Below are 89,207 nucleotides of genomic sequence, written 5' to 3' on the forward strand. Positions count from 1 at the left end.
GCTGCTGTGCCAGCGCCTGACGCAGCGCATCGCCATCCACCGGCTGAGGCGCCACCACGTAGCCCACCAGCTGACGCGCATCGCCCTGTGCCGCCGCACTGCCCAGCACCACCGCATGCGTCACCGCCTGCTCAATGCCGGGCTGGGCGCACAGCGCATGATCGATCTCGTTCAGCTCAATGCGCTGACCGCGGATCTTCAGCTGGTCATCGCTGCGTCCGAGATACTCCACCGCACCGTTGTCCAGCCAGCGCGCTACGTCGCCGGTCAGGTACATGCGCTCGCCAGCGGCGTACGGGTCGGCGATAAAGCGGCTGGCGGTCAGCTCCGGCCGGTTGAGATAGCCGTGCGCCAGCTGAATGCCGGTAAGATAGAGATCGCCGGCCACGCCCGGCGGCACCGGCTGCATTTGCGCATCAAGAATGCGCAGGCCGGTGTTCCACACCGGGAAGCCGATCGGTACGCTCGGGCCATCGACGGCTGCCAGCGCCGCGCCATACGCCGGATACCAGCTGACATCAACGGCCGCTTCGGTCGGCCCATACAGATTGTGCAGCGGCACGCGGGTCAATGTTTCCCAGCTGCGCGACAGATCGGTGGGCAATGCTTCACCGCTGCAGAACACGTTGCGCAGGCTGGCGCAGCACGCTATCGCGGCCGGGTGGTCGAGCGCCGCGACAAAGGCCGCCAGCATCGAGGGTACGAAATGCGTGGTGGTGACTTTGTAGCGGGCAAACAGTTGCTGTAAGGCTTCCGGATCGCGGTGTGCATCCGGCGGCGCCATCACCAGCTGCGCGCCGACCAGCAGCGGCCAGAAGAACTCCCACACCGAGACATCAAAGCTGCTCGGTGTTTTCTGCAGCACCACGTCATCCGCCTGCAGCGGATAACGATCCTGCATCCACAGCAGGCGATTAACGATCGCCTGATGGCCGACCAGCACGCCTTTCGGCCGGCCGGTAGAGCCGGAGGTATAGATGATGTACGCGCCATCCTGCGGCGTCGGCGCGCTGGCCGGTGCCGGTGCATGTTCGGCATTGTACAGGGTGTCAAAGTGCAGCTGACTGACCGGCGCGATGGCGCGGAAGCGGGCACTGAGCGCGGCAGCGGTAATCAGCGTTTTGGGCGCGGCGTCTTCCAGCATCAGCTGTAGCCGCTCGTCCGGATAGCCGGTATCCAGCGGCAGATAAGCGGCCCCGAGCGTCACAATCGCCTGCAGCGCCAGCGACAGCTGCACTGAACGCGGCAGCGCCACGGCGACGATATCACCCCGCTGCACGCCAGCCGCACTGAGATCGGCCGCCAGCGCGAATACCTGCTGCTGCATCTGGCGATAGTTCAGCTGGTGCTGCGCATCGGCCAGCGCCGGTGCGTCCGGCGTGCGCTGCGCCTGCTGCGCCAGCAGCGACGCCAGGGTTTCCGCCGGCAGCGGATGGGCGGTCTGATTGATGGCCGCAATCTGCTGCTGCTCCGCTGGCGTCAGCAAATCGAGCTCGCCCAGCGCGCGCTGCGGCTGCTCGGCCAGCTGGCTGAGCAGCAGGGCAAAGCGGCTGGCATGGCGCTGCAGCGTCTCGGCAGCATAGCGCTGCGCGTTCGCCAGCAGCTCCAGCGTCAGATCGCCGTGCTCGCTGAGGTAAATCGCGATTTCCAGGTCGCGCACCGGGCCGGAGGCCAGCTGATGCGTGATGCCTTCAATGCCAGCGAAATCGAGCTGGTAGTCAAACATCTTCAGGTTGATCACCGGGCCATACAGCGGATCGCTATCGCCGGGGCGGCCGAGATCGCGCTGCACCTGTTCAGCATCGTAGCGCTGATGACGGCGAATTTTTTTCACTTCCGCGGCCAGCTGAGCGGCGAGATCGCCGAGCGTTTGTCCCGGCTGGTAATGCACCGCCATCGGCAGCACGTTAATCACCGGACCGGTGGCGCACAGCGCGGCAGAGCCGATGCGGCGCATGAAGATGAAGCCGGCAGCAAAATCATTTTGCCCGCTGAGGCGAGCCAGCCACAGCGCTACCAGCGCAAAGGCCAGATCGGCGGCGCTGTGCTGTGGATGCTGGCTGGTCAGCGTCTGGAAGCGGTGACGATCCAGCGTAACGCTGTGGCGCAGCAGATCGGTGCTGGCGCTCTGACCGGCCAGCGGCAGTGGCGACAGCGAGGCGGGCGCGGGCAGGGCGCGGCCTTTTTCGCGCCAGAATTCGCCGTCACGGGTGTAAGACGCCGATTGCTGATAGCGCTGATACTCGTCAACCACGGCGCTGAACGGAATAAACGGTGTCGGCTCAGGCGGCTGCTGCTGTACGGCGGCGCTGTACAGGTTGGCGATGCGGCGCGTCAGCGCGGTAAAGCTGAAGCCATCCACCACCAGATGGTGATAGCGCTGATACCAGAACCAGTGCTGCTCGCCGATGCGGAACAGACGATGGTGCCACAGCGGTGCGCCGCTCAGCACGCGCAGGTCACCCTGCATATCGGCACGCATCAGGGCGCGCGCGGCGGCAGCGGCATCCGCTTCGCCGCGCAGATCAACGATGTCTGGCAGGCTGAAGGTCTGCGGCTGCGGCCACTGTAGCGGCTCGCCGTCGATTTCGCCGAACGCCATATTCAGGGTATCGGCTTCCTGCATGCCGTCGACGATGGCCTGCGCCAGCAGCGCACTGTTGATGTCGCCGCGCAGTTCGACAAAGTGCGCGACCGCGAAGGCGTTGTGATGGCGGCTGAGCTGGTCGGCGATCCAGATGCCTGGCTGCGCCGCCACCAGCGGCAGAGTTTGTTGGTCAATCATAGTGTCGTTCATCAGAGAATTTACTGTCGCTCCGGTTCACGTCTGGCGTGATGAATGAATTTGGATTGCGCCACAAAGCTTGCAGACCGTCGAGCAGGCCACCGCGCCAGCACAGCGCGTCATGGCCGCCCTCTACCGGCTGGTAATGCACCTGATAGCCGGCAGCGGTAAGTTGTTGTTGTAATTGTTGATTGGCTTGCAGAATCAGGCCTTCACGCTGGCCTGCTTCCAGCCAGAAACGCAGCGGCTGGCGAGGTGCCAGGCCATGGTCCAGCGCCTGCAGCAGCCAGCCATGCGGGTTACCACGCTCCGGCCACCAGAAGGAGCCGGACAGGCTGAGCGCATTACCAAAGGTGTGGGGAAAGTGCAGTGCGGCAAACACCGCGGCCAGACCGCCGAAGCTTTGCCCGGCAACCAGCGTGCGCGCCGGCTGCGCATCGTACGGCATCCAGCGTGCCACCTGCGGCAACAGCTCCTGCTGCACTGCCTGCCAGAATTGCGGATTACATGGCAGCTCGCGGCTGCGGTGTTCGCGATCGATGATGTCGATAAACAGGTAGACCGCCGGCGGCAGCTTGCCCGCGGCGGTCAGCTGCTGCAGCGGGCCGGCGATCGGCATCTGCTGCGCCCAGAACTGACCATCGAGCAGTATCGCCAGCGGACGCGGGCCGTGCTGCGCCTCGCCTGTGGCGTACAGCCACACCCGGCGACGATTGCCGAGCAGCGCGCTGTCCCACTGCTGCTCCTGCAGCGTCAGCGCCGGGGCGCGGCCCTCATCCACCGCACGCCACACCTGCTGTTCGGGCGCGTCAGGCAGGTGCAGCGGTGACACGCCCATGCCGCGTCCGCCGGACCAGCTGCGCAGCGGATTGAGCGCATCGGCCTGCGCGGCAGGGAATTTTTCGCGCCACCAGTGGCGCAGCGCATGCATGTCAGGCTCGCCGCTGAAATCGCTGGCCTGCCGATCCGGCATCAGGCAGTAGCTGCCGCGCCAGTGTGACGGCAGCACAGTTTGCCAGTACCAGATATCGCTACTGGCGACGCGCATCAGCGATTGCGGCGGGCGCCGCTGGTGGTGATCGGTCACGCCGGTGATGTTGATCCACACGCGCTGGGTGTGGGAGGTGGTTTCACTGCCTTGCGGATCGCGCCAGAAGAAGGTCACCAGACAGGTGCCATCCTGCTGCGGCTCAATGCGCGGAATGCCCTGAGTCTGTTGCTCCTGCCACCAGGCTTCGCTACCAATTCCATCATTTCGCCAGGTCATAGGGGCTGCCAGTCGCCGTCTGTACGGGGAGGTTTACATAGGATTGATAAATAATACTATTGATAATTATTTGCATTTGCAATAGGGTGGCTGCGCTCAAAATGAGCACGCACGTTCCGTCTGGCACCCGGTAAGTCATGGGATTCAGCAAAGGATGGCCCTGCCAGGTGTGAACGGCTGCGCGATAAAGACAGGGATCTTCTCACCGGCTCGCCAGTCACTCCGCTGTGGCGCAGAACTGGCCTTCCAGGAATGAAAAAAAATGAAGCATTACTCGCGGTTAACCTTCGCTATTTTGATTGAACTGGGGCTCAGCGCCTCACTGCTTTCCGGCAGCGCCTGGGCAGCAGAGACTTCCAGCAAGACGACTTCCAGCAACGCCTCTTCTCCCGACGCCAGCGCAATGGACGGTGGCACCTTAATGGTGACGGCCCAGCAGCAGACGCTGCAGGCACCGGGGGTTTCCACCATCACCGCCGATGAGATCAAAAAGCATCCACCGGCGCGCGATGTCTCAGAAATTATCCGTACCATGCCGGGGGTTAACCTGACCGGTAACTCGACCAGCGGCCAGCGCGGCAACAACCGTCAGATCGATATTCGCGGCATGGGGCCGGAAAATACCCTGATCATGGTGGACGGCATGCCGATCACCAGCCGTAACTCGGTGCGTCTCGGCTGGCGCGGTGAGCGTGATACGCGCGGCGATACTAACTGGGTGCCGCCGGAGATGATTGATCACATCGACGTGATTCGCGGGCCGGCCGCGGTGCGCTACGGTAACGGCGCGGCGGGCGGTGTGGTGAACATCATCACCAAAAAGTACAGCGATCAGCAGTGGCACGGTTCGTGGAATACCTACTTCAACGCGCCGGAACACAAATCGGAAGGGGCGACCAAACGCACCAACTTCAGCCTTGAAGGGCCGCTGGGCGACGACTTCAACTTCCGGCTGTATGGCGGCTTAGCCAAAACCCAGGCCGACGCGTACGACATCAATGAAGGGCACGCGGCAGCGCGCACCGGCAGCTATGCCGGCAGTTACCCGGCAGGCCGCGAAGGCTCGGTAAACAAAGACATCAATGCGTTGCTAAGCTGGGCGTTTGCCCCCATGCAGACGCTGGAGCTGCAGGCCGGTTACAGTCGTCAGGGCAACCTGTACGCGGGCGATACGCAGAACACCAACACTAACGCGCTGGTGAAGAGCCTGTACGGCGACGAAACCAACCGTCTGTATCGCCAGAATATTTCACTGAAATGGACCGGCGCGTGGGACAACGGCATCAGCACCAGCAGCTGGGCGCGCTACGAGAAAACCCGCAATACGCGCATTAATGAAGGTCTGGCGGGTGGCACGGAAGGGATCTTCTCCAACAGCGGGTTCAATACCATCCAGCTGGACGATGTGCTGCTGCACAGTGAAATCAGCCTGCCGTTTGAGCTGGGCGTCAATCAGACCGCGACGCTGGGCACCGAGTGGAACCAGCAGCGCATGAAAGATCCTTCGTCGACCACCCAGGCCGCCAGCAACGGTGCCGTGCCAGGCATCGCCAGCACCGGCCGCAGTCCTTATGCCCAGGCGGAGATTTTCTCCCTGTTTGCCGAAGACAACATGGAGCTGACCGACAGCACCATGCTGACGCCGGCGCTGCGCTTCGATCATCACTCCATCGTTGGCAACAACTGGAGCCCATCGCTTAACCTGTCACAGGGGCTGGGCGATGACTTCACGCTGAAGATGGGGATTGGCCGGGCCTACAAAGCGCCGAGTCTGTACCAGACGAACCCGAACTACCTGCTGTACAGCAACGGCCAGGGCTGCGCCGCCAGCACCGGCGCCTGCTATTTGCAGGGTAATCCGAATCTGAAAGCGGAAAACAGCATCAATAAAGAAGTTGGGCTGGAGTGGAAGCATGAAGGTTATCAGGCCGGTCTGACCTGGTTCCGTAACGACTACCGCAACAAGATTGAAGCCGGCTATGCGCCTTCAGGTAAAGCCTCTAACGGCACCACGGATATCTATCGCTGGGAGAACGTGCCGAAAGCAGTGGTGGAAGGGCTGGAAGGTACGGTCAATGTTCCTTTCTCTGACAGCGTGATGTGGAATAACAACTTTACCTACATGCTGCAGAGCAAGAACAAGGAGACCGGCGATCGTCTGTCGATCATTCCGGAGTATACGCTGAACTCGACGCTGAGCTGGCAGGCAACGCAGGATCTGTCGCTGCAAACCACCCTGACGTGGTACGGCACCCAGACGCCGAAGAAGTACGACTACAAAGGACAGCCGGTCACCGGCAGCGCCACCGACAAAGTGAGCCCGTACTCGATTGTCGGCCTGAGCGGTACTTACGATATCAATAAGTACGCCAGCGTGACGCTGGGCATCGATAACCTGTTCGATAAGCGCCACTTCCGTGAGGGCAATGCGCAAACCACCGGTAACGCCACCACCGGCGCTTATCTCTACGGTGCCGGTGCCAATACCTATAACGAATCAGGCCGTACTTACTATATGAGCCTCAACACCCACTTCTGATGGCGCTCAGCCAATCAGTTGCGTTGGCAAACAGCAGCGGGCGACCAGTCCGCTGCTGTCTTCGCGGTTCACCAGTTCCAGCCTGCCGCGATGCATCTGCACAATTCGCAGCACAATGTTCAGGCCCAGGCCGCTGCCGCCATAGCGTTGATCGCGCCGCCGGAACGCCTGCGTCAGCTCTTCTGCCGCATCGGCATCAATACCCGGCCCCTGATCCCACACTTCAACCCAGACCTGCTGTTGTACCTGACGCAGCTTCACCTGCACGCTGCTGCCTTCCGGACTGTAGCGCGACGCGTTCTCCAGCAAATTGCGCAGCATCAGGCGCAGCAGCACCGCTTCACCCTGCTGCGGCACCTCGTCGCCGTCGGGCCAGTGCAGCGTCTGCTGACGCTGGGCGTACAGTTCCGCCATTTCCGGCATAAGCGGCTGCATGATGTCGCGCTGCCACTGCAGCTGCTGATAGTGGCCGCCCGCCAGCGCCTGACCGGCGCGCGACAGCATCAGCAACTGTTCGACGGTGTGCATCAGCTGGTCGATGCGCTCAATCAGCATGGCGCTTTGCGGCACCTGCTGCTGATGCAGAAGCTCGAGATGCAGGCGCAGCCCGGCCAGCGGCGTACGCAGCTCGTGCGCGGCATCGGCGGTGAATAATCGCTCCTGCTGCAGCGTGTGATCGAGACGGGAAAACAGTTGATTGATGGAGGAGGTGACCGCAACGATTTCATCCATCTCGGAGTAAATCGGCAGCGGCGTCAGGTTGTCGGCAGAGCGGTGGGCAAGGCTGTCCTGTAGCGATTTGAGCGGACGGATAATCCAGTTGATGGCCCAGAACGACAGCAGCAGCGTCAGGCTTACCATCACCAGCGAAGGCAGCAACAGCGAAGCGATGGCCTCACGGATCTCATTCTCCACACGATCGTTACGCGCCTGGGCCGACAGGGTTTCATTGACGAGGAAACTGATCTGTTCGCGGCTTTCGTGCCACAGCCAGATGGCGCTCATCACCTGGCAGGTGAGGAGAATCAGCGCCAGCATGATCAGTAACCGCTGACGCATGCTGTTCATTCGCGCAGTTCCAGCCGGTAGCCAACGCCGCGCACGGTTTTGATGCGATCTTTCCCCAGCTTACGGCGCAGATTATGAATGTGGACTTCTAAAGTGTTGGAGCCGGGATCGTCGTTCCAGCTGTAGAGATCCTGCTGCAGCGTTTCGCGATGCACATTCTGCCCCACGCGCATCAGCAGGCGGGTGAGCAGGGCGAACTCTTTGGGGGTGATCTCCAGCGGCAGATTTTCCAGCAGCACCTGCTGCGAGCTGAGATTGAGCGTCAGATCGCCCTGCTGCAGCAGGTTGTCGCTGTGCCCCTGATAGCGGCGGATCAGCGCGCGCACCCGCGCCAGCAATTCTGCCAGCGCAAACGGCTTGACCAGGTAATCATCGGCACCGGCGTCCAGCCCGTCGACGCGATCCTCCAGCGCATCGCGCGCGGTCAGGATCAGCACCGGCACCGCGATGCCGTCGCGTCGCCACTGGCGCAGCAGCGTGGCGCCATCGCGATCCGGCAGACCGAGATCCAGCACGATCAGGCTGTACTGGCTGATGCGCAGCAGGGCGTTGCTTTCCGCCGCGCTGCCAGCGCAATCCACGGCGTAGCCCTCGCTGCTCAGCGCCTGCGCCAGCCCCGATTGTAATAACGCATCATCTTCAACGATCAACAGTTTCATTAGTTGTTCTTGTTAATGTCGGTATAGAGCCGGCTCTCAAAGCGCACCAGCGGAATCCGCCGCGTTTTCTGGTCTTCCGGCGGTACCGCATAGCCAGAGAGGAACTGGACAAAGGCCACGCGCGCACCGCTCGACGTGGTGATGAACCCAGCCAGATTATAGACGCCCTGCAGCGAACCGGTTTTTGCCGACACTTTGCCATCCAGCCCCGCTTCGTGCAGACCGCCGCGATACTGCAGCGTGCCGTCATAACCCGCCAGCGGCAGCATCGAAATATAATTCAGCGTGGCGTCATTTTTGGCGATGAACTGCAGCACCTGCATCATGGTATCCGGCGCGATCAGGTCATGACGCGACAGGCCGGAACCATCCACCTGAATACTGTTGCCGAGGTCGACGCCGGCTTTTTCGCGCAGCACACGCCTGACCGCATCCGAACCGGCGCGGAAGGTGCCCGGCACGTTAAAGTAGTGATGGCCGATGGTGCGGAACACGGTATCAGCGATCATGTTGTCTGACTTCTTCAGCATGGTGTGCAGCAGGTTGTGCAGCGGTGCGGACTGCGTCGAGGCCAGCACCGTGCCCGGTGACGTCACCTGCGTCTGGCGCACTAAATGGCCGCTGTAATCAATATCGGCGTCGCGCAGCTGCGCTTTAAGGATCTCGCCGGCCCACGCGGCGCCATCCTGCACGGCAAATGCCAGGGGCAGCGGTTCCGCACGCTGGCGCATACAGCCGGTCAGCGTGTAGCGATTGAGCTCGCCGGGCACCACATCGAGTTCGCAATACTGCCCGTCACCGCTGTTGCGTCCGATCGTGCGCACCTGACTGAACATGTGCGCCGGATAGTAAGAGGCGATGCGCACAAAGGCGTTTTCGCCGGGCGTATTGGCACTGTAGAGCGAAACCGAGAAGCAGTTTTTATCAACAATCGCCGCACCTGGCGGGGCGCTGAAACACTGTGTCAGATCGTTCCACGGCCAGCCTGGCGCCATATCGTGACTGGCGAACACCGAGGTGTCGATCACCAGATTGCCTTTGATATGGTTGATGCCCTGCTTTTTCAGCGCCGCCACCATATTGCGCAGATCCTGGCGGCTGAGCGTCGGATCGCCGGCAAAGCGCGCCACCAGGTCGCCATTTAAGGTGCCATCGCTGACCGCGCCTTTGGTCTCCAGCGTGGTCTGAAAACGGAAGTCCGGGCCAAGCTCCAGCAGTGCCGCCAGCGCGGTGATCACTTTCATGGTGCTGGCCGGCAACGCCATCTGTTTGCCGTGATAGTCGATTATCGGGGTGGATGCGCCCACTTTTTGTACCATCAGCGCCAGGTTTGCGCCGTCTGGCAAATACTGCATGTATTCTTCAACGGGTGCTGCTTGTGCCTGCAGCATAAACGCACAGGTTAATCCGGTAACAAGTCGTGAAAATCGCATAATCTCGCGGTAACTGACGGGTGAAGGCGTCAATACTATGTCCCCGGACGGTGCAAAGTAAACAATGACCCACAGGGAACTCTGGGGTAAAATACGTATCAAAATGCAAAACCGATACCTGACCCGGAAAGCTTTCCGGGTCAGGATTCTTTTGCTTGTGAAAAGAGGTTACGCGCCGCAGAAGCCGATCTTCTGCTGTCACCGGTCAGGATGACGCCGTTAACCAGGATAGATGACGAGGAGCCAAAATGAATCAGATTCCGATGACGTTGAAAGGCGCTGAGAAGCTGCGTGAAGAGCTGAACGAACTGAAAACCGTTAAGCGTCCGCGCATCATCGCCTCTATCGCCGAAGCCCGTGAGCACGGCGATCTGAAAGAGAATGCCGAATACCACGCCGCGCGCGAAGAACAGGGGTTCTGCGAAGGGCGTATTCAGGAGATTGAAGCCAAGCTCTCCAATGCACAGGTGATTGACGTGACCGCCATGCCGAAAACCGGCCGCGTGATTTTTGGTGCCACCGTCACCGTGCTGAATGTCGATACCGATGAAGAGTTTACTTACCGGATTGTCGGTGACGACGAAGCGGACTTTAAACAGAACCTGATTTCCGTGAATTCGCCGATGGCGCGCGGTCTGGTGGGCAAAGAGGCCGATGACGTGGCTATTGTCAAAACCCCAGGCGGCGATGTGGAATATGAAGTGCTGAAAGTGGAATACATCTAAGATATTGCTACGCTTTGAAATGCGCAGCTGCATATTGTAAAGAAAGGAAAAAGGCCGCGCTGCGGCCTTTTATCCCATGCAGGAGCATGGCACTTTCTCTGCCCGTCGGACGAGCCGTAACGGTACGCTTAACGTGGCAGAGTAATTTTGCGCTCTTTGGCAGGGCGATACAGCACCAGCACGTTGCCGATGACCTGAACGTTGTTTGCCTTAGTTTCACGCACGATAGCGTCCACGATCAGCTGCTTGGTTTCACGATCTTCCGAGGCAATTTTTACCTTGATCAATTCGTGATGTTCGAGCGCCTGTTCGATCTCGGCGAGCACGCCTTCAGTCAGGCCATTGCCGCCCAGCATGACCACTGGCTTCAGTGGATGGGCAAGGCCTTTCAGGTGCTGTTTTTGTTTGGTACTCAGATTCATCGTATTTTTTGCTTACTCAGGGATTGAAAACGGTTCATTCTACCGCCATCTCGGGTATATCGCCAAATCAACGCGACCCATTGCGTGCTGATTTATCGCTACGATGACGATTTAACTGGAAATATTATGACGGGTAAAAAGCGTTCGGCCAGTTCCAGTCGCTGGCTTCAGGAACACTTTAGCGATAAATATGTGCAACAGGCACAGAAAAAAGGGTTGCGCTCGCGCGCCTGGTTTAAACTGGATGAAATTCAGCAGGGTGACAAGCTGTTCAAACCCGGTATGACCGTGGTTGACCTGGGCGCTGCGCCCGGCGGCTGGTCGCAATATGTGGTACAACAGATTGGTTCGGGTGGCCGTATTATTGCCTGCGATCTGCTGCCGATGGATCCCATCGTTGGCGTTGACTTCCTGCAGGGCGATTTTCGCGACGAAGCGGTGTTGAAAGCGTTACTGGAGCGCGTGGGCGACCAGAAAGTGCAGGTGGTGATGTCGGACATGGCGCCGAACATGAGCGGTACGCCTGCAGTCGATATCCCGCGTTCCATGTATTTAGTTGAACTGGCGTTAGAAATGTGTCGGGATGTACTGGCACCTGGCGGCAGTTTTGTAGTGAAAGTGTTTCAGGGAGATGGCTTCGATGAATACCTGCGGGAAATTCGCTCCCTGTTTACGAAAGTGAAAATTCGTAAGCCGGACGCTTCGCGATCACGTTCGCGCGAAGTGTACATTGTGGCGACAGGGCGCAAACTGTAGCCCTCCATACCGGAATCAAAGCAAGGCGAAACGGCGTTTATTCTGATGCGTAATTCTGAGTTTCAGGCTAAACAGGCAAAATCATCAGCGCCGCGATTCCAGGTCTGAAGGATATATAGTACCCTACGCTGTCTGTTAACACCGTTGTAATATGAGGTTAATCCCTTGAGTGACATGGCGAAAAACCTGATTCTCTGGTTAGTCATCGCGGTCGTGCTGATGTCAGTATTCCAGAGCTTTGGGCCCAGCGAGTCGAATGGCCGTAGGGTTGATTATTCAACCTTCCTGTCGGAAGTGAACCAGGATCAGGTCCGCGAGGCACGTATTAACGGGCGTGAGATCAACGTAACCAAAAAAGACAGTAATAAATACACGACCTACATTCCTGTCAACGATCCCAAGTTACTCGATAACCTGTTGACCAAAAACGTCAAAGTTGTGGGTGAACCACCGGAAGAGCCGAGCCTGCTGGCTTCCATCTTCATTTCCTGGTTCCCGATGCTGTTACTGATTGGCGTGTGGATCTTCTTTATGCGGCAGATGCAGGGCGGCGGCGGCAAGGGCGCGATGTCCTTCGGCAAGAGCAAAGCCCGTATGCTGACCGAAGACCAGATCAAAACCACCTTTGCTGACGTTGCGGGTTGCGACGAAGCAAAAGAAGAGGTGGGTGAGCTGGTGGAATACCTGCGTGAGCCGAGCCGCTTCCAGAAGCTGGGCGGTAAAATCCCGAAAGGCGTGCTGATGGTGGGCCCTCCGGGTACCGGTAAAACGCTGCTGGCGAAAGCGATCGCCGGCGAAGCGAAAGTACCGTTCTTCACGATTTCCGGTTCTGACTTCGTAGAAATGTTCGTCGGTGTCGGTGCATCTCGTGTGCGCGACATGTTCGAGCAGGCGAAGAAAGCGGCACCGTGCATCATCTTTATCGATGAGATCGATGCGGTGGGTCGTCAGCGTGGCGCCGGTTTAGGCGGTGGTCACGACGAACGTGAGCAGACGCTGAACCAGATGCTGGTTGAGATGGATGGCTTCGAAGGCAATGAAGGCATCATCGTCATCGCCGCGACTAACCGTCCGGACGTACTGGACCCGGCACTGCTGCGTCCAGGCCGTTTTGACCGCCAGGTGGTGGTAGGTCTGCCAGACGTGCGCGGCCGTGAACAGATTCTGAAAGTGCATATGCGTCGCGTGCCGCTGGCAACCGACATTGATGCCGCGATTATCGCACGTGGTACGCCGGGCTTCTCCGGTGCGGACCTGGCGAACCTGGTCAACGAAGCGGCGCTGTTCGCTGCGCGTGGCAACAAGCGCGTGGTGTCGATGGTCGAGTTCGAGAAAGCGAAAGACAAAATCATGATGGGTGCGGAACGTCGCTCCATGGTGATGACGGAAGCGCAGAAAGAATCCACCGCGTATCACGAAGCGGGCCATGCGATTATTGGTCGCCTGGTGCCGGAACACGATCCGGTGCATAAAGTGACGATTATCCCGCGCGGCCGTGCGCTGGGTGTGACCTTCTTCCTGCCTGAAGGCGACGCGATCAGCGCCAGCCGTCAGAAGCTGGAGAGCCAGATTTCAACGCTGTACGGCGGTCGTCTGGCAGAAGAGATCATCTACGGGGCGGAACACGTTTCTACCGGTGCTTCAAACGACATCAAAGTGGCGACCAACCTGGCGCGCAACATGGTGACGCAGTGGGGCTTCTCGGAAAAACTCGGTCCGCTGCTGTATGCGGAAGAGGACGGTGAAGTGTTCCTCGGCCGTTCAGTGGCGAAAGCCAAACACATGTCGGACGAAACGGCACGCATCATCGACCAGGAAGTTAAGCACCTGATTGACAGCAACTACCAGCGTGCACGCCGTATTCTGGGTGAGAACATGGACATCCTTCACGCGATGAAAGACGCGCTGATGAAGTATGAAACCATCGACGCACCGCAGATCGACGACCTGATGGCGCGCCGCGAAGTGCGTCCGCCAGCAGGCTGGGAAGATCCAGGCAGCAACAACTCTGACAGCAACGGTACGCCAAAGGCGCCACGTCCGGTTGATGAACCGCGTACGCCAAACCCAGGCAACACCATGTCAGAACAGTTCGACAAGTAACAGGCCTGTTCCTAAGCAAAAACCCCGGCTGGTCCGGGGTTTTTTACATTCCACAATCCAGTGATTCCTCAGGGAGATTTTCGCCATGAAGTTGTACGCCCGTGATACCCATCTCGATCTGTCGTTTCCCCATGTGATGGGAATTTTAAATGTCACGCCGGACTCCTTTTCTGATGGCGGAACGCACAACACGCTGGTCGACGCGCTCACGCACACCAACGAGATGGTGAATGCCGGTGCCACGATTATCGATGTGGGCGGCGAATCAACCCGTCCCGGTGCCGATGAAGTCTCAGTGGAAGAGGAACTGGCGCGGGTGATCCCGGTGGTGGAAGCCATTGCGCAGCGCTTTGAAGTGTGGATTTCGGTGGATACGTCAAAAGCAGAAGTGATCCGTGAAGCCGCGCGAGTGGGCGCTCACATCATTAACGATATCCGCTCGCTGTCCGAGCCCGGTGCGTTACAGGCCGCCGCAGATACTGGTCTGCCAGTATGCCTGATGCACATGCAGGGCGAACCGCGCACCATGCAGCAGGCACCGGAATATCAGCACATCGTAAGCGAAGTGGACGCTTACTTCGCCGCGCAGATTGCCCGCTGTGAAGCGGCCGGCATCAAAAAAGAGCGTCTGCTGCTCGACCCGGGCTTCGGTTTCGGTAAGAATCTCAGCCACAATTATGAGCTGCTGGCGCATCTCAGTGATTTTCACCATCACGGTCTGCCGCTGCTGGTGGGCATGTCGCGTAAGTCGATGATTGGCCAGCTGTTAAACGTCGGTCCGGCACAGCGTCTGACCGGCAGCCTGAGCTGCGCGGTGATCGCCGCCATGCAGGGCGCGCAGATTATTCGCGTGCATGACGTTAAAGAAACTGTCGAAGCGATGCGCATCGTCGAGGCGACACGGAGAGCAAAAGGATAAAGGCATGAGCGATCGTAAATATTTCGGTACGGATGGGATTCGCGGCAAAGTGGGTGAAGCGCCCATTACCCCGGACTTTGTGTTGAAGCTGGGTTTTGCTGCCGGCAAAGTGCTGGCCCGTTCCGGCTCGCGCAAAGTATTGATTGGTAAAGATACACGGATTTCCGGCTACATGCTGGAATCGGCGCTGGAAGCCGGTCTGGCAGCTGCCGGGCTGTCTGCCGCGTTCACCGGCCCGATGCCCACGCCGGCCATTGCCTACCTGACGCGCACCTTCCGCGCCGAGGCGGGCATCGTGATCTCCGCGTCGCACAACCCGTTTGACGACAACGGCATCAAATTCTTCTCTGCCGAAGGCACCAAACTGCCGGACGACGTTGAAGCCGCCATTGAGCTGGAGCTGGAGAAGCCGCTGACCTGCGTCGAATCCGCTGAGCTGGGCCGTGCCAGCCGCATCGTCGATGCCGCCGGGCGCTACATCGAGTTCTGCAAAGGCACTTTTCCCAGCGAGTTGAGCCTGAACGGGCTGAAGATCGTGGTGGACTGTGCCAACGGCGCGACCTATCACATCGCGCCGAATGTGCTGCGTGAACTGGGTGCGAAGGTGATTGCGATTGGCGTGCAGCCGGACGGCATGAACATCAACAAAGAGTGCGGCGCTACCGATTTGCGTCAGCTGCAGCAGCGCGTGCTGGATGAAAAAGCCGATCTCGGCCTGGCCTATGACGGCGACGGCGACCGCATCATGATGGTGGATCACCTTGGACAGAAGGTGGATGGCGACCAGATTCTTTACATCATCGCGCGTGAAGCGCTGCGTCAGGGCCAGCTGCGTGGCGGCGTGGTCGGCACGCTGATGAGCAACATGGGGCTGGAGCTGGCGCTGAAACAGCTGGGGATTCCGTTTACCCGCGCCAAAGTGGGCGACCGCTATGTGCTGGAAAAAATGCAGGAGAAGGGCTGGCGCATGGGCGCAGAGAACTCCGGCCACGTGATCCTGCTGGATAAAATCAGCACCGGTGACGGCATCGTAGCAAGTTTGCAAGTACTTACTGCGATTGTGCGCAACCACATGAGTCTGCACGATCTGTGCAGCGGCATGAAGATGCTGCCACAGGTGCTGGTGAATGTGCGTTTCAGCGGCAGCCACGATCCGCTGGAGAGCGACAGCGTCAAAGCGGCTGCCGCAGAGGTGGAAAAAACGCTGGCCGGGCGCGGGCGCGTGCTGTTGCGTAAATCCGGCACCGAGCCGCTGATTCGCGTGATGGTGGAAGGCGAGGATGAGGCGCAGGTGACCGAACTGGCGCACAAAATTGCCGATGCGGTAAAAGCGGTTTAACCGCGTTACGGGCGGTCAGTTTGCTGCTTTCCGCCTGTAAAATCACCGGGATGGCGCTTTTTTCCGCAATCGCAAAACTTCGTGTAAATTGCGCTTGCAGAGGTATGCGCCTTTGGTTAGTATTCACACCCGCTTCTGATGGGTGATGACGAGACTCCCCGTCAATATTGGTTGAAGCTTTAACTGTGCGGATAACGCGCAAGGAAACAGGTTGATTATGTACGAAGCTCTGTTGGTTGTTTTCCTTATTGTAGCGATTGGCCTCGTTGGTCTGATCATGCTGCAGCAAGGCAAAGGCGCTGATATGGGAGCCTCATTCGGTGCAGGCGCTTCTGGTACGCTGTTCGGTTCAACCGGGTCTGGTAACTTCATGACTCGCATGACCGCGGTACTGGCTACGCTGTTCTTCATTATCAGTCTGATTCTGGGCAACCTGAACAGTAACAAGACCTCCAAAGGAAGCGAGTGGGAAAACCTCAGCGCGCCGGCTCAGTCTCAACAGCAGACTCAGCCAGCTAAACCGGCCACGCCGGGCAATGATATCCCGCAGTAAGATCGTCAGCGCTAAAGCGACATCGTATCGTCGCAGTCAGTGAAGTGCCGAGGTGGTGGAATTGGTAGACACGCTACCTTGAGGTGGTAGTGCCCGATTGGGCTTACGGGTTCAAGTCCCGTCCTCGGTACCAAATCTCAGTATAACTTGCATTTTTCGCAAGATCGGCGTAATATTCGCCACGTTTTCGGACGCGGGGTGGAGCAGCCTGGTAGCTCGTCGGGCTCATAACCCGAAGGTCGTCGGTTCAAATCCGGCCCCCGCAACCACTTTCCCTTAGAGTTCTTTTTCAAATATACTGTATGCATCGACGGACGCATCCGCAGTCAGTTTTGAAAAAAATTCTGCTGGATGGTGTGCCGAAGCCGCATCGCGGCATACAGGGTCCAGTCACAAAAAGCCCCGAATTTTCGGGGTTTTTTGTTATCAGGAAATCGTAACACTGGGCTTTAGGCCCTTTTTTTATGTCTTGGGGGTGGGCTTGTCCACATTAGAGCAAAAGTTGACAGAGTTGATCTCTGCTCCGGTAGAAGCGCTTGGCTACGAATTGGTCGGTATCGAGTTCATTCGTGGTCGCACATCAACCTTGCGCATCTATATTGATAGTGAAGAGGGTATCAATGTTGATGATTGCGCCGATGTTAGCCACCAGGTCAGCGCTGTAATGGATGTGGAAGATCCTATTACGGTGGCTTACAACCTTGAAGTTTCCTCACCGGGTCTCGATCGCCCTCTGTTCACCGCGGAGCACTATGCGCGTTTCGCTGGCGAAGAGGTGAGCCTGGTACTGCGTATGGCCGTGCAGAACCGCCGTAAATGGCAGGGCATCATCAAGTCTGTCGAAGGCGAGATGATCACGGTAACCGTTGAGGGTAACGATGAAGTGTTCGCGCTGAGCAACATTCAGAAAGCGAACCTGGTCCCCCACTTTTAAAAGTCCGGATTGAGGCTAACCAGGATGAACAAAGAGATCTTAGCTGTAGTAGAAGCCGTTTCTAACGAAAAAGCCCTGCCGCGTGAGAAAATCTTCGAAGCGCTGGAGAGCGCTTTGGCCACTGCGACCAAGAAGAAGTATGAGCAGGAAATCGACGTGCGCGTCAGCATTGACCGTCGCAGCGGCGATTTCGACACCTTCCGTCGCTGGGTGGTTGTAGAAGAAGTCACGCAGCCAACGCGCGAGATCACGCTGGAAGCAGCACGCTTTGAAGATGAAGCCTTCAATCTGGGCGATTATGTTGAAGATCAGATCGAATCTGTCACCTTCGACCGTATCACCACGCAGACCGCGAAACAGGTTATCGTCCAGAAAGTGCGTGAAGCCGAGCGCGCGATGGTGGTCGATCAGTTCCGCGAGCAGGAAGGCGAAATCATCACCGGCGTGGTGAAGAAAGTGAATCGCGACAACATTTCACTGGATCTCGGCAACAACGCCGAAGCGGTGATTGTACGTGAAGACATGCTGCCGCGTGAAAACTTCCGCCCGGGTGACCGTATTCGCGGCGTGCTGTATGCCGTGCGTCCGGAAGCGCGTGGTGCGCAACTGTTCGTTACCCGCTCCAAACCGGAGATGCTGATCGAACTGTTCCGCATCGAAGTGCCGGAGATTGGCGAAGAAGTTATCGAGATCAAAGCGGCAGCGCGCGATCCGGGTTCACGCGCCAAAATTGCGGTAAAAACTAACGACAAACGTATCGATCCGGTCGGTGCCTGCGTCGGTATGCGCGGTGCGCGCGTGCAGGCGGTGTCCAGCGAGCTGGGCGGCGAGCGTATTGATATCGTGCTGTGGGACGACAACCCGGCACAGTTCGTGATTAACGCCATGGCACCTGCCGATGTGGCGTCAATTGTGGTGGATGAAGACAATCACACCATGGATATCGCTGTTGAAGCCGGCAATCTGGCTCAGGCGATTGGCCGTAATGGCCAAAACGTGCGTCTGGCATCCCAGCTGAGCGGCTGGGAGCTGAACGTGATGACCGTCGATGATCTGCAGGCGAAGCATCAGGCCGAAGCCCATGCAGCGATCGATATGTTCACTAAACATCTCGACATCGACGAAGAGTTCGCCACCGTTCTGGTGGAAGAGGGCTTCTCTTCGCTGGAAGAATTGGCTTACGTGCCAATCAACGAGCTGCTGGAAATCGACGGCCTCGACGAAGAGACCATTGAAGCCCTGCGTGAACGAGCAAAAAATGCGTTAACCACCCTGGCATTAGCGAAAGAAGAGAGCCTTGGTAATCAGGAACCTGCTGAGGACCTGCTGAATCTTGAAGGCCTGGATCGTGCGCTGGCGTATCGCCTGGCGTCAAAAGGCGTTTGCACGCTGGAAGATCTCGCTGAGCAAGGTGTTGACGATCTGACAGATATTGAAGGGCTGGATGATGAGAAAGCCGGTGCGCTGATTATGGCTGCACGTAATATCTGCTGGTTCGGCGATGACGCGTAATAACAGGAAGGAACAGCATGACAGATGTAACCGTAAAATCGCTGGCCGCCGAAATTCAGACTCCGGTCGATCGCCTGGTACAGCAATTTGCTGATGCAGGGATCCGTAAGTCTGAAAACGACGCCGTATCCCAGCAAGAGAAAGAGACCTTACTGTCCCACCTGAATCGTGAGCACGGTCAGACCGGTTCAGGCAAACTGACGTTGCAGCGCAAAACGCGCAGCACCTTGAATATTCCAGGCACCGGGGGTAAAAGTAAGTCGGTGCAAATCGAAGTCCGCAAAAAGCGCACATACGTGAAAGGTGATGCCGACGCTGAGCAAGCTCAGGCGGAAGCAGAAGCCGAGGCGCAGCGTGAAGCGGAAGAGCAGGCGCGTCGCGAGGCTGAAGAACAAACCCGTCGCGAAGCTGAACAAAAAGCGCAACGTGAAGCCGAAGAGAAAGCCAAGCGCGAAGCCGCTGACAAGGCTAAGCGTGAAGCAGCGGAAAATGAGAAAGTGACTAATCAACCTACCGACGAAATGACCAAGGCTGCGCAATCTGACAAAGCCCGTCGTGAAGCTGAAGCCGCCGAACTGAAGCGTAAAGCGGAAGAAGAAGCGCGCCGTAAGCTGGAAGAGAATGCGCGCCGCGCGGCGGAAGAAGCCCGTCGTCTGGCCGAAGAGAAAGCCGCTGAATGGGAAAAACCAGAGGAAGAAGATAAGGGCGACTATCACGTCACCACTTCAACTCATGCCCGTCAGGCAGAAGACGAAAACGATCGCGAAGTCGAAGGCGGTCGTGGTCGCACCCGCACCACCAAGGCAGCGCGTCCGGCCAAAAAAGGCAACAAGCACTCTGAAGCCAAAACTGACCGTGAAGAAGCGCGTGCTCAGGTACGCGGCGGTAAAGGTGGCAAACATCGTAAACCAAGCACGCTGCAGCAGGGCTTCAACAAACCTGCTCAGGCGGTGAACCGTGACGTCATCATTGGCGAAACCATCACCGTTGCCGAACTGGCCAACAAAATGGCGGTGAAAGGCTCGCTGGTTATTAAAGCGATGATGAAGATGGGTGCCATGGCGACCATCAACCAGGTTATCGACCAGGAAACCGCCCAGCTTGTGGCCGAAGAGATGGGTCACAAAGTGATCCTGCGCCGCGAGAACGAGCTGGAAGAAGCGGTAATGGACGATCGTGATACCGATGCTGCGCAGGAAAGCCGTGCGCCGGTCGTGACCATCATGGGTCACGTTGACCACGGTAAAACCTCGCTGCTGGACTACATCCGCTCCACCAAAGTCGCCTCCGGCGAAGCGGGCGGGATTACCCAGCATATCGGTGCGTATCACGTTGAAACCGATAACGGCATGATCACCTTCCTCGACACCCCGGGCCACGCCGCGTTTACCGCAATGCGTGCACGTGGTGCGCAGGCCACGGATATCGTTATCCTGGTGGTGGCGGCTGACGATGGCGTGATGCCACAAACCGTCGAAGCTATCCAGCACGCGAAAGCGGCCGGTGTGCCGGTGGTCGTGGCCGTGAACAAGATCGACAAGCCAGAAGCCGATCCGGATCGCGTGAAGAACGAGCTGACCCAGTACGGTATCATTCCGGAAGAGTGGGGCGGCGAGAACATGTTCGTTAACGTCTCGGCGAAAGCCGGTACCGGCATCGACGACCTGCTGAACGCGATTCTGCTGCAGGCGGAAGTACTGGAGCTGACTGCAATTCGTCAGGGTATGGCGAGCGGCGTGGTGATCGAATCGTTCCTCGACAAAGGTCGTGGTCCGGTAGCAACCGTGCTGGTGCGTGAAGGTACGCTGAACAAGGGCGATATCGTACTGTGCGGCTTCGAATACGGCCGTGTGCGTGCGATGCGTGACGAACTGGGTCGCGAAGTGCTGGAAGCGGGTCCATCGATTCCGGTGGAAATCCTCGGTCTGTCCGGTGTGCCGGCAGCGGGTGACGAAGCGACCGTGGTGCGTGACGAGAAGAAAGCGCGTGAAGTGGCGCTGTATCGTCAGGGCAAATTCCGCGAAGTCAAACTGGCGCGTCAGCAGAAGTCCAAGCTGGAAAACATGTTTGCCAACATGACCGAAGGCGAAGTGTCCGAGCTGAACATCGTCCTGAAGTCCGACGTACAGGGTTCTGTGGAAGCGATCTCCGACTCGCTGCTGAAACTCTCCACCGATGAAGTGAAGGTGAAGATTATCGGTTCTGGCGTGGGCGGTATCACCGAAACCGACGCCACCCTGGCCGCTGCGTCCAACGCAATCATCCTCGGCTTCAACGTGCGTGCTGATGCCTCTGCGCGTCGCGTGATTGACGCTGAAAACGTTGACCTGCGCTACTACTCCGTCATCTATAACCTGATTGACGAAGTGAAAGCAGCCATGAGCGGCATGCTGGCACCGGAGTTCAAACAGCAGATTATCGGTCTGGCCGAAGTCCGTGACGTGTTCAAGTCACCGAAATTTGGCGCGATTGCCGGCTGTATGGTCACCGAAGGCAACATCAAACGTCACAACCCGATCCGCGTACTGCGCGACAACGTGGTTATCTATGAAGGCGAGCTGGAATCTCTGCGTCGCTTCAAAGATGACGTCAACGAAGTGCGTAACGGCATGGAGTGTGGTATCGGCGTGAAGAACTACAACGACGTTCGCGTTGGCGACATGATCGAAGTGTTCGAAGTGATTGAAGTTAAACGCACCATCGAGTAATTGCTGGTCGATGTGATGCAATTTGGGAGGCCTCTGGCCTCCCGAATTATTTGGGAGAAATAGTATGGCGAAAGAGTTTGGTCGCCCACAGCGCGTGGCGCAGGAGTTGCAGAAAGAGATTGCGATCATCCTGCAGCGCGAAATCAAAGACCCACGTCTGGGTATGATGGTCACCGTGTCTGGCGTTGAGGTGTCACGCGATCTGGCGTATGCCAAAGTGTTCGTGACCTTTCTGAACGACCAGGATGAAGAAGCGGTGAAAAACGGCCTCAAAGCGCTGAAAGAAGCGTCTGGCTACATCCGTATTCTGCTCGGTAAAGCGATGCGTCTGCGCATCGTGCCGGAGCTGACCTTCTTCTACGATAACTCGCTGATTGAAGGGATGCGCATGTCGAATCTGGTGTCTAACGTGATCAGAAACGATGCTGAGCGACGGGGTGAAAGCCCGGCGGAAGACGACAAGGAGGACTGATGAGTCGTCCTCGTCGCCGTGGTCGTGATGTCCACGGTGTTTTCCTGCTGGATAAACACCAGGGCGCATCCTCCAACGATGTGCTGCAAAAAGTAAAACGCCTGTTTAATGCTAACAAGGCGGGCCATACCGGCGCGCTCGATCCGCTGGCCACCGGTATGCTGCCGATTTGTCTCGGCGAAGCCACCAAGTTTTCCCGCTATCTGCTGGATTCGGACAAGCGTTACCGCGTGATTGCCCGTCTGGGGCAGCGCACCGATACCTCCGATGCGGACGGCAATATTGTTGAAACGCGGCCGGTGACCTTCAGCCAGGCTGAGCTGGATGCCGCGCTGGAGAGCTTTCGCGGCGAGACGCTGCAGGTGCCCACCATGTTCTCGGCGCTCAAGTATCAGGGCCGCAAGCTGTACGAATATGCGCGCGAAGGCATCACCGTGCCGCGTGAAGCGCGACCGATTACCGTGTTTGAACTGCAGTTTATTCGCTGGCAGGGCGACGAGCTGGAGCTGGAAATCCATGTTTCCAAAGGCACCTACATTCGCACCATCATTGACGATTTAGGTGAGAAGCTCGGCTGCGGTGCACATGTGATCATGCTGCGCCGTCTGCAGGTGGCGCGTTACCCGATTGCGCGCATGATGACGCTGGAACAGCTGCAGGCGCTGGCGGCGCAGGTTAATGCGGCGGAAACGCCGGATTACGCACCGCTGGACGCGTTGCTGTTGCCGATGGACAGCCCGGCGGAAGATTTTCCAGCGGTCAATCTGCCCACGCCGGTCGCGGCCTGGTTCAAACAGGGCATGCCGGTCCAGGCGGAAAACGCGCCGGCCAGCGGGCTGGTGCGGGTGACCGAAGGTGAGCAGCAGAAATTTATCGGTATGGCGGAAATCGCTGACGATGGTCGCGTGGCACCGCGTCGTCTGGTAGTAGAGTTTGCCGACTGACCGCGTATTACCGCTGGGCGTTACAGCGCATTTGCGTTGCTACCGGGCGAAGAGTAGAATAGCGCGGCTTTAAAAGCGGGCTGCTGAATTAGAGATCGGCACCCATACATTCATTTTTTACTGGAGTTTATTATGTCTCTAAGCGTAGAAGCTAAAGCAGAGATCGTTGCTAAATACGGTCGTGGCGCTAACGACAGCGGTTCAACTGAAGTTCAGGTTGCTCTGCTGACTGCTCAGATTAACCACCTGCAGGGTCACTTCTCTGAGCACAAGAAAGACCACCACAGCCGTCGCGGTCTGCTGCGCATGGTATCCCAGCGTCGTAAGCTGCTGGACTACCTGAAGCGTAAAGACGTTGCACGTTACACCAGCCTGATCGAAAGCCTGGGTCTGCGTCGCTAAGTCTGAAGAATCTGATCAACGATGTAGCGCATGCAGTATGCAAAAAACCGCATCTGGCGATCAGATTTGTGCGAGTTTCGCGAAAAGGGGGCCTTTATGGCCCCTTTTTTCGAGCAATCCGCAGCAATCCGGACCAAACTCATGTATTGTTGCTGAGAGTGATCTTTGCTTGCAGAGGTTCGCGCGGCTAATGAGAGGCTTTACCGCAGGGGCGGTTAAGGGTTGTCATTAGTCGCGAGGATGCAACTAAAGATCGGTAATCCCCGGCGGGCCGAGCAGGCTTTGCCACGAATTTAAGGACTTAAATTTTGCTGAACCCGATCGTACGCAAATTCCAATATGGTCAGCATACCGTCACGCTGGAAACCGGCATGATGGCGCGCCAGGCCACCGCAGCAGTAATGGTAAGCATGGACGACACCGCGGTATTCGTTACCGTCGTGGGCCAGAAAAAAGCCAAAGCCGGTCAGGACTTCTTCCCTCTCACGGTGAACTACCAGGAGCGTACTTACGCCGCTGGCCGTATTCCGGGCAGCTTCTTCCGTCGTGAAGGCCGTCCAAGCGAAGGCGAAACCCTGATTGCGCGTCTGATTGACCGCCCGGTGCGTCCGCTGTTCCCGGAAGGTTTTGTTAACGAAGTACAGGTTATCGCGACTGTGGTATCTGTGAACCCGCAGGTTAACCCGGACATCGTTGCAATGATCGGTGCTTCTGCTGCGCTGTCGCTGTCTGGCATTCCGTTCAACGGCCCAATCGGTGCGGCACGCGTTGGTTACATCAACGATCAGTACGTGCTGAACCCAACCGCGGATGAGATCAAACAGTCTCGTCTGGACCTGGTGGTTGCCGGTACGCAGAATGCAGTGCTGATGGTGGAATCTGAAGCGGACATCCTGACCGAAGACCAGATGCTGGGTGCTGTGGTGTTCGGTCACGACCAGCAGCAGGTTGTGATTGAAAACATCAATGCGCTGGTGGCCGAAGCAGGCAAACCACGCTGGGACTGGCAGCCAGAGCCGGCGAACGATGCGCTGATCGCACGCGTTGCCGCCCTGGCCGAAGCGCGCATCAGCGATGCGTACCGCATCACTGACAAGCAGGAGCGCTATGCGCAGGTTGGCGTCATCAAAGACGAAACCATCGCCGCACTGCTGGCTGAAGACGAAACGCTGGATGATGCCGAAATCGGTGACATCGTACACAGCCTGGAAAAGAACGTGGTGCGTACCCGTATCCTGAACGGCGAACCGCGTATCGATGGCCGTGAAAAAGATATGATCCGTGGTCTGGACGTGCGCACTGGCGTACTGCCGCGTACCCACGGTTCTGCGCTGTTTACCCGTGGTGAAACGCAGGCGCTGGTCGCTGCCACCCTCGGTACCGCGCGTGATGCACAGAATCTCGATGAGCTGATGGGCGAGCGTACTGACAGCTTCCTGTTCCACTACAACTTCCCTCCGTACTCCGTGGGCGAAACCGGTATGGTTGGCTCACCGAAGCGTCGTGAAATTGGTCACGGCCGTCTGGCGAAGCGTGGCGTGCTGGCAGTGATGCCTAAACAGGATGCGTTCCCGTACACCGTGCGCGTCGTGTCTGAAATCACCGAATCGAACGGTTCTTCTTCTATGGCTTCCGTGTGCGGTGCATCGCTGGCACTGATGGACGCTGGCGTACCGATCAAAGCGGCCGTTGCCGGTATCGCGATGGGTCTGGTGAAAGAAGACGAGAAGTTCGTGGTGCTGTCTGACATCCTCGGCGACGAAGATCACCTCGGCGATATGGACTTCAAAGTAGCCGGTAGCCGTGAAGGTATCACCGCGCTGCAGATGGACATCAAAATTGAAGGTATCACCCGCGAAATCATGCAGGTGGCACTGAACCAGGCTAAGGGTGCGCGTCTGCACATCCTGAGCGTGATGGAACAGGCGATCAGCACGCCGCGTCAGGAGATCTCCGAGTTCGCGCCGCGCATCTACACCATCAAGATCAACTCAGACAAGATCAAAGACGTCATCGGTAAAGGCGGTTCGGTTATCCGTGCGCTGACCGAAGAGACCGGCACCACCATCGAAATCGAAGATGATGGCACCGTGAAGATCGCAGCGACCGACGGCCTGAAAGCCAAAGAAGCGATTCGTCGCATCGAAGAGATCACCGCTGAGATCGAAGTGGGCCGTATCTACGCCGGTAAAGTGACCCGTATCGTTGATTTCGGTGCCTTCGTGGCAATCGGCGGCGGTAAAGAAGGTCTGGTACACATTTCTCAGATCGCCGACAAGCGTGTAGAGAAAGTGACCGATTACCTGCAGATGGGTCAGGAAGTGCCAGTTAAAGTGATGGAAGTGGATCGTCAGGGCCGCGTTCGTCTCAGCATCAAAGAAGCGACAGAGCAGAAGCCAGCAGAAGAAACCGCTGCGGTGACGACGCCTGACGCCGAGTAAGCGTTTTTCCTGATCAGCCGCTCCCTGCCTGCTGGCGGGGAGCGGTGTTTGTATACCCGGAATGCGTCGCGCGCTGGTCAGCGTGTCAGTGCAGCTGAAGCAGGACGGGTATCATCGCGAGGGCGGGAACCCTTGTGCATAGCAGGCGGATGACAGGATGGTTATCCCAATGTTTGTATTCGGGAGTGGGAAATGAAGCCTTTTTTGCGCTGGTGTTTTGTTGCGACAGCTATCACGCTGGCAGGATGCAGCAACTCCAATTGGCGTAAGAACGAAGTTCTGGCAGTACCTTTGCAGCCCACACTGCAGCAAGAGGTTATTCTGGCGCGAATGGAACAAATTCTTGCCAGTCGGGCCCTGACCGATGATGAACGCGCACAGCTGTTATATGAGCGCGGAGTGTTGTATGATAGTTTGGGTCTGAGGGCACTAGCGCGGAACGATTTCTCGCAAGCGCTGTCTATCAGACCGGATATGCCGGAAGTGTTTAACTATCTCGGCATTTACTTAACGCAGGCAGGCAATTTTGATGCTGCCTATGAAGCGTTTGATTCTGTACTTGAGCTTGATCCAACTTACAACTATGCGCATTTAAACCGTGGTATCGCCCTCTATTACGGCGGTCGATACAAGTTAGCGCAAGATGATCTGCTGGCGTTTTATCAAGACGATCCTAACGATCCGTTCCGCAGCCTGTGGCTCTACCTCGTTGAACGCGAGATGGATGCCGACAAGGCAAAAGTGACGCTCCAACAGCGTTACGACAAGGCGGCTAAGGACCAATGGGGATGGAATATTGTCGAGTTCTACCTGGGCGACATCAGTGAAAAAACATTGATGGAACGTCTCAAGGCGGACGCAACGGATAACACCTCGCTCGCTGAACATCTCAGTGAAACCAACTTCTATTTAGGTAAGTACTACCTAAGTCTGGGGGAGAAGGACGACGCGAAAGCGTTGTTCAAACTGGCGGTGGCCAACAACGTCAATAACTTTGTTGAACACCGATACGCATTGTTGGAACTGGCGCAACTCGGCCAGACACAAGACGATTTATCAGAATCTGACCAGCAATAGCTGACGAACTTTTATTGCCTGATTTACCCGTAAAGTCATCGCCTGAACAGGTGAGGGCTTTTCTGTTCGTCAAAACTTCTAATTTGAGCCGGTTCACACTTTTTGATGAAAATGACTGAAAGTTTTCACGACGAGTTATGTAGACTGGCCGCCGCAATCTAAGAGGCACGTGTACTACATGACTGATATTCAAACCACTTTTGCTGATCTGGGCCTGAACGCCGACATCCTCGAATCACTGAACGGTATGGGCTACGTTAAGCCATCGCCAATCCAGGCTGAGTGTATTCCTCACCTGCTGGCGGGCCGTGATGTGCTGGGTATGGCGCAGACCGGTAGTGGTAAAACAGCAGCGTTCTCGCTGCCGCTGCTGAACAACGTTGATCCTTCTGTCCGCGCACCGCAAATCCTGGTGCTGGCGCCGACCCGCGAACTGGCGGTTCAGGTGGCTGAAGCGATGACAGAATTCTCTAAACACATGCGCGGTATTAACGTCGTGGCCCTGTACGGTGGCCAGCGTTATGACGTGCAGCTGCGCGCACTGCGCCAGGGTCCACAGATCGTGGTTGGTACCCCGGGCCGTCTGCTGGATCACCTGAAACGCGGTACCCTGGACCTGTCCAGCCTGCGTGGTCTGGTACTGGACGAAGCCGACGAAATGCTGCGTATGGGCTTTATCGAAGACGTTGAAACCATCATGGCGCAGATCCCGGAAGGTCATCAGACCGCACTGTTCTCTGCAACCATGCCGGAAGCGATTCGCCGTATCACTAAGCGTTTCATGAAGGATCCGCAGGAAGTGCGCATCCAGTCCAGCATCACTACACGCCCGGACATTTCTCAGTCTTACTGGACCGCTTACGGCCGTAAGTCTGACGCGCTGGTGCGCTTCCTCGAAGCGGAAGACTTCGATGCTGCCATCATCTTCGTGCGCACCAAAAATGCCACGCTGGAAGTCGCAGAAACGCTGGAGCGTAACGGCTACAACAGCGCCGCGCTGAACGGTGACATGAACCAGGCGCTGCGTGAGCAGACGCTGGAGCGCCTGAAAGACGGTCGTCTGGATATCCTGATCGCGACTGACGTTGCGGCCCGTGGTCTGGACGTTGAGCGTATTAGCCTGGTGGTTAACTACGACATCCCGATGGATGCCGAATCGTATGTGCACCGTATCGGCCGTACCGGTCGTGCGGGTCGTGCTGGCCGTGCGCTGCTGTTCGTTGAGAACCGCGAGCGTCGTCTGCTGCGCAACATCGAACGCACCATGAAGCTGACTATTCCGGAAGTTGAGCTGCCTAACGCCGAGCTGCTGAGTCAGCGTCGTCTGGCGCAGTTCGCTGCCAAAGTTCAGCAGCAGCTGGAAAGCAGCGATCTGGATCAGTACCGTGCGCTGCTGGCTAAAATGCAGCCAGAAGAAGAGCTGGATATGGAAACGCTGGCCGCTGCACTGCTGAAAATGGCGCAGGGCGAACGTCCACTGATTCTGCCACCGGATGCACCACGTCCACAGCGTCGTGAATTCCGCGATCGCGATGAGCGTGGCGGCGACCGTCCACGTCGTGACAGCCGTGACAGCCGCGAAGGTGGCGATCGTCCACGTCGCGAACGTCGTGACGTTGGCGAAATGCAGCTGTACCGCATTGAAGTGGGCCGTGATGACGGTGTTGAAGTGCGTCATATCGTGGGCGCGATTGCTAACGAAGGCGACATCAGCAGCCGTTACATCGGTAACATCAAGCTGTTTGGTACTCACTCCACTATCGAGCTGCCAAAAGGCATGCCGGGTGAAGTCCTGCAGCACTTCACGCGTACGCGTATTCTCAACAAGCCGATGAATATGCAGCTGCTGGGCGATGCACAGCCACACGAGCGCACCGAGCGTCGTAGCGGCGGTCGTGACTTCGGTGGTGAGCGTCGTGGTAACCGCGAGGGTGGCAACCGTGAAGGTGGCGCACCGCGTCGTTTCTCTGAGCGTCGCGAAGGCGGTCGTGAAGGCGGACGTTTCAGCCGTGAAGGTGGCCGTGGCCCACGTCGCGACGAAGGCGCAGCTGCACCACGTCGCCGTGATGCATAAGCGTTAATCGCTTAAAAATAAAAAGGACGCGCAAGCGTCCTTTTTTTATGTCTGTAACGCGGGCTTTACACGCCGCCGGCAATCAGCACCCGCTCACCGGTAACATAAGCCGACTCTTCCGACGCCAGAAATAGCGCCACCTGCGCCACATCCTCCGGCAGGCCAAAGCGTCCCAGCGGCGTGGCCGCGATCAGCTGCGCTTTAAATTCCGCATTCATTTTTTTCGCTGCCAGCAGCCCTTCGGTCAGAATGATCCCCGGCGCCAGCGCGTTGACGCGAATATTACGCGGACCCAGCTCACGTGCCAGCCCCTGCGTTAAGGTATCGATTGCGCCTTTGGTCGCTGACCACAGTACCGAGCCGGGCAGGCTGCGCTGGCTGTTTAGCGCGCTGAGGTTGATGATACAGCCGCCGCGCGCCGGGAAATGCTGCGCCGCCTGCTGGCACACCAGCAGCGTACCGAGCAGATTGACGTTGAGCTGCTGCTGCATGTCGCTGACGCTGAGGCTGGCGAAGTCGCCATGGTGAAACATGCCGGCGTTGTTGACCACGATGTCTGGCGCGCCAAACTGCGCAATACTGCTGGCGAACAGGCGCTGCACGTCAGCTTCACGGGATATATCGGCCTGTACGGCGATGGCGTCGCTTCCCAGCGCGCAGATATCGGTCACCACATCCGCCGCGCCCGCTTCATCCTGACGATAATTCACCACCACCCGGGCGCCGGCCGCGGCGAAAGTCATGGCGATGGCGGCGCCAATGCCTTTCGACGCGCCCGTCACCAGCGCAATTTTGCCTTCAAGTGCTTGCATTGTGTCTCTCCACCTGAGATTTCGGGTGAGTAAAGCATGCGCTGTTGCCGCTTTGTGCGGTAGCGCAATCCTGCAAGCTTTTTGCACGATCCTGCAAATCTGTGGCGCAGGGACTAGGCGCAACCGCATCGGCAGGTAAGAATGGGGATTCAGTGATTTTTCATCGCGGAGTGCATAACGCATGATTCATCAGGAACAGTGGCAGCAGCTGGTGGCGATGATTGCCCGTCACGCGCAGCAGGATGGGCGTACCGCCAGCGCGATTGACTTTCTCTCTTTTGGCCGCAGCTCGCACCCCTCCAGCCTGGCGCATATTGCCAGCTGGGCGGGGTTTGCGCTGATGGCCCAGGGCCAGAAAGCACTGCGCATGGGCGATGATGTGATGCATTACGGGCCGGGCGATCTGCTGCTGGTCACCATGGACATGCCGGTGCAGTCCTGCGTGGTGCTGGCGACACCAGAGAAACCCTGTCTTGGCGTCGGCATCACCATCAACGAAGCGCGCCTGCTGCGCTATCTGGAGCATTTCCCGCCGCAGCAGATTGGCAGCGCCGCCCCAGAACGCAGCATTACCGTCCATAAAGTCGCGCCGCCGCTGGTGGATGCGGTGATGCGGCTGGTGGCGCTGCTGGATCAGCCGCAGGATATCGCCGCGCTGGCACCGCTGATTGAGCAGGAGATTTTCTATCGCCTGCTGACCGGGCCGGAAGGGCCGCGCATTCTGAACATGGCGCTGACCGAGCGCCCGGGCAACAAAGTGGCGCGCGCGGCGCGCTGGCTGCGCGAAAACTTTCATCAACCGCTGAAGGTGGATCAGCTGGCCAGCAGCGTTGGCATGAGCATTTCATCGCTGCACCATCACTTTAAAGCGGTTACGGCGATGACGCCGATGCAGTATCAGAAGCAGCTGCGGCTCAACGAAGCGCGCCGGCTGATGATGATTGAGAAGCTGGATGCCGGGACGGCGGGCTATCGGGTGGGCTATCAGAGTGCGTCGCAGTTCAGCCGGGAGTACAGCCGTTTTTACGGGCAGTCTCCGGCGCGCGATGTGCGCAAGATGGCGGTGGGGCCGGAAGGACTCTCCCCACCGCAGTAAGGCTTACAGCGTGCGTGCGGCTTCCATCGCCAGCGCGAATGAACGCAGGCGCGCCTGCGGATCGTAAATCTGGCCGTTGACCATGATCTCATCCGCCTGGGTTTCGCGCAGCAGCGCGGCAAGGCCGTGGCGCACTTTATCTTTATCGCCCACCACCGACATGCTCAGCGCCTGCTGCACGCCATACTGTTCGGACGGCGACCACAGGTTATCCATGTTCTCCACCGGCGCCGGCAGCGGGCCGGGCTTGCCGCGACGCAGATTAATGAACTGCTGCTGCATCGAGGTGAACAGGAAGCGCGCATCACGATCGCTGTCTGCCGCTACCACGTTGACACACACCATAGCGTAAGGTTTCGCCAGACGCGCAGAGGGCTGGAATTTTTCGCGATACAGGTGCAGCGCCTGCAACAGCAGGTCTGGCGCGAAGTGCGAAGCAAAGGCAAACGGCAGACCAAGCTGCGCCGCCAGTTGCGCGCTATACAGGCTGGAACCCAGCAGCCATACCGGAATTTTCAGCCCGAGGCCGGGCACCGGCTGCACCGGCGGATGCTCGCCCTCTTCGGCATCGAACCAGCGGATCAGATCGGCCACATCTTCCGGGAAGCTGTCGGCCTGGGCGCTCGAAAGATGACGGCGCAGCGCCAGCATGGTGCGCTGATCGGAGCCGGGCGCGCGGCCCAGTCCGAGATCGATACGGCTAGGGTAGAGGGATTCCAGGGTGCCAAACTGTTCGGCAATCACCAGCGGTGCGTGGTTGGGCAGCATGATCCCGCCGGAGCCGAGGCGCAGCGTTTCGGTGTTAGCGGCGAGATAGCCAATCAGCACCGACGTTGCGGCGCTGGCGATGCCGGTCATGTTGTGGTGTTCGGCCAGCCAGTAGCGATGAAAGCCAAGGGCTTCAGCCTGACGCGCCAGCGCCAGCGAATTATGGAAGGCATCGCGCGCAGACGAGCCTTGCGGAATGGGGGCCAGATCCAGTACGGACAGGCGAACAGTTTTCTTCTCAGACATGGGTACTCCAGCAAAGGATGGCGCAGGTGATAAGTAAACCTGCACCAGTCAGTATTACGCATCATTACCCATATTAAAACTGCTAATAACGGCAGGAATATAGCCGGAATGTGCCTTTAACCGCCGCTATCCAGCGCCATTCCGGCCAGGCGGCGCCAGTAACCGTTGCTGTCGCTGCCGCGCGCCATCATCAGCGGCGCTTCACCCGCTTCGTTAGCGCGGAAGCGATCAACCTGTGCTAGGGTGCTCTCATCCTGCGGCGACAGGCGCACAATATCGATCCAGCCATGCATACCGGCGAGATCGTTGCCAAGGTTGTAACAGTAGCCGCTCATGGTCTGAATGCCGTTCAGGACAAATACCTGCTGGCCCTCCTGCGACAGCACGCGGCGCCCGGTGGGATAATCAATACAGCAGGTCTGGCAATCATCTTTGGCACGGTTTTCGGAACGCGCGGTAAAGCAGCGCGCCGACAGTGCCAGCGGCAGATGGCCGTAGCCGAGCACTTCAACCTCAAACCGGTCGCGCAGGCCAGCGTCATGGCACTGCTGCAACAGCTGAATCAGCCAGTCGCGTGACATCTCCACCGGCATGCACCAGCGCGTCATGCCCTCCTGCAGCAGCAGCTGGAGCGTCTGCGCGTTATACACATTCAGGGTGGGACCGGCGACAAACGGCAGTTTGCGCTCTGCCGCCATGTTCACGGTGCCGATATCGTTGGCTTCCAGTAAGAACTCACCGTTTTCAACATAGCGGCGCAGCTCTTTGACTTCCGAAGGGGACTGCAGCAGCGCCAGCGTGCTCAGCACCACCTGTTTGCCGCTGGCCGCCAGCGTGCGGCCCATCTCCATCCACTGACTGAACGCAGTGGCGCGGCGTTTGCTGCACACCGCTTCGCCGAGGTAGACAATCTCTGCGCTGCTTTCTGCGGCGCGCTGGTAAAACTGCTCCAGCGTGGCGGTTGGCCAGTACCACAGCACCGGGCCGATGGCGTATTTCATACGGTCTCCTTATTGCCAGTCGCGGTGATAGGCGCCGAGCGTGGTCTGGCTGCCTTCAGAAAGTTCACCGAGCGCGCGCATCCACGGCGCCTGCACCGTGAACTGTTGCGGATCGGCCATGCAGCGATCGATCGCCTGACGCCACACTTTAGCCACCTGCGCCACATAGGCCGGGCTGCGCTGGCGTCCCTCAATTTTCACCGACGCGATATTGGCGCGCAGCAGTTCTGGCAGCAGCGCCAGGGTATTGAGGCTGGTGGGCTCTTCCAGCACGTGATAGCGCTGGTTATCCACCTCGTAGCGTCCTTTACACAGCGTTGGATAGCCCGCGCTCTCATCGGCGGCGTAACGGTCAATCAGCACTTCGTTCAGGCGCGACTCCATGCCCTGTGCCGTCTGCTGCCAGCGCACAAATTTGGCCGGTGAACAGGCACCCGCGCTGTTCGGCGACTCGCCGGTCAGCCACGACGAGAGATAGCAGCGGCCTTCGGCCATGATGCACAGGCTGCCAAAGGCGAACACCTCGAGCGGCACCGGCGTTTCGCGCGCCAGCTGCTTCACCTGGTGCATCGACAGCACGCGCGGCAGCACCACGCGGCTCAGCGCAAAGTGGCGGTGATAAAACTGAATGGCCTGCAGATTGGTAGCGGACGCCTGCACTGAAAGGTGACGTTCAACCTGCGGATAGCGGCTGGCGGCGTACTCCAGCGTGGCGATATCGGCCAGAATCAGCGCATCGGCACCGTTCTGTGCGGCGACGTCAATGGCGCTTTGCCAGCGGTTAAGGCCGTCAGGATGGGCGAAGGTGTTGATCGCCACGTGCAGTTTACGCCGGTGCTGATGCAGGAAGCGCGCGGCTTCTGCCAGTTTCTTATCGGTAAAATTGAGGCCAGCAAAGTGGCGGGCGTTGGTGTCATCTTTCAGGCCGACGTACACCGCGTCAGCGCCGTGCTCCACCGCCGATTTCAGCGCAGGTAAATTCCCCGCCGGACACAGCAGTTCCATACAATTTCCTCCCCCGGATTCTGAACGCCGTTGAGTGTAAGGAAGCGCAGGTGCTGCAATGTTGATTTAAGGCAGTGAAAGCGGGATTGCCAGGGCGGAATGGAGAATTTTCGCACAGACGCGGGGCGATTTCCTTGATCCCGGTTGAGGCGAAAGCCGACGGATGTGGCAATATAGATAAAATTTTCTCAAGGGAGTGCAGCGCATGTTCGCACGCTTACGCGGCCTGTTAATTGAAAAAGGGCCGGAATTCCTCGCTTTACCGGTGTCGCTAACACCATTCGCCGTGAAAAAAACGGTTTTGCAACAACTCCTAAACTGGCAATTTCGTCATGCTTTGGCTGAAGGTGAGTTAGACTTTCTGCAAGGGCGCTATCTCGGCATTGAGATCGCGGACGTCAATCTGCGCTGGATCACCACGCTGCAGGACGGGCGCCTGACCGTTTCGCGCGATGCCGAAGCAGATGTCTGGTTTCGTGGCGAAGCCAACGATCTGCTGCTGGTAGCAGCACGCAAAGCCGACCCCGATATGTTGTTCTTTCAGCGCCGTCTGGTGATTGAGGGCGACACGGAGCTGGGACTGGAGGTGAAGAATCTGATGGATGCCATAGAACTGGACGCCATGCCCACGCCATTGCGCACGGGGTTGCTGCAGCTGGCTGCTTTTGTTGAGGCAGGAATGACACAGGACGCGAAGGCCGCTGAGGCGCGCGCGGGGATCTCATGTTGATTCGTACTGAAATTGGTGTGGACGCGGCAGGCATCGACAGCCTGTTAAAGCGCAGTTTTGCCACCGCAGCCGAAGCGGAACTGGTACAGCAGCTGCGTGAAGACGGCTTACTCACGCTGGGCGTGGTGGCCACCGATGACGAAGGCCAGGTGCTGGGTTATGCCGCCTTCAGTCCGGTGACGTTGCAGGGCGAGGATCGTAACTGGGTGGCGCTGGCGCCGCTGGCGGTTGATGCCTCGGTGCGCAGTCAGGGCATTGCTAAACAGCTGGTGTATGAAGGGCTCGATTCGCTCAATGAGTTCAGCTACAGCGCCGTGGTGGTGCTGGGCGATCCGCAGTTCTACAATCCGCTCGGCTTTGAACCGGCGGCGCGCCACGGCCTGCACTGCCGCTGGCCCGGCAGCGAAGCGGCGTTTCAGGTGTATAAACTGGCGGACGACGCGTTCGATGGGGCAGAAGGGCTGATCGCCTTCTCGGCACCTTTCAATCGTATCGACTAAACCACGCCGTTAAGCAGGCCGGCTGCTGGGCAACCAGCAGCAGTTTCTGCGACCGGCTCAGCTGTTTTACCTGATACTCCAGCCGGGAAGCCGCCGCGCGATCGCCAGCCGCGCAGTGAAACACCAGCGTCAGTGGACCTTTGCCGCGCAGCGCACGGGCACCGCGCCCCTGCTGGTGCTGCTGCAGGCGACGGTTGACGTCAGTGGTGATGCCGGTATAAAGCATCCCGGCGGCGGTTTGCAGAATATACAGCTGCCAGCCCTGTTCCATTTACAAACCTCGTTCATGTGCTGGCGGGCAGTGTAACGCGCCTGCGGCCGCATCGCTATCAACGCACGGAGTTGCTCTTGTCTGACCATTCTCATCTGATTCGCTATCTGAAAAAGCAGCACGTGCTGTCGCTGTGTGCCAGTGACGGCGATGCGCTATGGTGCGCCAACTGTTTCTACGTGTTCGATGAAGCGCGCATGGCGTTCTGGCTGATGACCGAAGCCGATACGCGTCACGGCGCGCTGATGGCGCGTCATCCACGCGTCGCCGGCACGGTGAACGGCCAGCCGAAAACGGTGCTGCTGATTAAAGGTGTGCAGTATCGCGGGCGTATTCAGCTGACCGATGAGGCGCAGGCGCTGAAGGCCTATCAGGCGCGCTTTCCGGTGGCAAAAAAAGTCACCGCGCCGCTGTGGGAAATTACGCTGGATGAGCTGAAAATGACCGATAACGCGCTGGGGTTTGGCAAAAAGATTGTCTGGCAGCGTTAGCCCGGCACGCGCAGAGGCGCACCGGGCGACCGCCTTACGCTGCGTTCAGAATGCGCAGGGATTCGCGGTTAAACGCGGGCAGGTCTTCAGGCGTGCGGCTGGTAACCAGCTTGTCATCATCAACCACCACCTCTTTATCGTAAAAGTCCGCGCCGGCATTACGCAGATCGATGGCGATAGCTTTCACGCAGGTCATTTTGCGACCGCGCACGCCGTTCGCGCTGATCAGCAGCTGCGGACCATGACAGATGGCGAAAATTGGTTTGCCGCTGGCGACAAACTCTTTGGTAAAGGTGACAAAGCGATCGTCACCGCGCAGCGCGTCAGGCGAATGACCACCGGGCAGCAGCAGCGCGTCGAACTCGGCCGGGCTGACATGGTCAATATCCTTGTCGATTTTGACTTCGGCTTTGCCCTGTTTTCCCTTCACGGTTTTGCCCGCCTGCATCTCAATGGTGACCACTTCATGGCCCGCTTTGGTGAAGGCCTCGGCCGGTGAGGTAAACTCTGAGTCTTCAAATTCATCGGTAATCAGAACCGCTATTTTCTTGCTCATCTTTCTCCTCCTTGCTGGTCACGCACCTGCTGTGCGTGACACGTTTCAACAGACAAGTCTGGACCCTGAGCGCGGAAACGCAAGCCAGCCGGCACAGGCGGGATTGGTTAAATTCCGGAGACAGATCAAGTTTAAGCGTGACGACGCTGGCACACGGGCATAACCTGAATAACACTGTGGGATCTGCGTCGCGCCCTCCGCGCGGCATATGTTATTCAGTTGAATACGGAACCGGTCATGACCCAATTCGCCTCACCTGCACCAGCGGCCCGCTTCGCCTGGTGGAAACCGCTGCTGTTCCTCGCTGTGGTGCTTATCGGCCTGTGGTACGTTAAATGGCAGCCTTACTATGGCAAAGCCTTCACGGCCGCAGAAACCCATTCCATCGGCCGCTCTATTCTTGCCAATGCCGCAGATTCGCCGTGGCGCGCCGCGCTGGATTACGCCATGGTCTATTTTCTCGCGGTGTGGAAAGCCGCGGTGCTCGGCGTGGTGCTGGGCTCGCTGGTGCAGGTGCTGATTCCGCGCCGCTGGCTGCTGCGCCTGATGGGCAGCAACCGGCTGGGGGCCACGCTGGTCGGCACCGGTTTTGGCCTCCCGGGCATGATGTGCAGCTGCTGTGCCGCGCCGGTGACCGTCGGCCTGCGCCAGGCGCAGGTTTCAAGCGGCGCGGCGATGGCGTTCTGGCTGGTGAATCCGCTGCTCAATCCGGCAACGCTGGTGTTTATGGGCTTTGTGCTCGGCTGGCAGTTTGCCGCCATTCGGCTGGTGGCGGGTGGGGTGATGGTGCTGGGCATTGCCATGCTGGTGCAGCGCAGCGTGCCGGAAACCGCCGTTGCCGCGCCGCTGTTGCCGCACGAAAGCCATGAACGGTTTGTGACGCGCTGGCTGCGCGTGATGTGGCGGCTGTTCTGTAACACCATTCCGCTCTACATCGTGGCGGTACTGCTGCTCGGCGCCGCGCGCGTCTGGCTGTTTCCGCACGCGGACGGCGCGGTAGGGAATACGCTGTTCTGGGTGATGCTGATGGCCATCGCCGGCTGCCTGTTTGTGATCCCTACCGCCGCCGAAATCCCCATCGTGCAAACCATGATGCTGGCGGGCATGGGCGTCGCACCGGCGCTGGCGCTGCTGGTGACGCTGCCCGCGGTCAGCGTGCCGTCGCTACTGATGCTGCATCGCGCGTTCCCACCGCGCGCGCTGTGGATCGCCTTCTGCGGCGTGGCCGTCAGCGGTATGCTGCTCGGCATCCTCGCGCTGTGGCTGGCGTAGATACCAGATAGTCTGATTGCGGCTGCCGCGCCACAGCAGCCGCGCATCTTTTTCCGCTTCGATGAAACGTCCATCAATCAGCACATCGATTTCCGCAATCACTTCACGCTGCGCCGCTGTCAGCTCCGCCAGGGTGTAGCCGGTCCACAGCCAGATATCTTTATCCGGACAGTCGCGCCGCACGCGCTTCACCAGCCGGCGAATATGCGGCACATTGTACGGATGCAGCGGATCGCCGCCGCTCAGCGACAGCCCCTGACGCGGAATGCGTTGATCCTGCAGATCGGCGATCAGCTGCTCCTCCATGGCCAGCGTAAACGGCACGCCGGAGTCAGGCCGCCAGGTGCTCTGGTTGTAGCAACCGCGACACTGATGTTCACAGCCCGCGACAAACAGCGTGCAGCGCGTGCCGGGACCATTCACGATATCCACATCGTAGTAGCGATGAATGTGCATCATCCCAGCTGTCCGGTATCAAGGTGTTTAACACGGCGCTGCACCTCTTCCTGCTTGCCGGCGTTGAACGGCCGCGCATCCGGACTGCCAAGATAGCCGCAGACGCGGCGCGTGACCGAAACGCGCGCCGGATCGTGATTGCCGCAGCACGGACAGGTAAAGCCTTTGCTGGTACAGCTGAACTCGCCGCTGAAGCCGCACTCGTAGCACTCATCGATCGGCGTGTTGGTGCCGTAATAGGGCACGCGGTCATAGCTGTAATCCCACACATCCTCCAGCGCCCGCAGGTTGTGCTGAATGTTGGGGTATTCGCCGTAACAGATGAAGCCGCCGTTAGCGATGGCCGGGTATGGCGCTTCAAAGTCGATTTTGTCGTACGGATTGACCTTTTTCTCTACGTCGAGATGGAAGCTGTTGGTGTAATAGCCCTTGTCGGTCACGCCCGGCACTACGCCGAATTCGGCGGCATCAAGGCGACAGAAGCGATCGCACAGGTTTTCACTGGGCGTACTGTACAGGCTAAAGCCGTAGCCGGTTTCCGCTTTCCACGCATCCACCGCCTGGCGCAGATGCGTCACGATCGCCACGCCGGTTGCGCGCAGGTGCGCGGCATCATACGGATGCACGGCGTTGCCGCTTAGCGCGTTAAGCGTTTCATGCAGGCCGATATAGCCCAGCGAGATCGAGGCGCGGCCGTTGCGAAAGATCTTGCCTACCTCGTCGTCCGCGTTGAGCCGTACGCCGCAGGCGCCTTCCATGTAAAGAATCGGCGCGACGCGCGCTTTGGTTTTTTCCAGCCGGGCAATGCGGGTCATCAACGCCCGCTTCGCCAGCGCCAGGCGTGCATCCAGCAACGTCCAGAAGCGGGCTTCGTCTCCCTGAGCTTCTAACGCAATGCGCGGCAGGTTGAGGCTGATCACGCCGATGTTGTTACGGCCCTCATGAATCTGCTCGCCGTTTTCCTCGTAAACGCCGAGGAAGCTGCGGCAGCCCATCGGCGTTTTAAACGAGCCGGTGACTTCCACCACTTTGTCGTAGTTGAGGATATCCGGATACATGCGCTTGCTGGCACACTCCAGCGCCAGCTGTTTGATGTCGTAATTGATGTCGCCGGCGCGGCGGTTGACGCCTTCGCGAATGGCGAACACCAGCTTAGGAAACACCGCGGTTTTATGGTTTTTGCCCAGCCCGGCAATGCGGTTGCGCAAAATCGATTGCTGAATCAGGCGCGCCGCCCAGTCGGTACCGAGGCCAAAGCCAAAAGTGACGAACGGCGTCTGGCCGTTGGCGGTGTGCAGCGTATTGACTTCGTACTCCAGCGACTGAAACGCGTCGTAGCACTCTTTTTCCGTGCGCGCGCGCGCGTAAGCTTCCACGTCAGCGATCTGCCATTCGCGGGCAATCTGGCGATGCTTGTCGAGACTGAGGGTGACAAACGGCGCCAGCACTTCGTCAATGCGGTTAATGGTAGTGCCGCCGTAAATATGGCTGGCGACCTGCGCGATGATCTGCGCCGTCACCGCGGTGGCGGTGGCGATGGATTTTGGCGGTTCAATCTCGGCGTTACCCATTTTGAAGCCGTGCGTCAGCATGCCGTGCAGATCGATCAGCATGCAGTTAAACATCGGGAAGAAGGGAGAGTAGTCGAGGTCGTGATAGTGGATTTCCCCACGCTCGTGCGCCAGCACCACATCGCGCGGCAGCAACTGCTGCTGGGCATAATGTTTGGCCACGATGCCGGCCAGCAGGTCGCGCTGCGTCGGGATCACTTTGCTGTCTTTGTTGGCGTTTTCGTTGAGCAGCGCCGCGTTGGTCTGTTCCACCAGGCCGCGAATGGCATGATGCAGCTTGCCGCGCTGCTCGCGCGCCAGATCGCGGTCGTGACGGTATTCAATATAGGCGCGCGCCAGCTGCGGCCAGCGTCCGCTCATCAGCGCTTCTTCCACGGCACACTGGATGTCGCGAATATCGACTTCAGCCTGGGTTGCCAGCTGCGCGCTGACCTGCTGAGCGACCGTCGTGCACCAGGCCAGGTCGTCAACCTGGGCGGCCTGCGCGGCGGCCCGCACTGCAGCTTCAATGCGCCGGGCATCAAACGGCACCCTGCAGCCGTCACGCTTAATCACTACCGTTGCCATCTTCCCTTTCTCCGCTGGAAACTACATGTAGATAATTTTAAGGAGTGTAATCGCAACATGTGGTGTTTCAGAGGGAATTAATCGCACTGTTTTTGACCTGTCGCAAAGAAGCGCGGCCAGCGCCTGAAAGCCGTGCAGTGGTCAACAGCCGCTACACTGAAAAGTTTTAAGCCGGGCAAACTTCAGCCGGTTGCAACTTGCTTTGCGTTGCGAAACAGGTTTAATGAGCGTTTTGCGCCATTTCCGGCCCACCGTTTTGCCTTACAAGGATGCCCACCATGCTTCTGCCCCGTACGCTGCTGGCCGTTTTGTGTTCCCTGACGTTTTCCACGCAGGCCGCACCGGCAGGCGATCTGCCGCTGATGCCATGGCCACAGCAGGTGACGCAGCCCGCTGGCGGTGGCGCGTTTACCCTGACGCCGCAATTTTCGCTGCACATCACCGGCGATCACCTGGAAGGGGCCGAAGCGCGCTGGCGCGCCCGCATTGCGCGGCAAACCGGCTGGGCGCTGCTGCCCGCCAGCCCGGCCAGCGATCGTCCCGCCATTCAGGTCCGTATTGCCGACGCGGTCGATCCGCTACCGCAACCGGACAGCGACGAAAGCTACCGTCTGGAGGTCAGCAGCAGTGGCGTACTGCTGCAGGCACCTACCCGTTTTGGCGCGATGCGCGGCATGGAAACCCTGCTGCAGCTGATCGCCAACACCGCCAGCGGCACGCAAATTCCCTTTGTCACCATTGACGATCGGCCGCGCTTCCCGTGGCGCGGCGTGCTGATCGATCCGGTGCGCCATTTCCTGCCGCTGGAAACCCTCAAGCGGCAGATTGATGGTATCGCCGCGGCGCGCATGAATGTGTTTCACTGGCACCTGACCGACGATCAGGGCTGGCGCTTTGCTTCCAGTCACTATCCGCAGCTGCAGCAGCAGGCCAGTGATGGCCTGTTCTACAGCCAGCAGCAAATGCGCGAGCTGGTGCACTATGCCACCCAGCGCGGCGTGCGCGTGGTGCCGGAAATCGATCTGCCCGGCCATGCTTCCGCCCTGGCCGTAGCGATGCCGGAGCTGATGAGCGCGCCGGGGCCATATGCCATGGAGCGCGGCTGGGGGGTATTTAAACCCTTGCTCGATCCCAGCAATGAAGCGGTGTTTCGCTTTATCGATACGCTGATTGGCGAAGTCGCGGCGATCTTTCCCGATCCCTACATTCACATCGGCGGGGATGAAGTCGATCCCAGTCAGTGGAACGCCTCACCGAAGATTCAGCAGTTTATGCGTGACCACGGCCTGCAGGACGCCCATGCGCTGCAGGCGTGGTTCAACCAGCGGGTTGAGAAGATTCTCGCCGCGCATCAGCGGCGCATGCTTGGCTGGGATGAGGTGTACCATCCCGACCTGCCGAAAAGTATTGTGATTCAGTCGTGGCAGGGGCAGGACGCGCTGAGCGAAGTGGTAAAGCAGGGGTATCGCGGCATTCTTTCCACCGGTTTTTATCTCGACCAGCCGCAGAGCGCCGCGTATCACTATCGCAATGATCCCTGGCCGCAGGGGCTGAACGGCGTCGATCAACTGCGCGCCGACGATCAGGCGCAAAGCTGGCAGTTCACTATGCCGCGTCTGAAAGGCAGCGCGGTGCAGGGCAGTTTCACCCTGATTGAGAGCAAAAACGGCTGGCGCGGTTTTATCGATTTCAGCGGCAAGGCGCGACGCCAGGTCAGCGACATTCGCTGGCTATCACCGACGCAGCTGACCTTCAGCGTCGACAGCTGGATGGGGCCGTTTCAGCCGGTGGTGACGCTGACGCGTGACAGCCTGACCGGCTACGTGCTGGTGGGCAACGTGCGCTATCCGACCACAGGCAGCAGGCTGGCGCAGATACCGGCCGGTATTGCTCCGGTACTGCCCACGCCCGCTCAGCTGCAGCATGATTTGCTGGGCGGTGAAGCGGCGCTGTGGGCGGAGAACGTGAATAGCCGGGTGATTGATACGCGGCTGTGGCCGCGCGCCTTTGTGGTGGCGGAGCGGCTGTGGTCGGCGCAGGATGTGACCGACAGCGAGAATATGTACCAGCGGCTCAGCGCGATTGATCGCTGGGGGACGGTGTCGGTCGGCCTGCAGCAGCATCAGCAGGCCGAGGTGCAGATGATGCGGCTGGCCAACAGCAGCGATATCACTCCGCTGCGCGTGCTGGCGGAAGTGCTGGAACCGGCGCAGTATTACACCCGCCAGCACCTGAAGTTTCAGGCCGGGCATTATGACTCTTTTGAGCCGCTGAACCGGCTGGCGGACGTACTGCCAGCCGAGAGCGAGCCGGTGCGGCTGCTGGATAAGCAGGTGGATGCGCTGATTGCCAATCGCGGCGATCATGCTGCCGCCAGCGCCCTGCGCCATCAGCTGCAGCGCTGGCAGCGCAACAGCGATGCAGTGATGCCGCTGGTGCTGGGCAACTATCAGCTGAAAGCGCTGCAGCCGCAGGTGCGCCAGGTCGCTGAGCTGAGCCGGATGGGGCTGGATCTGGTGAATGCGCTGGAGCGCAATCAGGCCTATGGCGCAGGCGAGGTGGCGCAGATGCACGCCCAGCTGGATGCGGCGGCGCAGGTGCAGGATGAAACGGTGCTGGCGCTGGTGCGACCGCTGGAGAAACTGCTGCGATCGTCGAGATAGGGAAGTTCGGAAGTCACGAACTATGCAGGGTCGTCATTGATGACGACCTGGCGATCTCGCCAGGTGCGCACGGATACGCCCCCTGCATGCTGTGTGATTGATGACAGCTAAATCAGCGACGTACCGCGATGGCTTCGATCTCAATCTTCACGTCTTTCGGCAGACGCGCCACTTCCACGCAGGAGCGCGCCGGGAAGCTGGCCTGATGCTCGGTGAAAAACGCTTCATAGGTGGCGTTGACCGTGGCGAAATCGTTCAGGTCTTTGACGAACACGGTGGTCTTCACAATGTCGCCCACCTGCAGGCCAGCGGCCAGCACAATCGCCTTCACATTCTCCAGCGACTGACGCGCCTGCGCGGCGATATCGTCCGGAACCGCACCGGTGGCCGGATCGACCGGGATCTGGCCGGAGGTGATGATCATGCTGCCGAGATCCACGCCCTGGACGTACGGGCCAATCGCTGCCGGGGCTTTTTCAGTACTGATTTCGCGAGACATTGTTTCTCCTTAGGCATGCGCGGCGAACCCTTGCCCGCCGCGAAAATGTTCGCCCCATTATAGGGAGGAAACGGGCGATTACCAGTGACCGAGCACCACGTGGCGCGCGAACTCTTTCTCGCAGTATTTACACTTCAGGTGCACATCGTCGTCGCGCTGTTTCACCGCAAAGCTGGAGAACACCGGCTCGCTGCGGCTGATGCAGTTGCCGTTGGGGCAGGTCAGCACGCGCTCGATGCGTTCCGGCAGCGTCGGTGCGATCTTCGCCACCACTTCATACTCATCAATGCGATTCACCGTGGCGTGCGGCGCGTACACCGCCAGCTGATTGATCTGATCATCGGTCAGAAAAGTATTTTCGATTTTGATCAGGTCCTTACGCCCCATCTCGCCCGACGGCAGATTAAGGCCGATGGTGATGCGCTGATCGGTTTCGGTGAGGCGGAACAGTGACAGTAGCTTAAAGCCGACCTGCGCCGGAATATGGTCGATCACCGTGCCGCGTTTGATGGCTTCAACCTGCAGTTTGTTATCGTGGGTCATCGTTCTGCTCCTTACAGTGCCAGTTCGCTATTCAGTACCAGCGCCAGCAGGGCCTGGCGGGCATAGATGCCGTTGCCGGCCTGCTGGAAATACCAGGCGTGCGGCGTGCTGTCGACATCGGTGGTGATCTCATCAATGCGCGGCAGCGGATGCAGCACCTTCATGTTATCGCGCGCACCGGCCAGGTCGGCCGCCCGCAGGATGAACTGCGCTTTCACGTTGGCATACTCTGAGGGATCGAGACGCTCTTTCTGTACGCGCGTCATGTAGAGAATATCCAGCTCCGGCATCACTTCTTCGATGCTGTCGTGGCGCGACCAGGCAATGTTCTGTTCATCCAGCATATCGGTGATGTAGGACGGCATCGCCAGCGCATCCGGTGCGATGAAGTAGAAGCGGTTGCCGCTGAACTTCGCCAGCGCCTGGGTCAGCGAATGCACGGTGCGGCCATATTTCAGGTCGCCAACCATTGCCACGTTGAGGTTATCGAGGCGGCTCTGGGTTTCCCGGATGGTGAACAGATCGAGTAGCGTCTGCGTCGGGTGCTGGTTGGCGCCGTCACCGGCGTTAAGGATCGGCACGCCGCCCGAAAACTCCGTGGCCAGCCGCGCCGCCCCTTCCTGCGGATGGCGCATCACGATGGCATCCACATAGGTGCCAATCACCGAGATGGTATCGGCGAGGGTTTCCCCTTTCTTGCCCAGCGAGGTGTTGCTGCCGTCGGCAAACCCCACCACCGACGCGCCCAGCCGGTGCATCGCGGTTTCAAACGACAGGCGGGTGCGCGTTGAAGCCTCAAAGAAGCAGCTGGCGATAACGTTGTGTTTCAGCAGCTCCGGCTGCGGATGGGCTTTCAGCTGGGCGGCGGTATGCAGCACCAGCTCCAGCTCATCGCGGTTGAGGTCGTTGATGGAAATAATGTGCTTGCGATATAGCGGGTTGGCCATAGCTCTCTCCTCTGCGCTGCCGGATTGCGGACAAAAAAAAGCCCCTTTACAGGGGCTTTCTGGCGATCGATGAATGACGGAAAGAAACAGGTGCGCCGCCTGCATTCAGGCGTACGGGAGCGGCAAATTGTGCGCTGCGCTGTTGCATGTTTCCTCCGGCAAATTGTGGCGCATTATACGCAATCACTGAGCCGCATCAAGCAGAAATCACGCGCGAGGTAAACGTTTGCGCCGCGCAGGCTTAGCGCTGACTCAGCGTCGCCACCATCACCGCTTTAATGGTATGCATGCGGTTTTCCGCCTGGTCAAACACCACGCTATGGTCGGATTCAAACACCTCGTTGCTGACTTCCATGCCGTCGTGCAGACCATACTGTTCGGCCATCTGCCGTCCGAGCGTGGTTTGGTCATCATGAAACGCGGGCAGGCAGTGCAGGAATTTCACTTGCGGATTGCCGGTCAGCGCCAGCATCGCGCTGTTCACCTGATAGGGACGCAGCAGGGCGATGCGCTCTTCCCACACTGATTTCGCTTCGCCCATTGATACCCAGACGTCGGTATAGATGAAATCAGCACCCTGCACGCCTTCGGCAATCTCTTCTGTCAGGGTGATTTTGCCGCCGGTGTGCTGTGCAGCCGCGCGGCACTGCGCTACCAGCTCCTCTTCTGGCCAGCAGCCTTTCGGCGCCACCAGCCGCAGGTCCAGCCCCACCAGCGCCGCCGCTTCCAGCATGCTGTTGCCCATGTTGTTGCGCGCATCGCCGACGTACACCAGCGTCATCTGGTTCAGTGCTTTGCCCGGCAGATGCTCCTGCATGGTCAGCAGGTCAGCCAGCAGCTGCGTCGGATGGAACTCGGTGGTCAGGCCGTTCCACACCGGCACGCCGGCATATTCGGCCAGCGTCTCTACCAGCGCCTGACCGTAGCCGCGATACTGAATGCCGTCATACATGCGTCCCAGTACGCGCGCGGTGTCTTTCATCGACTCTTTATGGCCGATCTGGCTGCCACTCGGACCGAGATAGGTGACGTTAGCGCCCTGATCGTAGGCGGCAACTTCGAAAGAGCATCGGGTACGGGTCGAGTCTTTTTCGAAGATGAGCGCGATGTTTTTGCCTTTCAGGTACTGGGTTTCGCTGGCGTTTTTCTTTGCCTGTTTTAATTCACTGGCGAGTGATAACAAACCGGTGATTTCGGCTGGGGTGAAATCCAGCAATCTCAGGAAATGTCTCGAATACAGCTGACTCATACTGCGCTCCGCATTACATCAATAATGAATTAAAATTCAATCTAACCGTATGAATATGCATTTTCAACCCCAGCGATAAGAAACTTTCTGTTTTGTGTAGTGGCGCGCGAGGCAGTGTGGGAAAATAATTGCATTCACTGCCACCATTTTGAGGACACGCCCATGGCATACGAAGCATTGCTGGAAGAACAGCGCGAAGAGACGCGCCTGATCATTGAAGAGTTGCTGGAAGACGGCAGCGATCCGGATGCGCTTTACACCATCGAGCATCATCTCTCCTGCAACAACTTCGACTCGCTGGAGAAAGCCGCGGTTGACGCTTTCAAGCTGGGCTATGAAGTCACCGAGCCGGAAGAGCTGGAGCTGGAAGACGGCAGCACCGTGATGTGCGTCGACATCCTGAGCGAATCGGCGCTGAAGCCGGAACTGATTGACGCGCAGGTCGAGCAGCTGGTGAATCTGGTCGGGAAATACAACGTCGATTACGACGGCTGGGGCACCTACTTTGAAGATCCGGATGCCGAAGATGAAGACGACGGCGAAGAGATCGACGACGAAGACGATGACGGTGTGCGTCACTAAGCCCTGACGGGCGGCACGTGCCGCCCGGTAATTTTCCTGCCAGCAAAGAACCTCCGATGAATTACGCTTCGCTATTAGACCCCATTCACCAGTTTTTACAGTGCCGCACGCCGCAGGCGTGGATTGATGAAGCGCGCAAGCCGGAAAATCTCACGCTGCTGCTTACCGATCACATGGTATGCGAGTTGAAAGCGGCGCAGACCGCGGTGTGGCTGATTCGCAAATACGTCGCGGATAAACCCAGTGGCGACGCGATTCTGGCGTGGCTGCAGCCGTACGAAGATTTTATTTTCGGCGAGAATCACGACAGCGATTTTATCAATGCCCACAAGAATCTCAGCAAAAGCATCATTGTGCGCAATGAACTGCCGTGGGCTGATGAGATGGTGGAAAAGATGGTGCTGCTGATCAAAGAGGAGCTGCACCACTTTTATCAGGTGTGGGAAATCATGCAGGCGCGCGGTTTGCCCTATCGTAAGATCACCGCCAGCCGCTACGCCAAAGGGCTGCTGCGTGAAGTGACCACCCATGAACCGGATACGCTGGTGGATAAACTGATTTGCGGGGCGTATATCGAAGCGCGTTCCTGCGAGCGCTTCGCCAGCCTGGCGCCGTATCTGGATGCGCAGCTGGAGAAGTTTTACATCTCGCTGCTGCGTTCCGAAGCGCGCCACTATCAGGATTACCTGACGCTGGCGGCACAGATTTCACCGAAGGATATCGCGCCGCGCGTGCGGGCGATCGGGGCAGCGGAAGCGCGCTTGATCAGCGAGCCGGACGCTGAGCTGCGCTTTCACAGCGGCGTGCCGGCGTTTTGATTTGGTGCGCGCGGCGAAACTTCCTGACCCAGCCTTGAGGCGTTGTCTTACTACCCTCTTTAGCTTCGCATACCTTCTGTGTAAAGACGCTGGGGGTAGTAATTAAGCAGTGAGTCATTAAGGGCTTATAAATACCATGGAAGCAGGAATGAATTTGCCCGATCAGATCTTCGCGGCGCGCTGATGGCCCCAGGTCAGGTAGTAGACATCATAAAAATCCACTTCTCCTTTCTGCTGCATCAGGCGATCGATGCCGCTGCGCACGCGCTCGGGCGTGCCTGGATTCTCAAGGATCTTGTCCAGCGCCTGCTGTGAGACCGGCTGCACGTAATACCACTCGCCGTTGTAGCACACGCGCAGATCCAGCGTATCGATGTCCTCGAAGCGGTATTTCGGGTTGATGTCCAGCAACATCAGAAAACTCATCACCAGCACGAACACCGTGGCGAACCAGAAGGCCGGCCAGCCGAGCATCTCAGTCGAGAAAATCAGCGCCACGCACAGGCCGTAGCACAGGTACATCACGCCCCACAGCCCCGGATGGGTTTTCAGGAAGTTAAAGCTAAAACGCGGCAGATTATCGCGCCGCTCTTCGCGGTTGAGCGTGTCGATTTCATCGATCAGAATTTGTTTAATCGCGTCCATTATTCACCTCTGAATATCACTGCCTGCCAGTAAACCACATAACAGTGAAGGGCGGCAGAGACAGATCAGCGGTGTTTTTTTATAACAGTTTTCCGCAACGCATCAGCTCACCTGCCCGACAATCTGCAGATTGGCATCGTCCGGTACCTCGTTATACGACAGCACATTCAGCCCGCTGGCGAACAGCCGGGCGTAGCGCGCAATCAGCGGCCGCAGCTGCGGCGTCACCAGCAGCACCTGCGTCAGGTTCTGCGCTTTCAGCTGCTCCATCATCACCGGCAGCGTGCTCTGCAGCTGGGTGAGAATGTTAGGGTCGACCGGGAAACTGTCCAGCGCCACTTTGCCGCCCTGCTGCGCCTGATTGAGCGCTGCCAGCAGCAGGTTTTCCAGGCTGTTATCCAGCGTATAGGCCGACAGCGGTTTGTTGTCCGGCGCAATCGCCGCCACCATGGCGCGGCGCAGCGCATAACGCACGTCGGAGGTCAGCAGGATCGGATCTTTGGTGATCGCCACGCTCTCCAGCAGCGTGGTGGCGATGGTCGTGATGTCCTTGAGCGATACCTGATCGTTGAGCAGCAGACGATACACCTTGAGCTGCAGACTGTAGTTCACTGCCGCGTTGAGATCCTCCGACAGCTTCGGTGCCACGCTCGCCAGCCGCTGATGCAGCTGAGTAATATCATCGTAGTTGAACAGCTCCGGCAGGTTTTCGCGCACCACTTTGTTGACGTGCGTGGCCACCACGCTGGCGCAGTCGACTACCTGATAACCCAGATTCAGCGCTTTGGCTTTCTGCTCCGGCAGGATCCAGGTCACCGCCATACCGTACGCGGGATCGGTATCCAGCAGGCCGTCGATCTCACCGTACTGATCCGGCGTCGGCAGCGCCATCAGGCGGTCGGCGTGCACTTCACCCACCGCGGTGCGAACGCCGTTGATCTTGATGGCGTACTGCGACGGCTTTAAGTGGAAATCTTCACGCAGGGCGATCTCCGGCAGCAGCACGCCGCTGGTTTCCGACACCACCTGGCGCACGCCGCGCATACGCTGGGTCAGCGGCGCGCCTTTGCCTTTGTCCACCAGCGTGACCAGCTTGTAGCCCAGGTTAAGGCCGATGGGCTCGACCAGCGGAATATTGTCCCAGCTGATGGTCGGCTGTTCGTCCGGCTGCGCCAGCGCCTGATTGATCGCTTCCATGTCGACATGGCTTTGCGTCGGCTTCTGCACCACGCGGCTCTGGCGCCACGCGGCGAACAGCAGCAGGGCGGTGAAGACGAGGAACACCATGTGCGGCATGCCCGGCACAATCGCCAGCACAAACATCACGCCTGCGGCGGTATACAGCGTGGCCGGTTTCGCCAGCAGCTGCGACTTCACTTCCTCGCCCATGTCAGCGCCGTCGCTGATGCGCGTCACGATGATCGCCGCCGCCGTCGACAGCAACAGCGACGGGATCTGCGCCACCAGACCGTCACCGATGGTCAGCAGCACATACTGTTCGAACGCCTGGCCGGCCGGTAAACCGTGTTTGAAAACGCCGATCAGGATGCCGCCCAGCACGTTGATCAGCAGGATCATGATGCCGGCGACGGCGTCACCGCGCACAAACTTGGAGGCACCGTCCATCGCGCCGTAGAAGTCCGCCTCGTTGGCCACATCCTGACGCCGCACGCGCGCCTGTTCCTGATTGATCAGCCCGGCGTTGAGATCGGCGTCGATCGCCATCTGTTTGCCCGGCAGCGCGTCGAGGGTAAAGCGCGCCGACACTTCAGAAATACGCTCGGCCCCTTTGGTCACCACCACAAAGTTGATCATGGGCGCCGTCACCGAAGACGAGCGTAAGGAGATTGTCGCGCAGCTTAACGGCACCTCGGTGTTTAACGGTTCCGGCTTTAATCCGTTCGATGTCGAAACCGGACGCGGCTCCGCCATCATTGGTGAAACGCTGGCGATTGCGCCGCCGACCGAGGGCGCCACCGTCAGTGACACCAGCGCGGAAAACAGCGACAGCAACAGTAACGCCAGCCAGCCGCAGGAAGATCTGGATAGCGTGCTGTCGCGCTCTGACGCCGAGCTGGCGCAGCTGCGTCAGCAGATCCAGAGCATCATCAACAGCTATCACGCCCAGAACCTGCTGACGCTGGAAACCCTGCCGCAGGGGCTGCGTATCCTGATTCAGGATGACCAGGATCGCATGATGTTCCCGCGCGGCAGCGCGGTGCTGACACCGTTTTACCAGCGCCTGCTGACTGAACTCGGTCCGGTGTTTAACCGCATCGACAACAAAATCATGATCAGCGGCCACACCGACGCCGCGCAGTACAGCGGCAACGCGGCGTACAACAACTGGAATCTCTCCGGTGACCGTGCGCTGGCGGCGCGGCGCGCGCTGGAGCGCGGCGGGCTGGAAAGCACGCGCGTGCTGCAGGTGAATGCCATGTCATCCCGTATGCCGCTGGACAAAGCCGATCCGCTCAGCGCACGTAACCGCCGCATTGAAATCATGGTGCTCACCGAGGCGGCAGCCGAGACGCTGTTTCAGTTTTATGGTCGCGAAGGGGAGAACGTGGTGAAACCCATCGCTGACCGCCTGCGATAACCTGTCAGTGCCTTTGAATCAACTGTTGATTCTACCGGTGGCGAAATCCACCGGTTTTTTTTGCCTGTTTTTTGCTGCGGCAGACGCCGGGTAAACGAGGCGCGTCAGGGCATGCCACGAAATGTTAAATATGTTAATAAGTAATTTGGCTTTAGTAAGCTAAATCATTCTTTTATGTGAATTTTGCCGGTGTGCGCACATTGCAATGCCCGGTGGCTTTGCCACAATTAGGCAACGTGGCTATCCGGAGAAAGAGTATGTCTGCCCAATCTTCCAGTCTGCTGTTACTGATGTCTTTCGCCGCCGGTACCTTTTCCGCGGGATCGTCAGGTAACCCGCAGCATTTAATGTTATCGCTGCCGTCCGGCGGTGTACCCAATAATCCGCTGCCGCTGATCATCTGGCCGTGCATGGTGCCGGAAGAGGAGGAGGACAGTGCGGCCTGGTTTGAAAAAACCTTTAGCGCCAGCGGCTGGCCTGCGGCGTGGCGCGCGCCGATTTTTCCTTACACCCACTATCATCCCAATACCCATGAGGTACTGGGCGTCGGCGCGGGCTGGGCGGAAGTGCTGTTTGGCGGCGACAGCGGCCGCATGGTGACGCTGCGTGAAGGGGATGCGGTGCTGATCCCGGCCGGCGTGGGCCATAAACAGGTGTTTGCCTCCGACGACTTTTTCACCGTTGGCGCCTATCCTGAAGGGATGTCACCGGAAACCGTGCGCGACGAACCCTCCCGGCTGCGCGCGTCGAAAGAGCAGATCCAGCGCGTGCCGCTGCCGGATCGCGACCCGTTTACCGGCGGCGAAGGAGCAATGACCGAAATCTGGCTGCCAGTGGCGCAGCAGCTGATGCACCAGTAAGGTGCAAGGCAACGATTATCCGGCGCGGCTCCGCTTTTGGGGCGCGCGTGCCGTTGCGGCGGCGGGCCTCTGGCACACTTTGTGCAGGAGAGAAGTCAGGTCCTCTGACAAGCGCCGGGTAAATCATGAAAGCACGCGACCAGATAGCATCAACCTTCTACGATGAGATGTTGCAGAGCGACGGTCAGCACCGCGCTCACTATCAGCATTACTGGGAATGGTTACAACAGGCGGACAAAGAGGCGGTGGCGCGTAAACGTGAAGAGGCAGAACTGCTGTTTCATCGCGTTGGCATCACCTTCAACGTCTACGGTGACGACGGCGGTGCCGAGCGGCTGATTCCGTTCGACAGCGTGCCGCGCATCATTCCTGCCAGCGAGTGGGCGATGCTGGAACGCGGCATTCGCCAGCGCGTTCAGGCGCTCAACGCCTTCCTGCACGATATCTACCATCAGCAATATATTCTCAAAGCCGGCATCGTGCCGGCCGAGCAGGTGCTGGTTAACGATCAGTATCAGCCCTGTATGCAGGATGTCGATCTGCATCGCCAGATCTACGCGCACATTACCGGTGTCGATATGGTACGCAACAGCGACGGCGACTATTACGTGCTGGAGGATAATCTGCGCACGCCGTCCGGCGTCTCCTACATGCTGGAAAACCGCAAAATGATGATGCGCCTCTATCCGGAGCTGTTTGCCGCGCAGCATATCGCGCCGGTGGAGCGTTATCCGTCGCACCTGTTGCAGACGCTGCGCGAAAGCTCGCCGGTTAACGATCCGGTGGTGGTGGTGCTGACGCCGGGACGTTTCAACAGCGCCTACTTCGAACACAGTTTTCTCGCCCAGCAGATGGGCGTGGAGCTGGTGGAGAGCGCCGATCTGTTTGTCAAAGACGGCGCGGTGCTGATGCGTACCACCGCCGGGCCGTGCAAAGTGGATGTGATCTATCGCCGCGTGGATGACGCCTTCCTCGATCCGCTCGCCTTCCGGCCGGATTCGATGCTCGGCGTGCCGGGATTACTGTCGGTATACCGATCCGGCAATGTGGTGCTGGCCAATGCGATCGGCACCGGCGTCGCCGATGACAAGTCGATCTACCCGTACGTGCCGGAAATGATCCGCTACTACCTTGATGAAGATCCGATCCTCAACAATGTGCCCACCTGGCAGTGCCGCAAGCCGCAGGATCTGAGCTACGTGCTGGCCAATCTGGCGCAGATGGTGGTGAAAGAGGTGCACGGTGCCGGCGGTTACGGCATGTTGATTGGCCCGGTCGCCAGCCAGCAGCAGCTGAGCGAGTTCCGCGAGCGGCTGCTGGCGCGGCCGGACAATTACATCGCGCAGGATACGCTGTCGCTCTCCACCTGCCCGACCTTTATCGACAACGGTCTGGCGCCGCGCCATATCGATCTGCGGCCTTTTGCGCTGTACGGCGCGGATATCCGGCTGGTGCCGGGCGGCCTGACGCGCGTGGCGCTGACCGAAGGCTCGCTGGTGGTGAACTCGTCGCAGGGCGGCGGCACCAAGGACACGTGGGTGCTGGAGGATGACACATCATGCTAAGCCGGACGGCCAGTGGCCTTTACTGGATGGCGCGCTATCTGGAGCGCGCAGAACAACTTGCCCGGGTATTGGATGTGACCCATCGCCTGTCGCTGATGCCGGTGCGCAATCGCCAGAGCGACGAACTGCTGTTGCCGCTCAACCTGACCGGCACGCGTCAGCTGTTTGAAACCCTCAACGGGCGCTGCACCATGCCGCAGCTTTTCAACTTCTTCGCGCTGGATGAACGTAACCCGAGCAGTATTTTCAGCTGCTGGCAGGCGGCGTGGAACAACGCGCACGCGGTGCGCGGCTGCCTGTCATCCGAAGTGTGGGAAAGCATTAACTCGACGTGGATTGAGATGCGCAACACGCGCCGCCGCGGCATCTCGCCGGCCAGTGCCGACAGCTTCTTTGACTGGGTGAAAGAGCGTTCGCATCTGTTTCGCGGCGCGATGTCCGGCACGCTGCTGCGCGGCGATGCGCTGCGTTTTATCCGGCTTGGCACGCTGATGGAGCGCAGCGACGGCACCGCGCGGCTGCTGAGCGTTAACCAGCAGCTGCTGGAGCAACATCCCGACACGGTGCGGGAATATTACTGCCTCGACAGCCTGCTGCGCGCGGTGTCGGCGCGCGAGGCCTACAACGCCATCTTTAAGCAGCAGCTGATGCCGCCGCTGGTCAACGAAATGCTGATCCTGCGCAGCGAAAGTCCGCGCTCGCTGCACTCCTGCATTGAAGAGATCGCCAGCCAGCTGGAGCAGATTGGCAGCAGCGGCGAGGATCGCCCGCGCTATCTCAGTGCGGTCCTGCTGGCGGAGATGCGCTTCAGCACCTGGGAGAGCCTGACGCGCGACGGCCTGCAGCCGTGGCTGGACTATTTTCTCAGCCGCATCAACGCGCTGGCGGAGAGCATCAATCACACCTATCTGGAGGCGAAATGAGACTGAACATTGAGCATAAAACCTGGTACGCCTATGAGCAGCAGGTAAAACTCAGCACCCAGTATCTGCGCCTGACGCCGCAGAATTCGGTGCACCAACAGGTGCTGTCGTGGCAGCTGGATCTGCCGTGTGAGGCGACGCGCACGCTGGATGCTTATGGCAACGTGCTGCACGTGCTGACGCTGGACAGGCCGCATCAGCTGCTGGAGATAGCCGCGCGCGGCGTGGTCGAGATTCTGGATGCCAGCGAGCTGGCGCCGGATCCGCAATCGACGCTGTCGCCGCTGGTGTTTCTGCGCGCCACGCCGCTGACCCAGCCGGACGGGGCAATCCGCGACTTCGCCCGGCGCTACTGGCAGGCGGAGAAACCGCTCGCCAGCCTGGAAAAACTGATGGACGAGCTGCTGCTGAAAATGCCGTACCAGCCCGGCAGCACGCAGGTGAGCGACAGCGCGGCGAAAGTGTTTGCTGCCGGCAGCGGCGTTTGCCAGGATCACAGCCACGTGTTTCTCGCCTGCTGTCGCAGCCTGGGGATCCCGGCGCGCTACGTCAGTGGCTATCTGTATACTGACAACGTTGAACACGTTGCTACCCACGCCTGGGTTGAAGCCTGGCTGGATGGCAGTTGGCACAGCTTTGATATCACCAATAACACGCGCAGTACGCGGCAGCATTTGCGGCTGGCGGTGGGCGTCGACTATCTCGATGCCTGTCCGGTGCGCGGCATTCGTCTGGGCGGCGGCGGTGAAGATATGCTGGCGGTGGCTGCGGTGCAACAGGTGCACGGGCAGCAGTAATCGGAACAGGCGTAACTATGACTTATTGTGTGGCAATGCGTTTATCGGCCGGGATGATTTTTGTCTCGGATTCACGCACCAATGCGGGCGTGGATCATATCTCCTCGTTTCGCAAACTGCATGTGTTTCAGGTGGATGATGAGCGCACGCTGGTGCTGCAAAGCGCCGGCAATCTGGCGACGACGCAGAGCGTGATGAGCCTGCTGCGGCGCAACTGCAACGACAGCGAACAACCCAATCTGCTCAACGGGCGTTCACTGTACGACATTGCGCTGCTGGTAGGCGCCACGCTGCGTGAAGTGATTGCGCGCGACGGCGAGGAGTTTGGCGGCACGCTGCTGCTGGGCGGGCAGATTCGCGGCGAAGAGCCGCGGCTGTTCCAGATCTATCCGCAGGGCAACTTTATTGAAGCCAGCGTCGACACGCCGTACTTCCAGATTGGTGAGAGCAAATACGGTAAGCCGATAATTGATCGCGTGCTGCGCTATGAGACCTCGCTCAGCCAGGCGATGCAGTGTGCGCTGATCTCCATGGATTCGACGCTGGCGAGTAACATCTCCGTCGGCCTGCCGCTCGACGCGATGGTTTACCACAGCGACAGCTTTAGCGACAGCGAGCAGTACCACATCACCGAACAGCATCCCTACTTTTCCCAGATCCGCCAATTGTGGAGTAAAGGGTTGCTGAGCGTGTTCTCTCAGCTGCCGCCGCTCAAGCTCTGACCTGCTGTCCGGTCGTCACGCTGGCGGACCGGGCCGGGTTTGACTCACACCAGATCATTGGCGCGCGCCGCCGTATTAATTCCGCTAATCCCTTTCAGGCCGAGCTTGCGCAGAATTTTAATTTTATAAGTGCTAATGGTTTTACTGCTCAGCTGTAATTGTGAGGCGATCTCTTTATTACTCATCCCGGAGGCCAGTTTCACCAGCACAATCAATTCGCGGCGCGTTAAACTCATCAATTTCTCGCTTTCAATCAGCTCGGCGGCATCCGCCGCACTGTGCGTGACCGGATAAAAACGTTTTCCGCGCTCGACTTCTTTTATTGCTGTCAATAAAGTTTCCAAATCGCCGCGTTTACACACATAGCCTTCTACCCCTAACTGCAGGCAACAGCGTTGATAAAACAGGCTTTCTGAGGCGGTAAAAACAATGATTTTTTGCTGCGGCAAAATACGTTTAATGTCGGCAATCAGCGGAATGCCCGCGCGGCCGGGCATGGTCAGGTCCAGCAGCACCACGTCTGGCTGCGCATGATGTAATTCGCTAATCAATAAATCGCCTTTGTTGGCAATGCCCGCAACCGAATAGTCATAAGCGTGCAGCAGTGCCTGAATACCCGCACAGATTAATGGGTGGTCATCAACTATAAATACCGAATGAATCATATGTGTAGTCCAAAAATAAACAAAAAAAGAACGCAAGGAATAAACACCGATGAAAATTCATTAGCAGAGGTGTGACCAGATTAATTCATGGGTCTTAAGAATAAGATTTAAGTCCTGTCTGGAAAATTCTCATTTAAGGTAAATTTGACTTTTTTATGCGCCAGCACAAAGCGCGTCGATACTTTTTCCTGTCCGCATCTGCCGTGGTCATAAATCTGAAAACAAGCCGTTTTAACGTCAGGGGAATAAACCGCTGCGTATAAAAAGGTGCACCATGTTTTCCGTTGACCAGCTTCTCAATACTTACTGGCCAGGCCAGCAGCCAGCGCACTGGCAGAAAAGCCTGCTGAAGTGGGCGGTGCGTGAACAGGAGTTTCAGGACTTTGCCCAGCGCTATCCGCATCTGAAAGGGGTGGATATGGTGGAGCAGGTGCTGGAACACCTGGATGTGCGCTGTGAGCTCAGCGAACGCGACCTTGAACAGATCCCGACGCACGGGCCGGTAGTGATCGTCGCCAACCATCCGCTTGGCGCGCTGGACGGCCTGGCGCTGCTGGCGGCGGTATCGCAGGTGCGGCGCGACGTGAAAATCGTTGCCAACCGCATGCTGATGATGCTGGAACCCATCAACAACCTGATGCTGCCGGTGGATAACATGGGCAACCGCACCAGCCGCGAGCAGCTGACGCGCATGCAGCAGCATCTCGACAACCAGGGCGCGCTGATTATCTTCCCGGCCGGTGAAGTCTCGCGCCTGTCGAGCCGCGGCGTGCGCGATCGCCACTGGCACCACAGTTTTCTGCGCCTGGCTGCCCGCGCCCGCGCGCCGCTGGTACCGGTGCACGTGGTAGGACGTAACAGCCTGGCGTTTTACGCCGCGGCGAAGGTGGCGGCACCGTTGGCGCTGCTGATGCTGGTGCGCGAAATGTTCCGCCAGCGCGGCACGCGCATCAAACTGCATATCGGCGAGCAGATTCCCTTCGCCAACTGGCACGATGGCCATACGCCGGGCAAAGAGCTGGCGAAGCGGCTGCGCAAGCATTTGTACCGCATCGGTCAGGGACGGCGCGGTCTGTTTCTTACCGAAGCCGCCATCGCCCGCCCGGAAGATCGCGCTGAGCTGAAAAAAGCGTTGCTGGAGAGTGAACGGCTCGGGACGCTGCCGGACGGCAAACAGATTTACCTGTGGCGGCGCAACGGGGCCAGCTGGGTGCCGCTGCTGCGTGAACTGGGCCGGCTGCGCGAAATCGCCTTCCGTGCGGTGGGCGAGGGCAGCGGCAGGCGGCGCGATCTCGACAAGTATGACGATGATTACTATCACCTGATTTTATGGGATGACGAGGCGCTGGAGATTGTCGGGGCCTACCGTTTTATTCCCGGCGCCGAGCAGCTGGCACGGCGCGGGCTGCAGGGCATCTACAGCGACAGCCTGTTCCACTATGACGAGCGCATGCTGCCGATTATTCAGCAGGGGCTGGAACTGGGGCGCAGCTTCATTCAGCCGGCCTACTGGGGCAAGCGCGGGCTGGATTATTTATGGATGGGCATCGGCGCTTACATTGCGCGCTATCCGCAGACGCGCTACCTGTTCGGTCCGGTATCAATCTCCGGCACCATGCCGCTGGCGGCGCGCGATCTGCTGGTGGCATTTTACCGTCTCTACTTTCCGACCGATCTGCCGCTGGCGAAGTCGCGCCGCCCTTATCCGGCGTCGCTGCCGGAGGTGCTGGCGCAGTTCACCGGCGATAACTACGCCGACGATTTGCGGCGTCTCAAGCATTTGCTGGCTAATCTCGGTACCGCGATTCCGACGCTGTACAAACAGTATTCGGAAGTGTGCGAGCCGGGCGGCGTGCAGTTTATCGATTTCGGCAGCGATCCGGATTTCAATCACTGCATTGATGGTCTGGTGCTGGTCGATCTGTCACGCGTGAAACCCGCACGTTATGAGCGCTATATCGGCATGCATTTAACCTGAACGCGCCAGATGACGTCAGTTAATGCCACCTGACAGCACGCCGCCGGAGAATCTCCGCGCGGCGTGCTGTCAACTTTGCGCAATAAATCCACTATCCCACTGAACATTTTCTCGCCACTGCCGATAACCACACTACCAACTTTTGTCTGCGGATGATTTGCGCTTGTAAGCGATGCGCTTTTGCGTTTAAGTCTGCCTGAAGATTAAGAATTATCTTAACTGCGCATCGAGACCAGGCCAGCATAGGCGAACAACAATGAACAATAACTCTGACGTAATGTACCGGCTACTGGTGCAGAGCGTGGTGGATTACGCCATCTACATGATTAAGCCGGATGGCACGGTGGCTAACTGGAACATCGGGGCGCAACGCGCCAAAGGCTATACCCCCGAAGAGATCGTCGGGAAGAATTTTGCGCTGTTTTACAGTGAAGAGGATCGGCGCAACGGCGCGCCGCAGCGCGGTCTGGCCATCGCCACCGCCACCGGGCGCTATGAAACCGAAGGCTGGCGCTATCGCAAAGATGGCAGCGCCTTTTGGGCGCATGTGATCATCGACGCGATTCGCGATGACGCCGGCAAACTGATCGGCTATGCCAAAATCACCCGCGACTGCACCGAACAGCAGGCGCTGCTGCGCAAGCAGCGTGAATACGAGAAAACCTTCCGCCTGTTAGTGGAAGGCGTGACGGATTACGCCATCTACATGCTGGATTTACAGGGCCGGGTGGTGAACTGGAACGCCGGCGCGCAGCGCGCCAAAGGCTACATGGCTGACGAGATCGTGGGCCAGCACTTCTCCGTGTTCTACGGCTCACCGGAACGTCAGGCGCGCACGCCGGATGCCAATCTGGGCATCGCGCTGAAAACCGGTCGCTTTGAGGACGAGGGCTGGCGCTACCGCAAAGACGGCTCGGCCTTCTGGGCGCATGTGGTGATTGACGCGATTCATGATGAAGAGGGCAAAATGATCGGCTTTGCCAAGATCACCCGCGACGTCACCGAGCGGCGTGAGCACGAGCAGCAGCTGCTGCGCGCGCGCGATCTGGCGCAGGCGCAGAGCGCCAAAATGTCGGAGCTTTCCGGCTTCCTCGACACCATCATCAGCAACATTCCCTCCTGCGTGATCGTCGAAGACGCCATCAGCCGCGAAATCCTGATGGTCAATGACAAAGCCGAGCAGCTGTTTGGCTTCAGTAAGTCGCTGATTATGCATAAGCGGCCGCACGAATGTATGTCGGCGGAACTGAGTGATTACTTCAACAGCCTGGCGGATATCGCGCTGCGCAGCGAAGGCATTCACGCGCGCGAGCAGCTGTTACTGACCGCCGGCGGTGAGCGGGTGCTGCACACCCGCGCCACTACCATCAGCGGCAAAGACATGCGGCAGAATTACGTTATGCTGATTGTGGAAGATGTCACCGATCAGCGCGAAGCCGATGCGCGCATTCGTCACATGGCGCATCACGATAATCTTACCAGCCTGCCGAACCGCATCCTGTTTCGCCAGAAGCTGAGCGAGGCGCTGCGTGTCGATCAGCAGCAGGGCCAGACCAGCGCCACGCTGTGTCTCGATCTGGATAACTTCAAGAACGTGAACGATGCGCTGGGGCATCAGATCGGTGACGATCTGCTGCGGGTGGTGGCGAAGCGGTTGCGCAGCGTACTGCGCGATCAGGACACGCTGGCGCGCATCGGCGGCGATGAGTTTGCCATCGTGCTGCCCAACGTGCGGAATGCCGATGAGGTTGCGATTGTGGCGCAGCGCCTGATCGAGGCGATCCGCCCGCCGGTGAATGTTGAAGGCCACAACCTGTCGGTCGGGCTGAGCGTCGGCATTGCGCTGACCTCGCAGGCCACCAATACGCCGGAACATATGCTGCGCTGCGCCGACATGGCGCTGTATGAAGCCAAGCGTAACGGCCGTAACCGCTATGAGCACTTTACGCTGGAGATGGATAATGTGGCGCGTAGCCGCCGGGTGATCGAGAACGATCTGCGCGAGGCGATCACCGGACGGCAGCTCAAGCTCTACTATCAGCCGATCACCAACGAGACCGGCATCATTGGCTATGAGGCGCTGATGCGCTGGCATCATCCGATTAAAGGATTGATCATGCCGAATGACTTCATTCCGATTGCCGAAGAGACCGGGCTGATCCATATGCTCGGCGCCTATGCGCTGTACGAAGCCTGCCGCGAGGCGCAGAGCTGGGAAACCGAACAGTCGGTGTCGGTCAACCTGTCGCCGCTGCAGTTTAAGAACAGCTCGCTGGTGTCGGTGGTGGAGGGCGCGCTGCGCGAATCCGGCCTGGCGCCGCATCGGCTGGAGGTGGAGATCACCGAATCGGTGCTGCTGGATGATACGCTCGGCAATATCCGTACGCTGCAGAGCCTGAAAACGCTGGGCGTGCAGATTGCGCTCGACGACTTCGGCACCGGCTACTCGTCGCTCAGCTATCTGCGTTCGTTCCCGTTCGATAAGATCAAAATCGACAAGTCATTTATCAATGATATGGGCGACAGCCGCGAGGCGCTGGCGATCATCCGCGCGATTACCGGCATGAGCCGCAGCCTGGATATTCAGATCACCGCAGAGGGCGTGGAAAGTAATGAGCAGTTTGTCCGCCTGCGCGAAGAGGGCTGTACGCTGTTTCAGGGCTACCTGTTTGGCCGGCCACAGCCGTCGGAGCTCAGACTGAAGGCGCTGGAGTAAGCACAAAAAAAACGCCCGACAGGGTCGGGCGTTGTGCATGCTGCTGTGCATAATCTTTATTATTTTTACTGGCCGTGGCCTTCGACGTTCATGCGGCCCAGATCTTTGTCCACCAGGAACAGACCTTCGCCTTTGTTGCCCACCAGCGCCAGCTTGTCCAGCACGGTTTTGAACAGCTTCTCTTCTTCGTGCTGCTCGGCAACGTACCACTGCAGGAAGTTAAAGGTGGAGTAATCCTGCGAAGTCAGCGCGGCGTGCACCAGCTCGTTGATTTTGCTGGTGATCAGCTGCTCGTGCTTCAGCGCTTCTTCCAGTACGTCATTCAGCGAAGTCCAGCTTACCGCCGGTGCGGCGATGCTGCCCAGCACCGGCAGTGAACCGGCATCGCTGACGTAGTCAAACAGCTTCTGCATATGCTGCATCTCTTCGCGCGAGTGCATTTTCAGGAACGAGGCGGCACCTTCGAAGCCTTTGTCGCTGCACCAGGCACTCATCTGCAGATAGAGGTTGGCGGAGAAGAATTCGAGATTGAGCTGGTCGTTCAGGCGTGAGGTCATTTCAGCGGTTAACATGGCTGAGTCCTTTTTAATTTGTCAGGTGAAGTACGGCGAATTATGCATCAATCTATACTTTTTTGTGAAGGTTTTTTCGTAAAAAAGTTGAATTTATCTTATTGATTATAAATGGAATTATTCCGCTATTTGAATGCGAAGAATTCTCAATTTTGACTAATTTTCATTCACAGTCCGCAGCACCGTTTTAGTGCAGCTGCGTTGCCTGCTGGCGGTGCAGCGCACAACTGCACCGATCACTTCTTCGCCAGTCACCCCGCCGATAAAATAAGCACTGGCGCAACCAGCAATAAACCTGACACGGCGATTTAAACGCTTATTCTGGCTGCTGCTTGTTACTGAACAAAATTAGCCATAGCGAAATTAAAGAAAGTACGCATTGGCATAAATCCTGCTTGGTTAATAGTTCCGTATATTGCAACCACGTCTGGCAGAAATAGGGCCAGCAGGAGAAAAGATGTCTGAAGAAAAAATCATCGCCGCGCCACAAACGGTCACGGCGAGCGCCGGAAATTATCTCGCGCTGATACTGGCAATACTGTTTTTTTCCGGTTTGCTATATAAGGTCGAAGGCTTTAGCTGGCTGGGCGCGTTTGATTTCACCACGCTGGGCGGCAGCTTTGGCACCATCAAAGAGTCAGGTTCCACCTTTCTCGGCGCCGGTGGCATCAGCGCCAAAGCCGGCTTCCTGTTCGCGCTGTCGCTGGCACCTACTGTAATGCTGGCGCTGGGCGTGCTGGAGATTTTCACCCACTACGGCGCGATTCGTGCCGCCCACACGCTGCTGACGCCACTGCTGAAACCGCTGATGGGGTTGCCGGGACGCTGCGGCCTGGCGCTGATTACCGATCTGCAAAGTACCGATGCCGGCGCGGCGCTTACCAAAGAGATGGCGGATCAGCAGCAAATCGGTAAAAAAGAGCTGGTGGTGATGAGCGCCTGGCAATATTCCGGTGCCGGACTGATCAATAATTATTTTGCCATTGGCTCGGCGCTATTTGCGTCCATGAGTGCACCAATCATTATTCCGCTGCTGTTAATGTTTGTGCTGAAATTCGTCGGTGCGGCATTTGTCCGTTTTGTGTTAAACAGTGTTTATAAGAAGGATTTTGCTGATGTCAAATAACGTACAGACGCGGGTCAATAATAATCCGTTTGATATTTTTATTGTCGGCGCGCGTAAAGGCTTCCATATTGCTATTCACAATCTGATGCCCAATGTGGTGATGGCCTACGTACTGGCGGAAGTGCTGAATCTGCTCGGCATCATGCAGTTTCTTGGCCACGCGTTTGCGCCGCTGATGGGGGTTTTCGGTTTGCCCGGCGAGGCGATTACCGTGCTGCTGACCGCATGGCTGTCATCCTCGGCCAGCGTCGGGGTGGCGGTGAGCCTGATGGCCAAAGGCCTGCTGAGCGGTACCGACATCACTATCCTCGCACCGGCGATTTTTCTTATGGGTTCGCAGTTGCAGTACATGGGCCGCCTGCTGGGCGTCGCTGATGTGCCGAAAAAATACTGGCCGCTGCTGATGCTCACCAGCATTATCAATGCGGTTATCGCTATGTTCGTGATGCATTTTTTTGTTTAGGAGCGAAACGGTGTCCAGAGTTCTCGATCACTACCATTTTCTGCATGAAATCCCCGAGCTGGGGTTTCAGGAAGTTAAAACCTCGGCCTACATCGCCGGCCAGCTGGAACAGGCTGGCATTAAGGTCACGCGCGGCATCAACCAGACCACCGGCATCGTGGCGGAGATCGACAGCGGCGTGCCGGGCCCGGTGCTGGCATTGCGCGCTGACATGGATGCGCTCGGGCACGTGATCGACGGCGTTGCCTGCGCCCGCCATACCTGCGGCCATGACGGCCACTCGTCGGTGGTGCTGACCGCCGCGCAGGAGCTGCTGCAGGAAGGCGCTATTAAAAAAGGGCGGCTGAAGCTGCTGTTCCAGCCGGCTGAAGAGCTGGGGGCCGGCGCGCTGGCGATGATTGAGGGCGGCGCGCTGGATGACGTGGAGATGATCCTCGGCTTCCATTTGCGCCCGCTGGAGGAGTGCCAGGTCGGGCAGGCGACGCCTGCGGTGATCTATTCAGCGTGCAGCACGCTGGAGGCCACCATTAAAGGTGTTCCGGCCCATGCCGCGCGACCGCATCTCGGCGTCAACGCGCTTGATGCGGCAGTCCAGGCGGTGCAGGCGGTGAACAGCATTCATCTGGCACCGGGCCTCACCTGGAGCGTAAAAGCGACGCGCTTCCTGTGCGACGCCGGCGTGACCAACTCGGTGCCGGACGAGGCGCGCGTGGTGTGGGATCTGCGTTCGCAGGAGAACGCGCCGATGGAACTGCTTAAAGAGAAAGTCAGCCAGGCGATTCAGCACAGCGTGGCTGCGCTGGGCGCAACCGCTGAAGTGGTGGTGCTGAAAGAGATGCCGGCGGCGGAAATTGATGCCGATGCCACCGCGCTGCTGAGCGCCGCGATTGTCGATGTGCTCGGCGAGCAGGGATTACTGGCGGCGAAAACCACACCGGGCAGCGAGGATTTCTTCTACTATCCGGTGAAAAATCCACAGGTTAAAGCCGGTTTCTGGGGGCTGGGAACCAATCTGGTGCCGGGACTGCACCATCCGCAGATGCGCTTTGAGCTGAGTTCGCTGGAGATCGGTGTGAAGATCTTCAAGGCGGCAGTGGTGCGCATGCTGGGGTAACGCGCCTCAGCGCGCGCCCGCGCCCACGGTCTGATTCCACACCATCTCATCGAGCAAAATCGAGCTGTGCTGGCTGGTCTCAATCACCATTGAGACCGGCTTCATGCCGGCGAAGCAGAACACTTCGTGGCGCTTTTTGCTGGCGTTCAGGCGACGAAACGCCACGATGCGTCCGGCACGGTTGTAGAAGCGCACTTCGCTAAAGTAGGTGTTGAGACCGATGTAGCTCAGCACCAAATCGTGTAGCGGCGGCAGATCAAACTTCACCAGCGTCTGCCGCTCAATCACCAGCGCGCACTTGTCGCTGTCGGCGTGATACGGTGCTAACGACACCGCGCCCCGGCGGGCAGTGACCGACAGCGCGGCGTCCAGCATGTACGGATACTCCGGGACAAAATGCTGACCGGCAGAAAAACCGGGGCGCGGCGTGAGCAGATAATGCAGGTGCGCCGGCAGGCTGCTGCGGGAAAAATCAGCGCGGCCGGTGGCTGGCACGGCGGCGTTATCCGGCGCGTTGATCAGCAGCATCTCGCCGGGTTTGCGGTACATCTGCGCGGGCGACGACAGGGCGGCGTTTCGGTGCGAAGGGCTGTAGGTATGTGGGTTGAGCTGTAGGGTCATTTTGCTGTCCTTGCCGGGGTGACGGTTCCGGACAGGCATTCTCAGCCAGACATCGCTTAGTGTTTACAAGACATGTCCTGAACTGCGCGAGCATCGTCTCATCCTGCCGCAGATTCCCCCGCCTGCTGAAATATTGTATGCTATGCCGCCTCAATGCTGATGGGATAACCGGACTGCCGCCAATGTAGATCGCACACACCCTGCTGTGACCCGACGCGCATGCGTCGCCATTGGCACCGTTATCCGCCGGACTGGCTCCGGAATGATTTATTCGCAGCGCGCCGCTCGCGCGTTGCCCTGAAGAAGAATTCACTCATGTCTATTGCTCCCTTTTTAGAAGAAGTGGCGCGCCGTCGTACCTTTGCGATCATCTCGCACCCGGACGCCGGTAAAACCACAATCACCGAAAAAGTCCTGCTGTTCGGACAGGCGATCCAGACCGCCGGTACCGTCAAAGGTCGCGGCTCCAGCCAGCATGCCAAATCAGACTGGATGGAGATGGAGAAGCAGCGCGGTATCTCCATCACCACCTCGGTGATGCAGTTCCCCTATCGCGACAGCCTGGTTAATCTGCTGGATACCCCCGGGCACGAAGACTTCTCGGAAGATACCTACCGTACGCTGACGGCGGTGGACTGCTGCCTGATGGTGATCGACGCCGCGAAAGGGGTTGAGGATCGTACCCGCAAGCTGATGGAAGTGACCCGTCTGCGCGACACGCCGATCATCACCTTTATGAACAAACTGGACCGCGACATTCGCGATCCGATGGAACTGCTGGATGAGGTCGAGAGCGAGCTGAAAATCGCCTGTGCGCCGATCACCTGGCCGATTGGCTGCGGCAAGCTGTTCAAAGGCGTGTATCACCTCTACAACGATGAAACTTACCTGTATCAGAGCGGCAAAGGCCACACGATTCAGGAAGTGCGCGTGGTAAAAGGGCTGGCGAACCCGGAACTGGACGCGGCCGTCGGCGAAGAGCTGGCGCAGCAGCTGCGCGACGAGCTGGAGCTGGTGCAGGGCGCATCGCACGAGTTCGACAAAGAGCTGTTCCTGAGCGGCGAAATCACGCCGGTGTTCTTTGGTACCGCGCTGGGCAACTTTGGTGTCGATCACATGCTGGATGGTCTGGTTGCCTGGGCGCCGGCGCCCATGCCGCGCCAGACCGATACCCGCAAAGTCGAAGCCAAAGAGGAGAAGTTCAGCGGCTTCGTGTTTAAGATTCAGGCCAACATGGACCCGAAACACCGTGACCGCGTGGCCTTTATGCGCGTGGTGTCCGGCAAATATGAGAAGGGCATGAAGCTGCGTCAGGTGCGTACCGGTAAAGATGTGGTGATTTCCGACGCGCTGACCTTCATGGCGGGCGACCGTTCGCACGTTGAGGAAGCTTATCCGGGCGATATCATCGGCCTGCATAACCACGGCACCATCCAGATTGGCGACACCTTCACCCAGGGCGAAACCATGAAGTTCACCGGTATTCCGAACTTCGCTCCGGAACTGTTCCGTCGCATTCGCCTGCGCGATCCGCTGAAGCAGAAACAGCTGCTGAAAGGGCTGGTCCAGCTGTCGGAAGAGGGCGCCGTGCAGGTGTTCCGTCCGGTGCACAACAACGATCTGATCGTGGGTGCGGTGGGCGTGCTGCAGTTTGATGTGGTCGTGGCGCGTCTCAAGAGCGAGTACAACGTTGAGGCGATTTACGAGGCCATCAACGTGTCGACCGCCCGCTGGGTTGAGTGCAGCGACGCGAAGAAGTTTGACGACTTCCAGCGCAAAAACGAGATCAACCTGGCGCTCGATGGCGGTGACAACCTCACCTATATCGCCCCGACCATGGTCAACCTCAACATCACGCAGGAGCGCTATCCTGACGTGACCTTCCGTAAAACGCGCGAACACTAAGTTCGCCGTCTTCACCGGGCTGCTGCTTTCTGCCGCCCGGTTTTCTCCGATACAGACTCCTCTTAATTGCGCTGCGGTTATCGCTTTTTGGCGAGATATCAACCACAAAAGCCAGCAAAAGCTGTAATCCCTACTATGATTATTCTGTCGGACGAGAAAACGGACCTGTGGGTCTGATTACGTCCATCACGCAGCAACGTGGTGTGTTGCTGGCGCATTCGCGGTTGCGAGTGGGTTAACTGATAGAAGGATGATATCGATGAATAAGACTAAGATTGCTAAAACCCTGATTGCTGCACTGGCCGGTACTGCGCTGTTAAGCGGCGCGGCAATGGCGGCTGATACCAGCAGCAGCGCGGGTTCCAAAATCGATAGTTCTATGAAAAAAGTCGATGGCTTTATGGATGACAGCGGCATCACCGCCAAAGCCAAAGCCGCGCTGGTGGACGATGAAGCGATTAAAAGTACGGATATCTCAGTAAAAACGCAGCAAGGCGTGGTGACGCTGAGCGGTTTTGTCACCTCGCAGGACCAGGCTGAGAAGGCTGTGGCGCTGGTGCAGAAGGTGGAAGGGGTTAAATCCGTCAGCGACAAACTACACGTCAGAGACAGCAAACAGAGTTCATTGAAAGGTTATGCAGGTGATGCAGCAACCACCAGTGAAATAAAAGCTAAACTTTTAGCAGATGACATTGTGCCATCGCGCAACGTGAAGGTGGAAACCACCGATGGCGTGGTACAGCTGTCCGGGGAAGTGGCGAATCAGGCCCAGTCCGATCGGGCTGAGAAGATCGCCAAAGCCATTGAAGGCGTGAAAAGCGTGAAGAATGACCTCAAGGTGAAATCTTAACGCAACCGGAACGGCATCACCAACGGTGCCGTTCCGTATTAAAAACAGTGATGTGAAGAATAAGCAGTTCGATTTTCACTATGGTAAAGGAGAGGCTTATGTTTCGTTGGGGTATTATCTTTCTGGTCATCGCTCTGATTGCTGCAGCATTAGGTTTTGGCGGTCTGGCGGGTACGGCAGCATGGGCAGCTAAAATTGTCTTTATTGTCGGTATTATTCTGTTCCTCGTGAGCCTGTTTACCGGGCGCAAACGACCCTGACCCACTGCGTTAACCATGTTAACCCGCTAGTCACATAAAGCGGAGGCCAGTCATTGCCACCATTGAAGGTGCGCCGCGACGATTGCAGGATGCGGTTGGTCAGGGAACGACAATGACTGGTTCTCCGGGATGCTGATTGAGCGCCTCCCTCAGAGCAGCAAACACTGAGGGACATCCATTGGGAATACGCATCCCGGTGTCGCTGGACACCTTTGAGCCACTGGCACTCACGCCATTCAAATCCAAAAAAATCGCGCTGGTCTGCGAAGGCGGCGGGCAACGCGGCATCTTCACGGCGGGCGTACTGGATGAATTTCAGCGCGCAGGTTTCAACCCTTTTCAGTTAATGCTCGGCACCTCAGCCGGGGCACAAAACCTCTCAGCCTTTGTCTGTGCCCAGCCCGGTTATGCGCGGCGCGTGATTACCCGTTACACCACCAGTAAACTGTTTTTCGATCCGCTGCGTTTTGTGCGCGGTGGCCACCTGATCGATCTTGACTGGCTGGTGGATATCACTAAACAGGAGTTCCCGCTGGCGCTGAGCAGCGCCGAAAGCCTGTTTGCCAAAGGCAGCGAATTTTACATGTGCGCCTGCCGCAGCGATGATTACAGCGCGCAGTATTTCAATCCCACCAATCTGACCTGGCATGACATCATTAAGGCTTCCAGCGCGATCCCCGGTTTCTACCGCAGCGGCGTGCTGATGGATGGCGTGAGCTATCTCGACGGCGGCATCAGTGATGCTATTCCGGTGCGCGAAGCGGCGCGGCGTGGCGCCGATACTATCGTGGTGATCCGTACCGTGCCGTCACAGATGGCGTATACGCCGAAGTGGTTTAAACGCATGGAGCGCTGGCTGAGCGACAGCGCCCTGCAGCCGATGATCAATATCCTGCATCAGCACGAAGAGAGCTACCGCCAGATTCAGCAGTTTATTGAACAGCCGCCGGATAATCTGCGCATCATTGAGATCTTTCCGCCAAAGCCGCTGGCCAGCATGGCGCTGGGCAGTCGTCTGGCGTCACTGAATCAGGATTATCATCTGGGCCGCCGCAGCGGGCGCTATTTCCTGGCGACGCTGGGCCAGTGGCTGAGCGATGCTGAACCGCTGGCGCGCCCGATTGCCGTGACGCCGCCAGCCGCCGTCGCCAACGCGCCGGATAACCGGCCGGTCAGCACGCCGCCGCTGGCGGGTAATGACGCCGACTACGATGCAGGATCGCTGGCATGAGATTTATCGACACCCACTGCCACTTTGATTTTCCGCCATTTGTCACCGCTGCCGAACACAGTATCGCGCAGGCGGCGCAGGCGGGCGTGGAACGCATCATCGTGCCGTGCGTGGATGCCAGCCGTTTTGCCGTGGTGAGCCAGCTGGCGCAGCAGCATCCGGCGCTGTATAGCGCGCTCGGGCTGCACCCGATCAATATTGCGCAACATCAGGATGACGATCTCGATCGCCTTGAGCAGTACCTGCAAACGCCGGATGTAAAACGCGTGGCGATGGGGGAAATCGGGCTGGATCTGTATATGGAAGCGCCGGATTTTGCGCGGCAAACCCGGCTGCTGGAGGCGCAGCTGAAGCTGGCAAAGCGCTATGATTTGCCGGTGATCCTGCATTCGCGACGTACGCACGATCAGCTGGCGCAGTATTTGCGCCGTCACGACGTGCCGCGACGCGGCGTGGTGCACGGCTTTGCCGGCAGCCAGCAGCAGGCGGAGCGTTTCATCGCCCTTGGCTACGCGATTGGTGTCGGCGGCACTATCACTTATGCGCGCGCCAGCAAAACCCGCCACACCATCGCCAGCCTGCCATTGCAGGCGCTGCTGCTGGAAACCGATGCGCCGGATATGCCGCTGCACGGTTTTCAGGGCCAGCCAAATCGCCCGGAGCGCGCGCGTAATGTGTTCGAAGTATTGTGCCAGCTGCGCCCGGAACCGCCCGATGAGATCGCCGAGGCGCTGTGGCACAACAGCCTGCGTTTGTTCGTGCTGCCGGATTGAGTAATGCTCCTGCGCCTGCCGTCACCTCACTTCATCTAATAGCGCCGTCACGGTTAATCGCCGTTGCAATTTTGCCAGCGGCACAATTTATTGCGCGATGAATCGCGTCGCTGCAACCCCTCTGCCACTTCTGATGATGTGCTGACAACCCCCGCTCTGTCGCAAATTAACTACGCTTTAACGATATCCGATACCTTTTTGCGGCAACATTTGTGATAATAATCACAATCGCATCATGCCGCGCTGTTCGGCAAAATAGCGATTTAATGTGATTAAAATCGCTAAATGCATGTATATCAGAGCGCGGTTTCCTTTTCCTTGTGACAAACCTCGCAATTCCACGCGGCGTGGGTTGTTATAATTATCACATTCTCCGGTGAGCAGATTTCACCGGCCTGACTTTGGAGAGCACCATGACCGATCTGAACGCGGCCGCGCAGCGCGCGCTGCAACTGATGGACCTGACCACCCTGAACGAAGACGACACCGATGAAAAAGTGATCGCGCTGTGCCATCAGGCGAAATCACCGGCCGGTAACACGGCGGCGATCTGTATCTATCCGCGCTTTATCCCGATTGCACGTAAGACGCTGCGCGAGCAGGGCACGCCGGAAATTCGTATCGCGACCGTCACTAACTTCCCGCACGGTAACGACGACATCGACATCGCGCTGGCGGAAACCCGTGCGGCAATCGCCTATGGCGCGGATGAAGTTGACGTGGTGTTCCCGTACCGTGCGCTGATTGCCGGTAATCGTGACGTCGGCTTTGCGCTGGTAAAAGCCTGTAAAGAGGCCTGCGCGGCGGCGAACGTGCTGCTGAAAGTGATCATCGAAACCGGCGAGCTGAAAGAGGAAGCGCTGATTCGTGCAGCGTCCGAAATCGCGATCGATGCCGGCGCGGATTTCATCAAAACCTCTACCGGTAAAGTGCCGGTCAACGCCACGCCAGAGGTGGCGGCGATCATGATGCAGGTAATCCGTGACAAAGGCGTGCAGCAGCAGGTGGGCTTCAAACCGGCTGGCGGCGTGCGCACGGCGGAAGATGCCGCTATCTACCTGCAGCTGGCCGACGACATCCTCGGCAGCGGCTGGGCGGATGCGCGTCATTTCCGCTTCGGCGCTTCCAGCCTGTTAGCCAGCCTGCTGAATACCCTGGGTCACGCTACGGCGACCAGCAAAGCCGGTTATTGATCCACGCGGTCGCTAAAATGGCGGCCCACGGTGTCACTGCCGTCAGGTGCGTATTGCTGCGCATCTGGCGGCTGTCATTCAGCGATAGATCGCTTTTCCGGGGAGGCAACCTTGTTCCTGCCACAAGAAATTATTCGTAAAAAACGCGACGGCCAGCCGCTGAGCGAAGCGGAAATCCGCTTTTTCATCAACGGCGTGCGTGATAACAGCGTATCTGAAGGGCAAATCGCCGCGCTGGCGATGACGATTTATTTTCACGACATGAACCTGGAAGAACGCGTGGCGCTGACCATGGCGATGCGCGATTCCGGCACGGTACTCAACTGGCAGGCGCTGAATCTCAACGGACCGATTGTTGATAAACACTCGACCGGCGGCGTGGGCGATGTCACTTCGCTGATGCTGGGTCCGATGGTGGCGGCCTGCGGCGGCTACGTGCCTATGATTTCCGGGCGCGGCCTCGGTCACACCGGCGGCACGCTGGATAAGCTGGAAGCTATTCCCGGCTTCGATATCTTCCCCAGCGACGATCGCTTCCGCCAGATCATCAAACAGGTCGGCGTTGCCATTATCGGTCAGACTAATTCGCTGGCGCCGGCGGACAAGCGGTTCTACGCCACGCGCGATATCACCGCCACCGTGGATTCCATTCCGCTGATCACCGCCTCGATCCTCGCCAAAAAATTAGCCGAAGGATTAGACGCGCTGGTGATGGATGTCAAAGTCGGATCCGGGGCGTTTATGCCAACCTTTGAGGCCTCGCAGCAGCTGGCGCAGGCGATTGTCGGCGTCGCCAACGGTGCGGGATGCAAAACCACCGCGCTGCTCACCGACATGAATCAGGTGCTGGCGTCGAGCGCCGGTAATGCGCTGGAAGTGCGCGAAGCGGTGCATTTCCTCACCGGCGAGGCGCGCAATCCGCGGCTGCTGGAGGTCACGCTGGCGCTGTGCGCTGAGATGCTCATCTCCGGCAAGCTGGCGGCGAACGAAGCCGAAGCGCGGCAAAAACTGCAGCAGGTGCTGGATAACGGTAAAGCGGCTGAGGTGTTTGCCCGCATGGTGGCGGCGCAGAACGGCCCGACGGATTTCATCGAGCAGATGGACCGCTATCTGCCGGCACCGATGCTGAGCAAAGCGGTGTACGCCGATCGTCCCGGCATCGTCAGCGCCATGGACACGCGGGCGCTGGGCATGGCGGTGGTGACGCTGGGCGGTGGCCGTCAGCGCGCCAGCGACAGCATTGATTACAGCGTGGGCCTCAGCGACATGATCACGCTGGGCAGTGAGGTCAATGCGCAGCAGCCGCTGGCGGTGATTCATGCCGCATCGGAAGCGCAGTGGCAGCAGGCCGCTGCGGCAGTGAAAGCGGCGATAACGCCCAGCGACCATGCTCCGCAGGCCACGCCGGTGGTGTATCGCCGCATCAGCGAATAGTGGCGTAACTGCGTGCCAGGCAGCGGCCGTTCGGGTATACTGATCTGATCGCTTTTTTTTGACTTGTCATCGCGCTATGGCGCAGGAGACTTGCATGAAACGTGCTTTTATTATGGTTCTCGACTCCTTCGGGATTGGTTCCAGCAAAGACGCCGATAAATTCGGTGATGAAGGATCGGATACGCTCGGCCATATCGCCGAAGCGTGCTTTGAAGGCCGCGCCAATGAAGGCCGCGAAGGTCCGCTGCATCTGCCCAACATGACCGCGCTCGGCCTTGGCAAAGCGGCGGAACTCTCTACCGGCCGCTTCCCGCCGGGACTGGATCCGCAGGCGGAAATTATCGGCGCGTACGCCTACGCCAGCGAACTCTCTTCGGGCAAAGATACGCCGTCCGGCCACTGGGAAATCGCCGGGGTGCCGGTGCTGTTTGACTGGGGCTACTTCAGCGACAAAGAGAACAGCTTCCCGCAGGAGCTGCTGGATACGCTGGTAAAACGCGCCGATCTGCCGGGCTACCTCGGCAACTGCCACTCCTCCGGCACGGTAATCCTTGACCAGTTGGGCGAGGAGCACATGAAAAGCGGCAAGCCGATTTTCTACACCTCGGCAGATTCGGTGTTCCAGATTGCCTGTCATGAAGAGACCTTTGGCCTCGATCGCCTGTACGCGCTGTGTGAAATTGCGCGTGAAGAGCTGACCAACGGCGGCTATAACATTGGCCGTGTGATTGCGCGTCCGTTTGTCGGCGATAAAGCCGGTAACTTCCAGCGCACCGGTAACCGTCACGATCTGGCGGTCGAACCCCCGGCACCAACCATGCTGAAAAAGCTGGTGGATGAGAAGGGCGGCGAAGTGATTTCAGTGGGTAAAATCGCTGATATCTACGCGGAGCAGGGCATCACGCAAAAGGTCAAAGCCACCGGTCTGGATGCGCTGTTTGATGCCACCATTGAGCAGATGAAGAAGGCGCCGGACAACTCGATAGTGTTCACCAACTTCGTCGATTTTGACTCGACCTGGGGCCATCGCCGCGATATCGCCGGTTATGCCGGTGGGCTGGAGCTGTTTGACCGTCGTCTGCCGGAGCTGATGGCGCTGGTGAAAGAGGGCGATATCCTGATCCTCACCGCTGACCACGGCTGCGATCCGAGCTGGCACGGTACAGAGCACACGCGCGAGCACATCCCGATTCTGATCTACGGTCCAGAAGTAAAACCGGGCTCGCTGGGTTACCGCGATACCTTCGCCGATATCGGCCAGACCATCGCCAGCTATTTTGGCCTGTCCAGCATGGACTACGGCAAAAGCTTGCTGTAAAACAGCCACCACTTTTTGATAAGGAAGAACAACAATGGCAACTCCTCATATTAATGCCGAAATGGGCGATTTCGCGGACGTGGTGCTGATGCCAGGCGATCCGCTGCGTGCAAAACACATTGCCGAGACCTTCCTCGACGATGTGGTCGAAGTGAACAACATACGCGGCATGCTGGGCTTCACCGGGACTTACAAAGGCCGCAAAATCTCCGTAATGGGCCACGGTATGGGTATTCCATCCTGCTCGATCTACACCAAAGAGCTGATCACCGATTTCGGCGTGAAGAAGATCATTCGTGTGGGTTCCTGCGGTGCAGTGCGTGCAGACGTGAAACTGCGTGATGTGGTGATTGGTATGGGTGCCTGCACCGACTCAAAAGTTAACCGCATGCGTTTCAAGGATCACGATTTTGCCGCCATCGCGGATTTCGACATGGTGCGTAACGCGGTTGATGCAGCTAAAGCGCTGGGCGTGGACGCGCGCGTCGGTAACATCTTCTCCGCTGATTTGTTCTATACGCCGGACCCGCAGATGTTCGACGTGATGGAGAAGTACGGCATTCTCGGTGTGGAGATGGAAGCGGCCGGCATCTACGGTGTGGCGGCAGAGTTTGGTGCCAAAGCGCTGACCATCTGTACCGTGTCGGACCACATTCGTACGCACGAGCAAACCACCGCGGCAGAGCGTCAGACGACGTTCAACGATATGATTAAGATCGCGCTGGAGTCGGTGCTGCTGGGGGATTGATTTTCCCCGGTTTTCCTTCGCCCTCACCCTAACCCTCTCCCGCGGGCGGGAGAGGGGACTGTCCGGAGCGATGTCGGCGTACAGTGCGGTTCTGCACCCGGCCCTCACCCTAACCCTCTCCCGCGGGCGGGAGAGGGAACTGTCCGGAGTGATGCCGGAGTACAGTGCGGTTCTGCGCCCGAGCCTTTTCCGCTTACTCCGAGGCTTCGCGCAGCATCTCGTCGTGCGGAATATCCTGCAGAATCTGCTCGAAGCTGCGCAGACGTTTGTAGATCGACATCAGCGTAATCAGCGTGGACCACGAGGTGATCAGATACTGGAAGGAGGAGCGCACCTGGTCGAACACGTTGGTGATCTGGTTAAGCAGCCCCAGCGTGATGGTGCCCGCAACAATCGAGGGGAACAGCACGAACAGCCCGAACACATTGTCCACCTGCAGATAGAGAATGCGCGTGATGTTGAAATAGAGGTAGTGGAAATAGAGGCGGAAATAGTTGTGACGCACGCGGCTGAACAGCTCCTGCACCGTAGGCGGCGCGGCGCGCTGCGGATCGTCCTCGCCGTACACCAGCTCTTTACGGTACGCGGCTTCCACCCGCTGATTGCGAAACTCCAGCCCCGGCAGTTTAATCCCCACCAGCGCCAGCAGCGCGGTACCAAACAGCGACCACAGCAGCGCGGCGATCACCAGCGCATAAGGGATATTGCCGAGGATCGGCACTTCTTTCACGTGATGCGATAGCGTCACCAGCACCGGCAGAAACGCCACCAGCGTCATGATGGCCTGGATAAAGCTGATGCCCCAGTCCTGCAGCGTACTGGCGAAGCGCATGGTGTCTTCCTGCACACGCTGTGCGGCACCTTCTACCAGACGCAGGCGCTGCCAGTTATGCATGTAATAGTTGTTCATCGCGGTACGCCACCGGAACACCCAGTGGCTGACGAAAAACGAGTTCATCACGCCGATCACTACCGCAATCAGCGCAATGCCGAGAAACGCCAGTACCTGCACATAGAACTGATTGATGCTCACCGAGCCGGCTTTGGTCAGCGCCTGCTGAATCATGTCGTAAAACGGACCATACCAGGCGTTAACGCCGACGCCAACCTGCACGCCAAACCAGGTGACAAAGATAATCAGTAACGATCCCCATACCGACCAGCGCTGCCACGGATGGTTGTCGATGATGCGCCACACCAGCGCAAAGGCGCCACCCATGATCCAGTAGTAGGCATAAAACCACAGCTGGCTGGCGTGGATAAAGCGGCTGGCGTTGGTCGGCAGCGGCTGCTGCATCGCCGCCTGCAAAGCGGGAAAGCGCGCCGGAAAATCATTGAAAAAGCCAAACCAGGCAAAAATGGCAACCAGGCTCCAAATCGCGGCCGAGCTGAAAAACAGCGCCGGCCGCGGAAAATAGGACTTAAACATAGGCACTCCGCTGTTGTGTGTACTCTTTATACCGCTTCCGGCATTTATCTGTCTGTTGTCGGTTGTATCCGACGATGACAGCATCGCCGCATTTATGTAAAGCGGCAGAGTTAGTTGTTAAGTTTTTTGTGCTCATTTGTTTCGGGAAACTAAATTATTAACGGCGATGGTGTTACACTACGCCAACTGTTACCGGTAACAGTCTTGCTGTATCCCTTAAAACGCCAATAAAAATCATTACAACGCAACTACTTAACTTTCATGCCGCATTATATGCGGTAATGAGGCAATGTCATGTCAGAAGAAAAAAAGGGTCACACTCGCCGGGATTTCCTGCTGAGAACCATCACCCTGGCGCCGGCAATGGCGGTAGGCAGTACGGCGATGGGCGCACTGGTCGCGCCAATGGCCGCCGGTGCGGCAGCGTCTACAGCCGCTGCGCCGCAGCAGGCGCGCGAATATCAACCGGTGTGGTTTACCGCCGAAGAGTTTGCCTTCATCAAAGCCGCCGTGGCGCGCCTGATCCCCAACGATGAACGTGGTCCTGGCGCGCTGGAAGCTGGCGTACCGGAGTTTATCGATCGCCAGATGAATACGCCGTATGCCACCGGCAGCAACTGGTATATGCAGGGACCGTTCAATCCGGATCTGCCAAAAGAGCTCGGCTATCAGCTGCCGCTGGTGCCGCAGCAGATCTACCGTCTCGGCCTGGCCGATGCCGATGGCTGGAGCAAACAGCAGCACGGCAAGGTATTTGCTGAGCTGACGCCCACGCAGCAGGACGCGCTACTGAGCGCCTTCGAAAACGGCAGCGCGCAATTCCCGCAGGTGCCGGCCAAAACCTTCTTCGCCTTTCTGTTGCAAAACACCCGCGAGGGCTACTTCAGCGATCCGATCCACGGCGGCAATCAGGGCATGGTGGGCTGGAAGCTGATCGGCTTCCCTGGCGCACGCGCCGACTTTATGGATTGGGTAGAGCGCGGCGAACGTTATCCGTTCCCGTCAGTTGATATTCGCGGCGAGAGGGCGTAACCGTGGCAAATGCGTTAAAAAAAGTGGATGTGGCGATCGTCGGTTTCGGCTGGGCCGGGGCGATCATGGCGAAAGAGCTGACCGAGGCCGGTCTGCATGTGGTGGCGCTGGAGCGCGGGCCGCATCGCGATACCTATCCGGATGGATCCTATCCACAGTCGATTGATGAACTGACTTATAACATCCGCAAAAAGCTGTTCCAGGATCTGTCAAAAAGCACCGTAACTATCCGTCACGATGCCTCACAAACCGCCGTACCGTATCGTCAGCTGGCGGCATTCCTGCCGGGCACCGGCACCGGCGGCGCCGGCCTGCACTGGTCGGGCGTGCACTTCCGCGTCGACCCGGTCGAGCTGAACCTGCGCAGTCACTACGAGCAGCGTTACGGCAAAAACTTTATCCCGGAAGGCATGACCATTCAGGATTTCGGCGTCAGCTATGACGAGCTGGAACCGTTCTTCGATCAGGCGGAAAAAGTGTTCGGCACCTCCGGCAGCGCCTGGTCAATCAAGGGCAAAGTGGTGGGCAAAGAGAAAGGCGGCAACCCGTATGCGCCGGATCGCTCCAGCGACTTCCCGCTGCCCGCGCAGAAGCGCACCTGGTCGGCACAGCTGTTTGCCCAGGCGGCGGAATCGGTGGGCTATCACCCTTACGATATGCCATCGGCCAACACCTCCGGTCCTTACACCAATACTTACGGCGCGCAGATGGGGCCGTGCAACTTCTGCGGCTACTGTAGCGGCTACGCCTGCTATATGTACTCCAAAGCGTCGCCGAACGTTAACATTCTGCCCGCGCTGCGCCAGGAGCCGAAGTTTGAGCTGCGCAACAACGCGTATGTGCTGCGCGTCAACCTGACCGACGATAAAAAACGCGCGACCGGCGTCACCTATCTGGACGGTCAGGGACGTGAAGTGGAGCAGCCGGCGGATCTGGTGATCCTCTCCGCCTTCCAGTTCCACAACGTGCACCTGATGCTGCTGTCCGGCATCGGCAAGCCGTACAACCCCATCAGCAACGAGGGTGTGGTCGGCCGTAACTTTGCCTACCAGAACATCTCCACGCTGAAGGCGCTGTTCGATAAAAACACCACCACCAATCCGTTTATCGGTGCCGGTGGCGCGGGCGTGGCGGTGGATGATTACAACGCCGATAACTTTGACCATGGTCCGTACGGCTTTGTCGGCGGTTCACCGTTCTGGGTCAACCAGGCGGGCACCAAGCCGATCTCCGGCCTGCCGACGCCAACAGGCACGCCGAACTGGGGCAGCCAGTGGAAAGCGGCGGTGGCGGATACCTATAACCATCACGTGTCGATGGATGCGCACGGCGCGCACCAGTCGTATCGCGCTAACTACCTCGATCTCGATCCCAACTACAAAGATGCTTACGGCCAGCCGCTGCTGCGTATGACCTTTGACTGGCAGGACAACGACATCAAAATGGCGCAGTTCATGATCGGCAAGATGCGCAAAATCACTGAAGCGATGAATCCGAAGATGATCATTGGCGGCGCGAAAGGGCCGGGTGCCCATTTCGATACCACCGTGTACCAGACCACGCACATGAGCGGCGGCGCCATCATGGGCGAAGATCCTAAAACCAGCGCGGTGAACCGCTATCTGCAAAGCTGGGATGTACCGAACGTGTTTGTCGCCGGCGCTTCTGCCTTCCCGCAGGGGCTGGGCTACAACCCCACCGGCATGGTGGCGGCGCTGAGCTACTGGTCCGCTAAAGCGATTCGTGAACAGTATCTGAAGAACCCCGGCCCGCTGGTACAGGCATAAGGAACATGGCGATGATCAAAAGTTTAACAGCCCTGTTGCTGGGCACCCTGTCGTTCGCCGCGCTGGCGGAGGACACCGCCGCCGATGCGCTGGTGCAGCGCGGTGAGTATCTGGCGCGCGCCGGTGACTGCGTCGCCTGCCACAGCACCGCAGGCGGTAAACCGTTTGCCGGCGGCCTGGCGATGGCGACGCCGATTGGCACCATCTACTCCACCAATATCACGCCGGATAAGGCAACCGGCATTGGTGACTACAGCTATGACGACTTCCAGAAAGCGGTGCGTCATGGCGTGGCGAAAAACGGCGACACGCTCTATCCGGCGATGCCGTATCCGTCCTATGCGGTGGTCAGCGATGACGACATGAAGGCGCTGTATGCCTACTTCATGCACGGCGTGGCACCGGTGGCGCAGGCTAACAAAGAGAGCGACATTCCGTGGCCGCTGTCGATGCGCTGGCCGCTGGCGATCTGGCGCGGCCTGTTTGCGCCAGATGTGAAGGCGTTCCAGCCGGCAGCGCAGGAAGATCCGGCGCTGGCGCGCGGTCGCTATCTGGTGGAAGGACTGGGCCACTGCGGTGCCTGCCACACGCCGCGCAGCTTCACTATGCAGGAGAAAGCGCTGAATAACGGCCAGGGCAATGATTATCTTGCCGGCAGCAGCGCGCCGATTGACGGCTGGACCGCCAGCAACCTGCGCGGTGACAACCGCGATGGCCTGGGGCGCTGGAGCGAAGCGGATCTGCAGCAGTTCCTGCGCTATGGCCGTAACGATCACACGGCGGCGTTTGGTGGCATGACCGAGGTAGTGCAGCACAGCCTGCAGTATCTCAGCGATGCGGATATCAGCGCGATTGCCCGTTACCTGAAATCGCTCGGCGCGAAAGATCCGTCTCAGGCGGTGTTCCGTGAGGATGACGCAGTGGCCCGGGCGCTGTGGAAAGGTGACGACAGCCAGCCGGGTGCCGGCGTGTATGTCGACAGCTGTGCGGCGTGTCATAAAACCGACGGCAGCGGCTATCAACGCTTCTATCCGGCACTGCGCGGGAATCCGGTGGTGATGGCAGAGGATCCGACGTCGCTGATTCACATCGTACTGGTAGGCGGCACGCTGCCGGGCGTGCAAGGCGCACCGACCGCGATCACTATGCCGGCGTTTGGCTGGCGTCTGAACGACAGCCAGGTGGCTGATGTGGTGAACTTTATCCGCAGCAGCTGGGGCAACGGCGTGCAGACCAAAGTCACGGCGAAACAGGTGGCGAAACTGCGCCAGGATGACAGCGTGCAGCCAAAACAGGGCAGCGCGGATATCCGGGTGCTGGAAAAGCAGTAAGCCTGTCTTAAGCATTTCCTTCAGGTCATGGCGCGGTTCATGGCCTGAAGGGTGCGAAAAATCCCACTAAAATTCATTATCTTAGATTTTCCTTTCAGACGTTTCTTGTAAGAGATTTCTCCCCCACGTTTAAAAATCCCTGCCGCTTATTAAGCGTTACTTTAACGATATTAACTCTGGCGAAAAGGATGACCATATGTCTGTAGGCTATTACGACCCGACCAAACCGGGGCAGGAGAACTACGTCAATTCACCTTATCAGTACTGGAAAGGGGTGGTTGAGGATAAGAGCGTCAGCTATATCGAATTTGCCATTAACGGCCAGTTGTTTACCACCCAGGTTCAGGCCGATGGCAGCTGGGAGTATCAGCTGCCGCTGCGGCTGGAAGAGGGGAGCCATAATCTCACCATCCGCTTTTTCGACCGGGCCGGCAACGCCGGGATTCCGTTCCAGACGCGGCTGGAAGTCGATCTCAGCCCGCCCGATATGCCGGCAATTATGCGCGTACTGGATGATTTCGGACCGGTGCAGGGCCCGGTTGGCAACAAAGGCTTCACCGATGATAAAACGCCAGCCATTACCGGTTATGCCGAGCCGGACAGCATTGTCCGCCTGTACAGCAACGGCGTGCTGGTTGGCAGCGTGCAGGCGGCGAAAAACGGCCAGTGGACCATTACGCCGGAACTGAGTGACGGTGAACAGCGCCTGTACGTCACCGCCACCGATAAATTCGGCCAGGTCAGTTTTGATTCCCCGGTCTATACGCTTTACGTCAATTCGCCGCGCATCGATAAGCCGCAGCTGCTGGAAGTCTATGATAATGAAGGGGTGAACACCGGTGTGATCAAAGCCGGTAGCGAAAGCGACGATCGCAGCCCGCGCCTGAGCGGCAACGCGCCGCTGGACGCAGAAAACGTCATCATCTTCGTCAACGGGGTACGCGTCGGCGTGGCACCGGTGATTGACGGGCAGTGGCGCTGGGAGAGCAACGTTGATCTGCTGGGCTACGGTGAAAACACCATTACTACCCGCGCGCAAAATAACCGTGGTGAGTTGAGCGATGCGAGCGAGCCGTTTACCTATACGGTGGTGCCCACCGCGCCGGTGAAGATTGAGTATGCGCTGGATAATTTTGGCACGGCACAGGGCAAACTGGAAAACGGCGCGCTGACCGATGACTTCACCCCCACGCTCAAAGGCACGGCGGAAGCCAACAGTATCGTCTACGTGTATGCCACACGCGAAAACGGCAGCTGGTGGCTGAAAGGCAGCACCCAGGCGGATGCCTTTGGCCACTGGCAGGTGGAAATCGCCCGACTGGATGGCGGGGCCGGCCCGTATCACTTCCAGGCCAGTAACAGCCCGACGCGCGATCCCGCTGCGCCGCTGTTCGACCTGTATGTGTCAGACAACGGCACCCGCCTGAAGCCCACCATCAACACGGCGCACGATAATGTCGGGCCCGAGCAGGGCAAATTAATCAACGGTGCCACCACCGATGACATGGCGCCGACGCTGCAGGGCAAAGCCGAAGCCAACAGCATGGTGTATATCCATGCGCGGCATATTGATGGCCACTGGGTAGTGTTAGGCAGCGTTAAGGCCGATGCCTGGGGCAACTGGATAACGGAAGTGCGTGCGCTGCGCGGGGGATACGGCACTTATGAGTTTCAGGCTGCCAAAACTTTTGATCGCGACACCAGCGCCGAGGTGTTCAGTCTCAACATGGTGCCGGAAAAACCCGGTATCGTTTCTGCCTGGGATAATTTTGGCGCGCAGACCGGCGTGCTGCATCAGGGCGATGTCACTGATGACCTGACGCCAACGCTGAAAGGCCATGCTGCAGCGAACAGCGTGGTTTATATCTATGCCCGTCACGTGAACGGGGTATGGGTGACGCTCGGCAGCACCGTTGCGGATGCTCATGGTCACTGGCAAAGCGAAGTGCGCGCGTTACGCGGCGGCTTTGGCAAATATGAGTTCCAGGTCTCAGACAGCCCGGTGCGTGACGCCGCCGCCGACGTTTTCGACCTGACGATTATCTCCGGCAAGACGGAGATTATTTCTGCGTGGGATGATAACGGACCAAAGCAGGGCCAGCTGAAAAGCGGTGATATCACCGATGATATGACGCCAACCCTGAAAGGCACGTCTGCACCCAATAAGGTGGTGTATATCTTCGGCTGCCATATTGAGGGCCACTGGGTATTAATGGACTCGGTCACAGCGGATGCTACGGGTAACTGGAGCTATCAGTCTTACGATCGCTCACCGTGGAAAGGACTGACGCAATTTCAGGTCAGTGATAGCGCCATTCGTGATGTGAATGCGCCAACCTTTCTGCTGGAGATCAATGTCGATCCGCCGAAGGTCGATCACAAGGGGCTAGTGTGGAATTTCAACGACGGCACCCAGCAGGGCTGGATCGCCAGCGGTCTGTATCACAAAAATGACAACATCGGGGTTAAGCGCTGGAGCGGAGGCAATTCCTCTTATGAGTTGGGTTCCATGACCAACGGTTCAAACACCAACGGGTTCAAAGGAGAAGTGGTTTATCGCTATATTCAGGTCGAAGCGGGTAAAACCTACCAGTTCGATTTTGATGGCTACCGTATTCCTGGCGGGAGCCTGAAACCGAAAATCGGTCTGGACGTTAATGGACAGAAAGTGATTCCCAACATGGGCCTGGATGCTGCCTGGAATCATTTCAGCGGACTGTATACCGCCAGCAAAACAGAAGTGGTTCGCGTGGCGGTAACCAATGAGGTTAATAACGGTAACGGCAACGATTTCGCTATCGATAACATCGGGGTTAAAGAAATCAGCCGGGTTCGTGGACAACCTGATCTGGTGAAAGATGCTAACGGTCATCCGCGCTATATCGATTTTAAAACCGGGGTCAGTTATACCATCGACGACAGTCTGAAAATGACGCTGATTAAAGGACCGAATATCGGCGGCGAGCAAAAAACGCTGAAGCATGGCGAAATCATTGTTGGCCGTGGCGGCCAGATGAAGCTGGATTTCGACGGCGTGGCGGAGAAAGTGGTGCTGAAATCGGATTATGTGCACAGCAAAGGCAATTACATCGATTTCTATGACACGCAAGGTAAATTGCTGCACAGCTATGAGCTGAAGGCGCACCCTGGCACCCTGCGAAGCGACATTGTCGAGTACCACGCCCCGGCCGGTAAGCTGATCGGTTCAGCCGTGGTGCGCGTCAATCCGGCAGAAGTGGATTCGGTGAACAATCCGGGCGGCGTGCGCATCAGTGACGTTGAATGGGGCATGCATGACGATCATGTCGGTATCACTACCTTTGATGTTCCTGCCGTCATCACCCTGGGCGATGAATTCGCCGTTTCCCTGAGCGATGTGCTGGCGCAGGGCAAGCAGGGCAGCACCATCGATATGACGGGTCACGGCAAAAACGTCCTGAGCGTAGCGGTTGACGATATCCTGCAGGTTGGAAGTCAGGATCTGTTCGTGAAAGACGGCAAAACCCAGCTGCTGATCAAAGGCGATGCGCAGGACGTGGTGAAGCTGGATGACATCCTCGGCGACGGCGGTGACGTGGGCGATTGGGTGAAACAGCAGGGCAGCACCACGGTGGCTGGCGTGAAGTATCAGGTTTACAGCCACAGCGGCGTCGATGCCGACGTGCTGATCCAGGAAGGGGTGAAAACCGAACTGGTGTAAATCTGGCGGGGGCGGAAACGCCCCCCAAAGGTTTGCATCAGGACGTAGCGGCGCGATTTATCGCGCGATGAATCGTGCCGCTCCAAAGGGTGCGCATTGCCGGGCTGAACCGGCCGCCGCCCACCCTGCGCCCATCCGGGTTAAATGTTCTCCAGATCCAGCCCCCGCGTCTTCGGCCCGTAAATCCCGACCGACAGCATCACCATCAGCATACTCAGCACGATAAACACGATCACTCCCTGACTGCCGGCATACTGCAGAATCAGGCCAATCAGAATACTGCTGAAAGCGGTCGACAGCCGGCTGAACGAATAGCAGAAGCCGACGGCGCGCGCACGAATGTGCGTCGGGAAGATCTCAGTCTGATACGCGTGATAGCTGAAGGTCAGCCAGGCGTTGCTGTAGGTGATCAGGAAACCGCACACCACCATCAGCAGCGGGTTGCTGGTCAGCGCGAACAGTGTGCCGAACACCACCGTCATCAGCGATGAAAAAACGATCTGCCATTTGTTTTCCAGCCGGTCGGCGTAGCGGCTGCAGATCAGCGAGCCGAGCGGATAGGCCAGCGTGATGAAAAAGGCGTACAGCAGGCTGTGGGTAACGGTGGCCCCCTTGCCAGACAGCAGCGCCGGCAGCCAGTTACCGAAGCCGAAGAAGCCAATTGCCTGGAAGAAGTTCATCACCACCAGCATCAGCGTACGCTGGCGATAAGCCGGTGCCCAGATTTCGCTAAAACGCCCTTTTTTCGGCAGCTGTACCGCCGCATCACGCTGAGAGAAATCGTCTCCCGGCGCGATGCCGCAGCGTTTTTCCATCTCGCTCAGCACCCGGTGCGCGTCCTGATGCCGCCCCTGCTGCGCCAGCCAGCGCGCCGACTCCGGCAGGTTTTTCCGGATAAACCAGATCACCAGCGAGCACAGCGCACCGGCGATCACGACCCAGCGCCAGCCTTCGAGGCCGAGCAGGGTTTGCGGTACCAGCCACCATGACATCAGCGCCACCGTCGGCACCGACAGGAACTGAACGAAAAAAGAGAAGGCAAACGCGCGGCTGCGCAGATGGGCTGGCACCCACTCCGACAGATAGGTATCGATGGTCACCAGCTCGACGCCCAGACCGATACCGACCAGGAAGCGGCACAGAATAATCATCTCCGCGCTGTGCTGGAACGCCATCAGCAGTGAGAACGCACCGTACCACGCCAGCGCGCACATAAAGGTCAGGCGACGGCCGAAGCGGTCGGCATAGGGCGTCAGCAGGCTGGCACCGACAAACAGGCCGAGAAAGGTCGCCGAGGCGAACGCCGCCTGATCGGCGATACCAAACACGCCCGCGGTGCCGGTGTGGAACACGCCAGCGGCGACCAGCCCGGCGCTGATGTAGCCGGTTTCAAACAGATCGTACAGCTCGAAGAAGCCGCCGAGCGCCAGCAGCGTAATAAAGCGCCACAGCCCGGCGGAAGAGGGCAGAGCGTCGATGCGCCCGGCCAGCGTCTGGCGTTCGGTCGCGATGCGATCGGTCGCCACCCCTGTCGAATAGGTGGTTGTCATTATGATTGTTACCTCGGTGTTTGCAGGATCCGCCCGGTGGTGGTTTGTCAGAAATCATTAACCGTTAGCAAGCGAAGAAATAGCAGAATAATCAATTCGTCCGGGGTTGCCGAGAGGCGCAGCGGTGACATTTTGGCAACGTGCGTTGCAGTTCACAGAAAGCGGTACGCCGTCCATGGCGCCAGGTCAGGGCAGATGCGGATAAACGCCCGGACCGATGGGCAGGCCCAGCAGATACCACACCAGCAGCAGCGCGATCCACGTCACAAAGAACACCAGCGGATACGGGAAGATCAGCACGTAGTAGGTGCCGAGCTGCGCGTCTTTTTGATAGCGCTGCAGGAAACCGAGGAACAGCGGCAGAAACGGCGACATCGGCGCCAGCGGCAGCACGGCGGAATCGGCGATGCGGAAAATCATCTGGGCAAACGCCGGGTGAAAGCCGAGCAGCATAAACATCGGCACAAACACCGGCGCGAGGATCGACCAGATCGCCGAGCCGCTGGCGATAAACATGCACAGAAATGCCGAGAGGAACATCAGGCCGAGAAAGGCCGGCGCACCGCTGATGCCGGCGCTCTCCAGCATATCGGTCAGGCCGATGGCCATAAACTTGCCCATGTTGCTCCAGTTGAAGAACGCTACGAACTGCGACAGCGGAAACACCATGACGATAAAGCCGGCCATGCTCTTCATCGGATCCACCAGCAGTCGGGGGATGTCGTCAGCGCGGCGAATCTGCTGCGTCACCGCGCCATAAGCAATCGCCACCACAAAGAAGAACAGGATGATGATCGGCACGATGCCCTGAATAAACGGCGAAGGGATGATGCCGCCGGTTTTCGGGTTGCGCAGCGGCGCATGCTCTGGCACCACCAGCAGCGCCATCACGCCGATGAACACCAGTGCGGCGAGACCGGCCGCCTTCAGGCCGCGATTCTCCTGCGCCGTCAGTGGTGGCAGGCGTTCGTGGTGGCTGCTGTTCCAGACGGGCAGGCGCGGCTCGACAAATTTATCGGTCAGCAGCGCGCCGGCCACGGTCAGTACGATGACCGAGCTGGCCATGAAGAACCAGTTATCGATCACGCTGACGTGGACCGTGTCGCTGACCGCTTTGGCGGCCTCTGTACTGATGCCGGAGAGCAGTACGTCGGTGGTGACGATCAGCAGATTCGCGGTAAAACCCGATGCGACGCCGGCAATCGCCGCCAGCAGGCCCGCGACCGGATGACGCCCGACGGCAAGGAAGATCAGCGCGCCGAGCGGCGGCATCACCACCAGTGCGGCATCGGAAGAGATATGGCTGAAGAACGCGATAAACAGCACCATATAGCTGGCGTAGCGACGGCTGACGCGCGACGCCATTTTCACCATCAGCGACTGCAGCAGGCCGACTTTTTCCGCCAGGCCGGCCCCGATCACCAGCGCCAGAATGGAGCCCAATGGGGTGAAACCGCTGAAGTTTTTGATGATGTTGGGCAGGATCCATTGAATGCCCGCCACGCTCAGCAGGTTATTGACCCGCACCAGTTCGCCATTGGCCGGATTTTTAACGGCTACATCAAGGCTGCTGAGAAGCGCGGTGGCGATCATCAGCACCACGATCAGGTAGACAAACAGTAAGAACGGGTTCGGCACTTTGTTGCCGACCCGCTCAATCCAGCTGAACAGCTTGCCGGGGCTGCGATTTTCGGTCATCACTTCCATCGGTAGATCCTCATGAGTCGTCTCGTCAGTTATGTTTGCGTACTGCTTATATTTTTTTAATGGTGATGCGTTGGTACCAGGTCACCATAAATGGCGACCCTACACGGTAAGGAGCGGTGACCACCGGTCACGCACCCGGTTACTGCGTTGCAGAACGGTCGCAATACGTCCCGTAGGGTGCGCATTTATGCGCACCTGGCGTAATGCGTTGCTGAACTCAGGATGCTAATGTCGATGGCTGCACGCCGGCCGGAATCGGGCACACGTACGGCTGCTCGCGGCGCACGCGGTCAAACTCTTCACGACAGCGCGCCAGCGCGGCATCATCGTGCAACAGCGTCAGCGCGGTGGCGGCCAGCACTTTGGCGGCGAGGCACATCCCTTTGTGGGCAATCGGCGTGCGGCCCTGCGCCACCAGCTGCCAGGTGTGCAGCGGCGTGCCGAAGGCAAAACAGGGGGCAAAACACTGCGCCGTCGGCGTTACCCAGCTCACATCGCCAACGTCGGTTGAGCCGTACAGCAACTCGCGCGTGACCGCATACGGCGCTACCTCATCCATCAGCACTTTATCCCCCAGCGCCTCAGCCCAGGCGATACCCGCTTCGCCACCGGTGCGCGCCGCATTCAGTCGCGCGTTACGCAGATCGTCTTTGCTCAGCGTGGCGCGGATCTCTGCCGCAAACGCCTGTTCCTGCGCGCTGTAGTGCGGCAGACCAAAATGGTGCAAATTACGTTCCATCACCGCTTCCAGCGCGCGGTTGGGCACATAGTTGGAGCAGGCTTTATCAAAACGTACCGTCATCTGCGTATCGGTCATCAGCGCTGCGCCTTTGGCGATGTTGATCACGCGCTGGTAGATATCCTGGGCCTGGTCGAGCTGCGGCGCGCGAATCAGGTACAGCACTTCGGCATCGGCCTGCACCACGTTGGGCGATACGCCGCCGGTTTGGGTGACCGCATAGTGCAGGCGCGCCTCCTGCACGATGTGCTCGCGCAGGAAATTTGCGCCGGTATTCATCAGCGTCACCGCGTCCAGCGCGCTGCGCCCGAGATGCGGCGAGTTAGCGGCATGCGCCGCCACGCCTTTGAAGTGAAACGCCGCCTGAATATTGGCGAGGGTGCTGAGGTTGAACATGCCGCTGAAGCCTTCCGGGTGCCAGGTCACGGCAGCATCGACATCATCAAACAGCCCCTCGCGCACCATAAAGGTTTTACCCGAGCCGCCCTCCTCGCCAGGGCAGCCGTAAAAGCGCAGCGTGCCGCGTCCGCCCTGTTCTGCCCACCAGGCTTTGATGGCGAAAGCGGCGGCCAGGCCGGCGGTACCGAGCAGGTTGTGGCCGCAGCCGTGACCATTGCCGTTTTCCACCAGCGGCTCAGGCGTGGCGCAGCCCGCCTGCTGGCTCAGGCCGGCCAACGCATCAAACTCGCCGAGGATGGCGATCACCGGCTGGCCGTGGCCGATTGAGGCGATAAACGCGGTGTCGAGACCGCCAACGCCGCGCTCGACCTCAAACCCCTCCTGCGCCAGCGCATCGGCCAGCAGCGCAGACGATTGCGTCTCTTCGAAACGGGTTTCCGGCACGTCCCAGATGGCATCGCTGAGGGCACTGAAACGCGCCTGGTGCTGGTCGATGTAGCGATCGATGAAGTCGTGTGCGCTCATCGGGCACCGCCGAATTGCGTCTGGTTAAGCGCCAGCGTAGCCAGCATCTGCACGGCAGTAGCCATCACCGCTTCATCAAAGTCGAACCGCGCATTGTGGTGGCCCGCCGCCAGCTCGCAGCCGAAGATGACGTAAGACGCCTGGCCGCCGCGCTG

Annotated in this window: 74 protein-coding genes, 2 tRNA genes and 2 pseudogenes; 50 read left to right on the forward strand and 28 right to left on the reverse strand. The window is 58.7% G+C overall.

Going from position 1 to position 89,207, the window contains the following annotated elements:
- A partial coding sequence (locus ERD80_RS03615) for an amino acid adenylation domain-containing protein (RefSeq protein WP_248295819.1) occupies positions 1–2,785 on the reverse strand: 2,785 nt, incomplete at its 3' end.
- A complete protein-coding gene (fes, locus tag ERD80_RS03620) occupies positions 2,778–4,052 on the reverse strand; it encodes an enterochelin esterase (protein WP_136545788.1) in 1,275 nt (424 codons plus the stop codon). The genes fes and ERD80_RS03615, both read right to left, overlap by 8 nt.
- Positions 4,053–4,314: 262 nt before the next feature.
- Here fes and ERD80_RS03625 point away from each other — a divergent pair, with 262 nt between their 5' ends.
- Positions 4,315–6,591 carry a TonB-dependent siderophore receptor gene (locus ERD80_RS03625; protein WP_058770686.1) on the forward strand — a complete coding sequence of 759 codons (2,277 nt, stop codon included), beginning with the start codon at positions 4,315–4,317 and terminating at the stop codon, positions 6,589–6,591.
- A 6-nt stretch (positions 6,592–6,597) separates the two neighbouring features.
- Here the strand turns inward: ERD80_RS03625 and pmrB are convergent, their stop codons facing one another.
- The 3 genes from pmrB to dacB are packed head-to-tail and all read right to left on the reverse strand — an operon-like array spanning position 6,598 to position 9,751.
- On the reverse strand, positions 6,598–7,659 hold the full coding sequence (gene pmrB / locus ERD80_RS03630) for a two-component system sensor histidine kinase PmrB (RefSeq protein ID WP_125309456.1): 1,062 nt from the start codon (positions 7,657–7,659) through the stop codon (positions 6,598–6,600).
- The gene (pmrA, locus tag ERD80_RS03635; RefSeq protein WP_136545790.1) at positions 7,656–8,318 is read right to left on the reverse strand and encodes a two-component system response regulator PmrA; all 663 of its coding nucleotides are present in this window, start codon (positions 8,316–8,318) and stop codon (positions 7,656–7,658) included. The genes pmrB and pmrA overlap by 4 nt, the downstream gene beginning before the upstream one ends.
- Positions 8,318–9,751 (reverse strand): serine-type D-Ala-D-Ala carboxypeptidase, encoded by a 1,434-nt coding sequence (gene dacB / locus ERD80_RS03640; RefSeq protein WP_031279733.1) that lies wholly within the window; start codon positions 9,749–9,751, stop codon positions 8,318–8,320. Before dacB ends, pmrA begins: the two co-directional genes overlap by 1 nt.
- Before the next feature lie 248 nt (positions 9,752–9,999).
- Here dacB and greA point away from each other — a divergent pair, with 248 nt between their 5' ends.
- Complete coding sequence (gene greA, locus ERD80_RS03645) at positions 10,000–10,476, forward strand: transcription elongation factor GreA (protein WP_021507709.1); 477 nt, start codon at positions 10,000–10,002, stop codon at positions 10,474–10,476.
- Between the two features lie 128 nt (positions 10,477–10,604).
- Here the strand turns inward: greA and yhbY are convergent, their stop codons facing one another.
- The gene (gene yhbY / locus ERD80_RS03650) at positions 10,605–10,898 is read right to left on the reverse strand and encodes a ribosome assembly RNA-binding protein YhbY (RefSeq protein ID WP_010617345.1); all 294 of its coding nucleotides are present in this window, start codon (positions 10,896–10,898) and stop codon (positions 10,605–10,607) included.
- Positions 10,899–11,024: 126 nt separating this feature from the next.
- Here yhbY and rlmE point away from each other — a divergent pair, with 126 nt between their 5' ends.
- From rlmE to ERD80_RS03735, 16 genes are all read left to right on the forward strand, one after another.
- Positions 11,025–11,654 carry a 23S rRNA (uridine(2552)-2'-O)-methyltransferase RlmE gene (gene rlmE, locus ERD80_RS03655; protein ID WP_021507708.1) on the forward strand — a complete coding sequence of 210 codons (630 nt, stop codon included), beginning with the start codon at positions 11,025–11,027 and terminating at the stop codon, positions 11,652–11,654.
- A 174-nt stretch (positions 11,655–11,828) separates the two neighbouring features.
- Positions 11,829–13,757 (forward strand): ATP-dependent zinc metalloprotease FtsH, encoded by a 1,929-nt coding sequence (gene ftsH, locus ERD80_RS03660; protein WP_021507707.1) that lies wholly within the window; start codon positions 11,829–11,831, stop codon positions 13,755–13,757.
- A gap of 85 nt (positions 13,758–13,842) precedes the next feature.
- Positions 13,843–14,676: a dihydropteroate synthase gene (gene folP, locus ERD80_RS03665; protein ID WP_021507706.1), complete on the forward strand. Its 834-nt coding sequence runs from the start codon at positions 13,843–13,845 to the stop codon at positions 14,674–14,676.
- Between the two features lie 4 nt (positions 14,677–14,680).
- Complete coding sequence (gene glmM, locus ERD80_RS03670) at positions 14,681–16,015, forward strand: phosphoglucosamine mutase (protein ID WP_021507705.1); 1,335 nt, start codon at positions 14,681–14,683, stop codon at positions 16,013–16,015.
- 217 nt (positions 16,016–16,232) lie between these two features.
- A complete protein-coding gene (gene secG / locus ERD80_RS03675) occupies positions 16,233–16,568 on the forward strand; it encodes a preprotein translocase subunit SecG (protein ID WP_010617340.1) in 336 nt (111 codons plus the stop codon).
- Positions 16,569–16,614: 46 nt separating this feature from the next.
- Positions 16,615–16,701 (forward strand) — tRNA-Leu (locus tag ERD80_RS03680).
- A 59-nt stretch (positions 16,702–16,760) separates the two neighbouring features.
- Positions 16,761–16,837, forward strand: a tRNA-Met gene (locus ERD80_RS03685).
- 212 nt (positions 16,838–17,049) lie between these two features.
- Positions 17,050–17,502, forward strand: coding sequence for a ribosome maturation factor RimP (gene rimP, locus ERD80_RS03690; RefSeq protein WP_031279732.1), 453 nt, complete (start codon positions 17,050–17,052; stop codon positions 17,500–17,502).
- Positions 17,503–17,526: 24 nt separating this feature from the next.
- Positions 17,527–19,014 carry a transcription termination factor NusA gene (nusA, locus tag ERD80_RS03695; RefSeq protein WP_021507703.1) on the forward strand — a complete coding sequence of 496 codons (1,488 nt, stop codon included), beginning with the start codon at positions 17,527–17,529 and terminating at the stop codon, positions 19,012–19,014.
- A gap of 17 nt (positions 19,015–19,031) precedes the next feature.
- Entirely contained in the window at positions 19,032–21,722 is a 2,691-nt protein-coding gene (gene infB, locus ERD80_RS03700) for a translation initiation factor IF-2 (protein ID WP_136545792.1), read from the forward strand.
- 64 nt (positions 21,723–21,786) lie between these two features.
- Positions 21,787–22,194, forward strand: a complete 408-nt coding sequence (gene rbfA, locus ERD80_RS03705; RefSeq protein WP_021507701.1) for a 30S ribosome-binding factor RbfA — start codon at positions 21,787–21,789, stop codon at positions 22,192–22,194.
- Positions 22,194–23,138 carry a tRNA pseudouridine(55) synthase TruB gene (truB, locus tag ERD80_RS03710; protein ID WP_104093961.1) on the forward strand — a complete coding sequence of 315 codons (945 nt, stop codon included), beginning with the start codon at positions 22,194–22,196 and terminating at the stop codon, positions 23,136–23,138. The genes rbfA and truB overlap by 1 nt, the downstream gene beginning before the upstream one ends.
- A 132-nt stretch (positions 23,139–23,270) precedes the next feature.
- A complete protein-coding gene (gene rpsO, locus ERD80_RS03715; protein ID WP_010615981.1) occupies positions 23,271–23,540 on the forward strand; it encodes a 30S ribosomal protein S15 in 270 nt (89 codons plus the stop codon).
- A gap of 308 nt (positions 23,541–23,848) precedes the next feature.
- On the forward strand, positions 23,849–25,981 hold the full coding sequence (pnp, locus tag ERD80_RS03720; RefSeq protein ID WP_058770684.1) for a polyribonucleotide nucleotidyltransferase: 2,133 nt from the start codon (positions 23,849–23,851) through the stop codon (positions 25,979–25,981).
- A 192-nt stretch (positions 25,982–26,173) separates the two neighbouring features.
- Positions 26,174–27,058 carry a lipoprotein NlpI gene (gene nlpI, locus ERD80_RS03725; RefSeq protein ID WP_021507697.1) on the forward strand — a complete coding sequence of 295 codons (885 nt, stop codon included), beginning with the start codon at positions 26,174–26,176 and terminating at the stop codon, positions 27,056–27,058.
- 178 nt (positions 27,059–27,236) lie between these two features.
- A complete protein-coding gene (locus ERD80_RS03735) occupies positions 27,237–29,132 on the forward strand; it encodes a DEAD/DEAH family ATP-dependent RNA helicase (protein ID WP_058759574.1) in 1,896 nt (631 codons plus the stop codon).
- A gap of 65 nt (positions 29,133–29,197) precedes the next feature.
- Here the strand turns inward: ERD80_RS03735 and ERD80_RS03740 are convergent, their stop codons facing one another.
- On the reverse strand, positions 29,198–29,944 hold the full coding sequence (locus ERD80_RS03740) for a glucose 1-dehydrogenase (RefSeq protein ID WP_021507695.1): 747 nt from the start codon (positions 29,942–29,944) through the stop codon (positions 29,198–29,200).
- 181 nt (positions 29,945–30,125) lie between these two features.
- Here ERD80_RS03740 and ERD80_RS03745 point away from each other — a divergent pair, with 181 nt between their 5' ends.
- A complete protein-coding gene (locus ERD80_RS03745; protein WP_059009545.1) occupies positions 30,126–31,040 on the forward strand; it encodes an AraC family transcriptional regulator in 915 nt (304 codons plus the stop codon).
- Positions 31,041–31,043: 3 nt separating this feature from the next.
- On the opposite strand, the gene ERD80_RS03750 is transcribed toward ERD80_RS03745, so the two are convergent.
- The 3 genes from ERD80_RS03750 to ERD80_RS03760 form a co-directional block, all read right to left on the reverse strand.
- Positions 31,044–32,054 (reverse strand): luciferase-like monooxygenase, encoded by a 1,011-nt coding sequence (locus ERD80_RS03750; protein ID WP_136545794.1) that lies wholly within the window; start codon positions 32,052–32,054, stop codon positions 31,044–31,046.
- 116 nt (positions 32,055–32,170) lie between these two features.
- Positions 32,171–33,055 carry a U32 family peptidase gene (locus ERD80_RS03755; protein ID WP_058770682.1) on the reverse strand — a complete coding sequence of 295 codons (885 nt, stop codon included), beginning with the start codon at positions 33,053–33,055 and terminating at the stop codon, positions 32,171–32,173.
- 9 nt (positions 33,056–33,064) lie between these two features.
- Entirely contained in the window at positions 33,065–34,060 is a 996-nt protein-coding gene (locus tag ERD80_RS03760; RefSeq protein WP_058759571.1) for a peptidase U32 family protein, read from the reverse strand.
- A 205-nt stretch (positions 34,061–34,265) separates the two neighbouring features.
- On the opposite strand from ERD80_RS03760, the gene ERD80_RS03765 reads away from it, so the two are divergent.
- Complete coding sequence (locus ERD80_RS03765) at positions 34,266–34,790, forward strand: SCP2 domain-containing protein (RefSeq protein ID WP_058759570.1); 525 nt, start codon at positions 34,266–34,268, stop codon at positions 34,788–34,790.
- Positions 34,784–35,290, forward strand: coding sequence for an N-acetyltransferase (locus tag ERD80_RS03770; protein ID WP_021507689.1), 507 nt, complete (start codon positions 34,784–34,786; stop codon positions 35,288–35,290). Before ERD80_RS03765 ends, ERD80_RS03770 begins: the two co-directional genes overlap by 7 nt.
- On the opposite strand, the gene ERD80_RS03775 is transcribed toward ERD80_RS03770, so the two are convergent.
- Complete coding sequence (locus tag ERD80_RS03775; RefSeq protein WP_136545796.1) at positions 35,274–35,561, reverse strand: GIY-YIG nuclease family protein; 288 nt, start codon at positions 35,559–35,561, stop codon at positions 35,274–35,276. The two genes, ERD80_RS03770 and ERD80_RS03775, sit on opposite strands and share 17 nt — an antisense overlap.
- Before the next feature lie 77 nt (positions 35,562–35,638).
- Between ERD80_RS03775 and ERD80_RS03780 the strand changes: the two genes are divergently transcribed.
- Positions 35,639–36,052 carry a YhbP family protein gene (locus tag ERD80_RS03780; RefSeq protein ID WP_127833609.1) on the forward strand — a complete coding sequence of 138 codons (414 nt, stop codon included), beginning with the start codon at positions 35,639–35,641 and terminating at the stop codon, positions 36,050–36,052.
- A 34-nt stretch (positions 36,053–36,086) separates the two neighbouring features.
- On the opposite strand, the gene ERD80_RS03785 is transcribed toward ERD80_RS03780, so the two are convergent.
- A complete protein-coding gene (locus ERD80_RS03785; RefSeq protein ID WP_021507686.1) occupies positions 36,087–36,608 on the reverse strand; it encodes a type 1 glutamine amidotransferase domain-containing protein in 522 nt (173 codons plus the stop codon).
- Positions 36,609–36,845: 237 nt separating this feature from the next.
- Between ERD80_RS03785 and ERD80_RS03790 the strand changes: the two genes are divergently transcribed.
- Complete coding sequence (locus ERD80_RS03790) at positions 36,846–37,880, forward strand: permease (protein ID WP_136545798.1); 1,035 nt, start codon at positions 36,846–36,848, stop codon at positions 37,878–37,880.
- Here ERD80_RS03790 and nrdG read toward each other — a convergent pair.
- Positions 37,875–38,339: pseudogene (gene nrdG / locus ERD80_RS03795) on the reverse strand (anaerobic ribonucleoside-triphosphate reductase-activating protein); the annotation flags it as partial. The gene ERD80_RS03790 and the pseudogene nrdG sit on opposite strands and share 6 nt — an antisense overlap.
- Entirely contained in the window at positions 38,336–40,474 is a 2,139-nt protein-coding gene (gene nrdD / locus ERD80_RS03800; protein ID WP_136545802.1) for an anaerobic ribonucleoside-triphosphate reductase, read from the reverse strand. The pseudogene nrdG and the gene nrdD, both read right to left, overlap by 4 nt.
- A 278-nt stretch (positions 40,475–40,752) precedes the next feature.
- Here nrdD and ERD80_RS03805 point away from each other — a divergent pair, with 278 nt between their 5' ends.
- Positions 40,753–43,137, forward strand: coding sequence for a family 20 glycosylhydrolase (locus ERD80_RS03805; RefSeq protein WP_136545804.1), 2,385 nt, complete (start codon positions 40,753–40,755; stop codon positions 43,135–43,137).
- 112 nt (positions 43,138–43,249) lie between these two features.
- Here the strand turns inward: ERD80_RS03805 and ridA are convergent, their stop codons facing one another.
- From ridA to argF, 4 genes are all read right to left on the reverse strand, one after another.
- Positions 43,250–43,636, reverse strand: coding sequence for a 2-iminobutanoate/2-iminopropanoate deaminase (gene ridA / locus ERD80_RS03810; RefSeq protein WP_010615965.1), 387 nt, complete (start codon positions 43,634–43,636; stop codon positions 43,250–43,252).
- Between the two features lie 78 nt (positions 43,637–43,714).
- The gene (gene pyrI / locus ERD80_RS03815) at positions 43,715–44,179 is read right to left on the reverse strand and encodes an aspartate carbamoyltransferase regulatory subunit (RefSeq protein ID WP_010615964.1); all 465 of its coding nucleotides are present in this window, start codon (positions 44,177–44,179) and stop codon (positions 43,715–43,717) included.
- 11 nt (positions 44,180–44,190) lie between these two features.
- Complete coding sequence (pyrB, locus tag ERD80_RS03820) at positions 44,191–45,126, reverse strand: aspartate carbamoyltransferase (protein WP_058770675.1); 936 nt, start codon at positions 45,124–45,126, stop codon at positions 44,191–44,193.
- A 241-nt stretch (positions 45,127–45,367) separates the two neighbouring features.
- Entirely contained in the window at positions 45,368–46,375 is a 1,008-nt protein-coding gene (gene argF, locus ERD80_RS03825) for an ornithine carbamoyltransferase (protein ID WP_136545806.1), read from the reverse strand.
- 162 nt (positions 46,376–46,537) lie between these two features.
- On the opposite strand from argF, the gene rraB reads away from it, so the two are divergent.
- Both rraB and miaE read left to right on the forward strand, forming a co-directional pair.
- Complete coding sequence (gene rraB / locus ERD80_RS03830; protein WP_010615961.1) at positions 46,538–46,957, forward strand: ribonuclease E inhibitor RraB; 420 nt, start codon at positions 46,538–46,540, stop codon at positions 46,955–46,957.
- A 56-nt stretch (positions 46,958–47,013) separates the two neighbouring features.
- Entirely contained in the window at positions 47,014–47,775 is a 762-nt protein-coding gene (gene miaE / locus ERD80_RS03835) for a tRNA isopentenyl-2-thiomethyl-A-37 hydroxylase MiaE (RefSeq protein ID WP_088516037.1), read from the forward strand.
- A gap of 162 nt (positions 47,776–47,937) precedes the next feature.
- On the opposite strand, the gene ERD80_RS03840 is transcribed toward miaE, so the two are convergent.
- Together ERD80_RS03840 and ERD80_RS03845 are read right to left on the reverse strand one after the other, a co-directional pair.
- Positions 47,938–48,420, reverse strand: a complete 483-nt coding sequence (locus ERD80_RS03840; RefSeq protein ID WP_021507677.1) for a YlaC family protein — start codon at positions 48,418–48,420, stop codon at positions 47,938–47,940.
- 102 nt (positions 48,421–48,522) lie between these two features.
- The gene (locus tag ERD80_RS03845; RefSeq protein WP_104188035.1) at positions 48,523–50,235 is read right to left on the reverse strand and encodes an FHIPEP family type III secretion protein; all 1,713 of its coding nucleotides are present in this window, start codon (positions 50,233–50,235) and stop codon (positions 48,523–48,525) included.
- Between ERD80_RS03845 and ERD80_RS03850 the strand changes: the two genes are divergently transcribed.
- The 6 genes from ERD80_RS03850 (at position 50,234) to ERD80_RS03875 (ending at position 55,886) form a co-directional block, all read left to right on the forward strand.
- On the forward strand, positions 50,234–51,019 hold the full coding sequence (locus tag ERD80_RS03850; RefSeq protein WP_132465897.1) for an OmpA family protein: 786 nt from the start codon (positions 50,234–50,236) through the stop codon (positions 51,017–51,019). The two genes, ERD80_RS03845 and ERD80_RS03850, sit on opposite strands and share 2 nt — an antisense overlap.
- Positions 51,020–51,276: 257 nt before the next feature.
- Positions 51,277–51,879 carry a hypothetical protein gene (locus tag ERD80_RS03855; protein WP_058774872.1) on the forward strand — a complete coding sequence of 201 codons (603 nt, stop codon included), beginning with the start codon at positions 51,277–51,279 and terminating at the stop codon, positions 51,877–51,879.
- Between the two features lie 125 nt (positions 51,880–52,004).
- A complete protein-coding gene (locus ERD80_RS03860) occupies positions 52,005–53,444 on the forward strand; it encodes a circularly permuted type 2 ATP-grasp protein (protein ID WP_058770669.1) in 1,440 nt (479 codons plus the stop codon).
- Positions 53,438–54,367 carry an alpha-E domain-containing protein gene (locus tag ERD80_RS03865; RefSeq protein WP_136545808.1) on the forward strand — a complete coding sequence of 310 codons (930 nt, stop codon included), beginning with the start codon at positions 53,438–53,440 and terminating at the stop codon, positions 54,365–54,367. Before ERD80_RS03860 ends, ERD80_RS03865 begins: the two co-directional genes overlap by 7 nt.
- Positions 54,364–55,164 (forward strand): transglutaminase family protein, encoded by an 801-nt coding sequence (locus ERD80_RS03870; protein WP_058759558.1) that lies wholly within the window; start codon positions 54,364–54,366, stop codon positions 55,162–55,164. The genes ERD80_RS03865 and ERD80_RS03870 overlap by 4 nt, the downstream gene beginning before the upstream one ends.
- A 17-nt stretch (positions 55,165–55,181) precedes the next feature.
- On the forward strand, positions 55,182–55,886 hold the full coding sequence (locus ERD80_RS03875) for a proteasome-type protease (RefSeq protein ID WP_031279727.1): 705 nt from the start codon (positions 55,182–55,184) through the stop codon (positions 55,884–55,886).
- 44 nt (positions 55,887–55,930) lie between these two features.
- Here ERD80_RS03875 and ERD80_RS03880 read toward each other — a convergent pair whose 3' ends face one another.
- Entirely contained in the window at positions 55,931–56,587 is a 657-nt protein-coding gene (locus tag ERD80_RS03880) for a response regulator transcription factor (RefSeq protein WP_227746436.1), read from the reverse strand.
- 238 nt (positions 56,588–56,825) lie between these two features.
- On the opposite strand from ERD80_RS03880, the gene ERD80_RS03885 reads away from it, so the two are divergent.
- Positions 56,826–58,529, forward strand: coding sequence for a GNAT family N-acyltransferase (locus ERD80_RS03885; RefSeq protein WP_021507668.1), 1,704 nt, complete (start codon positions 56,826–56,828; stop codon positions 58,527–58,529).
- Between the two features lie 256 nt (positions 58,530–58,785).
- On the forward strand, positions 58,786–61,245 hold the full coding sequence (locus tag ERD80_RS03890; protein WP_136545810.1) for an EAL domain-containing protein: 2,460 nt from the start codon (positions 58,786–58,788) through the stop codon (positions 61,243–61,245).
- A gap of 65 nt (positions 61,246–61,310) precedes the next feature.
- On the opposite strand, the gene ftnA is transcribed toward ERD80_RS03890, so the two are convergent.
- Complete coding sequence (gene ftnA / locus ERD80_RS03895) at positions 61,311–61,817, reverse strand: non-heme ferritin (protein WP_058759556.1); 507 nt, start codon at positions 61,815–61,817, stop codon at positions 61,311–61,313.
- Positions 61,818–62,274: 457 nt separating this feature from the next.
- On the opposite strand from ftnA, the gene ERD80_RS03900 reads away from it, so the two are divergent.
- The 3 genes from ERD80_RS03900 to ERD80_RS03910 are packed head-to-tail and all read left to right on the forward strand — an operon-like array spanning position 62,275 to position 64,520.
- The gene (locus ERD80_RS03900) at positions 62,275–62,943 is read left to right on the forward strand and encodes a nucleoside recognition domain-containing protein (protein ID WP_088516041.1); all 669 of its coding nucleotides are present in this window, start codon (positions 62,275–62,277) and stop codon (positions 62,941–62,943) included.
- Entirely contained in the window at positions 62,933–63,406 is a 474-nt protein-coding gene (locus tag ERD80_RS03905; RefSeq protein ID WP_136545812.1) for a YjiG family protein, read from the forward strand. Before ERD80_RS03900 ends, ERD80_RS03905 begins: the two co-directional genes overlap by 11 nt.
- A gap of 10 nt (positions 63,407–63,416) precedes the next feature.
- Complete coding sequence (locus tag ERD80_RS03910) at positions 63,417–64,520, forward strand: M20 peptidase aminoacylase family protein (RefSeq protein ID WP_058759555.1); 1,104 nt, start codon at positions 63,417–63,419, stop codon at positions 64,518–64,520.
- A gap of 6 nt (positions 64,521–64,526) precedes the next feature.
- Here ERD80_RS03910 and ERD80_RS03915 read toward each other — a convergent pair whose 3' ends face one another.
- Positions 64,527–65,141: a hypothetical protein gene (locus tag ERD80_RS03915; protein WP_136545814.1), complete on the reverse strand. Its 615-nt coding sequence runs from the start codon at positions 65,139–65,141 to the stop codon at positions 64,527–64,529.
- 315 nt (positions 65,142–65,456) lie between these two features.
- On the opposite strand from ERD80_RS03915, the gene prfC reads away from it, so the two are divergent.
- The 9 genes from prfC (at position 65,457) to deoD (ending at position 74,853) form a co-directional block, all read left to right on the forward strand.
- A complete protein-coding gene (gene prfC / locus ERD80_RS03920) occupies positions 65,457–67,046 on the forward strand; it encodes a peptide chain release factor 3 (RefSeq protein WP_021507661.1) in 1,590 nt (529 codons plus the stop codon).
- Between the two features lie 259 nt (positions 67,047–67,305).
- Positions 67,306–67,896, forward strand: a complete 591-nt coding sequence (gene osmY, locus ERD80_RS03925; protein WP_021507660.1) for a molecular chaperone OsmY — start codon at positions 67,306–67,308, stop codon at positions 67,894–67,896.
- 98 nt (positions 67,897–67,994) lie between these two features.
- Complete coding sequence (locus tag ERD80_RS03930) at positions 67,995–68,156, forward strand: DUF1328 domain-containing protein (RefSeq protein ID WP_007893192.1); 162 nt, start codon at positions 67,995–67,997, stop codon at positions 68,154–68,156.
- A gap of 178 nt (positions 68,157–68,334) precedes the next feature.
- Complete coding sequence (locus ERD80_RS03935; RefSeq protein WP_031279725.1) at positions 68,335–69,387, forward strand: DUF6363 domain-containing protein; 1,053 nt, start codon at positions 68,335–68,337, stop codon at positions 69,385–69,387.
- Complete coding sequence (locus tag ERD80_RS03940; RefSeq protein ID WP_136545815.1) at positions 69,384–70,160, forward strand: TatD family hydrolase; 777 nt, start codon at positions 69,384–69,386, stop codon at positions 70,158–70,160. The genes ERD80_RS03935 and ERD80_RS03940 overlap by 4 nt, the downstream gene beginning before the upstream one ends.
- 413 nt (positions 70,161–70,573) lie before the next feature.
- Complete coding sequence (gene deoC, locus ERD80_RS03945; protein ID WP_058770662.1) at positions 70,574–71,353, forward strand: deoxyribose-phosphate aldolase; 780 nt, start codon at positions 70,574–70,576, stop codon at positions 71,351–71,353.
- Between the two features lie 111 nt (positions 71,354–71,464).
- On the forward strand, positions 71,465–72,787 hold the full coding sequence (deoA, locus tag ERD80_RS03950; protein ID WP_136545817.1) for a thymidine phosphorylase: 1,323 nt from the start codon (positions 71,465–71,467) through the stop codon (positions 72,785–72,787).
- A gap of 94 nt (positions 72,788–72,881) precedes the next feature.
- Positions 72,882–74,105 (forward strand): phosphopentomutase, encoded by a 1,224-nt coding sequence (gene deoB / locus ERD80_RS03955; protein ID WP_021507655.1) that lies wholly within the window; start codon positions 72,882–72,884, stop codon positions 74,103–74,105.
- 34 nt (positions 74,106–74,139) lie between these two features.
- On the forward strand, positions 74,140–74,853 hold the full coding sequence (deoD, locus tag ERD80_RS03960; protein ID WP_136545819.1) for a purine-nucleoside phosphorylase: 714 nt from the start codon (positions 74,140–74,142) through the stop codon (positions 74,851–74,853).
- Between the two features lie 193 nt (positions 74,854–75,046).
- Here deoD and sbmA read toward each other — a convergent pair whose 3' ends face one another.
- Entirely contained in the window at positions 75,047–76,282 is a 1,236-nt protein-coding gene (gene sbmA / locus ERD80_RS03965; protein WP_136545821.1) for a peptide antibiotic transporter SbmA, read from the reverse strand.
- A gap of 294 nt (positions 76,283–76,576) precedes the next feature.
- Here sbmA and ERD80_RS03970 point away from each other — a divergent pair, with 294 nt between their 5' ends.
- The 4 genes from ERD80_RS03970 (at position 76,577) to ERD80_RS03985 (ending at position 84,132) form a co-directional block, all read left to right on the forward strand.
- The gene (locus ERD80_RS03970; RefSeq protein WP_136545823.1) at positions 76,577–77,314 is read left to right on the forward strand and encodes a gluconate 2-dehydrogenase subunit 3 family protein; all 738 of its coding nucleotides are present in this window, start codon (positions 76,577–76,579) and stop codon (positions 77,312–77,314) included.
- Positions 77,315–77,316: 2 nt separating this feature from the next.
- A complete protein-coding gene (locus ERD80_RS03975) occupies positions 77,317–79,101 on the forward strand; it encodes a GMC family oxidoreductase (protein ID WP_021507807.1) in 1,785 nt (594 codons plus the stop codon).
- Between the two features lie 11 nt (positions 79,102–79,112).
- Positions 79,113–80,432: a cytochrome c gene (locus ERD80_RS03980; RefSeq protein ID WP_058759272.1), complete on the forward strand. Its 1,320-nt coding sequence runs from the start codon at positions 79,113–79,115 to the stop codon at positions 80,430–80,432.
- A 196-nt stretch (positions 80,433–80,628) separates the two neighbouring features.
- Positions 80,629–84,132 carry an Ig-like domain-containing protein gene (locus tag ERD80_RS03985; RefSeq protein ID WP_136545825.1) on the forward strand — a complete coding sequence of 1,168 codons (3,504 nt, stop codon included), beginning with the start codon at positions 80,629–80,631 and terminating at the stop codon, positions 84,130–84,132.
- A 140-nt stretch (positions 84,133–84,272) separates the two neighbouring features.
- Here the strand turns inward: ERD80_RS03985 and ERD80_RS03990 are convergent, their stop codons facing one another.
- The 4 genes and pseudogenes from ERD80_RS03990 to ERD80_RS04005 all read right to left on the reverse strand — a co-directional run.
- Positions 84,273–85,682 (reverse strand): MFS transporter, encoded by a 1,410-nt coding sequence (locus tag ERD80_RS03990; protein ID WP_136545827.1) that lies wholly within the window; start codon positions 85,680–85,682, stop codon positions 84,273–84,275.
- 186 nt (positions 85,683–85,868) lie between these two features.
- Complete coding sequence (gene abgT, locus ERD80_RS03995) at positions 85,869–87,389, reverse strand: p-aminobenzoyl-glutamate transporter (RefSeq protein ID WP_136545829.1); 1,521 nt, start codon at positions 87,387–87,389, stop codon at positions 85,869–85,871.
- Between the two features lie 217 nt (positions 87,390–87,606).
- The gene (locus tag ERD80_RS04000) at positions 87,607–89,052 is read right to left on the reverse strand and encodes a M20 family metallopeptidase (RefSeq protein WP_136545831.1); all 1,446 of its coding nucleotides are present in this window, start codon (positions 89,050–89,052) and stop codon (positions 87,607–87,609) included.
- Positions 89,049–89,207: pseudogene (locus ERD80_RS04005) on the reverse strand (M20 family metallo-hydrolase); the annotation flags it as partial. The gene ERD80_RS04000 and the pseudogene ERD80_RS04005, both read right to left, overlap by 4 nt.

Origin of the sequence: Pantoea sp. R102, assembly GCF_004916815.1 — a bacterium.
GTDB classification, from domain to species: domain Bacteria; phylum Pseudomonadota; class Gammaproteobacteria; order Enterobacterales; family Enterobacteriaceae; genus Pantoea; species Pantoea dispersa.

Coding starts and splice junctions, on each gene's coding strand:
- fes (WP_136545788.1), bottom strand. CDS start 4,052: ATGACCTGGCGAAATGATGGAATTGGTAGCGAAGCCTGGTGGCAGGAG.
- ERD80_RS03625 (WP_058770686.1), top strand. CDS start 4,315: ATGAAGCATTACTCGCGGTTAACCTTCGCTATTTTGATTGAACTGGGG.
- pmrB (WP_125309456.1), bottom strand. CDS start 7,659: ATGAACAGCATGCGTCAGCGGTTACTGATCATGCTGGCGCTGATTCTC.
- pmrA (WP_136545790.1), bottom strand. CDS start 8,318: ATGAAACTGTTGATCGTTGAAGATGATGCGTTATTACAATCGGGGCTG.
- dacB (WP_031279733.1), bottom strand. CDS start 9,751: ATGCGATTTTCACGACTTGTTACCGGATTAACCTGTGCGTTTATGCTG.
- greA (WP_021507709.1), top strand. CDS start 10,000: ATGAATCAGATTCCGATGACGTTGAAAGGCGCTGAGAAGCTGCGTGAA.
- yhbY (WP_010617345.1), bottom strand. CDS start 10,898: ATGAATCTGAGTACCAAACAAAAACAGCACCTGAAAGGCCTTGCCCAT.
- rlmE (WP_021507708.1), top strand. CDS start 11,025: ATGACGGGTAAAAAGCGTTCGGCCAGTTCCAGTCGCTGGCTTCAGGAA.
- ftsH (WP_021507707.1), top strand. CDS start 11,829: ATGGCGAAAAACCTGATTCTCTGGTTAGTCATCGCGGTCGTGCTGATG.
- folP (WP_021507706.1), top strand. CDS start 13,843: ATGAAGTTGTACGCCCGTGATACCCATCTCGATCTGTCGTTTCCCCAT.
- glmM (WP_021507705.1), top strand. CDS start 14,681: ATGAGCGATCGTAAATATTTCGGTACGGATGGGATTCGCGGCAAAGTG.
- secG (WP_010617340.1), top strand. CDS start 16,233: ATGTACGAAGCTCTGTTGGTTGTTTTCCTTATTGTAGCGATTGGCCTC.
- nusA (WP_021507703.1), top strand. CDS start 17,527: ATGAACAAAGAGATCTTAGCTGTAGTAGAAGCCGTTTCTAACGAAAAA.
- infB (WP_136545792.1), top strand. CDS start 19,032: ATGACAGATGTAACCGTAAAATCGCTGGCCGCCGAAATTCAGACTCCG.
- rbfA (WP_021507701.1), top strand. CDS start 21,787: ATGGCGAAAGAGTTTGGTCGCCCACAGCGCGTGGCGCAGGAGTTGCAG.
- truB (WP_104093961.1), top strand. CDS start 22,194: ATGAGTCGTCCTCGTCGCCGTGGTCGTGATGTCCACGGTGTTTTCCTG.
- rpsO (WP_010615981.1), top strand. CDS start 23,271: ATGTCTCTAAGCGTAGAAGCTAAAGCAGAGATCGTTGCTAAATACGGT.
- nlpI (WP_021507697.1), top strand. CDS start 26,174: ATGAAGCCTTTTTTGCGCTGGTGTTTTGTTGCGACAGCTATCACGCTG.
- ERD80_RS03735 (WP_058759574.1), top strand. CDS start 27,237: ATGACTGATATTCAAACCACTTTTGCTGATCTGGGCCTGAACGCCGAC.
- ERD80_RS03740 (WP_021507695.1), bottom strand. CDS start 29,944: ATGCAAGCACTTGAAGGCAAAATTGCGCTGGTGACGGGCGCGTCGAAA.
- ERD80_RS03745 (WP_059009545.1), top strand. CDS start 30,126: ATGATTCATCAGGAACAGTGGCAGCAGCTGGTGGCGATGATTGCCCGT.
- ERD80_RS03750 (WP_136545794.1), bottom strand. CDS start 32,054: ATGTCTGAGAAGAAAACTGTTCGCCTGTCCGTACTGGATCTGGCCCCC.
- ERD80_RS03755 (WP_058770682.1), bottom strand. CDS start 33,055: ATGAAATACGCCATCGGCCCGGTGCTGTGGTACTGGCCAACCGCCACG.
- ERD80_RS03760 (WP_058759571.1), bottom strand. CDS start 34,060: ATGGAACTGCTGTGTCCGGCGGGGAATTTACCTGCGCTGAAATCGGCG.
- ERD80_RS03765 (WP_058759570.1), top strand. CDS start 34,266: ATGTTCGCACGCTTACGCGGCCTGTTAATTGAAAAAGGGCCGGAATTC.
- ERD80_RS03770 (WP_021507689.1), top strand. CDS start 34,784: ATGTTGATTCGTACTGAAATTGGTGTGGACGCGGCAGGCATCGACAGC.
- ERD80_RS03775 (WP_136545796.1), bottom strand. CDS start 35,561: ATGGAACAGGGCTGGCAGCTGTATATTCTGCAAACCGCCGCCGGGATG.
- ERD80_RS03785 (WP_021507686.1), bottom strand. CDS start 36,608: ATGAGCAAGAAAATAGCGGTTCTGATTACCGATGAATTTGAAGACTCA.
- ERD80_RS03790 (WP_136545798.1), top strand. CDS start 36,846: ATGACCCAATTCGCCTCACCTGCACCAGCGGCCCGCTTCGCCTGGTGG.
- nrdD (WP_136545802.1), bottom strand. CDS start 40,474: ATGGCAACGGTAGTGATTAAGCGTGACGGCTGCAGGGTGCCGTTTGAT.
- ERD80_RS03805 (WP_136545804.1), top strand. CDS start 40,753: ATGCTTCTGCCCCGTACGCTGCTGGCCGTTTTGTGTTCCCTGACGTTT.
- ridA (WP_010615965.1), bottom strand. CDS start 43,636: ATGTCTCGCGAAATCAGTACTGAAAAAGCCCCGGCAGCGATTGGCCCG.
- pyrI (WP_010615964.1), bottom strand. CDS start 44,179: ATGACCCACGATAACAAACTGCAGGTTGAAGCCATCAAACGCGGCACG.
- pyrB (WP_058770675.1), bottom strand. CDS start 45,126: ATGGCCAACCCGCTATATCGCAAGCACATTATTTCCATCAACGACCTC.
- argF (WP_136545806.1), bottom strand. CDS start 46,375: ATGAGTCAGCTGTATTCGAGACATTTCCTGAGATTGCTGGATTTCACC.
- rraB (WP_010615961.1), top strand. CDS start 46,538: ATGGCATACGAAGCATTGCTGGAAGAACAGCGCGAAGAGACGCGCCTG.
- miaE (WP_088516037.1), top strand. CDS start 47,014: ATGAATTACGCTTCGCTATTAGACCCCATTCACCAGTTTTTACAGTGC.
- ERD80_RS03840 (WP_021507677.1), bottom strand. CDS start 48,420: ATGGACGCGATTAAACAAATTCTGATCGATGAAATCGACACGCTCAAC.
- ERD80_RS03850 (WP_132465897.1), top strand. CDS start 50,234: ATGGGCGCCGTCACCGAAGACGAGCGTAAGGAGATTGTCGCGCAGCTT.
- ERD80_RS03845 (WP_104188035.1), bottom strand. CDS start 50,235: ATGATCAACTTTGTGGTGGTGACCAAAGGGGCCGAGCGTATTTCTGAA.
- ERD80_RS03855 (WP_058774872.1), top strand. CDS start 51,277: ATGTCTGCCCAATCTTCCAGTCTGCTGTTACTGATGTCTTTCGCCGCC.
- ERD80_RS03860 (WP_058770669.1), top strand. CDS start 52,005: ATGAAAGCACGCGACCAGATAGCATCAACCTTCTACGATGAGATGTTG.
- ERD80_RS03865 (WP_136545808.1), top strand. CDS start 53,438: ATGCTAAGCCGGACGGCCAGTGGCCTTTACTGGATGGCGCGCTATCTG.
- ERD80_RS03870 (WP_058759558.1), top strand. CDS start 54,364: ATGAGACTGAACATTGAGCATAAAACCTGGTACGCCTATGAGCAGCAG.
- ERD80_RS03875 (WP_031279727.1), top strand. CDS start 55,182: ATGACTTATTGTGTGGCAATGCGTTTATCGGCCGGGATGATTTTTGTC.
- ERD80_RS03885 (WP_021507668.1), top strand. CDS start 56,826: ATGTTTTCCGTTGACCAGCTTCTCAATACTTACTGGCCAGGCCAGCAG.
- ERD80_RS03890 (WP_136545810.1), top strand. CDS start 58,786: ATGAACAATAACTCTGACGTAATGTACCGGCTACTGGTGCAGAGCGTG.
- ftnA (WP_058759556.1), bottom strand. CDS start 61,817: ATGTTAACCGCTGAAATGACCTCACGCCTGAACGACCAGCTCAATCTC.
- ERD80_RS03900 (WP_088516041.1), top strand. CDS start 62,275: ATGTCTGAAGAAAAAATCATCGCCGCGCCACAAACGGTCACGGCGAGC.
- ERD80_RS03905 (WP_136545812.1), top strand. CDS start 62,933: ATGTCAAATAACGTACAGACGCGGGTCAATAATAATCCGTTTGATATT.
- ERD80_RS03915 (WP_136545814.1), bottom strand. CDS start 65,141: ATGACCCTACAGCTCAACCCACATACCTACAGCCCTTCGCACCGAAAC.
- prfC (WP_021507661.1), top strand. CDS start 65,457: ATGTCTATTGCTCCCTTTTTAGAAGAAGTGGCGCGCCGTCGTACCTTT.
- osmY (WP_021507660.1), top strand. CDS start 67,306: ATGAATAAGACTAAGATTGCTAAAACCCTGATTGCTGCACTGGCCGGT.
- ERD80_RS03930 (WP_007893192.1), top strand. CDS start 67,995: ATGTTTCGTTGGGGTATTATCTTTCTGGTCATCGCTCTGATTGCTGCA.
- ERD80_RS03940 (WP_136545815.1), top strand. CDS start 69,384: ATGAGATTTATCGACACCCACTGCCACTTTGATTTTCCGCCATTTGTC.
- deoC (WP_058770662.1), top strand. CDS start 70,574: ATGACCGATCTGAACGCGGCCGCGCAGCGCGCGCTGCAACTGATGGAC.
- deoB (WP_021507655.1), top strand. CDS start 72,882: ATGAAACGTGCTTTTATTATGGTTCTCGACTCCTTCGGGATTGGTTCC.
- deoD (WP_136545819.1), top strand. CDS start 74,140: ATGGCAACTCCTCATATTAATGCCGAAATGGGCGATTTCGCGGACGTG.
- sbmA (WP_136545821.1), bottom strand. CDS start 76,282: ATGTTTAAGTCCTATTTTCCGCGGCCGGCGCTGTTTTTCAGCTCGGCC.
- ERD80_RS03970 (WP_136545823.1), top strand. CDS start 76,577: ATGTCAGAAGAAAAAAAGGGTCACACTCGCCGGGATTTCCTGCTGAGA.
- ERD80_RS03980 (WP_058759272.1), top strand. CDS start 79,113: ATGATCAAAAGTTTAACAGCCCTGTTGCTGGGCACCCTGTCGTTCGCC.
- ERD80_RS03985 (WP_136545825.1), top strand. CDS start 80,629: ATGTCTGTAGGCTATTACGACCCGACCAAACCGGGGCAGGAGAACTAC.
- ERD80_RS03990 (WP_136545827.1), bottom strand. CDS start 85,682: ATGACAACCACCTATTCGACAGGGGTGGCGACCGATCGCATCGCGACC.
- abgT (WP_136545829.1), bottom strand. CDS start 87,389: ATGGAAGTGATGACCGAAAATCGCAGCCCCGGCAAGCTGTTCAGCTGG.
- ERD80_RS04000 (WP_136545831.1), bottom strand. CDS start 89,052: ATGAGCGCACACGACTTCATCGATCGCTACATCGACCAGCACCAGGCG.